The organism is Pelomonas lactea (genome assembly GCF_043555885.1).
Classification (GTDB): domain Bacteria; phylum Pseudomonadota; class Gammaproteobacteria; order Burkholderiales; family Burkholderiaceae_C; genus Pelomonas; species Pelomonas lactea.
In genome coordinates, this window is record NZ_JBIGHX010000001.1 from 1 (window position 1) to 113326 (window position 113326).

The 113326-nt window shown below is 70.8% G+C and carries 94 protein-coding genes, 1 pseudogene and 1 riboswitch (1 of these 96 cut by a window edge); of the genes and pseudogenes, 43 read left to right on the top strand and 52 right to left on the bottom strand.

Features of this window, described 5'->3' with window-relative positions:
• Window positions 1-189: 189 nt before the first annotated feature.
• From ACG04Q_RS00005 to ACG04Q_RS00020, 4 genes are all read right to left on the bottom strand, one after another.
• The gene (locus ACG04Q_RS00005; RefSeq protein WP_394508722.1) at window positions 190-1149 is read right to left on the bottom strand and encodes an alpha-E domain-containing protein; all 960 of its coding nucleotides are present in this window, start codon (window positions 1147-1149) and stop codon (window positions 190-192) included.
• Window positions 1150-1162: 13 nt separating this feature from the next.
• Complete coding sequence (locus ACG04Q_RS00010; protein WP_394508723.1) at window positions 1163-2599, bottom strand: circularly permuted type 2 ATP-grasp protein; 1437 nt, start codon at window positions 2597-2599, stop codon at window positions 1163-1165.
• A 168-nt stretch (window positions 2600-2767) separates the two neighbouring features.
• Complete coding sequence (locus ACG04Q_RS00015) at window positions 2768-4762, bottom strand: TonB-dependent receptor (RefSeq protein WP_394508724.1); 1995 nt, start codon at window positions 4760-4762, stop codon at window positions 2768-2770.
• A 70-nt stretch (window positions 4763-4832) separates the two neighbouring features.
• Window positions 4833-5138, bottom strand: a complete 306-nt coding sequence (locus tag ACG04Q_RS00020; protein WP_394509656.1) for a DUF2946 family protein — start codon at window positions 5136-5138, stop codon at window positions 4833-4835.
• A 56-nt stretch (window positions 5139-5194) separates the two neighbouring features.
• On the opposite strand from ACG04Q_RS00020, the gene ACG04Q_RS00025 reads away from it, so the two are divergent.
• Both ACG04Q_RS00025 and ACG04Q_RS00030 read left to right on the top strand, forming a co-directional pair.
• Window positions 5195-6391: a M20 aminoacylase family protein gene (locus tag ACG04Q_RS00025; RefSeq protein ID WP_394508725.1), complete on the top strand. Its 1197-nt coding sequence runs from the start codon at window positions 5195-5197 to the stop codon at window positions 6389-6391.
• A complete protein-coding gene (locus ACG04Q_RS00030; RefSeq protein ID WP_394508726.1) occupies window positions 6388-6930 on the top strand; it encodes a DUF1415 domain-containing protein in 543 nt (180 codons plus the stop codon). Before ACG04Q_RS00025 ends, ACG04Q_RS00030 begins: the two co-directional genes overlap by 4 nt.
• 3 nt (window positions 6931-6933) lie before the next feature.
• On the opposite strand, the gene ACG04Q_RS00035 is transcribed toward ACG04Q_RS00030, so the two are convergent.
• Window positions 6934-7287, bottom strand: coding sequence for a hypothetical protein (locus tag ACG04Q_RS00035; protein ID WP_394508727.1), 354 nt, complete (start codon window positions 7285-7287; stop codon window positions 6934-6936).
• A gap of 165 nt (window positions 7288-7452) precedes the next feature.
• Here ACG04Q_RS00035 and ACG04Q_RS00040 point away from each other — a divergent pair, with 165 nt between their 5' ends.
• Together ACG04Q_RS00040 and ACG04Q_RS00045 are read left to right on the top strand one after the other, a co-directional pair.
• Window positions 7453-8142, top strand: coding sequence for a response regulator transcription factor (locus ACG04Q_RS00040; RefSeq protein WP_394508728.1), 690 nt, complete (start codon window positions 7453-7455; stop codon window positions 8140-8142).
• A 41-nt stretch (window positions 8143-8183) separates the two neighbouring features.
• Window positions 8184-8693 (top strand): hypothetical protein, encoded by a 510-nt coding sequence (locus ACG04Q_RS00045; protein WP_394508729.1) that lies wholly within the window; start codon window positions 8184-8186, stop codon window positions 8691-8693.
• A 10-nt stretch (window positions 8694-8703) separates the two neighbouring features.
• Here ACG04Q_RS00045 and ACG04Q_RS00050 read toward each other — a convergent pair whose 3' ends face one another.
• The 7 genes from ACG04Q_RS00050 to uvrA form a co-directional block, all read right to left on the bottom strand.
• A complete protein-coding gene (locus ACG04Q_RS00050; protein ID WP_394508730.1) occupies window positions 8704-10443 on the bottom strand; it encodes a sensor domain-containing diguanylate cyclase in 1740 nt (579 codons plus the stop codon).
• Between the two features lie 67 nt (window positions 10444-10510).
• Window positions 10511-12889, bottom strand: coding sequence for a sensor histidine kinase (locus tag ACG04Q_RS00055; protein ID WP_394508732.1), 2379 nt, complete (start codon window positions 12887-12889; stop codon window positions 10511-10513).
• 197 nt (window positions 12890-13086) lie between these two features.
• Window positions 13087-15813, bottom strand: a complete 2727-nt coding sequence (locus ACG04Q_RS00060; RefSeq protein ID WP_394509657.1) for a S9 family peptidase — start codon at window positions 15811-15813, stop codon at window positions 13087-13089.
• Between the two features lie 93 nt (window positions 15814-15906).
• The gene (locus tag ACG04Q_RS00065) at window positions 15907-16905 is read right to left on the bottom strand and encodes a TerC family protein (RefSeq protein WP_394508733.1); all 999 of its coding nucleotides are present in this window, start codon (window positions 16903-16905) and stop codon (window positions 15907-15909) included.
• 12 nt (window positions 16906-16917) lie between these two features.
• A complete protein-coding gene (locus ACG04Q_RS00070; protein ID WP_394508734.1) occupies window positions 16918-17076 on the bottom strand; it encodes a hypothetical protein in 159 nt (52 codons plus the stop codon).
• Between the two features lie 31 nt (window positions 17077-17107).
• Complete coding sequence (locus ACG04Q_RS00075) at window positions 17108-17497, bottom strand: hypothetical protein (protein ID WP_394508735.1); 390 nt, start codon at window positions 17495-17497, stop codon at window positions 17108-17110.
• 97 nt (window positions 17498-17594) lie between these two features.
• The gene (gene uvrA, locus ACG04Q_RS00080; protein ID WP_394508736.1) at window positions 17595-23225 is read right to left on the bottom strand and encodes an excinuclease ABC subunit UvrA; all 5631 of its coding nucleotides are present in this window, start codon (window positions 23223-23225) and stop codon (window positions 17595-17597) included.
• A gap of 196 nt (window positions 23226-23421) precedes the next feature.
• Here uvrA and ACG04Q_RS00085 point away from each other — a divergent pair, with 196 nt between their 5' ends.
• On the top strand, window positions 23422-23931 hold the full coding sequence (locus ACG04Q_RS00085; protein WP_394508737.1) for a response regulator: 510 nt from the start codon (window positions 23422-23424) through the stop codon (window positions 23929-23931).
• A 167-nt stretch (window positions 23932-24098) separates the two neighbouring features.
• Here ACG04Q_RS00085 and ACG04Q_RS00090 read toward each other — a convergent pair whose 3' ends face one another.
• On the bottom strand, window positions 24099-24818 hold the full coding sequence (locus ACG04Q_RS00090) for a response regulator (RefSeq protein ID WP_394508739.1): 720 nt from the start codon (window positions 24816-24818) through the stop codon (window positions 24099-24101).
• A 131-nt stretch (window positions 24819-24949) separates the two neighbouring features.
• Here ACG04Q_RS00090 and ACG04Q_RS00095 point away from each other — a divergent pair, with 131 nt between their 5' ends.
• From ACG04Q_RS00095 to ACG04Q_RS00120, 6 genes are all read left to right on the top strand, one after another.
• Window positions 24950-25150 carry a hypothetical protein gene (locus tag ACG04Q_RS00095; protein ID WP_394508741.1) on the top strand — a complete coding sequence of 67 codons (201 nt, stop codon included), beginning with the start codon at window positions 24950-24952 and terminating at the stop codon, window positions 25148-25150.
• A gap of 134 nt (window positions 25151-25284) precedes the next feature.
• A complete protein-coding gene (locus ACG04Q_RS00100; protein WP_394508742.1) occupies window positions 25285-25710 on the top strand; it encodes a globin family protein in 426 nt (141 codons plus the stop codon).
• A 40-nt stretch (window positions 25711-25750) separates the two neighbouring features.
• Window positions 25751-27751, top strand: coding sequence for a hybrid sensor histidine kinase/response regulator (locus tag ACG04Q_RS00105; RefSeq protein WP_394508743.1), 2001 nt, complete (start codon window positions 25751-25753; stop codon window positions 27749-27751).
• A 99-nt stretch (window positions 27752-27850) separates the two neighbouring features.
• Window positions 27851-28801 (top strand): Bug family tripartite tricarboxylate transporter substrate binding protein, encoded by a 951-nt coding sequence (locus ACG04Q_RS00110; protein ID WP_394508744.1) that lies wholly within the window; start codon window positions 27851-27853, stop codon window positions 28799-28801.
• A gap of 7 nt (window positions 28802-28808) precedes the next feature.
• Window positions 28809-30308, top strand: a complete 1500-nt coding sequence (locus ACG04Q_RS00115) for a malonate--CoA ligase (RefSeq protein WP_394508745.1) — start codon at window positions 28809-28811, stop codon at window positions 30306-30308.
• 11 nt (window positions 30309-30319) lie between these two features.
• On the top strand, window positions 30320-30679 hold the full coding sequence (locus tag ACG04Q_RS00120) for a hypothetical protein (RefSeq protein ID WP_394508746.1): 360 nt from the start codon (window positions 30320-30322) through the stop codon (window positions 30677-30679).
• 129 nt (window positions 30680-30808) lie between these two features.
• Here the strand turns inward: ACG04Q_RS00120 and ACG04Q_RS00125 are convergent, their stop codons facing one another.
• Both ACG04Q_RS00125 and ACG04Q_RS00130 read right to left on the bottom strand, forming a co-directional pair.
• Window positions 30809-31306: a 3'-5' exonuclease gene (locus ACG04Q_RS00125; protein WP_394508747.1), complete on the bottom strand. Its 498-nt coding sequence runs from the start codon at window positions 31304-31306 to the stop codon at window positions 30809-30811.
• Window positions 31307-31337: 31 nt separating this feature from the next.
• A complete protein-coding gene (locus tag ACG04Q_RS00130; RefSeq protein WP_394508748.1) occupies window positions 31338-31913 on the bottom strand; it encodes a hypothetical protein in 576 nt (191 codons plus the stop codon).
• A 338-nt stretch (window positions 31914-32251) separates the two neighbouring features.
• Here ACG04Q_RS00130 and ACG04Q_RS00135 point away from each other — a divergent pair, with 338 nt between their 5' ends.
• Window positions 32252-33196, top strand: coding sequence for a 4-hydroxyproline epimerase (locus ACG04Q_RS00135; RefSeq protein ID WP_394508749.1), 945 nt, complete (start codon window positions 32252-32254; stop codon window positions 33194-33196).
• A 3-nt stretch (window positions 33197-33199) separates the two neighbouring features.
• On the opposite strand, the gene ACG04Q_RS00140 is transcribed toward ACG04Q_RS00135, so the two are convergent.
• From ACG04Q_RS00140 to ACG04Q_RS00220, 17 genes are all read right to left on the bottom strand, one after another.
• Complete coding sequence (locus ACG04Q_RS00140) at window positions 33200-33541, bottom strand: nuclear transport factor 2 family protein (protein WP_394508750.1); 342 nt, start codon at window positions 33539-33541, stop codon at window positions 33200-33202.
• Window positions 33542-33578: 37 nt separating this feature from the next.
• Window positions 33579-34586 (bottom strand): glycoside hydrolase family protein, encoded by a 1008-nt coding sequence (locus tag ACG04Q_RS00145; protein ID WP_394508751.1) that lies wholly within the window; start codon window positions 34584-34586, stop codon window positions 33579-33581.
• Between the two features lie 160 nt (window positions 34587-34746).
• Entirely contained in the window at window positions 34747-36720 is a 1974-nt protein-coding gene (locus tag ACG04Q_RS00150; protein WP_394508752.1) for an RICIN domain-containing protein, read from the bottom strand.
• Window positions 36721-36784: 64 nt separating this feature from the next.
• Complete coding sequence (locus ACG04Q_RS00155) at window positions 36785-38584, bottom strand: sugar-binding domain-containing protein (RefSeq protein WP_394508753.1); 1800 nt, start codon at window positions 38582-38584, stop codon at window positions 36785-36787.
• 21 nt (window positions 38585-38605) lie between these two features.
• Complete coding sequence (gene yjfF / locus ACG04Q_RS00160) at window positions 38606-39583, bottom strand: galactofuranose ABC transporter, permease protein YjfF (RefSeq protein ID WP_394508755.1); 978 nt, start codon at window positions 39581-39583, stop codon at window positions 38606-38608.
• Window positions 39580-40542 (bottom strand): ABC transporter permease, encoded by a 963-nt coding sequence (locus tag ACG04Q_RS00165; RefSeq protein WP_394508756.1) that lies wholly within the window; start codon window positions 40540-40542, stop codon window positions 39580-39582. Before ACG04Q_RS00165 ends, yjfF begins: the two co-directional genes overlap by 4 nt.
• Complete coding sequence (locus ACG04Q_RS00170; RefSeq protein WP_394508757.1) at window positions 40539-42029, bottom strand: sugar ABC transporter ATP-binding protein; 1491 nt, start codon at window positions 42027-42029, stop codon at window positions 40539-40541. Before ACG04Q_RS00170 ends, ACG04Q_RS00165 begins: the two co-directional genes overlap by 4 nt.
• Complete coding sequence (locus ACG04Q_RS00175; RefSeq protein ID WP_394508758.1) at window positions 42029-42979, bottom strand: ABC transporter substrate-binding protein; 951 nt, start codon at window positions 42977-42979, stop codon at window positions 42029-42031. The genes ACG04Q_RS00170 and ACG04Q_RS00175 overlap by 1 nt, the downstream gene beginning before the upstream one ends.
• 141 nt (window positions 42980-43120) lie before the next feature.
• Complete coding sequence (locus tag ACG04Q_RS00180) at window positions 43121-45856, bottom strand: TonB-dependent receptor (RefSeq protein WP_394508759.1); 2736 nt, start codon at window positions 45854-45856, stop codon at window positions 43121-43123.
• 381 nt (window positions 45857-46237) lie between these two features.
• On the bottom strand, window positions 46238-47554 hold the full coding sequence (locus ACG04Q_RS00185) for an extracellular solute-binding protein (protein WP_394508761.1): 1317 nt from the start codon (window positions 47552-47554) through the stop codon (window positions 46238-46240).
• The gene (locus ACG04Q_RS00190; RefSeq protein WP_394508762.1) at window positions 47551-48372 is read right to left on the bottom strand and encodes a carbohydrate ABC transporter permease; all 822 of its coding nucleotides are present in this window, start codon (window positions 48370-48372) and stop codon (window positions 47551-47553) included. Before ACG04Q_RS00190 ends, ACG04Q_RS00185 begins: the two co-directional genes overlap by 4 nt.
• A complete protein-coding gene (locus tag ACG04Q_RS00195) occupies window positions 48369-49265 on the bottom strand; it encodes a carbohydrate ABC transporter permease (RefSeq protein WP_394508764.1) in 897 nt (298 codons plus the stop codon). Before ACG04Q_RS00195 ends, ACG04Q_RS00190 begins: the two co-directional genes overlap by 4 nt.
• Complete coding sequence (locus ACG04Q_RS00200; RefSeq protein ID WP_394508765.1) at window positions 49262-50356, bottom strand: ABC transporter ATP-binding protein; 1095 nt, start codon at window positions 50354-50356, stop codon at window positions 49262-49264. Before ACG04Q_RS00200 ends, ACG04Q_RS00195 begins: the two co-directional genes overlap by 4 nt.
• Window positions 50357-50420: 64 nt before the next feature.
• Window positions 50421-51506 (bottom strand): glycoside hydrolase 5 family protein, encoded by a 1086-nt coding sequence (locus tag ACG04Q_RS00205; RefSeq protein WP_394508766.1) that lies wholly within the window; start codon window positions 51504-51506, stop codon window positions 50421-50423.
• Window position 51507: 1 nt separating this feature from the next.
• Window positions 51508-52491: an aldose epimerase family protein gene (locus tag ACG04Q_RS00210; RefSeq protein WP_394508767.1), complete on the bottom strand. Its 984-nt coding sequence runs from the start codon at window positions 52489-52491 to the stop codon at window positions 51508-51510.
• Window positions 52488-53657: a galactokinase gene (gene galK / locus ACG04Q_RS00215; protein WP_394508768.1), complete on the bottom strand. Its 1170-nt coding sequence runs from the start codon at window positions 53655-53657 to the stop codon at window positions 52488-52490. Before galK ends, ACG04Q_RS00210 begins: the two co-directional genes overlap by 4 nt.
• Window positions 53654-54718 carry a UDP-glucose--hexose-1-phosphate uridylyltransferase gene (locus tag ACG04Q_RS00220; protein ID WP_394508769.1) on the bottom strand — a complete coding sequence of 355 codons (1065 nt, stop codon included), beginning with the start codon at window positions 54716-54718 and terminating at the stop codon, window positions 53654-53656. The genes galK and ACG04Q_RS00220 overlap by 4 nt, the downstream gene beginning before the upstream one ends.
• A gap of 143 nt (window positions 54719-54861) precedes the next feature.
• On the opposite strand from ACG04Q_RS00220, the gene ACG04Q_RS00225 reads away from it, so the two are divergent.
• On the top strand, window positions 54862-55824 hold the full coding sequence (locus ACG04Q_RS00225) for an ArsR/SmtB family transcription factor (protein ID WP_394508770.1): 963 nt from the start codon (window positions 54862-54864) through the stop codon (window positions 55822-55824).
• A gap of 151 nt (window positions 55825-55975) precedes the next feature.
• Here ACG04Q_RS00225 and galE read toward each other — a convergent pair whose 3' ends face one another.
• Entirely contained in the window at window positions 55976-56983 is a 1008-nt protein-coding gene (gene galE, locus ACG04Q_RS00230; protein WP_394508771.1) for a UDP-glucose 4-epimerase GalE, read from the bottom strand.
• 119 nt (window positions 56984-57102) lie between these two features.
• On the opposite strand from galE, the gene ACG04Q_RS00235 reads away from it, so the two are divergent.
• The 5 genes from ACG04Q_RS00235 to ACG04Q_RS00255 all read left to right on the top strand — a co-directional run bounded on the left by ACG04Q_RS00235 (window position 57103) and on the right by ACG04Q_RS00255 (window position 61989).
• Entirely contained in the window at window positions 57103-58164 is a 1062-nt protein-coding gene (locus tag ACG04Q_RS00235; RefSeq protein WP_394508773.1) for a glycoside hydrolase family 43 protein, read from the top strand.
• Window positions 58165-58271: 107 nt separating this feature from the next.
• Window positions 58272-59525 carry a sialidase family protein gene (locus tag ACG04Q_RS00240; RefSeq protein WP_394508774.1) on the top strand — a complete coding sequence of 418 codons (1254 nt, stop codon included), beginning with the start codon at window positions 58272-58274 and terminating at the stop codon, window positions 59523-59525.
• 149 nt (window positions 59526-59674) lie between these two features.
• On the top strand, window positions 59675-60106 hold the full coding sequence (locus ACG04Q_RS00245; RefSeq protein WP_394508775.1) for a hypothetical protein: 432 nt from the start codon (window positions 59675-59677) through the stop codon (window positions 60104-60106).
• 24 nt (window positions 60107-60130) lie between these two features.
• Window positions 60131-61018, top strand: a complete 888-nt coding sequence (locus ACG04Q_RS00250; protein ID WP_394508776.1) for a hypothetical protein — start codon at window positions 60131-60133, stop codon at window positions 61016-61018.
• 14 nt (window positions 61019-61032) lie between these two features.
• A complete protein-coding gene (locus tag ACG04Q_RS00255) occupies window positions 61033-61989 on the top strand; it encodes a WD40/YVTN/BNR-like repeat-containing protein (protein WP_394508777.1) in 957 nt (318 codons plus the stop codon).
• 47 nt (window positions 61990-62036) lie between these two features.
• Here ACG04Q_RS00255 and ACG04Q_RS00260 read toward each other — a convergent pair whose 3' ends face one another.
• Window positions 62037-66134: an LAGLIDADG family homing endonuclease gene (locus ACG04Q_RS00260; RefSeq protein WP_394508778.1), complete on the bottom strand. Its 4098-nt coding sequence runs from the start codon at window positions 66132-66134 to the stop codon at window positions 62037-62039.
• An 88-nt stretch (window positions 66135-66222) separates the two neighbouring features.
• Window positions 66223-66789, bottom strand: a complete 567-nt coding sequence (locus tag ACG04Q_RS00265; RefSeq protein WP_394508779.1) for a DUF1134 domain-containing protein — start codon at window positions 66787-66789, stop codon at window positions 66223-66225.
• A gap of 101 nt (window positions 66790-66890) precedes the next feature.
• Here ACG04Q_RS00265 and ACG04Q_RS00270 point away from each other — a divergent pair, with 101 nt between their 5' ends.
• The 9 genes from ACG04Q_RS00270 to ACG04Q_RS00310 all read left to right on the top strand — a co-directional run bounded on the left by ACG04Q_RS00270 (window position 66891) and on the right by ACG04Q_RS00310 (window position 76090).
• Window positions 66891-67325, top strand: a complete 435-nt coding sequence (locus tag ACG04Q_RS00270; RefSeq protein ID WP_394508780.1) for a hypothetical protein — start codon at window positions 66891-66893, stop codon at window positions 67323-67325.
• Window positions 67303-67740, top strand: coding sequence for a PilZ domain-containing protein (locus tag ACG04Q_RS00275; protein WP_394508781.1), 438 nt, complete (start codon window positions 67303-67305; stop codon window positions 67738-67740). The genes ACG04Q_RS00270 and ACG04Q_RS00275 overlap by 23 nt, the downstream gene beginning before the upstream one ends.
• Window positions 67741-67795: 55 nt before the next feature.
• Complete coding sequence (locus ACG04Q_RS00280) at window positions 67796-68893, top strand: sensor histidine kinase (protein ID WP_394508782.1); 1098 nt, start codon at window positions 67796-67798, stop codon at window positions 68891-68893.
• Between the two features lie 166 nt (window positions 68894-69059).
• The gene (locus ACG04Q_RS00285) at window positions 69060-70103 is read left to right on the top strand and encodes a sensor histidine kinase (RefSeq protein WP_394508783.1); all 1044 of its coding nucleotides are present in this window, start codon (window positions 69060-69062) and stop codon (window positions 70101-70103) included.
• A complete protein-coding gene (locus ACG04Q_RS00290) occupies window positions 70100-70870 on the top strand; it encodes a LytR/AlgR family response regulator transcription factor (protein ID WP_394508784.1) in 771 nt (256 codons plus the stop codon). The genes ACG04Q_RS00285 and ACG04Q_RS00290 overlap by 4 nt, the downstream gene beginning before the upstream one ends.
• Before the next feature lie 77 nt (window positions 70871-70947).
• Window positions 70948-72033 carry an alpha/beta hydrolase gene (locus ACG04Q_RS00295; protein ID WP_394508785.1) on the top strand — a complete coding sequence of 362 codons (1086 nt, stop codon included), beginning with the start codon at window positions 70948-70950 and terminating at the stop codon, window positions 72031-72033.
• Window positions 72030-73136 (top strand): cupin-like domain-containing protein, encoded by a 1107-nt coding sequence (locus tag ACG04Q_RS00300; protein ID WP_394508786.1) that lies wholly within the window; start codon window positions 72030-72032, stop codon window positions 73134-73136. Before ACG04Q_RS00295 ends, ACG04Q_RS00300 begins: the two co-directional genes overlap by 4 nt.
• Window positions 73137-73216: 80 nt before the next feature.
• Window positions 73217-73804, top strand: coding sequence for an NAD(P)H-dependent oxidoreductase (locus tag ACG04Q_RS00305; protein WP_394508787.1), 588 nt, complete (start codon window positions 73217-73219; stop codon window positions 73802-73804).
• Window positions 73805-73885: 81 nt separating this feature from the next.
• Window positions 73886-76090: a molybdopterin-dependent oxidoreductase gene (locus tag ACG04Q_RS00310; protein WP_394508788.1), complete on the top strand. Its 2205-nt coding sequence runs from the start codon at window positions 73886-73888 to the stop codon at window positions 76088-76090.
• Here ACG04Q_RS00310 and ACG04Q_RS00315 read toward each other — a convergent pair.
• The gene (locus ACG04Q_RS00315) at window positions 76077-76841 is read right to left on the bottom strand and encodes a LytR/AlgR family response regulator transcription factor (RefSeq protein ID WP_394508789.1); all 765 of its coding nucleotides are present in this window, start codon (window positions 76839-76841) and stop codon (window positions 76077-76079) included. The two genes, ACG04Q_RS00310 and ACG04Q_RS00315, sit on opposite strands and share 14 nt — an antisense overlap.
• On the bottom strand, window positions 76838-77980 hold the full coding sequence (locus tag ACG04Q_RS00320; protein WP_394508790.1) for a sensor histidine kinase: 1143 nt from the start codon (window positions 77978-77980) through the stop codon (window positions 76838-76840). The genes ACG04Q_RS00315 and ACG04Q_RS00320 overlap by 4 nt, the downstream gene beginning before the upstream one ends.
• A gap of 169 nt (window positions 77981-78149) precedes the next feature.
• Window positions 78150-78236, top strand: a riboswitch (cyclic di-GMP riboswitch).
• 49 nt (window positions 78237-78285) lie between these two features.
• On the opposite strand from ACG04Q_RS00320, the gene ACG04Q_RS00325 reads away from it, so the two are divergent.
• Window positions 78286-80067, top strand: coding sequence for a S53 family peptidase (locus tag ACG04Q_RS00325; protein WP_394508791.1), 1782 nt, complete (start codon window positions 78286-78288; stop codon window positions 80065-80067).
• Here ACG04Q_RS00325 and ACG04Q_RS00330 read toward each other — a convergent pair.
• Both ACG04Q_RS00330 and ACG04Q_RS00335 read right to left on the bottom strand, forming a co-directional pair.
• On the bottom strand, window positions 80054-81355 hold the full coding sequence (locus ACG04Q_RS00330; protein WP_394508792.1) for an ATP-binding protein: 1302 nt from the start codon (window positions 81353-81355) through the stop codon (window positions 80054-80056). The two genes, ACG04Q_RS00325 and ACG04Q_RS00330, sit on opposite strands and share 14 nt — an antisense overlap.
• Complete coding sequence (locus ACG04Q_RS00335) at window positions 81352-82062, bottom strand: response regulator (RefSeq protein ID WP_394508793.1); 711 nt, start codon at window positions 82060-82062, stop codon at window positions 81352-81354. The genes ACG04Q_RS00330 and ACG04Q_RS00335 overlap by 4 nt, the downstream gene beginning before the upstream one ends.
• Window positions 82063-82206: 144 nt before the next feature.
• Between ACG04Q_RS00335 and ACG04Q_RS00340 the strand changes: the two genes are divergently transcribed.
• Complete coding sequence (locus tag ACG04Q_RS00340; RefSeq protein WP_394508794.1) at window positions 82207-83199, top strand: serine hydrolase domain-containing protein; 993 nt, start codon at window positions 82207-82209, stop codon at window positions 83197-83199.
• A 23-nt stretch (window positions 83200-83222) separates the two neighbouring features.
• Window positions 83223-84197 (top strand): alpha/beta hydrolase family protein, encoded by a 975-nt coding sequence (locus tag ACG04Q_RS00345; RefSeq protein WP_394508795.1) that lies wholly within the window; start codon window positions 83223-83225, stop codon window positions 84195-84197.
• A gap of 62 nt (window positions 84198-84259) precedes the next feature.
• On the opposite strand, the gene ACG04Q_RS00350 is transcribed toward ACG04Q_RS00345, so the two are convergent.
• From ACG04Q_RS00350 to ACG04Q_RS00365, 4 genes are all read right to left on the bottom strand, one after another.
• Window positions 84260-84610: a hypothetical protein gene (locus tag ACG04Q_RS00350; protein WP_394508796.1), complete on the bottom strand. Its 351-nt coding sequence runs from the start codon at window positions 84608-84610 to the stop codon at window positions 84260-84262.
• 191 nt (window positions 84611-84801) lie between these two features.
• Entirely contained in the window at window positions 84802-85410 is a 609-nt protein-coding gene (locus ACG04Q_RS00355; protein WP_394508797.1) for a hypothetical protein, read from the bottom strand.
• Window positions 85411-85529: 119 nt separating this feature from the next.
• Entirely contained in the window at window positions 85530-86147 is a 618-nt protein-coding gene (locus ACG04Q_RS00360) for a response regulator transcription factor (RefSeq protein ID WP_394508798.1), read from the bottom strand.
• Window positions 86140-88050, bottom strand: coding sequence for a sensor histidine kinase (locus ACG04Q_RS00365; protein ID WP_394508799.1), 1911 nt, complete (start codon window positions 88048-88050; stop codon window positions 86140-86142). The genes ACG04Q_RS00360 and ACG04Q_RS00365 overlap by 8 nt, the downstream gene beginning before the upstream one ends.
• A 106-nt stretch (window positions 88051-88156) precedes the next feature.
• On the opposite strand from ACG04Q_RS00365, the gene ACG04Q_RS00370 reads away from it, so the two are divergent.
• From ACG04Q_RS00370 to ACG04Q_RS00390, 5 genes are all read left to right on the top strand, one after another.
• Window positions 88157-89155: a TRAP transporter substrate-binding protein gene (locus tag ACG04Q_RS00370; RefSeq protein ID WP_394508800.1), complete on the top strand. Its 999-nt coding sequence runs from the start codon at window positions 88157-88159 to the stop codon at window positions 89153-89155.
• Window positions 89156-89198: 43 nt separating this feature from the next.
• A complete protein-coding gene (locus tag ACG04Q_RS00375; RefSeq protein WP_394508801.1) occupies window positions 89199-89819 on the top strand; it encodes an ANTAR domain-containing response regulator in 621 nt (206 codons plus the stop codon).
• Between the two features lie 354 nt (window positions 89820-90173).
• The gene (locus ACG04Q_RS00380; RefSeq protein ID WP_394508802.1) at window positions 90174-91421 is read left to right on the top strand and encodes a CmpA/NrtA family ABC transporter substrate-binding protein; all 1248 of its coding nucleotides are present in this window, start codon (window positions 90174-90176) and stop codon (window positions 91419-91421) included.
• A gap of 2 nt (window positions 91422-91423) precedes the next feature.
• Window positions 91424-92338 carry a nitrate ABC transporter permease gene (ntrB, locus tag ACG04Q_RS00385; protein ID WP_394508803.1) on the top strand — a complete coding sequence of 305 codons (915 nt, stop codon included), beginning with the start codon at window positions 91424-91426 and terminating at the stop codon, window positions 92336-92338.
• Window positions 92339-92342: 4 nt separating this feature from the next.
• On the top strand, window positions 92343-93143 hold the full coding sequence (locus ACG04Q_RS00390) for an ABC transporter ATP-binding protein (RefSeq protein ID WP_394508804.1): 801 nt from the start codon (window positions 92343-92345) through the stop codon (window positions 93141-93143).
• Here ACG04Q_RS00390 and ACG04Q_RS00395 read toward each other — a convergent pair.
• Together ACG04Q_RS00395 and pdxR are read right to left on the bottom strand one after the other, a co-directional pair.
• Window positions 93122-93931: an MBL fold metallo-hydrolase gene (locus ACG04Q_RS00395; protein WP_394508805.1), complete on the bottom strand. Its 810-nt coding sequence runs from the start codon at window positions 93929-93931 to the stop codon at window positions 93122-93124. The genes ACG04Q_RS00390 and ACG04Q_RS00395 overlap by 22 nt on opposite strands.
• A 73-nt stretch (window positions 93932-94004) precedes the next feature.
• A complete protein-coding gene (pdxR, locus tag ACG04Q_RS00400) occupies window positions 94005-95447 on the bottom strand; it encodes a MocR-like pyridoxine biosynthesis transcription factor PdxR (protein ID WP_394508806.1) in 1443 nt (480 codons plus the stop codon).
• Between the two features lie 188 nt (window positions 95448-95635).
• Here pdxR and ACG04Q_RS00405 point away from each other — a divergent pair, with 188 nt between their 5' ends.
• Window positions 95636-96115, top strand: coding sequence for a cupin domain-containing protein (locus ACG04Q_RS00405; RefSeq protein WP_394508807.1), 480 nt, complete (start codon window positions 95636-95638; stop codon window positions 96113-96115).
• Window positions 96116-96129: 14 nt separating this feature from the next.
• On the opposite strand, the gene ACG04Q_RS00410 is transcribed toward ACG04Q_RS00405, so the two are convergent.
• Window positions 96130-96876 carry an SDR family oxidoreductase gene (locus ACG04Q_RS00410; RefSeq protein WP_394508808.1) on the bottom strand — a complete coding sequence of 249 codons (747 nt, stop codon included), beginning with the start codon at window positions 96874-96876 and terminating at the stop codon, window positions 96130-96132.
• 96 nt (window positions 96877-96972) lie between these two features.
• Here ACG04Q_RS00410 and ACG04Q_RS00415 point away from each other — a divergent pair, with 96 nt between their 5' ends.
• Window positions 96973-97869 carry an AraC family transcriptional regulator gene (locus ACG04Q_RS00415; protein ID WP_394508809.1) on the top strand — a complete coding sequence of 299 codons (897 nt, stop codon included), beginning with the start codon at window positions 96973-96975 and terminating at the stop codon, window positions 97867-97869.
• On the opposite strand, the gene ACG04Q_RS00420 is transcribed toward ACG04Q_RS00415, so the two are convergent.
• The 4 genes from ACG04Q_RS00420 to ACG04Q_RS00435 form a co-directional block, all read right to left on the bottom strand.
• Window positions 97866-99017, bottom strand: coding sequence for an ATP-binding protein (locus ACG04Q_RS00420; protein ID WP_394508810.1), 1152 nt, complete (start codon window positions 99015-99017; stop codon window positions 97866-97868). The two genes, ACG04Q_RS00415 and ACG04Q_RS00420, sit on opposite strands and share 4 nt — an antisense overlap.
• A complete protein-coding gene (locus ACG04Q_RS00425; RefSeq protein WP_394508811.1) occupies window positions 99011-99727 on the bottom strand; it encodes a response regulator in 717 nt (238 codons plus the stop codon). Before ACG04Q_RS00425 ends, ACG04Q_RS00420 begins: the two co-directional genes overlap by 7 nt.
• Window positions 99724-100641: a dioxygenase family protein gene (locus tag ACG04Q_RS00430; protein WP_394508812.1), complete on the bottom strand. Its 918-nt coding sequence runs from the start codon at window positions 100639-100641 to the stop codon at window positions 99724-99726. The genes ACG04Q_RS00425 and ACG04Q_RS00430 overlap by 4 nt, the downstream gene beginning before the upstream one ends.
• A 136-nt stretch (window positions 100642-100777) precedes the next feature.
• On the bottom strand, window positions 100778-101866 hold the full coding sequence (locus ACG04Q_RS00435) for an ANTAR domain-containing protein (RefSeq protein ID WP_394508813.1): 1089 nt from the start codon (window positions 101864-101866) through the stop codon (window positions 100778-100780).
• A gap of 347 nt (window positions 101867-102213) precedes the next feature.
• Here ACG04Q_RS00435 and ACG04Q_RS00440 point away from each other — a divergent pair, with 347 nt between their 5' ends.
• On the top strand, window positions 102214-103470 hold the full coding sequence (locus tag ACG04Q_RS00440) for an MFS transporter (RefSeq protein WP_394508814.1): 1257 nt from the start codon (window positions 102214-102216) through the stop codon (window positions 103468-103470).
• A 12-nt stretch (window positions 103471-103482) separates the two neighbouring features.
• On the opposite strand, the gene ACG04Q_RS00445 is transcribed toward ACG04Q_RS00440, so the two are convergent.
• A complete protein-coding gene (locus ACG04Q_RS00445; RefSeq protein WP_394508815.1) occupies window positions 103483-105240 on the bottom strand; it encodes a bifunctional protein-serine/threonine kinase/phosphatase in 1758 nt (585 codons plus the stop codon).
• 325 nt (window positions 105241-105565) lie between these two features.
• Between ACG04Q_RS00445 and ACG04Q_RS00450 the strand changes: the two are divergent.
• From ACG04Q_RS00450 to cobA, 4 genes and pseudogenes are all read left to right on the top strand, one after another.
• Window positions 105566-106780: pseudogene (locus ACG04Q_RS00450) on the top strand (NAD(P)/FAD-dependent oxidoreductase); the annotation flags it as partial.
• A 43-nt stretch (window positions 106781-106823) separates the two neighbouring features.
• A complete protein-coding gene (locus ACG04Q_RS00455) occupies window positions 106824-107612 on the top strand; it encodes a type IV pili methyl-accepting chemotaxis transducer N-terminal domain-containing protein (RefSeq protein WP_394508816.1) in 789 nt (262 codons plus the stop codon).
• Window positions 107613-107627: 15 nt separating this feature from the next.
• Window positions 107628-110369, top strand: coding sequence for a nitrate reductase (locus ACG04Q_RS00460; protein WP_394508817.1), 2742 nt, complete (start codon window positions 107628-107630; stop codon window positions 110367-110369).
• Window positions 110366-111112 (top strand): uroporphyrinogen-III C-methyltransferase, encoded by a 747-nt coding sequence (cobA, locus tag ACG04Q_RS00465; protein WP_394508818.1) that lies wholly within the window; start codon window positions 110366-110368, stop codon window positions 111110-111112. The genes ACG04Q_RS00460 and cobA overlap by 4 nt, the downstream gene beginning before the upstream one ends.
• Here the strand turns inward: cobA and ACG04Q_RS00470 are convergent.
• Window positions 111099-112649, bottom strand: a complete 1551-nt coding sequence (locus ACG04Q_RS00470) for a methyl-accepting chemotaxis protein (protein ID WP_394508819.1) — start codon at window positions 112647-112649, stop codon at window positions 111099-111101. The two genes, cobA and ACG04Q_RS00470, sit on opposite strands and share 14 nt — an antisense overlap.
• Window positions 112650-112760: 111 nt before the next feature.
• Between ACG04Q_RS00470 and ACG04Q_RS00475 the strand changes: the two genes are divergently transcribed.
• On the top strand, window positions 112761-113326 hold the 5' portion of the coding sequence (locus ACG04Q_RS00475; RefSeq protein WP_394508820.1) for a type III pantothenate kinase. Its footprint extends 199 nt past the window's final position; 566 of the gene's 765 nt are visible here — the first part of the coding sequence; it begins with the start codon at window positions 112761-112763; its stop codon lies off the right edge, out of view.

Consider the following 113326-nt stretch of genomic DNA (forward strand, 5'->3'; position numbering starts at 1 on the left):
TCGGCGCGGCCTTGGGATTCAAGCAGCGCAGGGAACCCCGCAGGGGCGGTTTTGCAGGGGCGCTTTCTTTGCCTACTTTCTTGCGCGTGCAAGAAAGTAGGTCGCCCGCCGGGGCGAACTCCCGGCATGGGCCTATGCGACAACCAACCCTCCGAAAGAACAACCGAAAGACTGGTCACCGCCACAACCTCAAGCCGACGGCACCAAGAAGTCCCGGCTGATCCGCGACCCCAGGTCCGCCACCTCGGCCAGGAAGCCATCGAGGAAGGGATGCATGCCCTCCGCCAGGATCTCGTCGATGCGGCCGAAGCTCAGCTCGGCCTCCAGCCGCCCCACGCGCCGCAGCGTCTCGGCCGACTGCGGGTTGGCCACGCGCTTCAGGTTGGCCAGCATGCGCGTCACGCAGTGCGACAGCGACCGCGGCATGTCGGGCCGCAGGATCAGCAGCTCCGCCACCTTGTCAGGCTGGATCACGTTGCTGTAGACCTTGCGGTAGATCTCGAAGCCCGACACGGAGCGCAGCACGGCCGACCAGTAGTAGAAGTCGCGCGCTGCATCATGGCTGGAGGCCTCCGGGTCGCCCTGCGCCTGCTCCTGGCGATAGAACTTCACGTCCAGCAGCCGCGCCGTGTTGTCGGCACGCTCCAGGAAGGAGCCGATGCGGATGAAGTGGAAGGCCTCGTCCTGCAGCATGGTGCCCACCGTCACGCCGCGCGACAGGTGCGAGCGGTACTTGACCCACTCGAACAGCTGCGACGGGTCGCGCGCCAGCGCGCCTTCGCGCAGCAGGCGGCGGAACTCCAGCCAGGTCTGGTTCATCGTCTCCCAGACCTCGGTTGTCAGCGCGCCGCGCACGGCCCGCGCGTTCTCGCGCGCGGCGCGCAGGCAGTTGAAGATGGACGAGAGGTTGTTCTCGTCGGCCACCATGAACTCCATGACGTTGCGCGCGTTGATCGCCGAATACTTGGCGCCATACAGGCCGTTCAGCTCGGAGATGGACACCAGGCTGCGCCAGGTCTGCTCGGACTCGTCGGCCGACTGCGGCTGCAGCGAGGTCTGGTAGGCGATATCGAGCATGCGGGCCGTGTTCTCGGCACGCTCGATGTAACGGCTCAGCCAGAAGAGGTGGTCAGCGGTTCTCGAAAGCATCTTGTCGTCTCCCTCAGTCTTCCAGCACCCAGGTGTCCTTGGTCCCGCCGCCCTGGCTGCTGTTGACCACGAGAGAACCTTCCTTCAACGCCACGCGCGTGAGCCCGCCCGGCACCATGCGCACCGACGAGCCCGACAGCACGAAGGGTCGCAGATCAATGTGACGGGGCGCGATGCCCGATTCGACAAAGGTCGGGCAGGTCGACAGCGACAGCGTCGGCTGCGCGATGTAGTTGCCCGGGTTGGCGACGAGCCGCTCGCGGAAGGCCTCGATCTCGGCCTTCGTCGCGGCCGGGCCGACGAGCATGCCGTAGCCGCCTGCGCCATGCACCTCCTTCACCACCAGCTCCGACAGGTGGGCCAGCGTGTAGGCCAGGTCGTCCTTCTCGCGGCAGACGTAGGTCGGCACGTTCTGCAGGATGGGCTTCTCGCCGAGGTAGAACTCCACCATCTTCGGCACGTAGGGGTAGATGGACTTGTCGTCCGCGATGCCCGTGCCGATGGCGTTGGACAGCGTCACCTTGCCGGCCTTGTAGGCGTCCACCAGGCCGGCGCAGCCCAGCTGCGAGTCGGCGCGGAAGACCTGCGGGTCCAGGAAGTCGTCATCGATGCGGCGGTAGATGACGTCCACGCGCTTCGGCCCGCGGGTGGTGCGCATGTAGACGAAGCCGCCGTCGACGAACAGGTCCTGCCCCTCCACCAGCTCCACGCCCATCTGCTGCGCGAGGAAGGCGTGCTCGAAGTAGGCCGAGTTGTACATGCCCGGCGTCATGACGACGACCGTCGGGTCGGCCACGCCGGGCGGGGCGACGCTGCGCAGCGTGTCCAGCAGCAGGTCGGGGTAGTGGGCGACCGGCGCGATGCGGTGGCTGACGAACAGCTCGGGGAAGAGCCGCATCATCATCTTGCGGTTCTCGAGCATGTAGCTCACGCCCGACGGCACGCGCAGGTTGTCTTCCAGCACGTAGTAGTCGCCCGAGCCGTCGGCGTTGCCGGCGCGCACGATGTCGACGCCGGCGATGTGGCTGTAGACATTGCCCGGCACGTCCACGCCCATCATCTCCTTGCGGAACTGGGCGTTCTTCAGGATCTCGTCGGCGGGCACGATGCCGGCCTTGAGGATCTCCTGATCGTGATAGACGTCGTGGATGAAGCGGTTCAGCGCCGTCACCCGCTGGGCCAGGCCGGCCTGCATGGACGTCCATTCGGACGCCGGAATGACCCGCGGGATCAGGTCGAAGGGGATCAGGCGCTCGGTGCCTTCGCCCGAGTCCTTGTCCCCGTAAACCGCGAAGGTGATGCCCACGCGGCGGAAGATCAGCTCCGCCTGTTCGCGCCGTTCGCGCATCAGCGACTCGGGCTGCTCGGCCAGCCAGCGGGCGTAGGCCTCGTAGTGGGCGCGGGTGGCGTTGCCCCCCGCGGCTTTCATTTCATCGAAGGCGGTCTGCATCGTTGCTCCTCTCGCAGGCACCGACGCAAATTCCGCGCCACCCGGGTGGGCGGCTTCTGGTGCACCGGGGCACTGCCTCGGTGCAGGGTGCCCGAAGCCGTGGCGCCGAGGCACCAGAGTTAACCCGTCATGGCTCGCCCCAGGTCGCCCCGGGGCGACCCATGGCGATCAGAAGCGGACTTGCAGCCCGGTGCTGGCGGAACGGCCCGGCTGCGGCGCCAGCTCGCGGATGGTGGGCACCGCGGTGGCGTTGTAGGCCAGCTTGTTGCCCAGGTTGTCCAGCTTCAGGTACCACAGCGCGTCCACGCCGTCCCAGCGCAGCTGGCGGGCCAGGCTGAGCCGCACGGTGCCGTAGCCGGCCGTGGCGGTGTCGAACTGGGCCACGCGCGTCTGCCGCGCTGCGCCGCGCCACTCGAGCCTGCCGGACCAGTCGCCCCACTTGCCCTCCAGCCCCAGCATCGCGCGCAGCGGCGCCAGCCGCGGCAGCGGCTCGCCCGTCGTGCGGTTGTCGCCGCGCACGGCGTCCAGCTGCGCCAGCACCGCGACGGCCGGGTGCGCCTGCCAGCGGCCCTCCAGCTCCACACCGCGCAGCCGTGCCGGCACGGCCTGGAAGGCGTAGACCGGCACGGCCTCGCCGTCGTTGTCCGCCGTCTCGCCTGTGGCCTGCAGCGCGATGTAGTTCGAGAAGCGCGTCTCGTAGACGTTCGCGTGCACATGGCTGCCGTCGCCCTCCCACTTCAGGCCCACGTCCAGGCCCCTGGACTTCTCCAGGCCCAGCCCGGCGTCGCCGCGCTCGAACGCGGCGCTGGCCACGTGCAGGCCGTTGGCGAACAGTTCGTAATAGGCCGGCGCGCGCTGCGTGCGGTTCAGGTTGGCGCTCAGGCTCCAGGCGCTGTCCAGCGGCAGCACGCCACCCAGCGCCAGGCTCAGCGGCCGGAAACGCCGGGACACCGCCGCGCCGAAGCGGTCGCCGCCGTCGGAGTCCACCGTCACGCGCTCGGTGCGCGCGCCGGCCGACCAGTCCACGCCGGCCAGCCGCGCCTGCTCCAGCACGAACACGCCGGTGCTGCGCGTGCGCGTGCTGGGCACGAAGGCCTCCTCGCCCAGCGCCGAGAAGTCCAGCGACTCGGTCTGCAGGCCGACAAGGCCCTTCACCGGGCCGAGCGCCGCATGCTCCACCTCCAGCCGGCCGTCCGTGCCGGTGCTCTTGAAGGTCGTGCCGACGTCGGCGCCCTCCATCTCCACGTGCTCGTAGCGGTTGCGGCTGAGCTGCCAGCTGACGCGGCGCACCGGCCCGTCGGCGGTGGCCCACTCGCCGGCCGTGGCCAGGCGCTGGCGCTGCATGCGGATGGTCACGTCGGCCTCGGCCGTCGTGCCGTAGTTGGTGTGGAAGTCGTCCACCGACACCCCGGCATAGCCGCTCTGGAAGAACACCGAGCCGCCCACCGCACCACCGTGGCTGCGCGCGGCGGAGTTGCGCACACTGGTGCGGCTCTCGGCGCCGTCGTCGGTGGGGCTGCTGAAGCGCGGCGTGCGCTGGTCGCCGGCATCGCGGCCGGCCAGGTCCACGTGCCAGCCGAAGCCCGACTGGGCCGAGCCGCGGCCGCCGTCCAGCACGACGGCGCCGCTCTTGTCGTTGCTGGCGCCGCCCAGCCGCACCTCGGCCGCGCCGCTCAGGCCCGGCGTAAAGCTGCGCGGGATGCGGTTGTCCAGCGTGTTGACGACGCCGCCCACCGCGTTGCCGCCATACAGCAGCGCCGCGGCGCCGCGCAGCACCTCGACCTTGTCGATGACCAGCGGGTCGATGGCCACGCCGTGGTCAAAGCTGAGGTTGGACGCATCCACCGACGCGCCCGAGTTGTTCAGGATGCGCACGCGGTCGCCGTCCAGCCCGCGGATGCTGGGCCGGCTGGCGTTGGGGCCGAAGTTGGTGGCCGCCACGCCGGGCAGGCCCTGCAGCGTGTCGCCGAGGTTGGCGGCGCGGGTCAGCACGAGCTGGTCGCCGGACAGGGAGTCGCTGGGCTGGGCCAGCACCTGGCTTTTCAGCGGGTTGCCGGTGACGACGACCTTGTCGAGAGACTCAGCCGGCTCGGCATGGGCGATGGACACGAAGGAAACGGACAGGCAGGCGGCCGCCAAGGGCGCCAGGGCAAAGGAACGCATGAGAGGGTACTTCCACGAGAAAACGCAAACGCCCGCGCCCCGGAACATCGGGCGCGGGAAGGCTTGGGGTTCAGGCGGAAGCGGGCGGTGCGCGGACCGGCGGGCGCCAGGCTGCGTCACGCTGCACGGCCGGCGTGGGCCGTGCCGTGATGGCCGCATCGACCGCAGTACCGATAGGCAGCGGCGGCGGCTCGGCAGCCGGCGCCCCACCAGCCAGGTGGGCAGCCGTCAGGCACAGGTCGCAGTCGTCGAGATGAACGAGACCGTCGTTCTGCCGGTCACCGGCGTGCGACAGCGCGTGCACATCCGCCATCGCCTGGGCGATGGGCAGGATCAGGGCCAGCCAAAGAAGCCAGCCGCGTGCAAAGCGGCGCATGTTCACGGCCGCAATCCTAAACTCGGCCCCTTACAGGGCCTAGAAGTCACCCGCTCATGAAGCTCATCGACACCATCCTCACAGACGCGCCCGAGATCACGGCCATCCGCCGCGACCTGCACAAGCACCCGGAACTCTGCTTCCACGAGGAGCGCACCGCCGACGTCATCGCGAAGGCGCTGACCGACTGGGGCATTCCCATCCACCGCGGCCTGGGGAAGACCGGCGTCGTCGGCATTGTCAAGAACGGCACCTCGGACCGCGCCGTGGGCCTGCGCGCCGACATCGACGCGCTGCCGATGACCGAGCGCAACCAGTTCCCGCACGCCAGCAGCTACCTCGGCCGCATGCACGCCTGCGGCCACGATGGCCACACCGCCATGCTGCTGGCCGCCGCCAAGCACCTGGCGACAAACCGCAACTTCGACGGCACGGTTTACCTGGTGTTCCAGCCGGCCGAGGAAGGCGGCGGCGGCGCCCGCGAGATGATCAAGGACGGCCTGTTCGAGAAGTTCCCGATGGAGGCCATGTTCGGCGCCCACAACTGGCCGGGCATGAAGGCCGGCCAGTTCGCGCTGAAGTCCGGCCCGGTGTTCGCCAGCAGCAACGAGTTCAAGATCACGTTGCGCGGCAAGGGCTCGCACGCGGCCATGCCGCACCTGGGTGTGGACCCGGTGCCGGCCGCCTGCCAGCTGGTGTCGGCCTTCCAGACCATCATCAGCCGCAACAAGCGGCCCATCGACCCGGGCGTCATCTCCGTGACCATGATCCACGCCGGCGAGGCCACCAACGTCGTGCCGGACTCGGTCGTCATGGAAGGCACGGTGCGCACCTTCACGCTGGAGCTGCTGGACCTGCTGGAGCGCCGCATGAAGGACATGACGGAACAACTGGCCGGCGCCTTCGAGCTGACGGCCGAGTTCGAGTTCCGCCGCAACTACCCGCCCACCATCAACCACCCGGCCGAAACCGAGTTCGCCCGCCGCGTGCTGGCCGACATGGTGGGGCCCGAGAACGTGCAGGAGTTCGAGCCCACGATGGGCGCCGAGGACTTCAGCTACTACCTGCTGGACAAGCCCGGCTGCTACTTCCTCATCGGCAACGGCGACGGCGAGCACCGCACCGGCGGCCACGGCCTGGGGCCGTGCACGCTGCACAACCCGAGCTACGACTTCAACGACGACCTGATTCCGCTGGGCGGCTCCATGTGGGTCCGCATGGCAGAGGCCTGGCTGAACAACCCGAAACCATGACCCACGATCAAGTCATCACCGACACCCGCGACTGGGTCGTCAAGGCCGTCATCGGCCTGAACCTTTGCCCGTTCGCGAAGGCGGTGCACGTCAACGAGCGCATCCGCTACGTCGTCAGTGACGCCACCGAGCCTGAAGCACTGCTGAAAGACCTGGCGCGCGAGCTGCTGGCGCTGAACCGCGCCGACCCGGACGAGGTGGACACGACGCTGCTCATCCACCCGCAGGTGCTGACCGACTTCCTGGACTTCAACGACTTCCTGGATGCGGCCGACGCGCTGGTGGACGAGCTGAAGCTGGACGGCATTCTGCAGATCGCCGACTTCCACCCCCACTACCAGTTCGACGGCAGCGAGCCCGACGACATCGCCAACTACAGCAACCGCTCGCCCTACCCCACGCTGCACCTGCTGCGCGAGGACAGCATCACCCGCGCGGTGGAGTCCATGCCGGACACGGCCGCCATCTTCGAGGGCAACCTGGACACGCTGGAGCGGCTGGGCCACGACGGCTGGGCCGCGCTGGGGCTGAAGAAGTAGCCGCTACTCCTTCACCCAGGAGAAGGCGCCCGCGCCCTTCTTCGGCGAGTTGGCCCGCGTGCGCAGCACCGCGTCGAAGCCGCTCCTGCCGCCGTTCCAGATTGCCGTCAGCAGGCTGACGACATCCTCGGCGGTGTAGGCGCCCAGATCGGGCCGGAACTGCTTGATGGCCGCCGCGAGCATGTCGCGCGGCAACTCCTGGTGCGTGGCCTGCACCACCAGCATCGCGGCATGCAGATCGGGCCATGCGGCGCACAGGGCCTGGATGCGCTTGAGCGCGTCAGCCGGTGCGGCTCTATGCCCTGGCATCAGCCAGTCCAGCCCCTCATCGCCCTCGTGCTGCGTCGCCTCGTCCATGATTTGTTGTCTCCTTGCCCCGAGATTTCTCATGCCGCGGCGCCGGAGTCAATCATTTATCGCCCCGCGGACTGCGCAAATCGGCACGCTACGGCGATTTGGATGAGCCCTGACGCCTCCATCATGCGGCAAACTCGCCGGTTGCTTCCCGCGCCCGCAGCTGCCATGCATCCCAAGACCCTCGCCCTGATCGATGACGACGCCGAGTACTCGGAGTTCCTCGCGCAGTATCTCCAGGAGCAGGGCATTGCAGTCAGCCGCTTCGACGACAGCAACGCGCTGCTGGCCTCGCCCGACGCGTTCTCGTTCGATTTCTACCTCGTCGACCTGATGCTGCCGGGTGTCAACGGCGTGGAGCTCATCAAGATCCTGCGCCGCCGCACCGACGCGGGGGTCGTCGTCGTCTCCGGCCGGCTGGGCCCCGAGGTGTTCCGCGAGGTCATCACGGCGGGTGCGGACATGTACCTCGTCAAGCCCGTGCAGTTCGAGCAGGTGTCGCTGGCCATCGCCGCCGTGCAGCGCCGCGTTGCCAAGCCTGCGGCGGCGGACGCCGTCTGGAAGCTGGACCGCGCCAGCGGCGAGCTCGTCGTGCCCGACGGCACGCGCATCCAACTCAGCGAGGCCGACCGCCAGCTGCTGGAATGCTTCGCCGCCGCCAATGGCGAGCCGGTCACGCGCGAGGCGCTGCTGCACAAGCTGGGCCGCGAGGTGCCCGACGGCGAAGCCGATGACGGCCTGTCAGCCACCATCTACCGCCTGCGCCGCCGCATCGAGCGCGCCACGCCGACGCTGGTGCCGTTGCAGAGCAAGTCGCGCGTGGGCTATGTGTTCCGCGCGCCGCTGCAGCTGATCTGATCGCAGCTCTTCGCATGACAACGTGGCTGCCCTCGCTGTTCATGGCTGCCGCCTGCGCGCTGCCCGGGCCGGCCCGCGCGCAGGCCGAGGCGGCCTGGTACCGCGGCAGCTTTTCCAGCGTGTTCGAGCAGATGCGCGTGACGGTCACCTGCGAGTCGGCGCGCGCCTGCGAGTACACGGTCAGCCCGGTCGACGCCGCGGCGGAGCCTATTGCGCGCCGGCCCGCGGGCGATGTTGCGCCGGTCGACGTCATGATTCCGAACAACAACCTGGCGCACACGCGTGACGCCGTGCGGGCGGACCCGGCGCTCTACCAGGGCCACGAGGGCGACGCGCTAGCCGCCGTGCGCCCGCTACTGGACGGCGAAGCGCGTTACCGGCACTGCGTCGGCAGTTCTGACGCCGAATGGGGCCTGCTCTGCCAGCTCGATACCGTTGCGCCCGGCCTGCCGGACGCGCTTCTGCTCTTGCCAACAATGAACCCGACGTGCAACGGCCAGGCGTTCTGCGCCTATTTCTTCGTTCCGCTGCACCGGAAGCCGGGCGACTGAACGGCGCCGATCAGGCCGCCGCGTTGTCAGCGGCCTTCAGCACGACAGCGTTGCGACCGCCGCGCTTGGCTTCGTAGAGCGCAGCATCGGCCCGGGTGATCAGCGGGTGTGCGTCGACATCGTCCGGCGACGCCAGGCTCACGCCCAGGCTGACCGTGATGTGGCCCACCTCGGGGAAGACGGCCGCCGCGACCGCGCCGCGGACCTTCTCCGCCGCCATGACGGCCTCCAGCGGGCCGGCCAGCCCGGGCAGCAGCACGGCGAACTCCTCGCCGCCAAAGCGCGCCACGACGTCGGTGACGCGCACCGAGGCCAGCAGCATCGTGGCGAGCTGGCGCAGCACGGCGTCGCCGGCCGGATGGCCGAACTGGTCGTTGATGCGCTTGAAGTGATCCACGTCGATCAGCAGCAGGCCGTGCACGCGGCCGTTCTGTCCATAACGCCGGTCCAGCGCCTGGGCCTCGGCGAGGCGGGCATCCAGGCTGCGGCGGTTGTGCAGGCCGGTCAGCGGGTCACGCGTGGCCAGGTGCTCCAGCGCGGCATTGGCGGCCTGCAGCTCGGCGGTGCGCTGCTGCACCTGGGCCTCCAGCGTCGCGTTGGCGCGCTGCAGCTCCCGCTCGGTGGACAGCAGCGAGCGCGCCATGGACTGCATGGCGGTGCTGAGCTTGGCCAGCTCCTGCGCGCCGGGCTCGCTGGGAAAATCGGGCATGCGGCGCTCGCTCTCGACCCGCTCCGCGATGCGGGCCAGCTGCTCCACCGGCCGGCTGATGCGCCGGGCCAGCAGCAGCGCGGCCAGCGTCAGCAGCCCGGCGGCCAGCACGCCCAGCAACACCAGCTCGCGCTTCAGGTCGCGCACCGGGCGCAACGCCTGCTCCAGCGGCTGGCGGGCGATGATGCGCCAGCCCAGCTCGGCGTTCGTGCGGGCCTGCAGCGGCGCCTCGCTGGTCAGGTAGGTCTTGCCGCCGAACGCCAGCTCGCCCTCGAAGCGGCCGTTGGCCAGCTTCGGCAGCACGTCCTCGCCGTTGACCTGGGCCAGCTTCATCGCCTCGGGGTAGAGCACGCGGCCCTGGCGGTCGATGATGAGCGCGTCGATGCCGCTGCCCGGCTGCTGGCGTCGCGTGACGCTCTCCACCATGCTGGTGACCCAGCGCCAGTGAGCATGCGCGCCGACGACGCCGCGCAGCCGGCCCTCGGCGTCGCGGATGGGGGCGGCGAAGTCGATGAAGCGCGTCGGCTCACCGTTGGGCTGGGCCGGCAGCATGGTGGCCAGCAGCTTGGCCTCGTGCACGTCGCCCACGTAGATGCGCTCGCGCCCGGCGATGAACCATTCGCGCTGCGCCACCGAGCGGCCCACCAGCATGCCGCCACTGGCCTGCTGGACCGCGCCGTCGGGCGTGGCCACGCCCAGCCACGCGAACTCGTCGTGCAGCGCCTGGCGACGCTCCAGCGCGTCGCGCACCAGCGCCGAATCCAGCGCACCGGCCGTCAGGTGCGGGGCCACGCTGAGCAGCTCGATCTCCCGCTCCCGGTCGCGCAACTGGCTGGCCAGCAGCTCGGCGGCGGACTGTGCCGTCGCCCTCACAGCGGCGACCTGGGCCGTGTAAAGCTCGTCGGTGGCGACGCTGCCGAGGTAGCCGCCAACCAGCCCCAGGATGGCCAGCGCCAGCCCACCCAGCACCAGGCTGAGCTGTCCGCGCAGGCTGGGCAGGCGCCGGGGGCGCGGGATGGGTTCGAGCTGAAGGTCGGGCATGGCGGTTGGGCGAGGTCAGCGCGGCCGGGACCGGGGCAGTCTAGGGCCTGCGGGCACGGGGCTCCGCTCAGCCGGCCTGGGGCAACGTCAGCCGCATGACGGTGCCCAGCGGCCCCGTGCGCAGCAGCTCGGCACTGCCGTCGTGCAGGTCCATCACGCGGCGCACGATGTACAGGCCCAGCCCATGGGCCGACTCGTGCCCGCCGCCGCGCGCGCCACGTGTGAACAGCCGCGGCAGCAACTCGCGCGGAATGCCGGGGCCGGCGTCGGCCACCTCGAACTGCAGTGCGGCGGGTTCGTCGAAGTCCATCACGTGCAGCGTGACGACGCTGCGCCCCGGCGCGTACTTCAGCGCGTTGGACAGCAGGTTGCGCAGCGCCAGCCGCATCAGGCTCATGTCCATCAGCGCGGTGCGCGTGGCGGTGTGGCGATGCACGGTGATGCGGTCGCGCTGCTCGCGCGGCAGGTCGGCGATGGTGACGGCGATCAGCGTGTCGATGTCGGTGTCCAGCCGCGCGATGCGACCGCCGCCGGCCAGCAGGCTGGCCGCGGCCAGCGTGTTGTCCACGCCGGCCAGCACCTGGCCCAGCACGGCCTGCGCCCGCGTCAGCCGCTCCTGCGCCTGACGTTCGCCGCGGCCGGCCAGGCTGGCCGCGGCACTCTGCAGCGCGGCGCTGGCGTTGTTCAGCGGCTGACGCACCTCGTGAGCCAGCACGTCCAGCATCTCGGAGCGCTCGCGCAGCAGCTGGTCCAGTTCCTGTACGTGCCGCTCGGTCTGGCGGCGCATGCGCTGCTCCTGCGCCAGCTCGGCGCGGCGCTGCAGTTCCTCGGTGATGTCGTCCACCAGCGCCAGCGCTCGCAGCGGCCGGCCGCGCGCGTCGTACTCGGCCACCGCCGACACGCGCACGTCGCGCAGTTGGCCGTCGGCGCAGATGAGCTGCACGGCGCAGTCGTCCACATGGCCGTCGCGCCACACGGCCGGGCGGTAGAGCTCGCGCACCTGCCGGCTGGACTCGGGCGTCATGAAGTCATCCAGCAGCCGGCCGATGACCTGCTCACGCCGGTAGCCCAGCCGCTCCAGCCAGCGGTCCGACACGCTGAGCAGCCGGCCCGCGGTGTCCACCGAATGCATCAGCGCGGGCGTGGCCTCGTACAGCGCGCGCAGCCGCTGCCGGCTGTGCTCCAGCTCGACAGCCGCGCGGTGGTGCTCGGTGACGTCCTGCAGCGCGCCCACCAGCCGCACCGGCGCGCCGTCCTGCCAGTCCACCTGCCCCTGCGCCAGCACCCAGATCTCGCGGCCGGCCGCCGTCACCAGCGGCAGCTCCAGGCTCCAGGGCTCGCCATGCGCGATGGCACGCTGCACAGCGGCCTCGATGGCACTGCGCGCATCGGGCTTGTAGTAGTCGACGGCCTCCTCCAGCGTCGGCCGGTGGCCGGGCTCCAGGTCGTGGATGCGGCAGGTCTGGTCGCCCCACACCAGCTCGCGGGTCTGCAGGTCCAGGCTCCAGCCGCCCACGCCGGCGACGCGGCCGGTGCGGTCCAGCAAGGCCTTGCTCTCGCGCAGCTCGCGCTCGGCGGTGATTCGGTCGGTCACGTCCTCGGCCATGCCCACGTAGCCCGCCAGCGCGCCGTCCGGCGTGCGCAGCGGCTGCGCACGCGCCCACACCTGACGCGACCCGCCGCCCGCACCATGCACGCGGTAGCGCATCTCAAAGGGCTGGTGGCGCTGCACGCAGCGCCGCCAGTGATCCAGTGCGGACTCACGGTCCTCCGGCACCAGCGCGGCCGCCCAGCCGTCGCCGAGCGCCTGCGACGCGGACAGGCCGTAGATGCGCTGCCAGACCGGGTTGGTATAGATCCCCTGCCCGGCCGCGTCGGCCCGGAAGATGCCCAGCGGCGCCGTCTCGGCCAACACCTGGAAGGGCTGCAGGTCCGCATCGGCCGCGGCCAGCACGCGCTCACGCATCATCAGCGCCTCGGCAGCCGCGTCGGCCAGTCGCATCAATCCTTCCCGCTGCGCATCGGTCAGCTCGCGCGGCCGGAAGTCCACGACGCACAGCGTGCCCGAGTGGCTGCCGTCATCCAGGCGCACCGGCACGCCGGCATAAAAGCGCAGCGGCGGGTCGGCCAGCACGTCCGGGTGGTTCACGAAACGCTCGTCCAGCCGCGCATCCGGCACCTCAAACAGGCCGTCGGCCAGCAGCGTGTGCGCGCAGAAGGTCTGCGCACGCGGCGTCTCGCTGCGGCCAAAGCCCACGGCGGCCTTGAACCACTGCCGGCGTTCGTCCAGCAGCCCCAGCAAAGCCACCGGCGTGCCGCAGATCTGCGCGGCCAGCGCGACCAGGTGGTCGAACAGCGGCTCGGGCGCGGTGTCCATGACCGACAGCGCGGCCAGCCGCGCGAGGCGGCGATCTTCGTCGGGCGGTGGCGGCGGGGCGGTCCACATGGTGGCAAGCTTAGGGCACGCGGCCGTTGTGCCACTCAGAAGGCCCGTCCGGCGATGTGCAAGCGGGGCAGCCCCCGCGAGCATCGCCGTCCCCTCGGGGGCTTCGGCCGGACACATGGAGCCCAGTGGGCTCGATGCGCCTCCTGGAGCGCAGCGGTCAATGGCCTCTGCGCGGCCCCGACTGGGCGCACCCGCGTTCAGCGCGGCGCGACCGGGCGAGGGGCCAAGGTCCTGAGCCAGAAGGCCTCGTACTTGCGGTGCCAGCCGGCGGGCTTGACGACGCCACCCATCGCGTGCGCGCCGTCCGGGTCCAGGAACAGCTCCACCAGCGACTCCTTGCCCGAGTCCAGCAGCTCGCGGTAGACGTTGACGGTGTCCTGGTACAGCACGTTGGGGTCCTGCATGCCGTGCACCAGCAGCAGCGGCTTCTTCAAGCCCCTGGCCAGCGGCAGCAGCGAGAACTTGCGCAGGTTGGGCTTGCTGCGGTCCACCTTGCCGATGGTGCGGCCGCTGTACCAGCTGTTGTAGTTCTCCCATTCGGTCGGGCCCGCACCGGCGATGCCGGCGGCGAACAGGTCGGGCCGCGTGTACATCGTGTACTGCGTCTGGAAGCCGCCGAAGCTCCAGCCGTTCAGACCCACGCGCGCCGGGTCCACGCCGTAGGTCGGCAGCAGCTTGACGAGGTCCTCCAGGTCTTCGCTCTGCGGCTCGCCGGGGCGCTCCCAGTTGGCGTCGGAGAACTTGCGGCCGTAGTTGCTGTGGCCGCGCGGGTCCACGGCCACGGTGACGAAGCCGTGTTTGGCGGCCATGTACTGGCCGAACAGGTAGGCGGTGTTCTGGAAGCTGTCGACCTCGACGATGTGGCGGTCGTTCAGCGGGCCGCCGTACACGTAGACGATGCCGGGGCGCTTGTCGCTGGCCTGCCAGCCGGCGGGCTTGAACACGTAGGCCTCGATGCGGTCGCCGTGGCGGTTGGTGAAAGAGAAGCGCTCGGGCTGCAGCAGCTTGACGTCGGCGAGCGCCTTGTCGCTGCTGTCGGTCAGCGTGCGCGGCGCGGCGCGCCCGTCGGTGGCCAGCAGCTTGAGCTCGGGGCGCTGCGCCCAGTTGCCGGCGTTGGCGGCCACCCAGCGGCCGTCCTCCGACGCGGCGGCGCCGCGGTGGTACTCGCCGGCCGCGCCCAGCGCCTGCACGGCGCCGGTGGCCATGTCGATGCGCACGAGGTTCATCGCCGCCTTGTCGCCCTGGTTGGCCAGCACGAACAGCGCCTTGCTGTCGGCCGTGAAGCCGATGACCTGGTGGGCCTCGAACTCGCCCTTCACCAGCGGCCGCAACGCCTTGCTCGCCACGTCGATGGCATAGGGCTGGCGCCAGCCGGCTTCATCCAGCGCCAGCACCAGCGTCTTGCCGTCCGGCGTGAAGCGCGGCTTCAACACATTGACCACCTCGTGGCCCACGTCGCCGCGGCGCTCCAGCACCAGCTCGGGCTTGGCGGTCTCGTCGCAGGCCGCCGGGCCGTTCCCAAGGCCTGCAGCGCCCCCTCGGGGGGCCGCTGGCGTACTCACCGGCGAGGGGCAAGAAGTACTGCCGAGGTAGACGCGCAGCAATTCCTTCTCGCGCTCCCAGGTCGCGAACGCGTAGCGGCTGCCGTCCTTGGCCCAGGCCACGTCGCTCATCTCGAACCAGACGTCTCCGCCCGCGTTCGTGAACACCGGCGCGGGCTGCTTGCGCGGCGGCTCGGCACCGGTGGGCACGGCGCGGATGTAGAGCGCCAGCGGCTTCTCGGTGCGCTTGTCGTCGGACACCTCGCGGTTGACCTTCTTGGCCGTGGCCCAGCGCTCGCTGTAGCTCATGATCTCGACCTGGCGGCCCGGCGGCGCCGGCTTGTCGTCCGCGGCCTTCAGCGGCGCCTTGGCCAGCAGCGACATCCAGCGGCCGTCCTCGCTGATGGCGGTCTGCTCGATGCGGTACTTCTTCTGCTCGTCGTCGGGGTGGATGAGCTCGCGGTTGACCACCTGCACGCCGGCCTGGCGGAAGCTCAGGCGCAGCACGCGGGTCTCGTCCATGTAGATGAAGCCGGCGTCGTCGGGCGTGTAGGCCACCGTGCGCAGCTCGCGCTGCGTGGCCACCAGCGGCTGGGGCGCCTTGGCGTCGGGCTGCCAGCGGTACAGGCCACCGCGGTACTGGAACACCAGCTCGTCGGCCTTGTTGGCCCAGACGAACTGCGCCGGGCCGGGATAGAGGTCGGTGGGCTTGAGCTTGTCGCGGGCGAGCTTCTTCTTCAGCTCGTCACGCAGCTCCCAGAGCTCCTTCTCCTTGTCATCCTTCTTGTCGGGCGACGAGGCGGCGGGCGACGGCGCGGGGGCCGGCTTGCCGGCGCGCCGGGCGGCCAGCACCGCGGCGGCGTACTTCTCCGCCTCGGCCTCGGCCTTGTCTGCCGCCTTCTGCGCGTCGTCCCTGGCCTTCTTGTCGGCCAGTTCCTTCTTCAGCACCTCGATCTGGGCCGTCTCCCACTGCGACAGGTCCACCGGCTCGCCGCGCAGGTAGGCCTGCTGCGCCAGCTCGCGCGCCTGCCGCTCGCCGTACTCGTCATTGCGCTGCTTGAGCTTCCTGTCGAAGCGCGCCATGTCCTCGGGCGCATCGAAGGCGGCCATCACCTGGGGCGAGGTGATCCGCGTGGTCTTGCCGGTGCGGGTGTCGTGCACCCACAGGTCGGTGCCGGGCTCGCCGAACGGGCTCCACAGCCAGGCCAGGTAGCGGCCGCTCTTGCTGAAGGCGGCGTCCTTGGCGTTCTCGCCGCGGTAGGGCGCGGCGCGGAAGATCTGTTCGAGGGTGGGAACGGCGGCGGGCGCGGTCTGCGCCTGCAGCGGCACGGCGGCCGACAGGGCCAGCGCAAGCGCCAGGCTGCTCACGGCAGCGAAGGTCACGGGCTTCAAGGGGGTCTCCTGAATGGGGCCCCCGGTAGGGGGCGCCGCATTCTAGGGAGACCCTCGCGCCGTGCCGTTCGGCACGGACGTTCGTCAGCGGGCTGAGGGGGCCACCGCGGCCGCCTCACCGCGCGTCTTCCACATCGACACGATCACGCCCCCGGCGATCAGGCCGAAGGTCACGCTCAACGACACCACCGCCGGCACCTTGCCGATGAAGCCGACCAGGAAGATCTTGCTGCCGATGAACACCAGCACCAGGGCCAGGGCGTACTTCAGGTACTTGAAGCGGTGGATCATCGCGGCCAGCGCGAAGTACAGCGCGCGCAGGCCCAGGATGGCGAAGATGTTGCTCGTGTAGACGATGAAGGGGTCGGTCGTGATCGCGAAGATGGCCGGCACCGAATCCACCGCGAAGATCAGGTCCACGAACTCCACCAGCAGCAGCGCCAGGAACAGCGGCGTCGCGAAGCGCTCGATGCGGCCGGTCTTGGGGTCGGCTTCCTTCACCCAGAAGGCGTTGCCGCGCAGGCCGTCCGTCACGCGCATGTGCTTCTTGAGGAACTTCAGCAGCGGGTTGTTGGCGATGTCCGGCTCATGGTCAACCATGAACCACATCTTGATGCCGGTGAGCACCAGGAAGGCGCCGAACAGATACAGGATCCAGCTGAACTGGCTCACCAACGTCGCGCCCAGGCCGATCATGATCGCGCGCAGCACGATGACGCCCAGGATGCCCCAGAACAGCACGCGATGCTGGTACAGCCGCGGGATGGCGAAGAAGCTGAAGATCAGCGCGATGACGAAGACGTTGTCCATCGACAGCGACTTCTCGATCATGAAGCCGGTGTAGTAGTCCATGCCGGCCTGTGCGCCGAGGTACCACCACACATAGGCGCCGAAGGCCAGCGCCACGCCGATGTAGCCGGCCGACAGCATCAGGCTCTCGCGCACGCCGATCTCATGATCGTCCTTGTGCAGCACGCCGAGGTCGAAGGCCAGCAGCGTCACCACGACACCCAGGAAGCTCATCCACAGCCAGGCGGGCTTGCCCAGGAAGTCGGCTTGCAGGAAGTTCAGAAGGAGTTCCATCGAAGGCTTTCGTCAGAGCATGAAGGACAGCGCCGCACCCGCGGCCGACACACCACCGCCGACCCCGAGCAGGGCCACGTCGCGGCGCTCGTTGCCGATGCGCCAGGCTTGCCAGGCGGCGGCAAAAAACACCACCGCCAACAGCAGGCCAAGAAGAGTGAGGGTGTCCATGTCAGGCTCCGTCAAAGAACAGGATGAAAGGTCAGGAAGGGAGAAGCTTGGGCAGCGAAGCTGTCCGCTGGCTGCGCTGCCACCAGCGCAGGGCCGCGTGCGACGCGCCGCCGGCCAGCAGCAACAGGGCGGCGCCCACGGCCCAGGTGATCCAGGCCAGCACCGTCACGCCGCCCGCCAGGGCCGGCATGGTGTCCAGCAGGGATTGCAGCCAGGGCTGCAGTGTCTCGATGCCCTGCGTGATGGACTCGGACACCGCTTGCGGCAGCCAGCGTGTCCAGGCCTCGGGCAACGCGATGTCCTTGACGGGCAGGTGGCCGGCGCCGCCGATCAGCACGGTCAGCAGCAGCTGGCCGAGCCAGACCGTGGCGGACCACACCGCCATCAGCACACCCACGACGATCCACAGCAACAGCGCCATCACGCACCTCCGTCAAAAACGATGGGGCGCAGTGTCCGCAGCAGGAGGCAGTCGGAGAAGCGAAGTTCTCCGATCCCTGACTTCCAGAAAACCGAAGTTACGCCACCCGCGCCAGCACCGGCGCCAGCGCCACGCCCGTGTGGCTGCCGCTGGCCACCACCTGCTCCGGTGTGCCTTCCACCACGATGCGGCCGCCGGCCGTGCCGCCTTCCGGCCCCAGGTCGAGCACCCAGTCGGCCTCGGCGATGACATCCAGGTCGTGCTCGATGACGACCACCGAGTGCCCGCCGGCCACCAGCCGGTGCAGCACGCGGATGAGCTTCTCGACGTCGGCCATGTGCAGGCCCACCGTGGGCTCGTCCAGCACGTAGAGGGTGTGCGGCGCCTTCTGGCCGCGACGCGTGACGTCGTCTCGCACCTTGACCAGTTCACTCACCAGCTTGATGCGCTGCGCCTCACCGCCGGACAACGTCGGCGACGGCTGGCCCAGCGTCAGGTAGCCCAGGCCCACGTCCTTGAGCAACTGCAGCGGATGGGCGATGGACGGCATGGAGGCGAAGAACTCAACGGCCTCGTCCACCTCCATCTGCAGCACGTCGCCGATGCTCTTGCCGCGCCAGCTGACACCCAGCGTCTCGGGGTTGAAGCGCTGGCCGTGGCACTGATCGCACGGCACCTTCACGTCGGGCAGGAAGCTCATCTCGATGGTCTTCATGCCCTGGCCTTCACAACCGGGGCAGCGGCCTTCGCCGGTGTTGAAGCTGAAGCGGCCGGGCGCGTAGCCGCGCGCCTTGCTCTCCAGCGTCTCGGCAAAGAGCTTGCGGATGGCGTCCCAGAAGCCGATGTAGGTGGCCGGGCAGGAACGCGGCGTCTTGCCGATGGGGGTCTGGTCGACCTCCAGCACGCGGTCCACCTGGGCGTGGCCTTCGATGCCGTCGCAGCCCTGCCACTTGGCGGGCGCCTTGCGCAGCGGCACGGCCACCGCCATGTTGGCCAGCAGCACGTCGCGCGCCAGCGTGGACTTGCCGGAACCGGACACGCCGGTCACTGCTACCAGGCGGTGCAGCGGCACGTCCACCGTCACGCCCTGCAGGTTGTGCAGCGCGGCGTTCAGCACCGTCAGCTTGGGCGCGGCCGGGTCGATGGCGCGGCGCTCCTGCAAAGGGTGGATGAGCGGGCGGGCCAGCATGCGGCCGGTGGTGGAGTCCTCCACCGCCGCCAGCTCCGCCGCCGTGCCTTGCGCCACGACGCGGCCGCCGCGTTTGCCGGCGCCCGGGCCGATGTCGATGATGTGGTCGGCGCGGCGGATGGTGTCCTCGTCGTGCTCCACCACCACCAGCGTGTTGCCTTTATCGCCCAGCGTGGACAGCGCCTTCAGCAGGATCTGGTTGTCGCGCGGGTGCAGGCCGATGGTCGGCTCGTCCAGCACGTAGCAGACGCCCTGCAGGTTGCTGCCCAGCTGCGCCGCCAGGCGGATGCGCTGCGCCTCGCCGCCCGACAGCGTCGGCGCGGCGCGGTCCAGCGTCAGGTAGCCCAGGCCCACTTCCTCCAGGAACTCCAGCCGGCCCAGAATCTCGCTGACCACGTCGCGCGCGATGTCAGCATCTCGGCCTTCCAGGTGCAGGCTCTGCACCCAGGCCCGGGCCTGGCCCACGCTCCACGAGGCCACCTCGCCGATGGCCTTGTCCTCGAACTCCACCGAACGTGCCGTCGCGTTCAGGCGCGTGCCGTGGCAGTCCGGGCACGGCGCGTCGGTCAGGCCTTCCACCTCGGCCTCTTCGGCCGGGAAGCTTTGCTCGCGGCCGCGGTTGTCGTCGGCCTGCACGCTGTCGTCCAGCGCCTTGCGCTGCTCGCGCGTCAGGCTCAGGCCCGTGCCCACGCAGCTGGTGCACCAGCCGTGCTTGGAGTTGTACGAAAACAGCCGCGGGTCCAGCTCGGGGTAGCTGGTGCCGCAGGCCGGGCAGGCGCGCTTGGTGGAGAACACCTTCACCGCGCCAATGCCCCGCCCGGTTTCGCCCGCGGCCAGCGCCGCGCTCAGGCCGTCCAGCGGGCTCAACAGGTGCAGCACGCCCTTGCCGGCGTCCAGCGCCTTGGCCAGCAGCTCACGCAGCTCGGGCTCCTTGTCGGGGCTGATCACCAGATCGCCCACCGGCAGCTCCAGCGTGTGCTCCTTGAAGCGGTCCAGCCGCGGCCAGGGCGAGGTCGGCAGGAACTCACCGTCCACGCGCAGGTGCGTGTGGCCGCGGCCCTTGGCCCACTTGGCGAGGTCGGTGTACACACCCTTGCGGTTGACCACCAACGGCGCCAGCAGGCCCACGTGCTGGCCGCGGTAGTCGCGCATCAGCTGCGCGGCGATGCTCTCCACGCTCTGCGGCTTCACCGGTGCGCCGTCGTGCACGCAGTGCTGCACGCCCAGCTTCACGTACAGCAGGCGCAGGAAGTGCCAGACCTCGGTGGTCGTCGCCACCGTGCTCTTGCGACCACCGCGAGAGAGACGCTGCTCGATGGCGACCGTGGGCGGAATGCCCCACACCGCGTCCACCTCGGGCCGGCCGGCCGGCTGCACGATGCTGCGGGCGTAGGCGTTCAGCGATTCGAGGTAGCGGCGCTGGCCTTCGTTGAACAGGATGTCGAACGCCAGCGTGCTCTTGCCCGAGCCGGACACGCCGGTCACGACGTTGAACTTGCCGCGCGGCACTTCCACCGTCACGCCCTTGAGGTTGTGCTCGCGGGCGTTGACGATCTTGATGGCTTCGTCCGCCTGGCGGCGTGCCTGGATCAACTGCTGCAGCGGGCGGCCTTCTTCCACTACCACCGCCGGGCGGTCCATGTGCAGCGCGTAGTCGCGCAACGCGGCCGCGGTGTGGGAGGTCGGGTGCTGGGCTACGGCCTCGGGTGTGCCAACGCAAACGACTTCACCGCCCGCATCGCCGCCCTCAGGCCCCAGGTCGATCAGCCAGTCAGCCGCGCGGATCACATCCAGGTTGTGCTCGATGAGGATGAGCGAATGGCCGGACGTGAGCAGCTTGCGCATCGCGCGCATCAGCTTGGCGATGTCGTCAAAGTGCAGGCCGGTGGTGGGCTCGTCGAACAGGAACAGCGTGCCCTTCTTGGCGACGCCGAAGCGCGGGTTGCTCGCCGCCTCGGCCAGGAAGCCGGCGAGCTTCAGGCGCTGCGCCTCGCCGCCGGACAGCGTGGGCACCGGCTGGCCCAGGCGCACGTACTCCAGGCCCACGTCCACGATGGGCTGCAGCTTCTGCAGCACCGCGCGGTGGTCGCTGAACAGATGAACGGCCTCCGCCACCGTCAGCTCCAGCACGTCGGACACGCTGAGGTCGCGGTCCTTCAGCGACAGCTTCACGTCCAGCATCTCGGCGCGGAAACGCTTGCCGTCGCAGTCCGGGCAGCGCAGGTACACGTCACTGAGGAACTGCATCTCCACATGCTCGAAGCCCGAACCGCCGCAGGTCGGGCAGCGGCCGTCGCCGGCGTTGAAGCTGAACATGCCGGCGCTGTAGCTGCGCTCGACGGCCAGCGGGGCCACGGCGAACAGCTTGCGGATCTCGTCGAATGCACCGACGTAACTCGCCGGGTTGGAGCGCGCGGTCTTGCCGATGGGCGATTGGTCCACAAACACGGCGTCGGCCAGGAAGTCCGCGCCCAGCAAGGCCTCATGCGCGCCGGGCGTCTCGGTCGCCTTGCCGAACTGGCGGGCCAGCGCCGGGTAGAGCACGTCTTGCATCAGCGTGCTCTTGCCGGAGCCCGACACGCCGGTCACCACCACCATGCGCTGCAGCGGGAACTCGACCGACACGTCCTTCAGGTTGTGCTCGCGCACGCCTTGCAGGATGAGCTTGGGTGTGCTGTCTTCCACCAGGCGCTTCAGGCCCATGCCCACATGCTTGCGCGCGCCCAGGTAGGCACCCGTCAGCGTGTCCGCCGCGCGGATGGATTCGGGCGTGCCGTCGAACACGATCTGCCCACCGCGCTCGCCGGGGCCGGGGCCCATGTCGATGAGGCGGTCGGCCGCCAGCATCACCGCCGGGTCGTGCTCCACCACCACCAGCGTGTTGCCGGCGTCGCGCAACCGCTGCATGGCCTGCACGATGCGGTTCATGTCGCGCGGGTGCAGGCCGATGCTGGGCTCGTCCAGCACGAACAGCGTGTTGACCAGGCTGGTGCCCAGCGCCGTGGTGAGGTTGATCCGCTGCACCTCGCCACCGGACAGCGTGCGGCTCTGGCGGTCCAGCGTCAGGTAGCCCAGGCCCACGTCGCACAGGTAGCGGCTGCGGTGGCGGATCTCGTCCAGCAGCAGCTTGAGCGCCTCATCCAGCATGGTGCTGGGCAGCTGCAGGCCGTCGACGAAGTCACGCAGGCGCTGGATGGGCAGCTGCATCAGATCGTGCAGGCTCAGGCCCGGCAGCGCCTCCAGTTGGTCACGCGTCCAGTCCACGCCCACCGGCAGGAAGCGTTGCGCGGCTGGCAGCGCCGCATCGGCCAGCGCCTTGCTGCCCACGCGCCACTGCAGCGCCTCGGTCTTGAGGCGCGCGCCGCGGCAGCTGGGGCATTCGGTGTAGCTGCGGTACTTGGACAAGAGCACGCGGATGTGCATCTTGTAGGCCTTGCTCTCCAGGTAGTCGAAGAAGCGCTTGACCCCGTACCACTGCTTGTTCCAGTTGCCGTTCCAGTTCGGCGTGCCGTCGATCACCCAGCGGCGGTGCTCCGCGCTCAGGTCCTTCCAGGCGGTGTCGCGCGGAATGCCGGCCTCGCCCGCGTACTTCAGCAGGTCGTCCTGGCAGTCCTTCCACGCCGGCGTCTGCATGGGCTTGATGGCGCCGTTGCGCAGCGTCTTGCGCTCGTCCGGAATCACCAGGCCCAGGTCCACGCCGATCACACGGCCGAAACCGCGGCAGGCCTCGCAGGCGCCGAACGCCGAGTTGAACGAGAACAGCGCCGGCTGCGGGTCGGCGTAGCGGAGGTCGCTTTCCGGACAGTGCAGGCCGGTGGAAAACCGCCACAGCGTGGCCCCTTCGTCACCCACGTAGACGCTCAGGCGGCCTGAGCCTCTTTTGAGCGACAGCTCGATGGCCTCCATGGCCCGCTGCTTGTCGGCGCCCAGGATGCGGAAGCGATCGGCCACCACGTCCAGCACCTTCTTGCCGTCCACCTCCCGCTCGGCCTGCACCCGTGTGAAGCCGCTGGCCGACAGCCATTGCTCGACCTGCGCCGCCGTCGTGTTGGCCGGCAGTTCGACCGGGAAGGTCAGCACCATCCTGGGGTCCTGCTCGCGTTCCGCGCGCGCCATGAGCTCCGCATAAATGCTCTGCGCGGTGTCATGCCTGACAGGCAGCGCCGTCTTGCGATCAAAAAGCTCCGCCGCTCGGGCGTACAGCAGCTTCAGATGGTCGTTGAGCTCCGTCATGGTGCCCACCGTGGAGCGACTGGTGCGCACCGGGTTGGTCTGGTCGATGGCAATCGCCGGTGGCACGCCGTCCACCTTGTCCACCGCAGGGCGGTCCATCCGGTCCAGGAACTGGCGCGCGTAGGCCGAGAAGGTCTCCACGTAGCGGCGCTGCCCCTCGGCATAGAGCGTGTCGAACACCAGGCTGGACTTGCCCGAGCCGCTGGGGCCCGTGACGACGGTCAATTCGGCCGTGCGCAGGTCGAGATCGAGGTTCTTGAGGTTGTGCTGCCGGGCGCCTCGGATGCGGATCAGACCGTCGGTCATAGTGGGGGTCAAAACTGCGAAGGCGAGCAGTGTAGGGAGGCCGCTTGACGAAAACTGTCAGCACGCGCAGCCTACGCGGGCGACCAAGGCTCGCCGCATTTGTGGGATGGGAGGTTGCGCATCGGTGAGGGCTGAGGCAACAATGGCCAACCCCTTACCGGGGGATATAAAAACAAGCGAAAACCGAGGACACGGGATGGACAACACAAGGCTGCAGGCCTCTCTGACAACGCATCCGCTCTGGCTCAGCGCCGCCCCCGGTGGCGCCGCGGCCGGCGCGCCGCTGCCAGGCCTGGACGAAGACGTCCGGGATCAGCGCCTGCCCCAGGTCCTGCTCGTCGAGGACAACCACATCAACCAGGTCGTCGCGCTGGAGTTCCTGGCGCTGATGGGCGTGCAGGCCCGCCTGGCCAAGAACGGCATCGAAGCGCTGGCCGCCTGCGAGGAAACCGCCCCCGACCTGGTGCTGATGGACATCCAGATGCCCGGCATGGACGGCCTGGAATGCGCCCGCCGGCTGCGCGCGCAGCAGCGCGATGGCCGCATGCCCGGCTTCCCCATCCTGGCGTTGACGGCGCACGCGCTCGATGCCGACGTGGCCGCCAGCATGGAAGCGGGCATGGACGAGCACCTGACCAAGCCGCTGGACTTCGCAGCGCTGCGCATGCGGTTGCAGCGGTGGCTGGATTTGCCTCCGGTGAACTGAGGCCCCTCGTCCAGGCGTGCCACGCTGAACGCGGGCAAGCCTGACCGGTCCCCCGAGGGGACGGCGATGCTCGCGGGGCATGCCCCGCTCGCACATCGCCAGACGGGCCGGCTTGGGAGCGGCCCGGCGCTCGGCCCGCACAGAGACACTACGGCCGCGTCTGCCCGTCAGGGAGCGGGAACGTAGACGTACCCAACGTTCCTCACCGTCTTGATGACCTCGGGCTTGTCGGGGTTGCGCTCGACCTTGCGGCGCAGGCGCATGACGCGCAGGTCGATGCTGCGGTCGAAGACGTCCCAGCCGCGGTTGTGGGCCTGCTCCATAATCTGGTCGCGGTTCAGCGGCCGGTTGGGGTGGCGGGCGAACAGGGCCAGCAGGTCGAACTCGGCCGCGGTGATGTCGATCTCCGAGCCATCCGCGCCGAACAGCTTGCGCCGCGCCAGGTCCAGCTGGCAGGGGCCGAAGGCCACGCGCTCCGGCTCCGCGTCGGCGGCGGCCGCGGGCGCGCTGACCTGCAGGCGGCGCAGCACGGCGCGCACGCGGGCCAGCAGTTCGCGCAGCTCGAAGGGCTTGGCCACGTAGTCGTCGGCACCCACCTCCAGGCCCACGATGCGGTCGATGGCCTCGCCGGCCGTCGTCAGCATCAGCACGGCCAGCCGCGGGTGCGCCTCGCGCAGCGCACGGGCCAGCGACAGGCCGTTCTCGCCGGGCATGTTGATGTCCAGCACCGCCACGTCGGGCACGCGCCGGGCCACCTCGGCGCGCGCGGCCGCGGCGTCCTCGGCCTGCAGCACCTCGAAGCCATTGCGGCCGAAGTACTCGGCCAGCAAGGCGCGCAGTTCGGGCTCGTCGTCGACGATCAGGACGGTGGGCAGGCTGTCTGGCATGGCGGCGAATGATAGGCAGGCACACCGGCCGCGGCGCGACGTTGAAACAAACGCAACACAAGGCCCGGCAGGCTGAAGCGCGGCTGAAACGCCCGCCTTCGACAGTGCGGTCACCGAACAGGAGCACCGCCATGAACTACCGCAGCGACAACCCCGCCACCGACTGGCCCGAGACGATGGCCGTCATCTACCGCAGCGAGGCCTTCGCCGAAGACCTCGACGACGACCACCACACCCCGCCCGCCTCCGGCTGGCACCCGCTGGAACGCCTGGTGGCCGCGCTGCCGCTGCTGTGCATCTTCCTGCCCGCCGCCGACGCCTATCTCCGTTGACCCCTCGTCCGACGAGGGGCCGGTGATGCTCGCCGGATTGACCGGCAAGCACATCACCAGGACGGGCCGGCTCGAGAGCAACCCGGCGCTCGGCCCGCAACTTCCTGCCGCCACCGCGACTGAAAGCCTCCACCATGACCCCGCACCAGATCCACCTCATCCGCACCAGCTTCGAGCCACTCAAGCCGCTGGCCGCCACCATCGCCGAGGCGTTCTACGCGCGGCTCTTCATGCACGACCCGGCGCTGCGCTCGCTGTTCCGCGGCCGCGACATGGCCCAGCAGGGCGAGCGCCTGATGCAGATGCTGGCCGCCGCCGTCGAGCTGCTGGACCGCCCCGGCGCGCTGACGCCCGTGCTGCTGCGCCTGGGCCAGCGCCACGGCGACTACGGCGTGACCGCGGCGCACTACGACAGCGTCGGCGCCGCATTGCTGGACACGCTCGCCGCCGGCCTGGGAGAGGGCTTCACGCCCGAGACGCGCGAGGCCTGGACGGCGATGTACCGCCTCGTCGCCCGCACGATGCAGGAAGGCGCCGCCGCGGCCGTTCTCGCCGCCTGATCTCTCTATCATCGGCCGCGCTTTCAGGGAGAGAGGGCCGATGACCGAAGACATTCATTTCCACCCGACGCCCGATGCCGGCGTGGGCGAGCTCAGCAGCGTGCTGCAGGCCACGCTGCCGCTGCTGTCGCAGCTGCTGGAGGCCGTGCCGGCGCGCGTCGTCGTCATCGACGTCAACGAGCGCCTGGTGTGGGCCAACCAGGAGTTCTTCCGCTTCACGCGGCTGCATCCCAAGCAGGTGCTGTCCCAGCCCATCGCCCGCATCATTGGCGACGCGGCCTACGCCAGCTACGACAGCGTGCGCCCGCGCCTGGCCAGCGGCCAGACGGTGGCCTGGGAGGGCTGGACGGCACTGGCCGGCATGGGCCGGCGCTACATGCGCGAGCACCTGGTGCCGGTGGACGTGCGGGACGGCGTGCCGCAGGCCACCGTCGTCATGAGCCTGGACCTGACCGAGCTGAAGCGACGCGACGCGGAGCTGTCCGCCAAGGTCGCGGAGCTGGAGGCCAGCGAGGCGCTGAAGTCCTCCATCTTCGACAACGCGATGGCCGCGCTGGTGTCCACCGACGAGACCGGCCACATCGTCGAGTTCAACCCCGCGGCGGCGGCCATGTTCGGCATCGCGCGCGAGCAGGCGCTGGGCCGCGCGGTGGCCGAGGTGATGATTCCGCCGCAGCTGCGCGCCGCGCACGACGCCGGCATGGCCCGCGTGACGGCCGGCGGCGAGCAGCGCGTGATGGGCCGGCGCGTCGAGATGCCGGCGCTGCGGGCCGACGGCAGCGAGTTCCCCGTCGAGATGGTGCTGTGGCGCACCGCCGTCGGCGCGCAGACCTACTACACCGCGTCGCTGTTCGACCTGTCCGAGCGCCAGACCGCCCAGGGCGAGATCGAGCGCCAGCGCGAGGCGCTGCGCCAGAGCGAGAAGCTCACGGCCATGGGCAGCCTGCTGGCCGGCGTGGCGCACGAGCTGAACAACCCGCTGTCCATCGTCATGGGCCGCGCGTCGCTGCTGGCCGAGAAGATGACCGGCCACGCGCTGGCCGCGGATGCGCAGCGCATCCACGAGGCCGCCGAGCGCTGCGGCCGCATCGTGCGCACCTTCCTGAACATGGCGCGCAGCCGGCCGGCCAACCGCAGCGAGGTGGCGCTGAACGACCTGGCCACCGCCGCCATCGACATGCTGGCCTACGTGCTGCGCAGCCACGGCATCGCCGTGACGCTGGACCTGCTGCCGGGCTTGCCGCCGGTGAAGGCCGATGCGGACCAGATCGGCCAGATCGTGCTCAACCTCATCGTCAACGCGCAGCAGGCGCTGGGCCTGCGCGACCACGGCCGCCAGCTCACCGTCTCCACGGGCCTGGCGCCCATGACCGAGGGCGACCGCCGCCGCGTGCCGCGCGTGTGGCTGCGCGTGCGTGACAACGGCCCCGGCATCGCGGCGGAGCTGCGCGAGCGCATCTTCGAGCCCTTCTTCACGACCAAGAGCGAGGGCGTGGGCACGGGCCTGGGCCTGGCCGTGTCGCGCGGCATCGCGCGTGACCACGGCGGGGAGCTGACGCTGCAGGACGACGAAGGCATCAGCGCAGGCGCCTGCTTCTGCCTGCAGCTGCCCGTCAGCGGCGAGCCCGAGGCGCGTGACACCGAGCCGGTGCCGCTGCCCGACACCGACGAGCAGAGCGCGCGGCTGCTGGTGGTGGACGACGAGCCCGAGATCGCCGAGCTGATCGGCGAGATGCTGGCCGGCGCCGGCTACGAGGTCATGACCGCGGAGTCCGGCGCCGTCGCGCTGGCGATGCTGGCCGAGGCGCGTTTCGACGCCATCGTCAGCGACCTGCACATGCCCGACCTGGACGGCGCCGCACTGTGGCGCGAGGTGAAGCGCACCCAGCCCGCGCTGGCGCGGCGCATGCTGTTCGTCACCGGCGACACGCTGTCGCCGACGGCGCGGCAGTTCCTGGACGAGGCCCGTTGCGACCGCTTGAACAAGCCGTTTGCGAAGGCCGAGCTGCTGGCCCGCGTGATGGCGCTGCTGCAGCCTTGACGGGTTTTGCCGGCACGCCGGCCATGGGTCGCGCCGTGCCGGCAGCCCCCCGGGGCGCGCCCATAATCGCCCCGCACAAAAGCATCAGGAGACATGCCGATGAAGCGCCGCACCTTGCTGCCCGCCCTGTTGAGCCCGTGGCTGGCCCAGGCCCAGGGGTCCAAGCCCCAGACCTGGATCGTGCCCTTCCCCGCCGGCGGCGGCACCGACGCCTTCGCCCGCCCGCTGACCGCGGCGCTGACCAAGCAGATGGGCCGTCAGGTCATCATCGACAACAAGGGCGGCGCGGGCGGCACCGTGGGCGCCACGCTCGCCGCCAAGCTGGCGCCGGACGGCAACGGCTTCTTCATGGGCGCGGTGCACCACACCATTGCACCGTCCATGTACCCCCGGCTGGAGTACCGGCTGGAGGATGACTTCGTGCCCGTCGCGCTGCTGGCCAGCGTGCCGCAGGTCATCGTCGTGCACCCGGGCCAGGTGCCGGTGGCCGATCTCAAGGGCCTGCTCGCCGCGCTGCGCGCCAAGCCGGGCAGGCTGAACTACGCGTCGGCCGGCAACGGCACCTCGCACCACCTCGCGGGCGAGCTGTTCAAGCTCAACACCAAGACCTTCATCACCCACATCCCCTACCGCGGCGCGGGCCCGGCGCTGCAGGACCTGATCGCCGGCCAGGTGGACCTGATGTTCGACGGCCTCGGTTCGTCGGCCAGCCACATCAAGGGCGGCCGCATCAAGGCACTGGCCGTCGCGTCGGCCAAGCGCGCCGTGGGCTTCCCGGACGTGCCCACCGCGGCGGAAGCCGGCGTGCCGGGCTACGAGGTGTCCACCTGGTATGGCCTCTGGGCGCCCAAGGGCACGCCCAAGGACAGCATCGCCGCCATGCAGGCCGAGCTGCGCAAGGTGTTCGCGACGGACGAGATCCGCAACATCTGGCACGGCCTGGGCGCCGAGACGCCCAACCTCTACGGCGACGCGTTCGGCCAGTTCGTCAGCGCGGAGACCAAGCGCTGGGCCGCGGTCGTGAAGGCGTCGGGCGCCAAACTGGACTGAGGCAACGATGAACCTGTACGCCGCCCTGCGCGCCGGCTTCCCGGCCGACCTCGACGCCACCGCCATCGACCACGACGGCGCGCTGTATTCCTGGCGCGACCTGGAGCGCGGCAGCGCCATGCTGGCCAACTGGCTGGACAAGCTGGCCCTGCCCGCCGGCAGCCGCGTGGCGGTGCATACCGACAAGAGCGTCGAGGCGCTGATCCTGTATCTCGCCGTGCTGCGCGCGGGCCATGTCTACCTGCCGCTGAACCCGGCCTACCAGGCCAGCGAGCTGGAGCACTTCATCACCGACGCCGCGCCGGGCGTCGTCGTCTGCGCGGGCAGGAACTTCGGCTGGGTCAGCAAGCTGGCCTTCCAGCGCGGCGTGCGCTGGGTGTTCACGCTCAACGACGACCGCACCGGCACGCTGCTGGACCGCGCCGTGCAGATGCCCGACGTGCACACGCCCGCCGGGCGCGGCGCCGACGAGCTGGCCGCCATCCTCTACACCAGCGGCACCACCGGGCGCAGCAAGGGCGCGATGCTCAGCCACGGCAACCTGCTGAGCAACGCGCAGACGCTGAAGACCTTCTGGGACTGGCAGCCGGATGACGTGCTGCTGCACGCGCTGCCCATCTTCCACGTGCACGGCCTGTTCGTCGCCTCGCACGGCGCGCTGCTGAACGGCAGCAGGATGCTGTGGTTCAACAAGTTCGACGCGCCCGCCGTGGCCCGCCGGCTGCCGGAGGCCACCGTCTTCATGGGCGTGCCGACGCTGTACGTGCGGCTGCTGCAGGAGAAGGTGCTGGACACGCGCCACATGCGGCTGTTCATCAGCGGTTCCGCGCCGCTGCTCATCGAAACCTGGCGCGAGTGGCAGCAGCGCACCGGCCACCTGATCCTGGAACGCTACGGCATGAGCGAGACGCTGATGCTGACGTCCAACCCCTGCCGGCCCGCAGACGGCGAACGCGTCGGCGGCACCGTGGGCCCGGCCCTGCCCGGCGTGGGCCTGCGCCTGCTGCGCGACGACGGCGCGGCCTGCGCGGTGGACGAGATCGGCCATGTGCAGGTGCGCGGCCCCAACGTGTTCAGCGGCTACTGGCAGATGCCGGAGAAGACGGCCGAGGAGTTCACTTCTGATGGCTGGTTCAAGACGGGCGACGTGGGCCGCGTGGATGCGCAGGGGTACCTGACGCTGATCGGCCGCAGCAAGGACCTCATCATCAGCGGCGGTTTCAACGTCTACCCGGCCGAGGTGGAAGGCTTCCTGAACGAGCTGCCCGGCGTCGGCGAATCCGCCGTCATCGGCGTGCCGCACGCGGACTTCGGCGAGGCGGTGGTGGCGGTCATCACGGCGGCTGGGCAGCCTGATCCCGAGGCGCTGATCCGCGAATTGAAGGGGCGCATTGCCGGGTTCAAGGTGCCGAAGCGGGTCATCGTGGTACCGGAGTTGCCGCGGAATGCGATGGGGAAGGTGCAGAAGAAGCTGCTGCGGGAGCAGTACGCGGGGTTGTTTGCCTAGCCTCGCCGCCCATGTCACCCGCCTTTCTTTCCTCCATCGCCAGTCGCTGGTTCGCCCACCGCTGGTGGCTTCTGGGTGCATCGGTGGCGTGCATGGCAGTGGCCTTTGCGGCATTCAATCTCGCGCCTCCAAGCGTTGCATTTGTTGCCGCCGTGCTCGTGGGGCCCTTCGTTGCCGGCCCCTGGGCGCTGCTCTGTGCCTGCATCTGGTTCCACCCCGAACGCGGGAACCTGCTGCCGCACAGCAAGATCGTCGGCAAGCTGCCGCCCTTCTTGCAATCCGGCGTGCGCTGGTATGCCGTGATCTTTCTTACCCTGTTCACGGTCGCAGCCGTCGTTGTCTTTCCCATCTTGTCGGTGAGCTGGCTTTGAAAGCCAACGGCATTCGTGCTGTCTAGCGAGGCTAGGCTGCTCGTCGCAGCATTGTCAGGAGTTCCTCCCGGCAATGCGGCAATCAGCAGCACGCTCCCATCGAAGCAACAGAGACCAAACCCAAGCTGCTCAGCAGCTCACCCCCGCCTTCACCTCCCCCAACGCCAGCTGCAACACCCGCGCATCGCTGCTGGCCCGGTGCCGCGTCAGCTGCTGCCGCGCGCGCACCGCCTCGGTGATGCTCTTCCAGCGCTGGGCCTCGTCCTCGCTGAGCAGCTTGCGCAGGTCGTCCAGCCGGAAGCTGGGCCGCAACTCGACGGCGTCATACAGCCGGTTCAGCCAGGTGTAGTCATGCCCCCAGCCGTCGCAGAAGACCGTCTGGCCGCACAGGCGTGCGTTGAGCTGCTCGGCCACCCAGCGCGCCGGCCGACCGCGACCCAGCAGCAACGTGCGGCTGATGCCATGCAGCGCTTCGGCAGCGGCGTCCCAGTGCACCCAGTCATCCTCAGGCCTCACGAGACAGCAGAACAGCTTGCCGTCGCCGGCGCAGTAACCGATCTCGATGGGATAGCTGCCGCGGCCGAAGCCCGAGGCTTCGATGTCGAGGATGGTGGGCAGCGGGTCCATCGGCCCGAGTTTGTCAGGCCGACACGGGAAGTTACACAGGGTTGTCGATGACGGCCTCGCGCTCGAACAGCTGCTGCGCGGCGCGGCCCACCTGGCGCGTGTCCCACCAGGCGTAGGCGCCCACGCCGGCCGCCCCCACCAGCGGTACCCAGCGCGACAGCGCCCGGCCGGCGGCCTGCTTGCCCAGGTGCACGCCCACGGCGGCCGCCGCTCGCTGCAGCAGCGCCTGGGCCGCGGGGCGCACGATGACGCGCTCGCCCACGCGCACCGACAGGTCGCGCAGCGCCTGCGCCGCCGTGTGGCGGAACAGGCACCACATCATCTGCGTGGGGCCCAGCTCGGCGCTGCGGCCGTACAGCGCGGCGATGTCGGCCACCAGCTGGCGCTGGATGTGCCAGACGGCCAGCATCTCCGGCGCGATGGTGGCCCAACCCAGCGGGCCGGGCGGCAGCGCCAGCGTGCCGGCGGCCAGCGCCGCTTTGGATGCGGCACTCTCGATGACCTTGGCCGCCGCGTCACCAGGCCGCGGGCTGACCGTGAAACCCGGCTCCGGCGGCTGCACCACCAGCGCCAGCACCCGGTCCCCCAACGTCACGTTCTCGGCCATGCGCGCCCCCTCCTTGCTGCGTCACCGCCTTGCGCGGCCCCCGCAGAATGGCACAGACTCGCGCCTGCCGCACGCGGCCGGGGCCGTCGCCCTGCAACCGGGAGAAACGCATGCCCTTGCCGCCCCTTCGGCCCGGCCACCCGCGCTCGCACGCCTTGCCGTTGCAGGGTGCCCGCACCTGATCCCGCCCCAGGAGCCCCCATGCCCCCATCCACCCGGCACGGCGCATTCCCCGCCGTCCCCACCGTCCCCGCCATCACCGCCCAGCCCCGCCCCGCTGCGGGCCCGAACGTCGCCGGCACGACCGCTCAGCAGCGGGCTCACCGCCGGCCCCGGCCATGAAGCGCGTGCAGGTCATCGACTCGCACACGGGCGGCGAGCCCACGCGCGTGGTCATCGATGGTTTCCCGGACCTCGGCATGGGCACCATGGCCGAGCGGCTGGCACTCCTGCGCGACGAGCACGACCGCTACCGCCGTGCGACGTTGCTGGAACCGCGCGGCAGCGACGTGCTCGTCGGCGCGTTGCTGTGCGGTCCGCAGAACCCCGCGCACACGGCCGGCGTCATCTTCTTCAACAATGCCGGCTACCTGGGCATGTGCGGCCACGGCACCATCGGCCTCGTCGCGACGCTGGCGCACCTGGGGCGCATCCAGCCCGGCGAGCACGTCATCGAGACGCCGGTGGGCAACGTGCGCGCAACGCTGCTGGCCGACGGCAAGGTCAGCGTCCGCAACGTGCCCAGCTACCGGCTCGCGTCCGACGTGGCCGTCACGCTGCCGACGGGGCAGACGGTGACCGGCGACATCGCGTGGGGGGGCAACTGGTTCTTCCTGTGCGCCGACCACGGCCAGCTCGTCCGCCCCGAGCGCGTCCAGGCGCTGACCGACTACGCGGCCCTGCTGGGCGAGGCGCTGCAGGCCCAGGGCCACCGCGGCGCGGGCGGCGCCGTCATCGACCACATCGAGCTGTTCGCCGACGCCGACCCGCTGCTGGCCGACAGCCGCAGCTTCGTGCTGTGCCCGGGCCGCCAGTACGACCGCTCGCCCTGCGGCACCGGCACCAGCGCCAAGCTGGCCTGCCTGGCAGCGCGCGGTCAGCTGGCGCCGGGCGATGTGTGGCGGCAGGCCAGCGTCATCGGCAGCATCTTCGAGGCCTGGTACGACGCGCCCTTGGACGGCAGCGCCGGCGTCGTGCCCACCATCCGCGGCCGGGCCTTCGTGACCGCCGAGGCGACGCTCATCATCGACCCGGCCGACCCGTTCGGCTGGGGGCTGGGCTGAGCGTCAGTCGCCGCGGCCGATGAACGCGCGGATGGCCGCAATGCGGCCGTCGGCATCGATGTCGAACACGTCCACGACGTACAGCGTGTCGCGCCCGTCGACGACGATTCTCAGCTCCACCGCTGCGCCGCCCTCGCGTTCGTAGGCGGCCAGCACGTCGATGGCCAGGTGCTGCACGGCCGCGAAGTTCTTGCGCGTCTCGTCCAGCGCCGCGGCCTTGCCGGCGACGCGGATCTTCCAGTCGCGCAGCGTGATGGCGTCGGCGAACAGCGGTTCGATGGCCGCGAGGTCGCGCGCGGCGTAGGCGGCCAGGTAGGCACGCACGAGGGACAGCTTGTCGGTCATGGCAGGCATCCTAGGCGCGGCCGGATGCCCGCGGGTTTCACTCCGGGTACGCCTTCAGCAGCGCGTCCAGCTGTGCCTTCGTCACGGCCATCATGAAGCCGTGCCGCAGCGTGGCCGGCATCTCGAACCTGTTCCACTCCTTGACGCCCGAGTTGCCCCAGACCTCGATCCACGGGCCCTCCAGCCGTGGCGCCATCGACAGGCCGTAGCTGGTGCCGGCGTACTGCTCGTAGTACAGCAGCCAGTCCTGCCCGTTGGGCGCGCGGATCAGCGTGGGCGCCTCGCGGAAGGCCGGGCTCAGCGGCGGGCCGGGCTCGGGGTACGGGCCCAGCAGGTTCGCGCCGCAGCTCATGCGGATGGTCTTGCCGGTCGTCCAGATGTAGGACGGGAAGCGCTCGTCCTTCACGACGGCGCAGTAGCCGCCGCCCGGGTTGTCGACGAGGAACACGTCGATGGTGGCCATGTCCCAGTCGAACAGGCGCTTGGGCGGCCCCTGGAACTCGCGCAGGTCCCTGGACGTGACGTACAGCGTGCGCTGGCTGGACCAGTAGCGCTCGGGGTCGTCCGGCGAGCCGGGCACATTGGGCGTGTGCCACATCAGCACGAACTGCCTGCTGGCCTTGTCGAAGAACAGCTTGGGCGCGCCGATGCGCTGCAGCGGATGCGGTTGGCCCACCGCCGTGGACAGGTCGGGCTTGTAGGTGCCGAACTTCGTCCACTTGACGAGGTCGTCGGACACCCAGAAGCGGATCTCCTGATCGTCATCGCTCTGGTTGCCGACGAGGTAGTAGCGGCCGTCGCCGCCCTGCACGATGAACGGGTGGCCGTGGTACTCCTCGTTGACGGCCTTGCCCTTGTTCAGGCGCTGCCAGTGCAGCCCGTCGGTGCTGACGGCGTAGTGCAGCACGCCGTAGCGGGCGTGCGTCATGTGGGCGAAGAGATAACCGCCACCGGCGGGGGAGGCGGCGGGTGCTGCGTCGGCAGCCAGGGCCGTGAGGCCCGTGACGGCGAGCAGCACGCCGGCGAGCCAGGCGTGCAATTTCATCTTGGATCTCTCCTGTTGAATTTCGGGCCGAGCGCCGGGCCGCTCCCAAGCCGGCCCAGTCTGGCGATGTGCCTGCGGCTCAATGCCGCAGGCATCGCCGTCCCCTCGGGGGACCGGCCGGGCGCGCCCGCGTTCAGCGCGGCGTGACCGGACGAGGGGCTCACGGCGCAGCCAGCTGCCAACGCTGGCAGTCGCCACCCAGCCATTCCCACTGCGCCACGTCGGCGCCGTTGGCGGTCGAGCAGCCGGCCACGTCGAGCACGCGGCCGCTGTTCTTGTTGACGATGCGCACATAGCCCGCGCCGACGTTCTCTATGCCCCAGCGCTGTGCGGCGGCGTTGTTGCCGGTCCACTGGCGCACGTCGGCGCCCATGCGCAGCGAGCCGTCCTGCACGTCCATCTTCAGGCCACTGTTGACCGACGTGAATTCGTAGAAGCCGTCGCTGGTGGGCGTAACGGTCCAGCGCTGGCAGTTGGCGCCGCTGTAGGGCCACTGCTGGATGTTGCCGCCCGCGGCGGTCGAGCAGGCGTTCACGTCCAGCGCCTGCGCACTGTGCTTGGCAATGACCTTGTACGTGCCGCCCGCCACCGCGTTGGGGCTGACGCGCTCGAAGCGCCAGCGCTGGCAGTCGCCGCCCAGCCAGGTCCATTGCTGCACGTTGGCGCTGGTGGCGGTGGAGCAGGCGTTGACGTCCAGTACCAGCCCGCTGTTCTGGTTGACGACGCGGAAATAGCCGTCGCCCACCGGCTCGATGCGCCACTGCTGGCAGCTCAGGTTGTTCACCGTGTACTGCTGCACGTTGCCACCGGCGGCCGTGGAGCAGCCGTTCACGTCCAGCGCCTGACCGCTGTGCTGGGCGGTGATGGTGTAGATGCCGTTGGCGGTGTTGGTGACCTTCCAGCGCTGGCAGTCGCCACCGATCCAGGTGTACTGGGCGACGTTGGCGCCCGGCGTCGTCGAGCAGCCGGCCACGTCCAGCACCTGGTTGCTGTGCTTGGCCACGAGCCGGTAGACGCCGTCCGCCACGGGGTTGTTCAGCGGCGCGCTGGCGAACTGCATGCGGCAGCTCATGCCGGCCAGCTGCAGCACGCGCGTGTTGTCGGCGGACGCCAGCAGTTGCGTGCTGTAGTTGGTGCAGGCATCGCCGCCGGTGCCCACGGGCGTGGCCAGGGGGGTGGCGGCCTCGGTCCAGGCGCCGGTGCCGCCGGCGGTGTTGAACATGTAGACGCGACCGTTCAGGTCTTCGTTCACCGTGTTGTTGCTGTTGCGCTTGAGCAGCTGGCCGATCAGCAGCAGGCGGCCCTGCGGGCTGCCGTCATTCATCCACGTGATGGTGGGCGTGTGGCCAAAGTGATGGCCAGCCGTGGACTCCACGCGCGTCCCCATGTTGCTGGCCGTGCCCCAGCTGGTGCCGTTGCTGGACGTGCGCACGTAGACATCGCAATTGCGCGAGCCGCAGATCTCGTACGTCATCACGTAGGTGCCGTTCGGGATCTTGCGCACCACGGCCATGCCGGGGCGCAGGTCGCCGTTGTCGCTGATGCCGACGTCGATGGTGTCGGCGCTCCAGCTGACGCCACCGTTGGTGGACACCTTGTGCGCCAGCAGCTGGTTGTAGCCGCTGGCCTTGTACTCCTCGCTGGAATAGAACATCACCAGGCGCCCGGCGCTGTCGACGATGAACTCGGGCTCCCAGATGCCGGTGCTGCCGGTGGCCGGCACGGACAGCTGCGTCCACGTGCGGCCCACGTCGGTGCTGCGGTAGATGCGCAGCGCGTACGCGTTGGTGCCGTTGCGGCCGGTGGTGGCCCAGAACAGCGTGCCGGCCGGGGTAGAGCCCAGCGCCTGCGGCACCTCCCACAGCGTGCTGCAGCAGTGCCAGCTCTCGGGCACCGTGATGCTGCCGACCTGCGTCCACGAGGCGCCCTGGTTGGTGCTCTCGTAGATCAGCGACTGGCTGCCGCCGAGGTCGTGCGACGCCAGCAGCCGCCCATTGGCGGCGCCACTGGCCGCGAGGCGGATCATGCGCGGGTAGAAGCTGTCCTGCGTGGCGTTCAGCACCACGTCGGCCGCACGGGCGGGGGCGCTCAACAGCGCCAGCAGCGCGATGGCGAATGCAATCAAAGCTCTCATGCCTGTCTCCTGGTGGGTGGGAAAGGCGGCTCTGCGGCCGCTCAAGCCGGGCGCTGCGTCTGGATCAGCGGCCGAACTGGATCAGCTCCCGGTTGGCCTTCTTCACGCGGTCGAAGTCCAGCTTCTTGACCTGGCGGTCGTAGGTGAAGAAGCCGTTCAGCTCTTCTTCGACGTCCGTCGTCTCGGTATAGACCGCCGCGCTCAGGCCCTGCGTGGCGGCGTACTCGCGCAACCGCGCGGCCTGCTCAACGTAGACCTTGGTGACGGCCTCCCTGCTCTCGTAGAGCAGGTAGCAGCACTTGCTGTCGGGGCGGTACATGTGGCCCGGCGTGCGCAGGCTGTTGCCGCCGTACTCGCCCAGCACGGCAATGCGGCCGGGCTGCCAGTTCACCCAGGCCGGGCCGGGGTAGTCGTGCAGGTCGATGACGTCGCCACCGCCCATGTCATGCGGCTCGAAGTTGATGCCGGAGTGGGTGTTGATGAGGCGCGTCGGGTCCAGCGCCTTGAAGGCGTCAGACATGCGGCGGTGGTCGAAGTCGCCCCAGCTCTCGTTGAAGACGACCCAGGACACGATGGACGGGACCGAGCGCAGCTGGTCGACGATCTCGCGCATCTGGCCCTCGGTGCGGGCGCGCACCGACAGGTCCTTCTCGGCGTCCCACGCCTGCGGCATGTCCTGCCACACCAGCAGGCCCAGCTTGTCGGCCCAGTAGAACCAGCGCGCCGGCTCCACCTTGATGTGCTTGCGGACCATGTTGAAGCCCAGGTCCTTGGTGGCCTGCAGGTCAAACTTCAGCGCCTCGTCGGTGGGTGCCGTGTAGAGGCCGTCGGGCCAGAAGCCCTGATCCAGCGGGCCGAACTGGAAGACGAACCTGCCGTTCAGCAGCGGGCGCGGCACGCCGGCCACATTACCGATGGCGATGCTGCGCATGCCGAAGTAGCTGTCGACCTGATCGACGACCTGGCCGTTGCGGCGCAACGTGACCTGGAGGTCGTACAGGAACGGATCGTCCGGCGACCACAGGCGGGGCTTGGGCACGTTGAGGTGCAACTCCGTGCCGGGGTGGCCGGTGACGCGGCCGACAGGCTTGCCGTCGCGCAGCGCCACGGCTTCGATCTCGGCGTCGGCATCCGCGCGCACGATGAGCTGCAGGCGCTGTTTGGCCACGTCGGGCGTCATGTCCAGCCGCGCCACGTGGGCGGCGCCCACGGGCTCCAGCCACACGGTCTGCCAGATGCCGGAGCTGGGCGTGTAGAAGATGCCGCCGGGCTTGAGCGACTGCTTGCCCACCATGCCGTCGCCGGTGCTGGGGTCGAAGGCCGACACGACCAGCTCGTTGCGGCCGGGCTTCAGGTGGTCGGTGATGTCGAAGCTGAAGGACGTGTAGCCGCCGTCGTGGAAGCCGACGCGCGTGCCGTTCACGTAGACGTTGGCGACGCGGTCCACGGCGCCGAAGTTGATGCGCACGCGCTGGCCGGCCCAGCCGGCGGGGACCTCGAAGCTGCGGCGATACCAGAGGTTCACCTCGCCCAGGCGCTCGATGCCCGACAGGCGCGACTCGACCGGGTAAGGCACCCTCACCTGCTCCAGCTTGGCCGGGAAGACCGGGGCCGTGGAGGGCACATGGCGGGCATCGGGCGCGCCCTTGCCGCCCCAGTAGTCCCAGGTGCCGTTGAGGTTGAGCCAGTCCTTGCGCACCAGCTGCGGCCGCGGGTACTCGGGCAGCGGCTGGGCGGCCTTCTCGGCGGCGTCGGTCCACGGCGTCGTCAGCCGCGCGCCGGGAACAAAGGGCTTGTCGGGCTCCTGCGCGTGGGCGGCCAGGCCGGCCAGTGCGAGGACGAGGGATGAAATCAGCAGTCTCATGAACAGCCTCATGTGAATGAATCAGGGAGCGGTGCGACGGCGCCCGTGCCACAGCACCAGGAGCCGCTGCAGGCCGCAGAACACGCCCAGCAGCGCGCCGATGACGATGCGGGTCCACCAGGAACTCAGCGTGCCGTCGAACAGGATCAGCGTCTGGATGAAGCCCAGCATCAGCACACCCGTCAGCGCGCCCAGCACGTGGCCCGTGCCGCCGCTGAGCAGCGCACCGCCGATGACGACGGCGGCAATGGCGTCCAGCTCCAGCCCCTGCGCATGCAGGCCGTAGCCCGACAGCGTGTAGATGCCGAACAGCACGCCGCCCAGCGCCGCGCAGGCGCCGCTGACGGCGTAGACGCCGATGCGCGTCGCAGCGACAGGCAGGCCCATCAGGCGCGCCGACGTCTCATGCCCGCCCAGTGCGTAGGCCGCGCGGCCGAACGGCGTGGCACGCGACACCCACACGGCCAGCACCAGCACGATCAACGCCATGACGGCGCCCGGCGTGATCTCGCCCACCGGCCCCAGTGACCAGCGCGCCTGCGACCACGCGGCCAGCGTCGCGTCGCTGATGGCGATGGACTCCAGGCTCAGCACGTAGCAGAGGCCGCGCGCCAGGAACAACCCGGCCAGCGTGACGATGAAGGCCGGCACCTCGAAGGCCTGGATGACCCAACCCATGAGCCCGCCGAACAGCGCGCCGCCCAGCAGCAGCAGCGGGATCAGCAGCCACGGCGACAGGTGGGCGCGCTCCACACCCAGCGCCAGCAGCATGGTGGTGAGCGCGACGACCGAGCCCACCGACAGGTCGACGCCGCCGGACAGGATGACGAAGCTCATGCCGACGGCGACGACGAGCAGGAAGGCGTTGTCGATGAGCAGGTTGAGCAGCACCTGGCCCGACAACAGGCCGGGATAGGCCGCCGCGCCGGCGAACAGGGCGACGACGAGCAGCAACACCGAGGTCCAGCTCGGGAGGTTTTGGGTGTTGAGGAGCTTCATGCCGCGCGCCTCCGGCGTGGCAGGCGCACCGAACGCCACTTGGGCGACTGGCTGATGGACACCGCGAACACGACGATGGCCTTGACCACCAGCGTCACCTCGGGCGCGATGCCGAGGGCGTAGATGCTGGTGGTCAGCGTCTGAATGATGAGCGCGCCCAGCAGGCTGCCGCGCAGGCTGAAGCGCCCGCCCAGCAGCGACGTGCCGCCCAGCACCACGGCGAGGATGGCATCCAGCTCCAGCATCAGGCCGGCGTTGTTGGCGTCGGCGCTCCTGATGTTGGCGGCGATCATCAGCCCGCCCAGGCCCGCGCACAGCCCGCAGGCGACGTACACCGCCAGCAGCAGTGCCGCCGCGTTGACGCCGGCGAGCCGCGCGGCGGCCGGGTTGGCGCCCGCAGCCTGCAGGAACAGGCCCAGCGCCGTGCGGTGCTTCAGCGCGCCCAGCAGCAACGCCAGCGCCAGCGCCAGCCACGGCGCGAACGGCAGCCCCAGCAGGAAGCCGGCGCCGAGGAAGGCGTAGCCGGCGTCGTCGATGGTGAGCACCTGGCCGTCGGTGACGAGCTGCGCGATGCCACGGCCGGCCACCATCAGGATCAGCGTCGCGATGATGGGCTGGATGCCGCCGGCGACGACCAGCAGCCCGTTGAACAGCCCGCACACCGCGGCGGCACCCAGGCCGGCCGCGATGGCCAGCGCGAGCGAGCCGCTGTCGTTGATGAGATGGGCCGACACGGCGGCCGTGATGGCGACGACGGCGCCCACCGAGATGTCGATGCCGCGCACGGCGATGACCAGCGTCATGCCCATCGCGACGACCATCAGCGGCGCGGCGCGGTTGGCGATGTCGATCAGCGCGCCGTAGACGTGGCCGTCCTGCCAGCGGAGGTCGATGAAGCCGGGGTTCAGCGCCGCGTTGAGCAACAGCAGCGCCACCAGAACGATTGCGGCGTGCTTCATGCGGCCATCACCTGCAACAACTTCTCTTCGCTCAGGCCACGGGCATCCAGCGCCGCCACCTGGCGGCGCTCGCGCAGCACGACGACGCGGTCGCTGGCGCGCAGCACCTCGGGCAGTTCGGAGGAGATGAACACCAGCGCCATGCCCTGGCCGCACAGCGTCAGCACCTGGTCCATCAGGTCCTGCTTGGCGGCGATGTCGATGCCGCGCGTGGGCTCGTCCAGGATCAGCAGCCGCGGCTCGGTGGCCAGCCAGCGGGCCAGGATGGCCTTCTGCTGGTTGCCGCCTGATAGCAGGGCTATGGGCGTCTCGGCGTCGGCCGTCTTGATGCCCAGCTGCGTGATGAAGCGCTGTGCCAGCTCGCGCTGCGCCTTCGGCGCCAGCATGCGGAACACGCCGCGCCGCGCCTGCAGCGCGAGCACGATGTTCTCGCGCACGCTCAAAGCGGCGACGATGCCGTCGACCTTGCGCTCCTCCGGGCAGAAGGCGAAGCCGGCGCGGATGGCGTCGCGCGGGCCGCGCAGTGCGACCGGCCGGCCATCCACGCTCAGTGCGCCGCGGTCGGCGCGGTCGGCCCCGAACAGCAGCCGAGCCACCTCGGTGCGGCCGGCGCCCAGCAGGCCGGCCAGCCCCAGCACCTCACCCGGCGCAACGCCGAAGTTGACGCCGGCCACCGCGTTGCCGCGACCCAGGTCGTGCGCCTGCAGCAGCGGCGCGCTGACGGCGTCGGCGCGGGCTTCGCGCGTGGCCGTCGTGGCCGACAGCGCGCGGCCGATCATCAGCTCGACGAGCTGCAGCCGCGGCAGGTCGGCGCCGTACTCGCCGACGAACTGACCATTGCGCAGCACCGTGAAGCGGTCGGCCACGGCGTAGGCCTGGTCAAGGAAATGCGTGACGAGCAGGATGGCCACGCCCTGCGCGCGCAGCTGGCGCAGCAGCTCCAGCAGCCGCGCCGTCTCGGCCTCGTCGAGGCTGGACGTGGGCTCGTCGAGGATGAGCACACGGGCCTGCTGGTGCAGCGCGCGGGCGATGGCGACGAGCTGCTGCACCGCCACCGGCAGTTCGCCGAGGATGGTGTCCACCCTGATGTCGAGTCCGAGGCGATTCACGGCCGCTGTGGCCTGGCTGCGCACTTCGCGCCAGTCGATGCCGTACCAGCGGCGCGGGAAGCGCCCGGCCAGGATGTTCTCGGCCACCGACAGGTTGGGGCACAGCTGCACCTCCTGGTGCACGACGGCGACGCCCGCGCGCTGCATCGCGCCCGGCGTGCGGCCCTGCAGCGGCTGGCCGTCCAGCTCGATGCGCCCGCCGTCGCGCGGCTGCACGCCCGCGAGGATCTTGATCAGCGTGGACTTGCCAGCGCCGTTCTGGCCCATCAGCACATGCACCTCGCCGGCGCGCAACGTCAGCGCCGCGTCGACCAGCGCCGGCACGCCGTTGAAGGCCTTGGCGACGCCCTGCGCCTGAAGGACTGCCCCGGAGGTCATCAGTACTTGCGGTTCGGCAGTTCGCGCGCCGCGACTTCGGCGGGGAACACGCCTTCCTCGGTGATGAGGCGGCGTGGCAGCGGCTTGCCGGCCTTCAGGTCTTTGACCGCCTGCATCAGCGACGGGCCCAGCAGCGGGCTGCATTCCACCGTGACGTTCAGCTTGCCGGCCACCATGGCCTGGAAGGCGGCCTTCACGCCGTCGATGGAGACGACGAGGATGTCCGTGCCAGGCTTCAGGCCGGCTTCCTCGATGGCCTGGATAGCCCCCAGCGCCATGTCGTCGTTGTGGGCGTACAGCACATGGATCTTCTTGCCGGCCTCGGCCTTGATGAAGGCCTCCATGACCTCCTTGCCCTTGGCGCGGCTGAAGTCGGCCGTCTGCGAGCGCACGATGTTCAGCCGCGGCTCGGCCTTGATGGCCTCCTCGAAGCCCTTCTTGCGGTCCAGCGCCGGCGCGGCGCCGACGGTGCCCTGCAGCTCGACGATGCGGACGTCGCCCTTGCCGCCCTTGAGCCGGTCAACCAGCCAGCGGCCGGCGCGGCGGCCTTCCTCGACGAAGTCTGAGCCCATGAACGAGGCCCACAGGCTCTCGTCGGCTTCCTTCACGAGGCGGTCGGTCAGGATGACGGGGATGCCCGCGGCCTTGGCCTCGCGCAGCACGGTGCCCCAGCCGGTCTCGACGACGGGCGACAGCGCGATGACGTCGACCTTCTGCGCGATGAAGGCGCGCAGCGCCTTGATCTGGTTTTCCTGCTTCTGCTGCGCGTCGGCGAACTTCAGCTCGATGCCGGCGTCCTTCGCCGCCTGCTTGATGGAGGCCGAGTTGGCCGTGCGCCAGGCGGACTCGGCGCCGATCTGCGAGAAGCCGAGGACGAGTTTCTTGCCGTCGGCAGCCCAGGCGGGCAGGCCTGCGGCTGCAAGAACGGCCACGAGGTGGCGTCGCTGCATGGTGTGTCTCTGGAGAAAGGCCGCCCCGGCACGCGCTCTCACGAGCGCGTGCACAAGGGCTGGCTGCAAAGGCGACGCCGAACCAACAGCCGCCCGGAGAATGATCAGAAGGCGCGCTGCACGCGCCTTGTCGCTACAAGATCAGAGCTTGAAGTTGAAGCTCAGGCCGTAGAACTTGTCGTCCGAACGGATGTCGTGCGGGAAGCTCTCGTTCTGGAAGTAGCTGTAGTACTTGGCGCCGGTCAGGTTGTTGGCGTTGAAGCTCAGGCTCAGGTGCTCGTTGACCTGGTAGCCGATGGCGAAGTCCAGCCGGCCGTAGGCCTTGACGCGGTTGTAGTACGGCGCGTTGTTGTTGCCGCAGATGCCGGTGGCGAGGCCGTTCTCGGCAGGCGAGGCGACCAGGCAGTCGATCTGGCCTTCGTTGAACTTGTCGCGCCAGGTGTAGGTCAGGCGGCTGGTGATGCCGTACTTCTCGTACAGCACGCCGGCGTTGTAGCTGTGCTTGGACACGCCCAGCAGCGGCTTGCCGAACAGCTTGTCGCCGACGGTGTTCACCTTGCTGTCGGCCATCGTGTAGTTGCCGAACACGCCCAGGCCACTGGCCGCGCCGGGCAGCATGTCCAGGAAGTACTGCGCGCTCAGCTCCAGGCCCTGCAGCGTGGCCTTGCCCAGGTTGCGCGGGCGGCTCATGTCGTAGGTGACGCCGCCGATGACCTCGCGGGCCACCGAGCGCACGACGCGGTCCTTCAGCACGCGGTGGTAGATGGCCGCCTGCAGGTAGCTGCCCTTGCCGAAATAACGCTCGACCGACAGGTCATAGGCCGTGCTCATCTGGTCCTTGAGCTCGGGGTTGCCGCCGCTGCCGCCGGGGATGATGTTGGCGTTCAGCGGCACTGCGTAGTTCAGCGTCGGGTTCAGGTCGCCCAGGCTGGGGCGGGACATCGTGACGCCCGCCGTGGCGCGCACCAGCAAGTTGGGCATGACCTCCAGCTTGGCGCTGGCATTGGGCAGGAAGTGGTTGGTTGTGGACGAGGCGGTCTGCGGCGTGACGACGCCGCTGATGCGGCCGGCGCCGGAGATGGTGCGCTCCGAGCGCACGAAGCGGCCGCCGAAGACGCCGTCCAGCCGCATGCCGGCCACGGTCGTCTCGTAGTGCGGCTGCACATAGAGGGCGTAGGTCTTCTCGTTGCTGTCGTAGTTGTTGACGGGTGCGTAGGCCGGGTCACCCGGCTGGCTGCCGTACAGCACGCGCAGCACGTCGGTGTTGTTGCGCAGGTAGTCGGGGTTGGGCGTCATCCACGGCTGGCAGCCGTTGATCTGCGGGATGCAGTTGGGCGCCTGGATCAGGAAGTCGGCCGGCAGGTTGGTGGCCGAGCTGACCAGCGTCACGCGGTTGCCGCCGGGCGCGCCGGGGCCGCCGGCCTCGTTGGCACGCCATTGCGAATCGCGGTCCGCGGCACGGGCGCCGAACTCGATGGAGCTGATGAAGCCGTCCAGGTCGTAGCTGCCCTTCAGCGCCACGGCATTCTGCTCGCTCTTGGCCCAGTTCAGGTCCTGGAACAGGCCGTTGGCGAAGCGGAAGTCGGTCTTGCTGCCCAGCGGGTTGCCAGGCATGTTGGTGGTGCCGTAGCCACCGGCGTTGACGACGATGTCCACCGCGCCGATCTGCTTGCCGATGTCGACGATGATGTTGCGGTTGCGGTTGTCCGACGCCATGTGCGAGGCATCCAGGTGCAGCGACAGCGGGCCGGCGTTGTACTTCCAGCCGGCGGCCAGCACGCGCTGGTCGGTCGCACCCAGCTTGGCCTGCGTGCTGGTCAGGCCGGGCACGTTGTTGAACGTGGCCGACACGCCGTTGCACAGCTTCTGCACGCCCGCGGCGGCGTCACCCAGGAAGCCGGCGCCGTTGATGTGGGCGTCGAAGCAGTCGGTGCTGGCGTTCGCGTTCGTGATGTTGGCTGCCGCGAAGATGTCCGAGAAGATGAAGTAGGTGCCGAACTTGCCGCGGTAGCCCGCGTACAGCGCATCGGCATAGAACTCGTTCTGCGCGTTGGGGCGCCACTGGATGGACGCATTGGCCTGCGGGCGCTGGTAGCCGCCGGTGTCGGTCAGGCCGCCCACGCAGGTGGGCAGCACGATGCCGGCAGCACCCGCCGGACCGTTGGTGCCGGAGCGCGGGTCGCAGTTGAACGAGATGGGACGGTTGAACTTGTGGTCGGCGTAGGAGAGGTCGGCCAGGATGCCGATCTCGCCGGCGTCGGTCCGCGTGCGGTAGGAGCCCAGCACGCCCAGCTTGGTGCTGGGCTTGGTGGCGAACTCGCCGACGGTGGCGCGGCCGTTGACGACCAGCGTCAACCCCTTGCGGAACTCCATCGGCTTGCGCAGCTTCAGGTCGATGGCGCCGGCCACGCCGCCTTCCAGCACGTTGGCGCCGGCGGACTTGTAGACGTCGGCGCGCGAGATGGCCTCGGCCGGCAGGTCCTGGAACGCGAAGCCACGGCCCACGCCGGTGAACATCTCGCGGCCGTCGACGGTGGTGATGATGTCGCCGATGCCGCGGATCAGCGGGTTGACGATCTCGTTGTTGAACCCCACGACCGTCTGCACGCCCGGCACACGCTGCAGCGCCTCGGCGACGGTGTTGTCGGGGAACTTGCCGATGTCGTCGGCAACGATGGACTCGACGACCTGGTCCGCGTCACGCTTGGACTGCACGGCAGCGTTGCGGCTGGCGCGCTGGCCGATGATGACGACCTGCTCAAGCTTGTTCGGCTCGGCGGCCTTGGCGGCCTCCTGCGCAACCGCCTGCTGCTGGCCGGCGAGCGCCAGCGTCAGCAGTGCGGCAGCCTGGATGGGCGAGAGGGTGAATCGCTTCATTGTTGTCTCCTGATGCCTCGGGGCAGCGTCTCTGGCGCCGCCTCCCGGGCTGGTTTTTGAACGAAATCCGTGGCGCCGAAGGCGCCGGGTCCCCGAAGTCTTGGGTCGCGATGATCAGCCGCAACCTTGACGTCATTACAAACAACTTTTTTTGCAACATTGAGCGCAACAACACCCCGGGAGGGAGCTTGGTGCGCCCCGCCGCCAAGGGCTGTCGCCCAGGCGGGGGTTCTTGAGAATCAGTTCCTGCCGCGGGTCAGGGCCGCACTGGCGTCGGCCGGATCGCCGACGGCAGCCGGCGATCCTTTCTGATCGTTTTGATGATTATTCACCAATTAACTTGTTATAAAACTATGGCAAACCATGAGTGTTGCCTTCGCATCACTTGCCCAGGAAGCGCGCCTCGCGCTCCAGCAGGCGGTTGATGCGCTGCTGCCCCTTGGCGAGCGCCGCCTCCAGCGGCTCACCGGAGACAACGATGGCCGACACGGTTTCACCCAGCAGGCCCATGACGCGCGACTGCCGCGCCACGGTGGGCGGCAGGCCGGTGCCGTCCTGCGCCACCGGGCCCAACGAGCCGCGCATGGGCAGTGCCTTGAAGGCCGCGCTGTCCACGGCCGACTGCCGCGCCGGCAGCTGGCCGGTGCGGGCCCAGGCCAGGCTCTCGTCGTTGAGAAAGCGCAGGAACGTGATCGCCGCGGCGCGCTCCGCCGGCGTCTGCCGCGGGTTGCGCAGCATCACCCACACGTGGCTGTCCGCCCAGGTCGCGGCCCGGGCGTACAGCGTGGGCTCGGGCACCGCCTCGTAGGCGCGGCTCAGCGGGTTGCCCGCCTGCGCCGCACGCTCGTTGAGCTGGCCCAGCAGCCAGGTGCCGTTGGGCATCACGCCGCCGGCGCCGGCCATGAAGGCCTGCAGCGCGGCGCTGTAGTCCATGTGGCGCGTGGACAGCCCCTCGGCGTAGATCGTGCGCATCAGCGTGACGGCCTGCTTCATCTCGGGCGTGCCGAGGTCGATGGCCTGGTCCGACCGGGGGAACAGGCGGCCGTTCTGCTGGTTCACGAGGCCCAGCACGCTGCGTGCGAAGAAGCTCGGGTCGTTCAGCGTCAGCCACACGAAGTACGGCTTGCCGGTGGCGCGCTTGAACGCGCGCGCCTGGGCCAGCAGCTCGCCGGGCGAGGTGGGCAGCTTCGCGTGGCCCTGAGCGTCGACGAGGCCTGCCTGCTTCATCAGCCCGAGGTTGATGTGCCACAGCATCGCGTGGCTGTCGTAGGGCAGCGCCAGCACATGGCCGCCCAGCGTGACGCCGTGGCGCGCGTGGGGCGTGAAATCGGCCGCATCCAGCCCGTCCTCCAGCGGCTGCAGCAGGTCGCGCTTGGCGAAGTCGCCGAGCACGGAGCTGTGCATGATGGCGATGGTGGGCAGGTCGCCGCCGACGATGCGCGCACCCAGCTGCGGGTAGTAGGCCGAGTGCTCGACGACCTGCGTGTTGACGTGGATGCGGCCAGCGTTCTGAGCGTTGAACTTGTTCGTCAGCACGGTGACGATGCCGCACTCGCTCGTGACCTGGCTGGCGTCGGTGACGTGGCCGTGCTCGGCGTCGCAGCTGCCGAAGAAGCGCGCCAGCGTGATCTCGACGGGCGCAGCCGTGGCCACCCCTGTCAGCAGCGCCGCGGCGAAGGCGATGAGGCTGCGCTTCACGCCTTGCCCCCCGCCACCGCGGCCACGATGTGGCGCTGGAAGAACGCGTACAGCACCAGCACCGGCAGCGCCGCGAACACGGCCTGCGCCATCAGGAAGCCCAGCCCCTCGGACTGCGCGAAGTTCGTCTGCGTGGCCGCGAGGCCCAGGGTCAGCGTGTACATCTCGGGGCGGGTCGCGGAGATCAGCGGCCACAGGTAGTCGTTCCACGCGGCCAGGAAGCTGAAGATGCCGAGCGTCGCCTGCGCCGGCAGCGTCAGCGGCAGGACGACGCGCCAGAAGGTTGTCCAGCGCGAGGCGTTGTCCATCAGCGCCGCCTCCTCCAGTTCACGCGGGATGGCCTTGAAGAACTGCGTCATCAGGAACACGCCGAAGGGGGCGGCCAGCCGCGGCAGGATGAGCCCGGCGTAGCTGTTGTGCAGGCCCAGTTCGGCGAAGAAGCGGTGCAGCGGGATCACCACCGCCGGCTCCGGTACCGCGAGCCCGGCGAGCACCAACGCGAAGACCAGGCGCTTGCCACGGAACTCGCAGCGCGCGAAGCCATAGCCCGCCAGCGACGACAGCAGCAGCACCAGCAGCGTCTGCACGCCGGCGACGACGCAGCTGTTCAGCACCCAGCGGAACACGGCCGGGTTGGCCAGGATGTCGGCGTAGTTGCGCAACGTGAACGGCGTCGACAGCAACGCGTCGGTGCGCTCCATCAGCACCGCGTTGGACTTCAGCGACAGCGCGAACACCCAGGCCAGCGGCAGCATCCACAGGACGGCCAGCGCGATGGCCGCAGCCAGCAGCACGCGGTCGAAGAGAGACGTTCTCATCGCCCGTCCTCCTTCTTCTCGGCCCAGCGCTGCACGGACACCCCCAGCACCAGCAGCACGAACAGCAGCTGCGCGGCGGCGGCGGAGTAGCCCAGCGCCCATTGGTCGAACAGCGCCTCGTAGATGAACATCACCATCGTCCGCGTGCTGTTGTTGGGGCCGCCGTTGGTCAGCAGCTGTGCCTGGCCGAACACCTGCAGCTGGCCCAGCAGCTGCACGATGGCCACGAGGATCAGCGTGCGGCGCAGCGCCGGCAGCGTGATGAAGCGAAAGCGACGCCAGCGGCTCGCGTTGTCCAGCGCGGCGGCCTCGTACAGGTCCTTGGGCACCTGCTGCAAGGCCGCGAGGATCAGCGTCATCGGCAGCCCTATGCCCCACCACACGGTCACCAGCGCGATGAAGGGAAGCGCGAAGCGCTCGTCGGTCAGCGGCGCGAAGTCGGGCAGCCCCAGCGCGGACAGGCCCTGGCTCAGCAGCCCGCGGTCCGGCAGCAGCACCAGGCGCCAGATCAGCGTGACCACCGTCACCGACAACACGTTGGACGCAAAGAAGATGCCGCGCAGCCACGCGCCCAGCTTGCCGGGGCGGTTCAGCACCAGTGCCAGCACCAGGCCCAGGCCGACGAAGGCCGGCGTGCAGATCATTGCGAACAGCACCGTGTTGGCGGCGCTGCGCAGGAAGATCTCGTCCCGCACCAGGTCGATGAAGTTGGCGACACCCACGAACTGGCCGCGGCCGGTCAGCAGGTCCACCGCGTGCAGGGACAGCCAGAAGCCCTCCAGCACCGGCGCCGCCAGCAGCCCCAGGTAGCACAGCAGAAACGGCGCGACGAAGGCCCAGCCCACCCAGGCGGGGCCGGTCATCGCCGAGCGGTTGACGGCAGCAGCGCTCATGCCGCCGCCACCTCGGCATGGTGGGCCAGGCCGTCTGCGCCGAAGACGTGCAGCTGGTTCAGGTCCGGCTGCAGCTGCACGACGTCGCCCAGCGCCAGCGGCCGCTGCACCGGCACCTCGGCGACGACGACGGCGCCGCTGCCCAGGCCCACGTGCGCGAGGCTGCGCTCGCCCAGCCGCTCGATCAGCTCCACGCGGCCGGACAGCACGCCGGCGTCGGCCAGCTTCAGGCCCTCGGGCCGTACGCCGATGGTCAGCTCGCCCCCCAGCGAAGCCGAGGCGCGGACCTGCGTGCGCAGCAGCTCGCCGCCGAAGAGCCGCACGACCACGCGGCCGGCGTCGTCGGGCACGCGCTCCACGGGCAGGAAGTTCATCGCCGGGCTGCCGACGAAGCCGGCCACGAACTTGGTGCGTGGCCGCTGGTAGATGGCCATCGGCTCGCCGAGCTGCTCGATGCGCCCGCCGTTCATGACGACGATGCGGTCGGCCAGCGTCATGGCCTCGACCTGGTCATGCGTGACGAACACCATCGTCGAGCCCAACCGCTTGTGCAGCCGCGCGATCTCGATGCGGGTGCGGTTGCGCAGCTTGGCGTCGAGGTTGGACAGCGGCTCGTCGAACAGGAAGGCCTGGGGCTCCTTGACGACGGCGCGGCCGATGGCCACGCGCTGGCGCTGGCCGCCGGAGAGCTGGCCGGGCTTGCGGCCCAGCAGCGCATCCAGCTCCAGCATCTGCGCGGCGTGGGTGACGCGCTTGCTCACCTCGGCCTCGGCCACGCCGATGTTGCGCAGCCCGAAGGCCATGTTGTCGAACACGCTCATGTGCGGGTAGAGCGCGTACTGCTGGAACACCATCGCCAGGCCGCGACGGCCGGGCGGCAGGTCGGTCACGTCGTTGCCGCCGAGCCGGATTCGCCCGCCCGACACGCTCTCCAGCCCGGCAAGCATGCGCAGCAGCGTGGACTTGCCACAGCCCGACGGGCCCAGCAGCACGATGAACTCGCCCGCAGCGATGTCGAGCGAGAAGTCGGGGATGACGTCGACCGACCCGTAGCGCTTGGCCACGGCGGCGAACTGGATGCTTGCGGTCAAAAGATGTCTCCGGGTGCTGGGCGCCTTGCGTGGCGGCGCCTCTGCTTATGTCAACGCGGCCGGTTCAACGCTTGCGCGCACCATACTGCCGCAGCAGCTCGGCTTCGCGTTCGCGGTAGGGCCTGCCATCCGTGTGCAGCACGTCGTGGAACCAGACCAGCGGCGGGTCGATGGTGTACGGCCGCTTCCACGAGTCCCAAGGCATCTTGGTCTGGCTCTTGCCGTCGACGAAACCCCAATTGATCATGCCGACGTCCTCGCGCACGGCGATGGGCAGCGCGATGTCGAAGGTGGAGCCCAGGCTGCGCGCCATGTACTCGGTGCAGATCAGCGGGCGGCCATAGCTCTGCAGCTGCCTGATGCGCGACTCGAACTTCTCGGGCCAGTTGTAGTCGTGGAAGCTGATGACGTCGGAGTACGCCAGCTGCGCCTTCTGCACCGCGTTCAGCTCGGGTGAATCGGGCGCCCAGTTGTCACCCAGCCAGAGGCCGCTGGTCAGCGGCTGGATGGGGTTCTGGGCGCGGGCCCAGTCGAAGGCCTGCGGGATCAGCTCGGCCACCAGCGCGATCTTGTCCTTGGCCTCGCGCGGCTGGTAGTAGCCCATGCCCCCGCCCTGGTTGTCGGGTTCGTTCCAGATGTCCCAGTAGGTGACGCGCGGGTCCTGGCCGAAGGTCTTGACGATGTCCTCGACGTAGGCGCGCAGCTGAGGCCAGGTGGAGCGGTCGGCCAGCTGCGCGGCCGACGGGCTCTGCACCCAGCCGGAGTTGTGCACGCCGGGGATGGGCTCGCGCTGCGGGCCCAGCTTGGGCTCGGGGTCCCAGCAGGAGTCGAACAGCACGAACATCGTGAAGATGCCGTGGCGCTGGGCGATGTCCAGGTACTGGTGGATGCGCTGCTTGAAGCCCGCGGCGTCCTGCGCCCACAGCAGGTCGTGCAGGAACACGCGCATCGTGTTCATGCCCAGGCCCCCGGCCCACCCGAGTTCGAGGTCGATGCGCTCGGGGTCGAACGACTCGGCCTGCCACATGGCCAGCTGGTTGATGGCCGTGGCGGGCACGAAATTGGCGCCCAGCGCCCAGGGCTGGGCCTTGAACCAGGCATGGGCCTGCTCGGTCGTCCAGCGGGCGGGAGTGGTGGTGGGATGGCTCATGTCAGGTCGGCAAGAAACGGTAGGTGATCTGGTGGCGGTAGGTCTGGCCGGGGCGCAGTACGGCGTCGCGCTGAGGCCACTCGGGGTGATGCGGGCTGTCGGGCAGGGCCTGCGGTTCCAGCGCCAGGCCGGCGTGGGCGGCGTGGGGCCGGCCCTGGCGGTCGGGCGTGCGGGGCAGGAACTCGCCGGCATAGAACTGCAGGCCGGGCTGGTTGCTGCGCAGATCCAGCGTCAGCCGGCCGTCGCCCGACTGCAGCGTCGCGCCACCGGCCAGCCAGCAGTGGTCGTGGCAGGCCGGCGCGGCACCGGTCTCGGCCAGCGCAGCCAGCGCATCGCCGAGGCGGCGCGGTGTGCGGAAGTCGAACGGCGTGCCGGCCACATCGGCCTGCTCGCCGGTGGGGATCAGGTCGGCGCGCACGGGCAGGTAGCGGTCGGCCGCGATCTGCAGGCGGTGCCCGCGGATGTCGGCCGCATCGCCATCGAGGTTGAAGTAGGCGTGGCTGCTGAGGTTGACGAGCGTCGGTGCCGTCGTCGTCGCTTCCAGCGTCACGGTGACGGTCAGCGGCGGTTGCACACGGTAGATGGCGCGCACGCTCAGCTCGCCCGGGAAGCCCTGGTCGCCGTCGGGCGACACGAGCGCGAGTTCCAGCGCGTCCTCGGTGTGCGAGCCCACCGTCCACAGCTTGCGATGGAATCCGCCCGCGCCGCCATGCAGCTGATGTTCGCCTTCGTTGGCCTGCAATGCAAAGCGCTGGCCGTCGAGCTCAAAGCTCGCGCCGGCGATGCGGTTGGCATAGCGGCCGACGATGGCGCCGAGGTAGCCCGGCTGCCTCAGGTAGTCGACCGGCGCCTGGTAGCCCAGCAGCACCTCGCGCGACGCGCCGTTGACGGGCACGCGGCAGGACGTCCACGCGGCACCGGCGTTGGTGACGGCGATGCGCAGGCCGTCGGCAGCCGTCAGCGTGAACACGTCGAGCGTCGTCATGCCAGCACCCCGGCCCCGCCCGACGCGGCACACACATGCACCTCGGCCTTGCGGCCGTCGGGCGAGCGGTAGCTCGTCGCCACCGCCGCGCGGACGTCCTCCACCGCGTCCTGCGGCGCCAGCGCGATGACGCAGCCGCCAAAGCCGCCGCCGGTCATGCGCGCGCCGCCGACGTCGCCGACGACGTCCTGCACCAACGCCGCCAGCGCGTCGATGGCGGGCACCGTGATCTCGAAGTCGTCGCGCATGGACCAGTGCGACTCGCGCATCAGCCGGCCCATCTCGCGCAGGTCGCCGCGCTGCATGGCTGCGGCCATGAGCTCGCAGCGCTGGCTGTCGCTGATGATGTGCCGTGCGCGGCGGCGCACCACCCCGTCCAGCGCGCCGCCGCAGCGCGACCACAGCGAGTCGCTCACGTCGCGCAGCGCCTTCACGCCCAGGCCCGCCGCGGCGGCCTCGCACTGCTGGCGGCGCAGGTTGTATTCGCTGTCCACCAGACCGCGCTGGATCTTGGAGTCGATGACCAGCACGGCCGTGCCGGCGGGCAGCGCGATGGGCTGAACGTCCAGGCTGCGGCAGTCCAGCAGCAGCGCGTGGCCGGCCACGCCGAAGGCGCAGGACATCTGGTCCAGCACGCCGCACCGGCAGCCGGCGTACACGTTCTCGGCCCGCTGGCCGGCCAGGGCCATGGCTGCAGGCGGCAGCTGCCAGCCATTCAGCGCCGACAGCGCCTGCCCCACGGCCAGCTCCAGCGAGGCCGAGGAGCTGAGCCCCGCACCCTGCGGCACGTTGCCGGCAATGGCCAGCTGCGCGCCGCCGATGGGCAGGCCCTGGGCCTTCAGCACCGCGACCATGCCCTGCACGTAGCGCAGCCACTGCGGGCTGTTGCTCACGTCGGCCGCGTCGCCGACGCGGAAGCGCCCCCGCGATTCGCCGAGGTCGCAGGCCAGCACCTCGACGATGTCGTCCGCGCGCGGCGCGGCGGCCACGACGGTGTCGCGGTCGATGGCGCAGGGCATCGCGAAGCCCTCGTTGTAGTCGGTGTGCTCACCGATGAGGTTGACGCGGGCCGGCGCCCGCGCCACGCGCTGCGCCTCGATGCCGAAGGCGCGCAGGAGTCCCCGCGCCGCTCGTTCGCGCGGCGTTGTCTCAGGTGCTGTGGTCATGCCGCCCTCGTCCGATAGTGCGTCGTGTCGCTGACGTCGCGCAGGCGCTGCGCGGCGGCCTCGGGCGTCAGGTCGCGCTGGGCCTCGCCCAGCATCTCGAAGCCCACCATGAACTTGCGCACCGTGGCCGAGCGCAGCAGCGGCGGGTAGAAGTGCGCATGCAGCTGCCAGTGGCTCAAGCGCATGTCGTCGGCACGGCCGGCCTCGTGGGGCGCGCCGTGCCAGCCCATGGAGTACGGGAAGGAGCAGCGGAACAGGTTGTCGTAGCGCGTCGTCAGGCGGCGCACGGCAACGGCGAGATCATCGGCCTGCACGCCGGTCAGCGCGTCCAGCCGCAGCGTGTGGGCCTTCGGGACAAGCAGCGTCTCGAACGGCCACGCGGCCCAGTAGGGCACGACCGCCAGCCAATGCGCGGTCTCAACGACGACGCGCTCGCCCGCAGCCAACTCGGCGCGCGCGTACTGCACCAGCAGCGGCTCGCCGTTCGCGGCCAGGTGTTCGCGCTGGTGAAGGTCTTCCAGCGCGGCCTCATCGGGCCACTGGTCCAGCCCCCAGACCTGGCCGTGCGGGTGCGGGTTGGAGCAGCCCATGGCCGCCCCCTTGTTCTCGAACACCTGCACCCAGCGGTGGCGCCGGCCCATGTCGGCGCTCTGCTCCATCCAGGCCTGCACGACACCGCGCAGCGCGGCCGGGTCCAGCTCGGGCAGCGTCTTGCCGTGGTCGGGCGAAAAGCAGACGACGCGACATTCGCCGGCGACGGGCTGCGCCTGCAGCAGCGGGTCGTTCGTGGCCGGCGCATCGCCCGCCGTGGGCTGCAGGGCCGCAAAGTCGTTCGTGAAGACGAAGCTGCCGCGGTAGTCGGGGTTGCGCTGGCCGTTGGCACGGGTGTTGCCGGCGCACAGGTAGCAGCCGGGATCGTGCGCGGGCAGCCGGGCGTCGTCCACCGCCTCCTGCGCGCCCTGCCAGGGGCGCTGCGTGCGGTGCGGCGACACGAGCACATGCCGACCCGTCAACGGGTTGCGACGGCGATGCACGGTCACGCTGGGATCTGGGGAACTCATGCGTTCATTGTCGCCATTTTATTTGTTAGTAACGATCAGTCTTTACCCTAATCAACCCTACTTTTCCCAGGGAAAGCGCCGCCTCGCCCGCGCAGACCGCCCGCATAAACTCGCAACTTCTTTGGGTTCAAAGGGGTGAGTCGATGGAGGTCGCAGGCAGCCGAATCCTGGTGGTCGAGGGCGATGCCGCGCTGGCCGTGGCCAAGGCGCTTGCCTCGGACACTCGCCAGGCCATGCTGGGCATGCTGACGAACCAGGTGTTGAACGTGTCGGAGCTGGCAACCGCGATGGGCCTGCCGCACTCCACCGTCAGCTTCAACATCAACCAGCTGCAGGCCGTGGGCCTGGTGTCGGTGGAGGTGGAGCCCGGCACGCGCGGCCAGCAGAAGCTGTGCTCCAAGCGCTACGACGAGGTGCGGCTGCGCCTGCCGGGCGCCGCGGTGGAGAGCAAACCCAACGTCATCTCCGTGAGCATGCCCGTGGGCAGCTACCGCCACGTGGAGGCGCGGCCGAGTTGCGGCCTGGTCAGCGAGAACAAGATCATCGGCATGCTGGACGACCCGCGCTCCTTCTTCGAGCCCGAGCACGTCTACGCCCAGCTGCTGTGGTTCGGCGGTGATGGCTACGTGGACTACGCCTTCCCCAACAACCTGCCGCACGGTGCGGTGCCCTCGCACCTGGAGCTGTCGATGGAGATCTGCTCCGAGGCGCCGCAGTACAACGAGGACTGGCCCTCGGACATCACGCTGTGGATCAACGACGTCGAGATCGGCACCTGGACCAGCCCCGGCGACTACGGTGGCAAGCCCTCGCTGCTGATGCCGTCGTGGTGGCAGACCGACCGCACGACGCACGGGTTGCTGAAGCAGTGGAGCGTGGGCGCCAAGGCTTCGATGATCGACGGCGTGGAACTCAGCAGCGTGGGCATCGACCAGCTGTCGCTGCCGCAGACCAACCACATCAAGGTGCGCCTGGGCGTCAAGCCCGACGCGCGCAACCGCGGCGGCATGAACCTGTTCGGCCGCAAGTTCGGCAACTACCCGCAGGACATCGTCATGCGCGTGGCGTTCGACTTCCCGCGAGGATCCGGCCCTGACGTAGCGTGATGGCTTTCGGGCCGAGCGCCGGGCCGCTCCCAAGCCGGCCCGCCTTGGGCGATGTGCTTGCCGGTCAATCCGGCAAGCATCGCCGTCCCCTCGGGGGACAAACTGGGCTTGCCTGCGTCCAGCAAGGCAAGACCGGGCGAGGGGCCGCAATTCAATAGCCGTTCGGGTTCTGCGACTGCCAGCGCCACGAGTCGGCACACATCTGTTCCAGGCTCAACTCGGCGCGCCAGCCCAGCGCCGATTCAGCACGCGCCGGGTCGGCCCAGCTCTGCGCCACGTCACCGCCGCGGCGCGGCACGAACTCGTGCGCTAGCGGCTTGCCGCACGCCGCCTCGTAGGCGCGCAGCACCTCCAGCACCGAGTGGCCCCGGCCGGTGCCGAGGTTGAAGACATGCAGCCCCGGCCTGCCATGCACATGGCCCAGCGCCGCGAGGTGGCCGGCAGCGAGGTCAAGCACATGGATGTAGTCGCGCACGCCGGTGCCATCGGGCGTGGGATAGTCGCGGCCGAAGATCTGCAGCGCCTTGCGCCGCCCCACCGCCACCTGGGCGATGAAGGGCATCAGGTTGTTGGGAATGCCCTGTGGGTCCTCGCCCAGCAGGCCGCTGGGGTGCGCGCCCACCGGGTTGAAGTAGCGCAGCGCGCACAGCGACCAGCTCGCGTCCGCGGCGGCCAGATCCTGCAGCATCTGCTCCACCATCAGCTTGCTGCGGCCGTAGGGGTTGGTCGTGCCGGTGGGCGCGTCCTCGCGCAGCGGCATGGTGTCTGCCAGGCCGTAGACGGTGGCCGACGAGCTGAACACCAGCGTCCTCACGCCCACATCGCGCATCGCGGCCAGCAGGCTCAACGAACCCTGCACGTTGTTGTCGAAGTACTCCAGCGGCTTGTGGACCGACTCGCCCACCGCCTTGAGCCCCGCAAAGTGCATGACGGCCTGGACGTCATGCTCCTTCAGCAGACGGCGCAGCAGCGCGCCGTCGCGCACATCGCCCTGGCTGAACGCCAGCGCACGGCCCGCCAGCTGCGCGATGCGCTCCAGCACGGCCGGCTTGGCGTTGCTGAAGTTGTCCAGCACCAGCACCTCATGCCCCGCCTGCAGCAGCTGCAGCGTGGTGATGCTGCCGATGTAGCCGGCCCCGCCGGTCACGAGCACTCTCATATCGCCTCCCAATCCTGACAGCGCCCATTATTAACCAATTAACTTGTTATAAACAAGAAAGCCGATTAGCATCGCGCCGCCGCGGGCCCGACAGGCCACCCGGCGAGGAGACAACACCGATGAACAACGACGACACGCCCGGCCCGGCGCTGCGCCGACGGGGCCTGCTGGGCCTGGCCGCCGCCACCGGCCTGGGCCTGCCAGGAGCCGCGATGACCGCGCCGCAAACGCAGGACACCTTCACCAACCCCGTGCTGCCCGGCGTCGAGGCCGGCGACCCCTGGGTCGTCTGGCACGCCGGCCGCTACTACCTGACCGCCACCTTCGACCCCGAGGGCGGCCTGTGGGTCTACAGCTCCGACCGCTTGAGCGACTGGCGCCAAGCCGAGCGCCGCAAGGTCTGGACGCCCGAACCGGGCGGCCCGCGCAGCAAGATGATCTGGGCGCCCGAGCTGCACCACCTCGACGGCCGCTGGTACCTCTACTTCACGGCCGCCGACGGCATCGACGCCAACCACCGCCACTACGTGCTGGAGGCCGAACACCCGATGGGCCCGTTCGTCGACCGCGGCCGCGTACACCAGGAGCACGAGCGCTATTCGATCGACGGCTCGGTGCTGCGCCTGACGGACGGCCGGCTGTACTGGATGTACGCCGACGACGGCCTGTGGATCGCACCCATGAGCAGCCCCACCCGCGCCAGCGGCCCCGGCGTGCGCATCGTGCGCGGCGAGCACGACTGGGAGCGCGGCTGGCACAAGGTGGACGGCCGCTGGCAGCCGCAGCGCGACCACTACTGGATCGAGGCGCCACAGGCGCTGCAACGCCACGGCCGCGACTTCGTCGTCTACTCGGCCGGCCACACCGCCGCCGTCTATTACCTGGGTCTGCTGGAACTGACCGGCAAGGACCCGCTGGACCCCAAGAGCTGGGCCAAGCACCCGACCCCGTTGTTCGGCCCGACGGACAAGGTCTTCGCCCCCGGCCACAACAGCTTCACGCGCTCACCCGACGGTAAGGAAGACTGGCTGGTCTACCACGCCAAGGACCAGGCCGCCGGCGACGCCAGCGGCCGCACGATGCGTGTGCAGCGCTTCGGCTGGACGGCCGACGGCCGCCCCGACTTCGGGTCGGCCATAGCCAGCGGCGTGCCGCAGCGCAAGCCGTCCGGCGAAGCCTGACCGCCTAGTCCCCTCCCCTCTTCACACGCCCGCCGCAGCGCCCGCTGCGATGCGGCTGGGCGAACTCATCCCTACTGTTCTTGGAGCGCAACACAATGACCCTCCTCATGAAGCTCTGGCAAAAACTCGCACTCACGGCCGCGCTGCTGCCGGCCCTGCTGCTCATCGGCGCCTGCGCCAGCTGCGGCGGCGGTGGCGGTGGTGGTTCGCCGTCCACGCCCGACCCCGTGCCGCCGGCGCCCGTGCCCACGCGCACCGGCACGCTGCTCAACGGCGACGCCGAGGCCTTCTACCCGCGCGCCATCCGCCTGGCGCACCAGGCCGACGCGTCGCTGAACGGCGCGGTCATCGCCAGCACCATCGCCTTCAACGGCGGCACCGGCCAGGGCCGCATCTTCATCAGCCGTGACGACGGTGCCAGCTTCGCGCTGCAGGGCGCCGTGACCGACGCCGCCTGGCCCAGGGGCCTGTGCTGCGGCTCCATCTACGAGCTGCCCTCCACCGTCGGCGTGCTGCCCGCCGGCACGCTGCTGTGGTCCGCCTCGGTCGGCCAGGACACACCGGGCACGCCGATGAAGCACCCCATCTACCGCAGCAACGACGCTGGCAAGACCTGGACGTCGCTGAACGCGAACTGCGGCGTCGGCCGCAAGCCGCGCGGCGGCGACGGCACCGGCATCTGGGAGCCCGAGTTCCTCGTCACAAAGGACGGCCAGCTCGCCTGCATGTACTCCGACGAGACCGACGACGGCGCGTCGCAGGTGCTGAAGATCATGAACACCGCCGACGGCGTCACGTGGACCGCGCCGCGCCTGTTGGTCGCCGCCGTCAAGGCCACCGACCGCCCCGGCATGGCCGTCACCAGCCGCCTGGGCGACGGCAGCTACCTGCTGAGCTACGAGTTCTGCAGCACCGCCGGGCTGGACTGCCGCGTCTACCTGAAGCGCTCCGCCGACGGGCTGGACTGGGGCTCCACGGCCGACAAGGGGCAAGAGCCCAAGACGGCGGACGGCGGCTGGTTCCGCCACGCGCCCACGCATGTGTGGCTGCCAGCACAGAAGCGCATTGCGCTGGTCGGGCAGATCCTGAACACCGGCGCCGGCGCGGTCGACACGGCCGGCAACGGCGGCACCATCTTCATCAGCAGCACCGCCGACGGCAGCGGCGCCTGGACGGCGATGGCCGCACCGGTCAAGGTGCTGAACGCGCCGAACGGCACCAACTGGTGCCAGAACTACTCCTCGCCGCTGCTGCCCACGGCCGACGGCAAGCAGCTGATCATGCTGGCCAGCGACTTCGAGACGGTGAACGGTGCACAACAGTGCCGCACCCGCTTCGCCCGCGGCAACCTGCCGTCCTGATCGCACGGCGCCGCCCGTGAAGCTTGCCTGAACCCCGCCGCGGTTGCTAACCTTCCGATTGACTGCCTCGTCCGGACGTCCAGCAGGCGTGCATGCTGCTGGCACGCCGACGATAACGAGGCTTCACCCGCGCCTTCGGAGGGCACCGCGTGATCATCTCGCACGACCAGGTCGAACGCCTCAGGGGCGCCGCCGCCTCCCGCCGCTGCTGGCGCATCCTGCAGTTTCTCCAGCAGCGCTACCCGCACGCCGTTGACGGGCTGGAACCCGGCGTGGCACTGGACCGCATCCGCTGCGGGTTGCGATGGACGCAAAGCGCCGGCGTTCGCGATGGCAGGGCGGCCGCGCTGTTCGTGGTCACGCAGTTCGCCGCCGGGCCCACCTTCTACCTGCATCCCAGCTGCCAGGCGCTGCTCACGAACCGCCGGCTGCCACCGGATGCCCGCGTGATGTCCCTGTTCTGCGCGGACGTCACCATCCCGTGGGACGACATCGCCGCCCAGCGCGACGACAGCGCCTGGCCCAGGTTTGGCGACGGGGCGATGCCGGGCCGCGCGCCTGCCACCCACGGCCTGGGCTGACAACCGCCCACAGGCCCCACGCCGATGAGCGCGCAGCACTGCACGATGTGCCAGAAGGTGCTCACGACGACGCTTCTCGAATGCAACGTCGGCGGCTGCACCTACACGGCAAACGTATGCGCAAGCTGCCTGAAGCAATGCGTTTGCGCAGTCTGCGAGCTGGCGTACTGCTCGGCCCACATCCAACCATGCAGCAACCACGCGACCTGTGGATCGCTGACCTGCCCCTATTGCGCGCGCAAGCTGCCAGGCGACCCAAGAATCCTGGATCTGAACTGTTTCGACGACGAAACCAGCGGCATGGATGAAACCGACATCATCGGCAGCTGCCCGTTGACGGCCTCGCTCCCCGTGCCCGATGACAGCGTCTTCAACGACTTCGACCCGCCGATAGTGCTGGTGACCTACTCCAGGAGCAAGACGGCCGCCCGCCGGGGCGTTCGCCCCGACAACGTGCAGGCAGAGCACTTCGTGCCCAACTCCTGCTTCATCATCGGCAGCGGCCGCAAGGGCGCCGTCGTACAGGGCGCCGGCCGCTACACGGAAGGCCGAGCGCTGACCTACTGGGTCGATGACGACCAGAAGGCCGGCACCGAACACAAATATCTCACCGACCGCGAACGTCGCTTCTGCCTGGAATGCGAGTCCAAGCAGAAGTTCCCCACGCTGGCGCAGTGGCTGGACTTCATGCAGCTTGCGACCTCCGAGTCCCTGCAGCAGCATCGCGCGTACGTGGGCTCGGGCGATGCGGTTCATGCCGCGGAGCAGGCTGCATACGCCGTGCGCTACAAAATGCAGCAGCACTTCGTCACGGTGCTCAAGGCCGACCTGAACTGCTACCTCGGCAACGGCATCGTCGGCGGCGTTGCGCCGCCCAAGAAAGTGTCCAAGTCTCAACGTTACGACCTCTGACCGGAAGGCGCCTCATGTCCCAGGACCACTGGATACGCAACTCACTCTGCGTGGCACCCGCGGGCCCGCAGGCGCTGTACGTGCTGACGACCGTCTATCCCGAGTCCGACGCGCTCAATCCGGCCGGGCAGCTGCTGCACCACGTGATGGACGACGAGGGCCTGACCGAGTCCATCCTGAGCACGCCCCGCCCGCTGGCCGCGATGTGGCGGTCGCCGGCCGGCCATCTGTGGCTGGCCGGCGCCGACGGCTCCGCCTGGACGACCGCGCCCACGCCATGGCAGGCCGCCGCACCGCCGACCGAAACCAGCGGCCCGCTCGCATGGACGCACACCCAGGCACCGCCGCTGGCAAAGGCCGGCCACGCGCCCAACTTCACGGCGGTCTGGGGCACGTCCGACAGCCAGGTCTTCTTCGCCACCGCGTCGGGCTCGGTGTACCGCTGGGACGGCAGCGGCTGGCACGAGCAGCCCACGGGCGCCGACGCGAGCCTGAACAAGCTGCACGGCACGGCCGCCAACGATGCCTACGTGGTGGGCTACCGCGGCACGATCGCGCACTGGGACGGCCAGGCCTGGGCCGGCGCGCCGGCGCCCGACATCGACCCGGCGACCACCATCGTCACCGGCGTGGCGGCCCTGACGCACGACGAGGTGTACGCCGTGACCAACCGCGGCCAGTTGCTGAAGCGCAGCGATGCCGGCTTCGCCCTGCTCGACCAGGCCCAAGGTGCCCGCTTCAGCGGCGTGGCGCCCGCCGGGCAGGGGCTGGTGATCTCCAGCGCCACGGGCGCCTGGTTGTTCGATCACCAGGGCCTGCGCCAGGTCAAGGCCAACTTCTCGGCGACCGACGTGCAGGCCGTCGCCGAGCGGCTCTACTTCATCGAAACCGAACAGCCCCACGGGCCGGCCTGCATCGAATACTTCGCCGGGCGGGCCACGGGGTCACCGTGGCAGCGGCTGGTCTTCTGAGCCGACGAGACGCTGGCGCCGGACCTGCGGCATGAGGGCTGGGGCCCTCAGCCGCACTGCCCCACGTAGCCACAGGCGGTGCAGAAGTCGCAGCCGTCCTTGTGGATCATCGTGGCGTTGCCGCACTCCGGGCAGGGCTTGCCGGCCTGCACCTGCAGCGTGCCGGCTGCCGCCGCGAGCTTGGGCTCCGGGGCCTGCAGCAGGCCCATGTCGGCCAGCGGCTGGCCCATCTCGTCCAGGATGCCCAGCATCGCGTAGCGGTGGATGACCAGCCGCGCCACGTAGGCCACCGTGGACGGCCACACCTGCTGGCGCCGCTCGCCATTGAGTGACGGCACCGGGGCCATGAAGTGGCCCAGCGGCTCGCCGACGTTGAGCAGCTTGCGCAGCTTCATCGCGATCCAGCCCGGGTCCATGACGCGCATGTCCAGGCTCAGCAGCCGCGCCAGACCGTCCAGCGCCTTGGGGTAGTTGCCCGAGAAGCCCATCGCGCAGGGCCGCATGACGCTGCCGCCGTCCGGCGTGGGCAGCACCACCTCCTTCAGCGTCAGCGTGAACTGCTCGTTGGTGGCCGGGTTGTCCACGTCCACCGCCCAGGCCAGCGTGCCGGACGTGCCGGTGCGCGGCTCGTTGCGGCTGAACATCGCGTCCACGACGGGCGTGGGGCCGCCCTCCGCCAGCGCGCCCAGCTGCTCGCAGCGCCAGCGGATGACGGCCGCCGTCGCGGCGACGACGCCGGGGAACAGCCGCTTCTCGCCGCTGGGCGGCATGGGCATCTCGAAGGCACGCTCTTCGGCCACCGTGGCCAGCGCGTCGAGCTTGAGGCGCAGCCAGGCGGCGTCGTTGGTGCGCAGGTCGGTGGACAGCGTCTTGGCCAGTGCGGCCAGGCCGCGCGGCTGCTCGGCGCCATTGACCCAGACCTCGAACGGCAGGTTGCGGCCGAACAGGCCGCCATCGGGGCCGTCCAGCGGCAGCTCGCCGATGAACAGCGCGAAATCGCCGTGCGGATGCTGGATCAGGTAGCTCCAGGCCGGGTTGCCGCCGGGCATGTCGGGCCGGCTGGGCCAGCGCAGCGACGCGACGACGGCCTGCGGCAGGCGGTCCACCTTCAGGCGCTGGTTGGCGCCCTCCACGTCGGCGCGCAGCGGCTCCGGCTGCTTGACCTCCGGCGTCACGCTGAGCACCGAGCCCAGCACGCTGTTGGGCCGGTAGGTCGCCAGCCCCTTCAACTTGCTCTGCCAGGCCTGCACGTACAGGTCCTGGAAGTCTTCGTAGGGGTAGTCGGCCGGCACATTGACCGTCTTGCTGATGGACGTGTCGATGTACGGCGCCACGGCCGCGACCATCGCAGCGTGATCCGCCGCACTCAATTCGAGTGCGGTGACGAAGGCATCGGACAGCGGCGCATCGGCGCCGAACAGGTGGCGGTACAGGCGCCAGGCGTGGTCCTCGACCTGGTACTCCTTGAAGCCGCCGCCCTCGGCCTGCGACAGGCGCTTCTTGCGCGTGTATGCCCACGAGAACGCCGGCTCGATGCCGTTGCTCGCATTGTCGGCAAAGGCCAGGCTGATGGTGCCGGTGGGCGCGATGGACAGCAGGTGGGAGTTGCGCAGGCCCTGGGCGCGGATCTTGTCCTTCAGCGCCTGCGGCAAGCGGGATGCGAAGCTGCCGCCGGACAGATACAGGTCGGCGTTGAACAGCGGGAAGCTGCCGCGCTCGGCAGCCAGGTCGCTGCTGGCGGCATAGGCCGCGTCGCGCATGATCTCGCTGATGCGGCTGGCCATGTCGCGCGCGGCGGGCGTGTCGTAGCGCAGGTTCAGCATGACGAGCGCGTCGCCCAGCCCGGTGAAGCCCAGCCCCACGCGGCGCTTGTTGGCGGCCTCCTGCGCCTGCGCGGACAGCGGCCAGGGCGTCACGTCCAGCACGTTGTCCAGCATGCGCGTGGCCACCGCCACGACCTCGGCGAAACCGGCCTCGTCGAACACCGGCTTCGCACTGAACGGGTCGCGCACGAAGCGGGTCAGGTCGATGGAGCCGAGGCAGCAGCAGCCGTAGGGGGGCAGCGGCTGCTCGGCGCAGTTGTGGACATACAGACCGTTGGCGTCAAACGCATGGACGTGCTCGACAGTGACGTCGTAGACCGCCTCGACGCCATCGGGCGTGATGGCCTCGACCGTGGCCGTGAAGCGCTCGCGGTTCAGTTCGCGGCGGTAGGCGCTCAGCAATTCGTCCAGGCGCGATTGCTTGGCGCTGTCTTCGAAGCCGACCTGATCTGCATAGCGGCGCAGGTTGTCGCCGCTGATCACCAGCTCATGCACGGCACGGCGCTCGTAGTCGCGCTCGCCGCCCTGGCCGTCGGGCAGACGCTGCAGGCCGGCGGGATGGCGGTCTTGATAGATCGTGGACGCGATGCCCAGCCGCGCCAGCATGCGCTGTGCGGCTTGCAGCTGCATCAGGTCGGCCTGCGTCAGTCGCACGCTGACGCCCTTGTCCTGCGAGCCCTGCACCGAGCCATCGGCGTCGAACAGCCCGCGCAGCAGACCCCGGTGGAAGCCCGACGACGTGGCCTCCATGGCCGGCGTGATGCGCTTGTTGCCGGGCGTGGCGCCCAGAGCGCCGGCCAGGTCGCGCAGGCCCGTGGAGGCCAGGCGGAACTCACCCCGGCCGGCGATGGGCCGTTGCCAGCCCTGGAAGTCGGCACGGGAGACGACAGCCGCCCGCATCGCCGTCTCGGCGGCACGCATGACGCTGTCCACGCTGGCGGGCCGGTGGCCCACATCGCTGCCCACGGCCTTCAGCTCGGGCGCCCAGACGGACAGCACGGCCTTGTCGGCCTTGAGCGTGCCATCGCCGATCAGCAGCCCCAGCAGATAGCCCTCGGCCTCGCTGCGCGGGCCTTCCCAGCCGTCCAGCGCGCGGTGGTCGTGCAGCATCAGCTCGTCGCCCGGCTTCACGTCGGCAGCCGGCACCCATTCGGCTTCGACGAGGTAGCGCGTCTTGCGCGTCACGCGGCGCACCGGGTGGTCGCCGGTCAGGCGCAACGCGTGCCCCTCGCGGGTGCTCAGGCGCACCACGGGCTTCACGCCGGTGGCGAAGAAGCCGGCCGACTCGGTCGCGTAGGCCTTGCCGTCGACGATGGCATGGAAGGGGCGGCCAATCAGCTCGCCCACCTGGCGCGGGCCGTCGGCGGTCATCGTCCAGGTGTCGGCCGTCACGCACGGGTTGGTCGCCGCGATGGTCTCGCAGTAGTGCAGGTTGTTGTCGGCATTGATGCGGTCCAGGAACAGCACGCCCGGCTCGGCGTGGTCGTAGGTGGAGCGCATGACCTGGTCCCACAGCTCGCGGGCGCGCACCTTGCGGTAGACCCACTGGCCGTCGCCGCGCTGGTAGGCACCGGCCTCGATCTGCTCGGCGCTGGGCTGAGCCTTGTGCGCCAGCTCTACCAGGCCGTCGGCCTGCACGGCCTGCATGAAGGCATCGGTCACGCCGATGGAGATGTTGAAGTTGCGCAGGTCACCCTGGTCCTTGGCGTGGATGAAGGCTTCGATGTCGGGATGGTCGCAGCGCAGCACGCCCATCTGCGCACCGCGGCGGCTGCCGGCGCTTTCCACCGTCTCGCAGCTGCGGTCGAACACGCGCATGTAGCTGATCGGGCCGGACGCGTGGCTGCGCGTGGAGCCCACCCAGGCCCCCGCCGGGCGGATGCGGCTGAAGTCGTAGCCCACGCCGCCGCCGCGGCGCATGGTCTCGGCGGCTTCGGTCAGCGCGGTGTAGATGCCCGGCACGCCGTCCTCGGCCGTCGCGATGGAGTCGCCCACCGGCTGCACGAAGCAATTGATGAGGGTCGCCGACAGCTCGGTGCCGGCGGCGGACATGATGCGCCCGGCCGGCACGAAGCCGCGCTGCTGCGCCTCCAGGAACGCCGCCGCCCAGCGCGCGCGGTCGGCCGGCTTCTCGGCCGCGGCCAGCGCACGGGCCACGCGCTCGCGCAGCTCGTCGGGCGTCTGCTCGCCGCCCTTGGCGTACTTCTCGATGAGGACTTCGCTGGAGATGTCCTGCACGGGCAGGTCGGTGGTGCTGCTGCTCACGGTGGGCCTCGAATACTGGATGGATTTACAGTCTACGCCGCGATGCCGGCCCTGCATGGCCGACCTTGTTGCGGGAGGGGGCGAGGTTGACAGCCCGCCCGGCGCCGCGCCTTGACCGGCCGCAGAACCCGGCGTGTTCGCGCCGTCAGAACGGGTTGATGCTCTTCTCGCGCCGGTAGTGGATGTAGCCCACGCTGGCGCCGGCGCGCAACCCCACGCCCAGCCGGATGGGTGCCAGTGTGATGCCCTTGAGCCGCTGGTAGTTGATGCCCGCGCCGCCGATGTAGTAGAGGCTGCCGTCCACGCCGGGGAAGCGCTGGTAGATGTCGGCGGCCTTGGGCAGGTGATAGACCAGCGTGAACACCTTGGACGCGTTGGCACCCAGGTCGAAGCCGATGGACGGGCCGGCCCAGAACACCTTGCCGCCGCCACCGCCCTTCATCAGCAGATCGCCCTCGCCGTAGCGCAGGCCCACGGTGATGGCCGCGCCGGCCTCTTGGCCCTTGATGTAGGCGTTGGGGCGGCCCTGCTCCTTGAACGCCTTCTCGATGACCTTGGCCAGCCCCTCGGTGGTCTGGCCGAAGAAGTCCGTGGCTGCCTTCAGGATGGAGTCCTCGTCGTAGGTGCCGTCCTTGTCGTCGGCGGCTCCGGCGGGCAGCGCCGCCGTGGCGGCCAGGGCGGCCAGGTGTTGCAGGTGCAGGCGGCGGTACATCGTGGGTCTCCTCGGAACATTCCCCAAGCGGTCCAGCATAAACAAGGGCACGTGAAGTTTGGCCGCTCGTTGCGGCTTGACACGACCTAGACTCCCCGACCATGTCGTCCAACCCCGACCTGCAGCGGCTGTCGGCCGCCCTCGAATACGTGGATCTGGCGGCCGGGCTGTACCTGGCCGGCGGCGCCGACCAGGCCGCGCGGCTGCTGGCCGCCGCGGCCGAGCAGCAGTTGGGCGACCTCGTGCGCCTCATCGACGCCCCCAGCGCCAGCGTGGACACCCGCGAGCTGCTCGCCCGCATTGCGCTGGCGCACCGGCCCGCCGTGGTCGCACCGCGCCAGGCGCCGGCCCGCGGCTGGAACGAGGAGCCCACGCAGACCGACGCCACCCGCGAGGAGATCGTGGCCTATCTGCGCGCCGCCTGGTTCATGCTGGAGGCCATGGGGCTGGCGTCGCTGGCGCCGGAGCGGCTGCAGCAGGCCGTGGAGCACAGCACCGTCTTCGCCGGAGCTGGTGCTCTGGAACCGTTCGTCTAGCATCCTCAGCCTGCCCCGCCAACGGGAGACCATCATCAGCACCGAACGCCGCCAATTCGCCCGTGTCGCCTTTGCCGCCGGCGCCGAGTTGATCACCACGCAGGCCTTGCTGCGCTGCCAGGTCATCGACATCTCACTCAAGGGCGTGCTGCTGCAGCTGCCCGACGGTCCGCCACCGCAGGCCGGCATGCCTTGTCTGGTCAAGCTGCCTCTGGGCGACGAACGCGCCGATGTCCACATCGCCATGGCCGGCGAGCTGGCCCATGTGGAGGGCGGCCACGCCGGCGTGCTGTGCCGCAGCATCGATCTGGAGTCCATCACCCACCTGCGCCGCCTCATCGAGGTGAACCTGGGCGACCCGGCCGCGTCGGAGCGCGAACTCAAGGCGCTGATTGCCGCGGCCAGCGCGGCCTGACCCGGTTCCGTCGCATCGCGCCCCGCCCGCCGGCGGGCCCCGCAGAATGGGCGCCATGGAGGATCTGAGCCCGCTGCAAGCGTTTCGCCGCATCTGCAACCTGCGCATGCTGGCGGCCGTCTACTACTTCTGCCTGCTGTACGCCTTCTCGCGCTCGCTGAGCTGGTTCGGCGAGGAAGGCGGCGCCTCGCTGGCCGACGCGCTGTTCGAGCTGGTGCGCTTCAGCCGCCAGTGCCTGCTGACCGGGCTGTCGCTGCTGCTGGCGGTGGGCCTGGCCGAGGCGCTGCTGGCGCGCCGGCGCTGGCCGCTGCCGGCCCAGCTGGCGGTGCAGGCGCTGGCCGTGGGCGGCGGCGCCGCGGTAGGCACCTGGCTGCGCTACGCGGTGTCGGCGATGGAGAAGGCCATGCCGTTCAAGCTCGGCTGGGCACTGTCGACGATGGCCGTCTGGATGCTGCTGGGCGGCCTGGCCTATGCGCTGCTGCTGATCAGCCGCCAGCAGCGCGAGGGCCGCGACCGGCTGGCCCGGCTGTTCCGCGAGCGCGAGGCGCTGAAGACGCAGCAGACCGAGGCGCAGCTGTCCGCACTGAACGCGCAGATCGAGCCGCACTTCCTGTTCAACACGCTGGCCAACGTCAAGCGTCTGTACGAAACCCAGCCCGAGCGCGGCCGCAACATGCTGGTTGCGCTGATCGCCTACCTGCGCGCCGCGCTGCCGGGCATGCGCCGGCACGAGTCCACGCTGGCCGACGAGCTGGAGCTGGTGCGCCACTACCTGGCCATCCTGCAGATGCGCATGGGCGAGCGGCTGTCGTTCGACATCGCCGCGCCGCCCGAGCTGCTGTCGGCCCACCTGCCCACGCTGGTGCTGCCCACGCTGGTGGAGAACGCGATCAAGCACGGCCTGTCGCCGCTGCCCGAGGGCGGCCGCATCGAGATCAGCGCGCACCACGCCGGCAACGGCGGCGTGAGCATCGAAGTGAAGGACAACGGCCAGGGCTTCGGTGCGGCCAGCGGCGGCGCGGGCGTGGGCCTGGCCAACACGCGGGCGCGGCTGGCGGCACGCTTCGGCGACGCGGCGTCGCTGGAGCTGGAGGCCGTGCTGCCGCGCGGTGTCGTGGCGCGCGTGCGGCTGCCGGCGGAGGCGCTGGCATGACAGGGTGCCCCTCGCCCGGCCTTGCCACGCTGGACGCGGGCAAGTCCAGTCGGTCCCCCGAGGGGACGGCGATGCTTGCCGGCTCGACCGGCCAGCACATCGCCAAACGGGCCGGCTTGGGGCGGCCCGGCGCTCGGCCCGGAAATCCTCTGCTGGAGCCCACGACGTGATCCGGCATGTGCTGCATTCCTGGCGCTCCGTGCGCCGCGGCGAGGTGCTGGTGTTCATCGCCGCCGCGCTGCTGTTCGGCGCGCTGGACCTGACGTCGCTGGTGGAGGTGGACGTCGGCGACCACCTGGTGCCGGTGCTCGTGCGCCACCTCAGCCTGCCGCTGGTGAGCTGCGCCGTGCTGCTGCTGTGCTGGCTGCCGGCCGCGCGCAGCAGCCCCATCCACCCGGCGCGCCGCGCCCGCCTCGTGGCGGCCACGCTGCTGGGCTCGGGGCTCATCATCGGCGTTGTCTACCCGCTGGCCGAGCTGGTGCCGGGCACGTCCATCTGCCAGCTCTACGCCGCCAAGCACGGCAAGCCCGACTGCAACGCCTTCCGCCTCACGGCGCTCATCGGCGACACGCTGTGGGTCTCCATGCCGGCGCTGATGCTGGTGGGCATGCTGGAGTTCCGCGCGCTGCGCCGCCGCCAGGACCAGGCCGCGCAGGACCTGCTGCGCGAGCACAGCCAGCTGCGCCGCCATGCGCTGGGCGCGCGGCTGGCCGCGCTGCAGGCGCAGGTGGACCCGGCGCTGCTGTTCGACGCGCTGGTGTCCGTGGAGCGCGCCTACGACCGCCACGACCCGAGCGCCAGCGCGCGGCTGGAGCGGCTCATCCGCCACCTGCGCGTGGCACTGCCGCGGCTGCGCGAGGCCGGCGCCACACTGGGCGGCGAGGCCGAGCTGATCGCCAGCTACCTGGACCTGCTGCGCGACCTGGGTGGCCAGCCGCCCGCGTTCGAGGCCGAGCTGGGCTCGCGCGGCGCCACGTCGCTGCCGCCCATGCTGCTGCTGCCGCTGGTGCAGCGCGCGATCCGGCTGGGCGCCGCCGGGCGCTGCTGGCTGGCCGCCGACGGCACCCGCATCACGCTGGGCTTCGACGAGGAAGGCCTGTGCCACGAGGATGAAGAGCTGGCGTCGCTGCGCGAACGCCTGGCCGTGCTGGATGCGCGGCTGACCTGCACCAGCGGCGCCGGCCGCACCGAATTCGAACTGCAACCATGAACCTGACCGCCCCCACCGCCGTCGTGGCCGAGGACGAGGCCGCGCTGCGCGGCGAACTGGTCGAGCAGCTGGAGCGGCTGTGGCCCGAGCTGAGCATCGTCGGCGAGGCCGCCGACGGCCTGGAGGCGCTGCGGCTGCTGGACCAGCACCGCCCCGACATCCTGTTCCTGGATATCGAGATGCCCGGCGCCACCGGGCTGGACGTGGCCCGCCAGGTCAGCGGCCGCAGCCACGTCGTGTTCGTGACCGCCTACGACCAGTACGCCGTCGCCGCGTTCGACCAGGGCGCCGTGGACTACCTGCTCAAGCCGCTGGCCGCCGCTCGGCTGTTCACGGCCATCTCGCGGCTGAAGGCCCGGCTGGGCCAGGGCCAGCCGCCGGCGCCGCTGGGCGGCGTGCTGGAGCAGCTCAGCGCACGGCCGGTGCCCTCGGCCGCGCGCGCGCCGCTGCGCTGGATCAACGCGTCGGTAGGCCAGACGCTGCGCCTCATCACGGTGGACGAGGTGATGTTCTTCCAGAGCGACAACAAGTACACGCGGCTGGCGCTGAAGGACGGCGAGGCGCTGATCCGCAAGCCGCTGAAGGAGCTGATCGACGAGCTGGACCCGCAGCAGTTCTGGCAGATCCACCGCTCGACGCTGGTGAACGTGAACGCGGTGGCGAGCGTGAGCCGCGACTTCCGCGGGCGCATGCAGATCAAGCTGAAGCACGGCAGCGAAACGCTGCTGGTGGCGGAGAGTTGTGCGCATCTGTTTCGGCAGATGTGAGGCTTGGTGGGTTGGGGTTGGTTTTGAGCAGCTCGCTCCGAAAAAGCAACCCACAACAACAGCGCATCATCACCCCCATGAGCAAAGCGCACCCCCTCCTCGGCGCCAGCCGCCTGGCCATCGATGCCGTCACCGGCGTCACCGACCTCGTCGAGGCCATGCACGCTGAGATCTCGCGGCTGCCGCTGACGGCGTCGCGTGAGCGAACCACCGGCATCACCGGCCTGGTCTACCGCAGCGTGCGCGGCGTGACGCGCCTGGTGGGCGGCGGGCTGGACCTGGCGCTCGGCGCGCTGGCACCGCTGCTCGACCAGGCAGACACGCAACACGCCAGCGCCGCGCAAGCCGCCCTGAACGGCGTGCTGGGCGACTACCTCGAAGCCACCGCCAACCCGCTCGCCACGCCCATGGCGCTGCACCCGCTCGTCGACGACGCGAGCGGCCCCGCGCTGGTGTTCCTGCACGGCTTGGGCATGAACGAGGCGCAGTGGCGGCGCGACGGCGCCGACTTCCCCGCCGCCCTCGCCGCGCTGGGCTACCGGCCGCTGGGCCTGCGCTACAACACCGGCCGCAACATCTGGCGCAACGGCGCCGAACTCGCCCGGCTGCTGGACACCGTGCCCGGCCTCATCACGCTGCTGGGCCACAGCATGGGCGGCCTGGTCGCCCGCAGCGCCATCGCGCAGGCCCGCGGCCGCCGCTGGCCACAGCGGCTGCAGGCGCTCGTCACGCTGGGCACGCCGCACCTGGGCGCACCGCTGGAACGCGGCGGGCAGCAGGTGCAGCAGTTGCTGGCCGTCAGCGCCTACTCGCGCCCGCTCGCCGCGCTGGCAGCGCGCCGCAGCGCCGGCATCCGCGACCTGCGCCATGCCAGCCTGCTCGAAGCCGATGCCGACGCCGGCAAGGCCAGCCGCCTGCCGCTGCCCGCTGGCGTGCGCTGTTGCGCCATCGCGGCCACCACGGCGAAGCGGCCCACCGGCGCGCCCGCGCGCTGGCTGGGTGACGGCCTGGTGCCCGTGGCCAGCGCGCTGGGGCAGCACCGCGAGGCCGCACGCCGGCTGGCGTTCACCGACACCGCCGTCTTCACCGGCCTGGGCCACCTGGCGCTGCAGACCGACGCGGCGGTGCTGCAGCAACTCAGGGACTGGCTGAAGCCGGCATGAGCTTCATGCCCGTGTCGCGCACTGCGGCTAACGTCCGCACCATGCCGCTCGCACCGCTGAAGCCCCCGCCCCGCCCACGCCCCGCCGCGCTGCTGGACCTGCCACCTGACTGGCTAGGCTGGGTGGCCGACAACCGGCTGTGGAACTGCTCGCCCGAGTCCATGCTGGAGACGATGACGGCCTCCGGGCTGAACCCGTCCACCTGCAGCGCCGCCATCGAGCAGATCGAGCAGGACCCGGTGTTCCAGGCCGCCCGCCGCCACCAGCAGCTGCTGCGCAAGCTCGAGTCCGTCGTCGGCAACCTGCAGCAGCTGTGGCAGGGTGACCCTGGCTACGGCGTCATCGAGAAGCGCCGCGGCGTGTCGCGCGACGAGTTCATCGCCCGCTACGTGCGCGGCTGCCGGCCGGTCGTGCTGACCGACATCGCCGAGGACTGGCCCGCGATGGGCCGCTGGTCGCCGGCGGACCTGCGCGAGCGCTTCGGCCACCTGGACGTGGACGTGCAGGTGGGCCGCAACACCGACACGCTGTTCGAGCAGCACAAGAAGAAGCTACGCCAGCGCATGAAGGTGGCCGCGTTCGTGGACCTCGTCGTCGGCGGTGGTGCCACCAACGACCACTACCTGACGGCCAACGACGAGATGATGCGCCGACCCGAGTTCCTGCCGCTGCTGCAGGACATCGGCCGCATGCCGCCCATCTGCGACCCGGCGCTGCTGCACACGGCGGCGTCGTTCTGGTTCGGCCCGGCCGGCACGCGCACGCCGCTGCACCACGACACGCTGATGCTGTTCCACACCCAGGTCGTCGGCCGCAAGCGCTGGCGCTTCGTGTCGCCGCTGCAGACGCCGCTGCTCTATAACCGCATGGGCGTGTACAGCCCCATCGACCTGGACGCGCCGGACTTCCACCGCTACCCGCTGCTGCGCGACGCGCAGGTGCTGGAGGTGGTGCTGGAGCCGGGCGACACGCTGTTCCTGCCGCTGGGCTGGTGGCACCAGGTCAGCTCGCTGGAACTGAGCATGTCGTTCTCGTACACCAACTTCGCGGCCGACGTGCCCAACCAGTTCAGCTACGTGAACCCCAGCATCGGCAACTGGTAGCGGGCCGCGCGCCGGCTTGACGGGCGTCAAGGCGCGGGCCGGCCGACGGCGGGACGATGGCTTCGCTCAAGGAGGCTCCCATGACCCGCCGCATCGTGCTGATCCAGGCCCACCCGGACGCCGATGGCGGCCACTTGTGCCACGCGCTGGCGCGCGCCTATGCCGACGGCGCGCGCGAGGCCGGCCACGAGGTGCGCGTCATCGACATCGCCCAGCTCGACTTCCCGCTGCTGCGCTCGCAGAAGGACTGGCTGGAGGGCGAGGTGCCCGCGTCGCTCAAGCCGGCGCAGGACGACATCCGCTGGGCCCAGCACCTGGTGTTCTTTTTCCCGCTGTGGCTGGGCGACATGCCGGCGCTGCTGAAGGGCTTTCTGGAGCAGATCGCGCGGCGCGGCTTCGCGTTTGAGCCGGTCGAGGGCAACCCGCTGGGCCGCAAGCTGCTGACCGGCCGCTCGGCCCGCGTCGTCGTCACGATGGGCATGCCGGCGCTGGTCTACCGCTGGATCTTCCGCGCGCATTCGCTGCGCTCGCTGGAGCGCAACATCCTCGGCTTCGTTGGCATCGGCCCCATCCACGAGACGCTGGTGGGCGGCGTGGACGGCCTGGGCGATGCCGGCGTGGCGCGCTGGCTGGACGAGATGGCCGAGCTGGGCTTGCGCGGCGAGTAGCCGTCGCCTGCGCGACGGCCGCGGGGCGGGCGCCACGGCTAAGCTGGCCGGTTCGAGAAGAACCACGCCAGGAGACCCACCATGCCCGACAGCCACTACCGCATCTGCCCCTTGTGCGAGGCCTGCTGCGGGCTGGAGGTGAAGACCGCCGGCGCCAAGGTCATCGCCATCCGCGGCGCCGAGAAGGATGTGTTCAGCCACGGTTACCTGTGCCCCAAGGGCGTCAGCCTGAAGGACCTGCATGAAGACCCCGACCGGCTGCGCACGCCGCTGATCAAGCGCGACGGCGTCTTCGTCGAGGCGACGTGGGACGAGGCCTTCGCCGAGATCGAGCGCCGGCTGCTGCCGCTGCGCGAGCGGCACGGCGCCGACGCGGTAGCGCTGACCATCGGCAACCCGGCCGCGCACAAGGTCAGCCTGCTGGCCTACACGCCGCGGCTCGTGAAGTCGCTGGCCACGCGCAACGTGATGAGCGCCTCCACGCTGGACCAGATGCCCAAGCAGCTCAGCAGCGCGCTGATGTTCGGCCACTGGCTGTCCATCCCGCTGCCGGACATCGAGCGCTGCGACGTCCTGCTCATCCTGGGCGGCAACCCCATGGTCAGCAACGGCAGCCTGTGGACCGTGCCCGACTACCGCGGCAAGGCCAAGGCGATGCGCGCTCGCGGCGGGCGCATCGTCGTCGTCGACCCGCGCCGCAGCGAGACGGCCGCAGCCGCCGACGAGCACCTGCCCATCCGCCCCGGCGCCGACGCGCTGCTGCTGGCCGGCATCGCCCACACGCTGTTCGACGAAGGGCTGGTGAACCTGGGCCGGCTGGCCGAGCACGTCAACGGGCTGGACGACGCGCGCGCCGCCGTGCAGCCCTTCGCCCCCGAGGTGACGGCCGCCGGCTGCGGCATCCCGGCCGAGACGCAGCGCCGCCTCGCCCGCGAGCTGGCCGAAGCAAAGCGCGCCGCCGTCTATGGCCGCATCGGCACCTGCACGACGCGCTTCGGCACGGTGAACTCGTGGCTGGTGGACCTCATCAACGTGCTGACCGGCCACCTCGACCGCGAGGGCGGCGCGATGTTTGCGAAGGCCGCCGCGTTCGCGCCCAACACGCAGGGCCAGCCCGGCCGCGGCAAGGGCGTGACGACGGGCCGGCGCAAGAGCCGCGTGTCCGGCGCGCCGGAAATCTACGGCGAGCTGCCCATCACCGTGCTCGCGGAAGAGATCGAGACCCCCGGCGACGGCCAGGTCAAGGCGCTCATCACCATCGCCAGCAACCCGGTGCTGTCGGCCCCCGGCGGCCCGCGCCTGGCGAAGGCGCTGGAAGGGCTGGACTTCATGCTCAGCCTGGACATCTACGTCAACGAGACGACGCGCCATGCCGACGTGATCCTGCCGGGCCTGTCGCCGCTGGAAGACCTGCACTTCGACGTCGCCTTCCCGCAGCTCAGCCACCGCAACCACGCGCGCTTCTCCGGCCCGGTGTTCGACGCCGCACCCGGCACGCCGCAGGAGTGGCAGACCATCCTGAAGTTGTGCGCGCTGCTGGAAGGCCGCGGCCTGGGCGTGGATGTTCAGCAGCTGGACGACGAGGCCATCGCGTCCGACGTGCGCCGCTTTGCCGGCGACCAGACGCCTGCCATCCTGGCCGCGCTGGACCCGTGGCGCGGCCCCGAGCGCCTCATCGACCTGCAGCTGCGCGTGGGCCCGTACGGCGACCAGTTCGGCCGCCAGCCCGACGGCCTGACCCTGAAGAAGGTGAAGGCCGCCAGCACGGTGGACGGCGGCGGCGTGGACCTCGGTGCGCTCACGCCGCGCATCCCGGAAGTGCTGCGCACGCCCAGCGGCAAGATCGAACTGGCGCCGCCCAGCATCCTGGCCGACCTGGCTCAAGTCAAAGCCGAACCCGCGCCCGAATTCAGCCTCATCGGCCGCCGCGACACGCGCTCAGGCAACAGCTGGATGCACAACCTGCCCATCCTGGCCAAGGGCCCGGAGCGCTGCACGCTGCTCGTGAACCCCGGCGACGCCGACCGACTGGGTCTGGCCGAGTTCGCGCGGGTGAAGAGCGCCGTCGGCGAACTGATTGCCCGCGTCGAGCGCAGCGCCGACATGAGCCCCGGCGTGGTGAGCCTGCCGCACGGCTGGGGGCACGACCTGGCCGGCGTGCAGCTGGGCGTGGCCCGCGAGCGGCCCGGCGTCAACATGAACGCGCTGCTGGACGACGCCGCACGCGACCCGCTCAGCGGCAACGCCGTGCTGAGCGGCGTTGCCGTGGAGATCACTGCCCCTTGAACAGGCCCTGGAAGGGGCGCGACACGGTCAGCACATCGGCCGAGCCGCGCAGCCGCAGCACCATGCCGCCGTCGTCGTCGCGCACGGCGCTGGCGATCTGCGCGGCGGCCACGACCGTGGACCGGTGCACCTGCTGGAAGCGCGCCGGGTCCAGCTGCGCGATGAGGTCCTTCAGCGGCGTGCGCAGCAGCGCGTCGCGCTGCTGGCCGGCCTCCAGGTAGACAACGCGGGTGTAGCGCGCGTCGGACTCGAAGTAGACGACGTCGTCGACGCGGATCAGCCGCACCTCCTTGCCCACGCCGGCCTGCAGCGTGTCAGGCCAGGCCGGGCGGCGCTGCTGCGCGGCCAGCTGCTCCAGCAGCTGCTGCAGCGCACCGGCCGCCGGCGCGGGCCGCTGCAGGCGCTCGCGCAGCCGTGCCACGGTCTGCGCCAGCCGGGCCGGGTCCAGCGGCTTGACGAGGTAGTCCACCGCGCCGGCGTCGAAGGCCTGCAGCGCATGGTCGCCGTAGGCCGTGACGAACACCACCGCGCTGCGGCCCGCGATGCGCCGCGCCACGTCGATTCCCGACAGCCCTGGCATGCGAATGTCCAGGAAGCACACGTCGGGCTCGTGGGCCAGCCATTGGTCCCACGCGTCGGCGCCGTGTGTGGCCTGGGCCACGATCTGCGCGTCGGGCCAGGCCTGGGCCAGCGCGTCGGCCAGCTGCTCGCGGGGCGCGGGTTCGTCGTCGGCGATGAGGATGCGTGTCATGGGGAAACGAGTATCTCGGCGCGCGTGCCACCGTCGGCGCGGCGCTGCAGCGTGAAGCGCGCGCGGTCGCCGAAATGGTGGTGCAGCCGCTGGCGGAGGTTGGCCAGCCCCACGGCGTCCTGAGCCTCGTCGGTCAGGCCGAGACCGTCGTCGTCCACGCGGATCCGCCAGTAGCCTGGCGACTCCGGCGCTATGTCAACCGAGACCCGGCCGCCCCCGATCTTGGGCTCCAGGCCGTGCTCGACGGCGTTCTCCACCAGCGTCAGCAGCAGCCCAGGCGGCAGCGGCTCAGCGGCCAGCGCCGAGTCGACGGTGACTTCGCCCAGCACCCGGTTCTCCAGCCGGGCGCTGAGGATGGCCAGGTAGTGGCGCACGGCCTGCGCCTCTTCTTCCAGCGCTATGGTGGTGCGCCCGAGCAATTCGGTGCTGCGCCGCAGGAAGCCCGTGAGTTCGCGCAAGAGCGGGCCGGCACGCTCGTCGCGGCGGTCCACCCAGTGCTGCAGCGTGGCCAGCGTATTGAAGACAAAGTGAGGATGGATCTGCGCGTGCAGCAGCCGCAGGTCAGCCTCGGCGGCGGCGCGGGCGGCAGCATCACGCTCCGCCACCAGTTGCAGCCGAGCGAGTTGCTGATCGCGCGCCAAGCGGCCCGCGCGGGCGACGACGCTCACCACCAGCGCGGCCCCGACCACCACCGGCGCAAAGCCGTACAGCGCCGGTTTCAGCCGGCCTTGCCAGTCAAGCAGGCCGTCAACGCCATGCCGCAACAACCAGCCCACCATCACTCCCAGCGCCACGCCGCCGCCCGACTGCCAGAGCAGCCGGCTCAAGGTGACCTTGGGCGCCATCGCTGCTGCGGCCAGCACGATGGTGACGGCCACGCACCCGAGCGCAGCCAGGAGCAAGGCTGCGCCCCAGCCGGCGCCGCGACCCAGCAACCAGGTCACGGCCCCCGCGTAGACCAGCCACCACCCCACCCAGACGCCGGCCCCCCGGCGGGAGTAGAGGTAGATGTCGACCAGCTCGACCCGCTCTCGCAGGGCAGCGTCCTGCCGGCCGAGGCGCTCGTAGTAAGGCAGCGCCCAGCGGTAGTAGGCGCGCTGGAAGCGGTTGCCGTGGGCGAGGGGGTTGGGGGTGTCCATGGCCGGCACTCTAGGGGCGCTGCCGGCACGGCGGCGGCCACAGCGGGCGAAACGCCGTCGCACCCGCACGAAGCGCGTCGCGGCGCGCACGAGACGCGTCAGATGTCACGCCCGCGCGCGACGGCGGTGAACACGGCGGCCGGTCGCCGCCCTAGACTCCAATCGTTTTCAACCCTGAGGGCAAACCCGTCGAAAGGCGGGGACGCAAAGCTTCCGGCCTAACGCACTGCGGTGCCATGGCAGCGGGGCCGCCAAGACCGCCGGGTCTTGTCGGGCGTGGCCCTCGCCTGCACGAGATTCCGGCCATGCGCAGTTCCCCCGTCTCCTGGACCCTCAGCCTGCTGGCCTGTGCCGCCCTGACCGCCTGCGGCGGCGGTGCCGGCAACGACGCGCCCACCACCCAGACGCTGGCGGCGGACGCGCCGACGGCCTTCACGCTCAACGTGGCACTGGACGAGGCCTTGCCCGCCAGCGACGTCGAGGCCCTGCCCCAGTTCCACACCGCCGCCGTGCAGCTGGACGAACCGGTGGACGGCGCCGAGCCGCACCGTGCCGAGGCGGCAGCCGGCGTGGGCACGCGCGGCCTGACGCTGGCCGGGCTGGACGACGCGCTGCGCCCCCGCGCCCTGGCCGCCGGCACCGGCGAAGCCGCGCCGATGGCCACGACGACGACGGTCACCACCTACACGCCCGCGCAGATCCGCGCCGCCTACGGGCTGCCGGCGCTGGCCGGCGCCACGGCCGCACAGCTGGGCGCGGGCCAGACGATCTACATCGTCAACGCCAAGCACGACCCCAACATCGCCGCCGAGCTGGCCGCGTTCAACACCAAGTTCGGCCTGCCCGGCTGCACCACGCGCACGCTGGCCGCGAACGCCGCGCTGCCGCTGGCGGCGGCGTCAAAGACGAGTTGCGAGCTGGTCGTCGCCTACAGCTCGGGTGCCAACCTGACGGCCACCGCGCCGGCCTACGACAGCGGCTGGGCCACCGAGATCGCGCTGGACGTGCAGTGGGCCCATGCCACCGCGCCGCTGGCCCGGCTGGTGCTCATCGAGGCGCCGGACGCCGGCGTCGCCAGCCTGTCCAACGCCGTCGCGCTGGCCAACAAGATGGGGCCCGGCGTCGTCTCCATGAGCTTCGGTGCCGCCGAGGGCGTCTGGACGACGGCCTACGACGGCGTCTTCAACACCGCCGGCATGAGCTACCTGGCCGCCACCGGCGACAACGGTGCGGCGGTGTCGTGGCCGTCGGCGTCCAGCCGCGTGCTGGCCGTGGGCGGCACCACGCTGGCGTACAGCGGCAGCGGCGCGCGCAGCGAAACCACCTGGAGCGGCACCGGCGGCGGCACCAGCGCCTATGTGGCGCTGCCCAGCTACCAGAGCGGCAGCATCGCCGGCTACGCGCGCCGCGCGGTGGCCGACGTGGCCTTCAACGCCAACCCCAACTCGGGTCAGTACGTGGCCGTCATCTCGCCCGGCACGAGCGCGGTGCGCTGGATCAGCGCCGGCGGCACCAGCCTGTCCACGCCGCAATGGGCCGGCCTGCTGGCCGTGGCCAACGCACAGCGCGCCGCATCGGGCAAGGCGGCGCTGGGCCAGCCGCACGCGGCGCTCTACCAGCAGGTGGGCGCCGTGCCCACCGCCTATGCCGCCGCGTTCAAGGACGTGTCCACCGGCGCCAACGGCAGCTGCACCACCTGCACGGCCAAGGTCGGCTACGACACGCCCACCGGCTGGGGCACGCCCAACGCCACGGCGCTGTGGGCCAGCCTGGGCAACGCCGCCGCCGGCACGACCAGCACCACGGCCACCGCCAGCACGGCGCCCAAGCTCACCACCACCAGCCTCAGCGGCGTGGCCGGCAAGGCGCTGAGCGCCGGCATCGGCTACAGCGCGCCGGGCGCCACGTCGCTGGCCATCACCATCAGCGGCTCGCCCAGCGGCATGGCCTTCTCGGCCAGCAGCAGCGGCATCGCCGTCAGCTGGCCCAAGCCGGTGGCGGGCACCGTCAACCTGTCCATCACGCTGAAGGACAACCTGGGCCAAACCAGCACCGGCACCGTGGCCGTGAAGATCAGCGCCAGCTGACGCGCGCCACCAGCCCGCCGCCGTCGCGCGGCAGCAGCTGCAGCTCGGCCCCCTCGGCGCGCGCGATGCGCTCGACGATGGCCAGCCCCAGGCCCGAGCCCGGCACGCCACCCCGCGCGGCGTCGCCGCGCTGGAACGGCCGCTTGAGCGCCTCCACCCGTGCCGGCGCGATGCCAGGGCCACGGTCGCGCACCTCGATCCACGCCGCCCCCGCCATCTCGCCGCAGGCCAGCTCAAGGGGCGGCGCGCCATGCGTCTGCGCGTTGACGACCAGGTTCAGCACCAGGCGCCGCAGCGCCTGCGGCCGCGCCCGGCGGTGCACGGCCGGGCCGGGCGCCAGCGTGGGCTGCGGCAGGCCAGGCGCCAGCGCCAGCGTCTCGGCCAGAAATTCGCGCAGCTCGATGTCCACGGCCGGCAGGTCCTGCTCGGCCGGGTGCGACGCGCGCGCATAGTCCAGGAACTGCGTCAGCATGCCGTCCAGCCCGTGCAGGCTGCGGTCCAGCGTGTCCAGCAGCTCACGGTCGGCCTGGCCGGCCGGCATCGAATCGCGCAGCAGCTCGCTGGCCAGCCGGATCTTGGCCAGCGGCGTGCGCAGGTCGTGCGACAGGCCGGCCAGCATCAGCAGCCGCTCCTCCTCGTCGCGGGCCAGCGCGGCGGCCATGTCGTTGAAGCCGCGCGCCAGCGCCGCCGTCTCGGCAGGCCCGTCGGTGGGCAGCGCGAGCCGGCGCTGGCCTTCGCCGACGGCGCGCGTGGCGTCCACCAGCCGCGCCAGCGGCCGGTTGATGCGGCGCTGGATCAGCCACGCGCCCATCAGCGCCAGTGCGCCGCTGACGGCGCTGGCAATGATCCAGGTGCGCGCGAAACGGTGCGCCGGCTGCACGGACGGCACCACCAGCCAGAACGGCACGTCGGGCAGCTTCACGGCCAGCAGCCCGCTGGGCTCGCGGCGCCAGGCCAGCTCCGACGCCTGCAACCCCAGCTGCCCCGCCAGCTCGGCCAGGAAGCCGCGCTCCAGCAGCGTCGGCCGCGCACGGCGCTTCTCGTCCGGCCCCACCGCGGCGCGCGCGTTGAAGCGGGCGACGAAGCCGGCCCGCTGCTCCTGCGGCAGCAGGCTCAGGCCCTCGGCCACCGCCTGCAGGCCGCGCGCCGTGGCCTCGGCCGACTGCTTGAGCCGCGGCCGCGCGATGAACTGCCCGTAGGCCAGCGCATTGACGACCTGGCCCAGCACGATGAGCGCGACGATAAGCCACAGGTTGCGGCCGAACAGGGTGGACAGGCCCCAGGTCATCGCGCGTCGGGCTCGGGAATGAAGACGTAGCCGAGGCCCCACACCGTCTGGATGTGGCGCGGCGTGCCGGGGTCGGTCTCGACGAGGCGGCGCAGCCGCATGATCTGCACGTCCAGGCTGCGGTCGCTGACGCCATGGTCATCGCCGTGCGCCAGCGTCAGCAGCTTCTCGCGGCCCAGCGGCCGGTTGGGCTGGCTGGCCAACGCGCGCAGCAGCTGGAACTCGACGGTGCTGATCTCGACCCCCACGCCGTCGCGCTCCAGCCGGCGCTGGCTGGGGTAGAGCGTGAAGGGCCCGAAGTTCACCGCCGCCTCTCCGGCCGGGCCCAGGTGCGCGCCCAGCTGCTGCTGGCGGCGCACCATGGCCTGGAGGCGGGCCAGCAGCTCGCGCGGTGCGAACGGCTTGGTGAGGTAGTCGTCGGCGCCCATCTCCAGGCCCAGCACGCGGTCCACGAGGTCGCCGCGCGCGGTCAGCATCAGGATGGGAATGGTCTCGCCCTGCGCGCGCAGGCGCCGGCACAGCGACAGGCCGTCCTCGCCGGGCATCATCAGGTCCAGCACCAGCACGTCGAACCGCTCGCGCGCCAGCAGCTGCGCGGCCGCACCGGTATCGGGCACGGCGCGCACGCTGAGGCCATGCTCGGTCAGGTAGCGCTGCAGCAGGCCGCGCAGTTCGGCTTCGTCGTCGGCGATGAGGATACGGGTCATGCGGCGATGTTAGGGACGCCGCGCCGGGAAGCCGCCACGGAAATGGATGACAAACCGTTGCACCGCGGCGCCGGTGTCAGCGGCTGCAAGCAGTGCAACAACGCTTGCAACCTGCGCGGCGGCGCCGGCGGGCAGCATGGCGGCATGCCCTCCACCGCACACACCCTCCTCCTCCTGCTCGCCGGCACGCCGCTGTGGACGCAGGCCGCCCCCACGCCGGCGCAGCGGGCCGACGCGGCGCGGCTGACGGCCGAGGCGTCCGCCGCCTGCGTGGCCGCCCAGCCCTTCTACTGGGAGCTGGGCGACGCGACAAAGCCGCTGGCCAGCGGCCGGGCCGGCGACGGTGCGCCGGAGCGCGACACGCGGATGGCCATCGCGTCGGCGTCGAAGTGGCTGTACGGCGCCTTCGTCGCCGAGCGCCGCCAGGGGCAGCTGACGGCCGAGGACGTGAAGTTCCTGCACTTCCAGTCCGGCTACACGAACTACCGCGTGTGCCGGCGCGACCAGACCATCGCCGCCTGCCTGGAGAACCCGCTCAACGGCCGCGGCCGCCCGGACCCGGCCACAGAGAACCGTTTCGCCTACAACGGCGGCCACCTGCAGAAGCACGCTGTGCTGATGGGGCTGGGTTCACTGGGCCCCGCCGGCCTGGCCCAGGCGGTGCAGCAGGCGCTCGCACCCGCGCTGGGGGCCGACTGGCAGCTGAGCTACAGCCAGGCCATGCCGGCCGGCGGCGGCGTGACGAGCGCGGGCGACTACGCCCGCTTCCTGCGCGCGCTGCTGGACGGGCGGCTGCAGCTGGGCGCGCTGCTGGGCACGCAGGCCGTCTGTACGAGTCCGCAGGCCTGTCCGCGCGACGCGGTGAAGACGCCCATTCCGAGCGCCGAGCGCTGGCACTACAGCCTGGCCCACTGGGTGGAGGACGACCCGCAGATGGGCGACGGCGCGTTCAGCAGCCCCGGCGCGTTCGGCTTTTACCCGTGGATCAGCGCGGACAGGCGCTTCTACGGCCTGGTGGCCCGCGAGCAGCGCCACGGCGTGCTGAGCATGGACGCCGGCGAAAAGCCCGCGGTGGCGTCGGTGGGCTGCGGCCGGCAGATCCGCGCGGCGTGGCTGGATGGCCAGCCGCGCCGCTGAACCTTCATCCACAAGGACGCGCTATGCACCTCCGATCCCTGTCCGCACTGGCGCTGGCCGCCACGCTGGCCGCCTGCGGTGGCGGCGGCGACAACCCCGCCCCCACGCCGCCGCCCACGGCGACCGACCAGCTCGTGGCCACCACCGTGGCGGGCTTCCCGCATGCGGTCAACGTCTACCGCACGGCCGGCGCCACGCGCGCCATCGTGCTGCTGCACGGCGGCGCCGGTGACCTGAACGCGGTGGCCTACCAGGTGGGGCTGAACGGCAGCGCCACCACGACGAGCGCGGCGTCCATCAACTGGGCCTGGCTGCACGCCCACCAGGTGACGCTGGTCGTCCCGCAGGGCCAGCACATCGCCAGCAACCCGGGTGCGACAACGTGGAGCAACCACGCGATGACGTCGGGGCAGGACGACAAGGCCTTCCTGCAGGCGCTGGCGGCCCAGGTGCGCAGCGAGTACGGCCTCGCCGACATCACGCTGATGGGGCACTCGATGGGCGGCGTGATGACCAACCGCATGTGGTGCGAATCCGCCGCCACGTTCAACCGTTATGTGTCGCTGGCCGGGCCGGCGTCGTCCGCGTTCGGCCAGCCCGCCACGCCGTGCGCGCCGGGCAGCGCCGCGCCGCCCTACCTGGGCATCATCGGCGACGGCGACAGCGTCATGCAGACCGCCGGCGCCTGGGACGCCGCCACGTGGACGGTGAACCCGGCCGTGGTGGCGTCATCGCGCGAAGCCTGGGTGAATGCGGTCGTGCTCGGCGAATTCCGCCAGCAGCAGGTGCGCACGGCGCTGGCCTGCGGCGGCACGCTGGACGCCGCCGCCTTCACCAGCGCCGGCAACGTGGACACCTGGCAGAGCTGCGGCGGCAGGCTGTTGCTGCAGCGGGTGCGCGGCGCCGACCACGGCGTGGCCTCGCTGGATGCGCGGATGGGGACGACGTCCACCACCGATGTGATGGACGCCGTCATGGCGTTTGTGGCGGCGCACTGACTCGACCCAGCGCGCCCCCGGCGTCATCGCGCCTTCAAACGCCGTTCCCAACCGGCAAAGCCTCAGCGAACGACGCGGTCGGTTTCCAGCGCGACGCGGTCGACGCTGCCGTCGCCGTTGCGGAACATGCGCACGCGGCGCATGCCGTCGGGGCTGACGAGCAGTTCGTTGCTCTGGGCGGTCCAGGCTTCGAGCGGGCTCTCGTCGAGGCCGACACCCACGCGGCGCGCGCCGACGTGGACCCTGAGCGTGCGGCCGTCGTCCAGCAGGTACTCGCCCTGGGCTAGGCGCAGCATGGAGCGGGCGGCTTCCGCCGGGACGGTGGGTTCCTGGGCGCTCGCGGGCGCGGTCAGCGAGAGGGTGGCGAGCAGGGCGGCCGACAGCGTGAGCGGGCGCAGGTTCCAGGTCTTCATGGTGGGGTACTCCTTGGGTTTCCCGAGGCCAGTCGCCTCGGCACAAACCCTAGTGCAAAGCCCGTGCCAGCTTTAAAACCCGCGGGGCCTGCCAACACGACGGCAACGGGTCGCGTTGCCGTCGTGTTGGCAGGCCCCAACCCGCCCCTATCCTCAATTTGTGCCCCAGCTTCGGGCCGGGCCGCGCCGTCTCAGGGCCTGGCGCCTCGCGATGGCGCCCGGCGGCGCCACCAGGCGACCCCGGCGCCCAGCAGCGCGACGACGGCCAGCCCGGTCGATTCGGGCTCGGGCACGGTGTTGACGACGACGTTGTCCAGCGAGATGTAGCCGAAGCCGCGGCCACCGCTGATACTGGCGCCCAGCACGTCCTGGCCGATGACCAGCGTGCTGTAGCTGCGGTCCAGCACGGCGCTGACGCTGCCGGTGCCGCCGCCCACCAGTTGGTAGGTGACGGTGATGGTGCTGCCCACGTCGATGTCGGGCACGTACCAGGACAGGCCCAGGTCCAGCCGGTCCAGGTAGAACGCGCTGCCGTCGGTGGCGGCGATGGACAACGGGTCGCTGCCGTACAGCAGCGTGGGCGTGCCGTTGAAGGCGCCGGGCAGCGGCAGCCCGTCCAGGTCCGTCGGCGGCCGGTCTTCAACGCCGACACAGTCCGCGCAGGGCGCCGAGAAGCGCAAGCCGTCGGTCTCGATGCTGCCGGAGTAGGCGTAGCGCGGCGCGTAGCTGTCGAAAGTGACGACGGCCGCCGATGCCGGGCCGAGGGCCGCGGCCAGCAGCAGCGAGGCGAGGATGCGCATGGAATGTCTCCGGCGGTCTTGTTCTGGAAGGCCCGCCCATGCTGCCAGCACCATCGAGCGGCAAGATGACGGCACCCCGCGTTCGCGGGGCTGCGATTCTTGGGGGGTCGGCGCTCCCGCTACAGCCCGGCGATCAGCGTCGCCACCTCGGCGGCCGAGCGCACGCCCAGCTTGGCGAACACGCGGGCGCGGTGCACTTCCACGGTGCGGATGGACACGTGCAGCTCGTCGGCAATGATCTTGTTGAGCTTGCCGGCGGCCACGCGGGTCATGACCTCGCGTTCGCGCTCGGTCAGGCTGGCCAGCCGCGCGGACCGCTCGGCGGCCTGCGCGCCCTCGGCCTGCATCGCGGCGTCCACCGCCAGCGCCTGCTCGATGCGGTCGGCCAGCGCGTTGTCGCTGTAGGGCTTCTCCAGGAAGTCGAACGCGCCCTTCTTCAGCGCCTCCACCACCATCGGGATGTCGCCATGCCCGGTCAGGAACAGCACCGGGTTCTTCAGCCGGCGCGCCAGCAGCTCGTCGTGCAGCCGGGGGCCGGACATGGGCTCCATGCGCACGTCCAGCAGGAAGATGCCGCGCGGCGGCGTGCGCTCCACGTCCAGCGCGTCCAGCAGCGCGGGGCCGCTGGCGAAGGTGCGCACGTCCAGCCCGCGCGAGCGCATCAGGAAGGCGAGCGCGTCGCGCACGCCCGGGTCGTCGTCGACGAGGTGGATGGTGCCCATCCGTGGCTCAGGCATTGGCGACCTCCTGGCTGAGGGGAAGACTGAATGAGAACAGCGCGCCACCGCCCACAGCTTCCTCGGCATCGAGCACGCCCTGATGGGCCTCGACGATGGAGCGGCAGATGGCCAGGCCCATGCCCATGCCGTCGGCCTTGGTGGAATAGAACGGCGCGCACAGCTGCTCGATGCGCCGGCCGGCCAGACCGGGGCCGTTGTCGCGCACGTCGACGCGCACGAACTCGCCGGCCACATGGCTGCTGACGGCGATGCGGCGGCCGCCGGCTTCGGGCGGGCGCGCCTGCAGCGCGTCCGCCGCGTTGCGCACCAGGTTGATGACGACCTGCTCGATGAGCACCGCATCGGCCAGCACCGCCGGCACGCTGGCGGCAAGGTGCTGCTCCAGCGCGACGCCGCGGCGCTGCAGGTCGCGCCGCAGCAGCTCCAGCGCGGCGCTGATGACGTCGTTGACGTCGCAGGGCTCGTGGCGCGGCTCGCGCCGCGTCAGGAACTCGCGGATGCGCGCGACGATGCGGCCGGCGTGCTCCGCCTGTTGGCCCAGGCGCTGCAGCGCGCCCAGCACCAGCTCGTCGCTCACGCCCAGCTTGGCCAGCGAGTTGGCGATGCCGGCGTTGTAGCTGGCGATGGCCGTCAGCGGCTGGTTCAGCTCGTGGGCCAGCGTGGAGGCCACCTCGCCCAGCATCGTCAGCCGCGCGTTGTGCGCCAGCGTCTCGACCTCGCGGCGCTCGCGCTCCTCCAGCCGTTTGCGCTCGGTGATGTCCAGGATGGACCCCATCCAGCCGATCTGCCGGCCGCTGGCATCCACCAGCGGCGACTCGAACACCATCACGTCCACCATGCGGCCCGAGCTGTGCTGCCAGCGCGCCTCGAAGCCCTCGCGCGGCGCGCCGCCGGCGAGGTTGCGGCGGTTGCGCTCGGTCAGCTCGTCCAGCGAATCGGGCGGCCAGTAGGGCATGGGCGGCAGCTGGCCCAGCATCTGCTCGGCCGGCACGCCCACCATCTCGCAGAAGGTGCGGTTCACGTACAGCAGCCGGCCGTCGAAGTCGCGCGCGCGCAGCGCGACCAGCGCCGAGTCCTCCATCGCGCGGCGCCACGCGGCCTCGGTGCGCCAGGCGCCCTCGGCGCGCTGCACGTGGCGCATCTGGCGGCGCAGCAGCCAGCTGGCCACGGCAATGGCCGGCAGGAAGCCGGCCACCAGCACCCAGGCCAGCGGCCGCATGCCGTCGGGCACGGGCTCGCGCAGCGTCAGCTCCAGCGCGGCGTCGGTCAGCGTGGCGTCGGTCAGCGGGCTGGCGCGCAGCGGGCCGGTCAGCGCGACGCGGTAGCTGGGCCGCGGCCCCTGGGCGGCGCGCAGCGGCGACTCGGTGCTGGAGGCAATCACCTGGTCGGCGCTGTCCACCAGCTGCAGGTCGTACTTGCGCGCCAGCCACCACGGCACGCCGCGCTTGAGCAGCAGCGCCGGCGCGTAGCGCACCACCAGCACGCCGTCCGGCGCCACCGGCGCGGTCATGTGCAGCGACAGGCCATCCTCGTAGCGGTTGGCGCCGGGTTCGGCCGGCACCTCGGCCAGCACGCGGTTGCGGCCGTCCAGCCACGTGACGGACAGCCACAGCCGCCGCAGCCCGGCGTTGACCTCCGGGTGCGCCGCCAGCGCCGCCTCGCTGGGCGCCACGCCGGCCAGCGCGTCGGCGAGGTGGCGCAGGTGGGCCTGCTCCTCGTCGATGCGGGCGCGCAGCTGGACCTCGGTGCTGAGCGCGTCGGAAATCAGCGTCTGGCGCTGCACCTCCTGCTCCTCGACGCCGTTGGCGCGCACCCACGCCAGCACGCCGCCCACGAAAATGAGCGACAGCAGCAGCGGCGCCAGCCACAGGCCGCGGATCAGGAACCTTCGCACCGTCATGACGCGCAGTCTAAGAACCCCCGGGCCCGCCGGGCATGTGGAACTCCACAGCCCGGCCCCGCCCACCGCCCCGCAGAATCGCGCCCACAAGAATCAGGAGACCGCCATGCCCCTGCGCCGCCTCGTGCTTGCCGCCGCGCTGGTCCTGCCCGTGGCCGGCCAGGCCCAGGGCCCCATCGTCATCAAGTTCAGCCATGTCGTCGCGCCGGAGACGCCCAAGGGCAAGGCGGCGCAGCGGTTCAAGGAGCTGGCCGAGGCGCGCACCGGCGGGCGCGTGCGCGTGGAGGTCTACCCGAACAGCCAGCTCTACAAGGACAAGGAAGAGATGGAGGCGCTGCAGCTGGGCAGCGTGCAGATGCTGGCGCCGTCGCTGGCCAAGTTCGGGCCGCTGGGCGTGAAGGAGTTCGAGGTCTTCGACCTGCCCTACCTGTTCAAGGACACGGCCGCCTTCCACGCCGTCACCGAGGGGCCGCTGGGCACCGAGCTGCTCCGCAAGCTGGAGCCCAAGGGCATACGCGGGCTGGCCTACTGGGACAACGGGTTCCAGATCATGAGCGCCAACCGGCCGCTGCGCCAGGTGGGCGACTTCAGGGGGCTGAAGATGCGCATCCAGGCCAGCAAGGTGCTGGACGCGCAGATGCGCGCTTTGGGCGCCGTGCCGCAGGTGATGGCCTTCAGCGAGCTGTACCAGGCGTTGCAGACCGGCCTCGTCGACGGCACCGAGGGCGTGCCGAGCAACTACTACACGCAGAAGATCTTCGAGGTGCAGAAACACATGACGCTGTCCAACCACGGCCACCTGGCCTACGCGGTCATCGTCAACAAGAAGTTCTGGGACGGCCTGCCCGCGGACGTTCGCGCGCCGCTGGAGGCGGCCGTGCGCGAGACGGCGGTCTACGCGAACGCGATCGCGAGCAAGGAGAACGCCGCCGCGCTGCAGGCCATCCAGGCCAGCGGCCGCACGCAGCTCCACACGCCCACGCCGGCCGAGGCCAACACGTGGAAGAAGGCGCTGATGCCCGTGCACCAGGCGATGGAGCAGCGCGTGGGCAAGGCCACCATCGCCGCGGCCTACCGGGCGGCGGGCTTCGTCGCACCTGACTAGGGCCTGCGCGCGCCACGGCACGCAACTTGCACTGCCCCGGGGCATGGACACGCCCCCCTTCCCCCTGCCGGGCCTGCGCGTGCTGCTGGCCGACGCCGGCCAGCGCCGCAGCCCGGTGCTGCGTTTTGAACTGATCCGGCTGCGCTGCCAGCTCGTCGACGTGCTGGACCTCGTGGCCGAACCCGAGGCGCTGGCGCGCTCGCTGCAGCGGCCCGCGCCGGAGCTGCTGCTGATCGACTGCGAGCAGCCCACAGCGGGCCTGCTGGCCCAGCTGGCGCAGCTGAACACGCAGCGCCCCCGGCCCGTGCTGCTGGTGGCCGAGCAGATGACGCCCGAGCAGATGCGTGCCGCGCTGCACGCGGGCGCCAGCGCCCTGCAGCCGGCCGGCCTGCCGCCGCAGCGGCTGGGTGCGCTGCTGCAGCTGGCGGTGGCGCGCTTCGAGCACGACCAGGCGCTGCGCACCGAGCTGCGCCAGACGCAGACCCAGCTGGCCGAGCGCAAGCTCGTCGAGCGCGCCCGCGGCATCCTGATGCGCGAGCAGGGGCTAGACGAAGAGGCCGCCTTCCAGCGCCTGCGCCAGCTCGCCATGACGGGCGGGCAGACGATGGCCAGCGTCGCCTCCCGCCTCATCGACGCCGACCAGCTGCTGCGCCCGCGCCAGTAGCCCACCCGTTGCCGCGCACCGCGATTGCGCCCCGTCTCCGCCTTGGGGCGCCGCGCACCAACAAGCACTCGAACCGCATGCACCGGCGCCGCGCAAACCGCACGCCGGCGCCGCTGCATTGCGCCAAGCCCGTGCAGCAGCGTGCCGGAATCCGCCTGCCGGAGCTGGCACGCAATCTGCTGTAAGCGGTGTGAGGCCTGCAATGGCGCAGACCTCTCGGGCCGGCCGGCTGTGAATCGGCCGGCACTTCGGGACAACGGCGTCCGACCTCCCCCATTGCGTCTTCGCTGCACGGCAGCGCGGGCGGAGCGTGGCCGCGACGGCGTTGAGCCCAGCATGACTCAGGAGCCCGTGATGACCGCCTTCGATAACTCGACGACCACGCCCAACCCGCAGCGCCGCCACCTGCTCGCCGCGGCCGCCGCCCTGCCCTTCGCAGGCCTTGCCGGCGGCGCCTGGGCCCAAGGCTCGGACAAGCCGGAGAAGGAAGAGGTGCGCATCGGCTTCATCCCGCTGACCGACTGCGCCAGCGTCGTCATGGCCTCGGTGCTGGGCTTCGACAAGAAGTACGGCATCAAGATCATCCCCACCAAGGAAGCCTCCTGGGCGGGCGTGCGCGACAAGCTCGTCAACGGCGAGCTGGACATGGCCCACGTGCTCTACGGCCTGATCTACGGCGTGCACCTGGGTGTGGCCGGCCCCAAGAAGGACATGGCCGTGCTGATGACGCTGAACCGCAACGGCCAGGCCATCACGCTGTCCAAGAAGCTGGCCGACGCCGGCGCGGTGGACGGCGCGTCGCTGGCCAAGGTGATGGCCAAGGACAAGCGCGACTACACCTTCGCGCAGACCTTCCCCACCGGCACGCACGCCATGTGGCTGAACTACTGGTTGGCCGCGCACGGCATCAACCCGCAGAAGGACAGCAAGGTCATCACCGTGCCGCCGCCGCAGATGGTGGCCAACATGCGCGTGGGCAACATGGACGGCTACTGCGTGGGCGAGCCCTGGGGCCACCGCGCCATCATCGACGGCATCGGCATCACCGCCACCACCACGCAGGACATCTGGCCCGACCACCCCGAGAAGGTGCTGGGCACCACCGGTGACTTCGTCAAGAAGTACCCCAACACCGCCCGCGCCGTGATCATGGCCATCCTGGAGGCCAGCCGCTGGATCGACGCCGGGCTGTCCAACAAGAACAAGATGGCCGAGACGATCGCCGACAAGGCCTACGTCAACACCGGCGTGGACGCCATCAACCAGCGCATCCTGGGCCGCTACCAGAACGGCCTGGGCAAGACCTGGGACGACCCGCGCCACATGAAGTTCTTCGACGACGGTGCGGTGAACTTCCCGTACCTCTCCGACGGCATGTGGTTCCTGACCCAGCACAAGCGCTGGGGCCTGCTGAAGGACCACCCCGACTACCTCGGCACCGCCAAGGCCATCAACCAGACGGCGCTCTACAGCCAGGCCGCCAGCGCGCTGAAGATCAGCGTGCCCAAGGACCCGATGCGCAGCTCCAAGCTGCTGGACGGCGTCGTCTGGGACGGCAAGGACCCCGCCAAGTACGCCGACAGCTTCAAGGTAAAGGCCTGATCATGGTTTCCGCAGTCTTCCACTCTCCGCGTGAGGCCCATGCGGCTTCTTCCGCGACACCATCGGCCAGCCGTCCGGCGGCCGCCAACGAGGCCGCGATGCCGGCCGAGACGGCAACCGCCAAGCCCAAGCGCGCGCCCTACGACTGGCGCGGGCTGGCATTGAAGGTACTGCCGCCGGTCATCAGCATCGCGCTGCTGGTGGGTCTGTGGGGCCTGGCGACGATGAAGGGCGGCGGCAGCTTCCCGACGCCGGCCGCCACCTTCGACGCCGCCGTCAAGCTGTTCTCCGATCCGTTCTACCGCAACGGCCCCAATGACCAGGGCATAGGGTGGAACATCCTGAACTCGCTGGGCCGCGTGGGCATGGGCTTCGGCCTGGCCGCGCTGGTGGGCATCCCGCTGGGCTTCATCATCGGCCGCTTCGAGTTCGCCAACCGCATGGTGTCGCCGCTGATCGCGCTGCTCAAGCCGGTGTCGCCGCTGGCCTGGCTGCCCATCGGGCTGCTGGCCTTCAAGAGCGCCAATCCGGCCGCGATCTGGACTATCTTCATCTGCTCGATCTGGCCCATGGTCGTGAACACCGCCGTCGGTGTCCAGCGCGTGCCGAGCGACTACCTGAACGTCGCCCGCGTACTCAAGCTCAGCGAGTGGAAGGTCATCACCCGCATCCTGCTGCCCTCGGTGCTGCCTTATGTGCTGACCGGCGTGCGCCTGTCGGTGGGCACGGCCTGGCTGGTCATCGTCGCGGCCGAGATGCTGACGGGCGGCGTGGGCATCGGCTTCTGGGTCTGGGACGAGTGGAACAACCTCAACGTCGCCCACATCATCATCGCCATCGTCGTCATCGGTACCGTCGGGCTGCTGCTCGAATGGATGCTGATGGCTCTCGCCAAGCACTTCACCTTCGAGGACTGACGCCATGACCAAGCCGTTCATTCAGGTTCAAGACGCCGAGATGGTCTTCAGCACCCGCAAGGGAAAATTCCATGCGCTGCAGAACGTCAACCTCGACGTGCAGCGCGGCGAGTTCATCACGCTGATCGGCCACTCGGGCTGCGGCAAGTCCACGCTGCTCAACCTCATCGCCGGCCTGCTGACGCCTACCGAGGGCGCACTGATCTGCGATGGCCGCGAGATCGCCGCGCCCGGCCCCGAGCGCGCCGTCGTGTTCCAGAACCACTCGCTGCTGCCGTGGCTCTCCTGCCTGGACAACGTGCTGCTGGCCGTCGAGTCCGTCTTTGGCGGCAAGGAAAGCGCGGCCCAGCTGAAGGTGCGCGCGCGCGCCGCGCTGGAGCTGGTGGGCATGAGCCACGCGCTGCACAAGCGGCCGCACGAGATCTCCGGCGGTATGAAGCAGCGCGTGGGCATCGCCCGGGCGCTGGCCATGGAGCCCAAGGTGCTGCTGATGGACGAACCCTTCGGCGCGCTGGACGCGCTGACCCGCGCCAAGCTGCAGGACGAGCTGCTGAAGATCGTCGCGCGCACGCAGAGCACCGTCGTCATGGTCACGCACGATGTCGACGAAGCCGTGCTGCTGAGCGACCGCATCGTCATGATGACCAACGGCCCGGCCGCGACCATCGGTGAGATCCTCAGCGTCGGCATCCCCCGCCCGCGCGTGCGCGTCGAGCTGGCCGAGGACCCGCGCTACGTGGCCGCGCGCAAGGAAGTCATCGACTTCCTCTACACGCGCCATGCTCACGTCGAGCAGGCGGCCTGACCGATCATGCCGAAGTAACGCTTGAACGACTGGTCGACCGCGGCGCGGCCGCGGCCGATGATGTTCAGGCCCCAGGTGAAGCCGTAGACGTCGTCGAACTGGACGCCGCGCAGCCGCGCCTGCGTCTCGCGCACCAGCACCGGCCGCGCCAGCACGTGGTTGGGCACGCTGTACATGAAGCTGACGTGGCGGCGGTCCTGCGTCACGTGTAGCGAGTCGCCCGCCAGCAGCACCGCGCGCTGCGGGCCCTGCCAGTGCAGCACGGCGCTGCCGGGGAAGTGGCCGGGGCAGCGCAGCAGCGTGGCGCCGCGCCCGAGGTCCAGCGTGTCGCCACGCCAAAACTCCACCCAGCGCGAGCCACGGCTGACCCACTCGCGGTCGTTCTCGTGCACATAGATGGGCACGCCGCCCAGCGCGTCGCTCCAGCGCACCATGGCCGCGTAGAAGTGCGGGTGCGAGATGCAGATGCGGTCCACACCGCCGCGCTGCTTCAGTGCCGCCACCGCCTCTGGCGTGACGAGCGCCGTGCTCTCCCACAGCACGCCGGCCTCGGGCAGGTGCAGCGCGCGCTGCGGGATCGCGAAGGTGGGCGACATGCCGATGCCGAACAGCCCCTGATCCATCTCCAGCCGGTTGCGGTGCGTGGTGGACAGCTCCTCGTGCGTCGTCCAGGCCTGGCCCTGCCAGCCCACGTACTGGCGTTCGTCGGTGCAGATGGCGCACAGCGCCGGCGGACGGGGGCTGTCTTCGTGTTCACTGCCGCAGGTGCGGCACATGAAGTGGGGCATCGGTCGCTTTCGTGATTCGAGGCCGCCAGCGTAGGCAGGCCGGCGCTTGCGTCACAGAGCCAAGTCCGGCAATTCAGAGAGTGCCAAGCACATCGGCCAGGCGTCGCACCGCCTCCGGAATGCGCGCAGCGTCGATGGCGCCGTAGCCCAGCACCAAGCCGTCTGCGCCGCCGGCGGCCAGCCGGTAGCGGCTCAGCGGCTCCACGCCGACGCCGGCGTCCCACGCGCGCCGCGCCAGTTCGCTGCAGTCCACCGGCAGCGCGACCGCCAGGTGCAAGCCGGCGATGGCGGGGTACACGTCGGCCTGCGCGCCGAGGTGGCGCCGCAGGCTGTGCTCCAGCACGCGCCGCCGCTCGGCGTACTCGCCGCGCATGCGCCGCACGTGGCGCAGCAGATGGCCTTCGGCGATGAAATCCGCCACGGCCATCTGCTGCAGCGCCGGCGCGCTGAAGTCCAGCGCCTGCCGGGCCGTGATGAGCGCCTCGCGCGCCCAAGCCGGCGCGACGATGAACCCCAGGCGCAGCGCCGGCAGCATGCTCTTGGACAGCGTGCCGACGTAGAACACGCGGCCATCACGGTCCAGCGTCTTCAGCGCGTCCAGCGGCCGCGGCGTGAAGCGGAACTCACCGTCGTAGTCGTCCTCGACGATGACGGCCTGCTCGCGCGCCGCCCAGTTCAGCAGTTCGCGCCGCCGCGCCAGCGACAGCGCCACGCCGAGCGGGAACTGGTGCGACGGCGTCACGCAGACGATGCGCGCGCCGGCCGGCAGCGCGTCGACGATCAGGCCGTCGCGATCCACCGGCACCGGTGCCAGCCTTGCGCCGGAGGCGGCCAGCGCGGCGCGCAGCGGCGGGTAGCCGGGGTCTTCCACGGCGGCCAGCGTCTGCACCGGCGTGACGAGCACGCGCGCGATCAGGTCGAAGGCCTGCTGAGCGCCGGCCGTGATGACGATGTCCTCCGCCGTGCAGGCCACGGCGCGCGACGACGACACGTGCTTCGCAATCGCCTCGCGCAGCGCCAGCAGGCCTTGCGGGCGCGGGTAGCTCGCCGTCCGGCGCGCCAGCCCCTGCAGCGCACGCGTCTGCAGGCGGCGCAGCACGTCGAACGGGAAGCTCGCGATGTCCGGCGTGCCGGTCATGAAGCGCAACGCCGGCCGCGGCCCGGTGGGCATGGCCCACGGCAGCGGCGCGATCTCGCCGCGCAGCCAGGGGCTGTCGGCCCACGGCGCGACGCTGGCGCGGTCCGACACGGCCACCGCGGCACGGGGCAGCTCCGCGACGAAACTGCCGCCCGCACCGCGCGACTCCAGCCAGCCTTCGGATGCCAGCAGCTCGTAGGCCGCCACCGCCGTGTTGCGCGACACGCCCACCTGCGCCGCCAGCTCGCGCGACGACGGCAGCCGCAGCCCCGGCGCGAGGCGGCCGCTGGCGATGGCCTCGCGCAGCGCTGTGTGCAGGCTGGCCAGGCGCGAGCCGCGCGCGGCGATGTGCAGATCGAGTTCGAGGCTTGGAACCATGCGTTGCAGCCGACGTGACGCGTCGGCGGACTCCCAGGTCGGGCACTCTAGCGGGGCTGGCACGGGTATCCGACGGCCGGCCCCATGACGCGCGGCCGGCGCTTGGCCCCCTGGCTTTCGGCCTGCTTGGCTCTTTGATCCCACGCTGCGCGCGGGCACGCTGCAGGGCTCACGAACACCGCCCCGCCATGCCCAACCTGATCACGCCCCTGGACGGGCTGCAGCCCCACGTCCACCCCCACGTCACGGCCGCGCTGCAGCGCGCCGGCCTGGACACCTGGATGCCCGAGGGCGACGGCAAGTGGTCCCTGCCGCTGCAGTTCCTGCCCGACGGGGGCTGGGTCGAGCTGATGCGCCTCGTGCCCGGCACGGCGCTGACGCTGCACCGCCACCACGGCGAAGTGCATGGCCTGAACCTGCAGGGCCGCCGCCGGCTCGACGACGGCCGGGTCATCGGGCCGGGCGACTACGTTTTCGAGCCGGACGGCAACGTCGACAGCTGGGCCGCCGTGGGCGACGAGGTGCTGGTGCTGCACGTCGTCGTGCGCGGCGATGTGGACTACGTCGACCGCAACGGCCACGTGCAAAAGCGCATCACGACAGCCGGCCGTCTCGCCGACTACCGCGCGTTCTGCGCCGCGCGCGGCCTGTCGCCGCGGCTGGGCTGACGCGCTGTGAACGTTCAGGCCGGCATCAGCGCCACCGCATCGACGCCCGCGGCCAGTCGCCTCGGGCAGGCCGGGTCCGTCACGGCACGCCACACCGCCTCGGCCACGTCCGGCGCTTGCGTCACGGCGTCGGCCGGCTGCTGCGCCCAGTCGGCGAACACGGCGCCGGCCAGCTCGGCATAGGCCGGCGGGATGCTGCCGGCCATGCGCGAGCGCGCGTTTTCGCCGAAACGCGTCGTTGGCGCGCGGCCCGGCAGCACGAGCGTCGCGCGCACGCCGAACGGCGCCAGCTCCAGCGCCAGCGACTCGGTGAACGCGTTCACCGCCGCCTTGCTCGCCGTGTAGACGGCCAGCAGTGGTAGCGACTTCAGCGTCACGCTGGACGTCACGTTGACGACGACGCCGGCGCGGCGCTCGCGCATCTGCGGCAGCACGGCCTGCGTCACGGCCATCGTGCCGAAGGTGTTGGTCTCGAAGAGCTCGCGCACCTGCGCCATCGGGATGCCCTCCAGCGCGCCCAGCAGGCCGATGCCGGCGTTGTTGACCAGCGCATCGACGGGGCCGGCCGCGGCGAGGCAGCTACGGATGCTGGCGGCGTCGGTGACGTCCAGCGGCAGCACGCGCAGCCGCTCGCTGCGCGGCAATGCGTCGTCGCGCGGCGTGCGCATGGTCGCGACGACCTGCCAGCCGCGGTCGAGAAAGAGGCGGGCCGTCTCGAGCCCGAAGCCGGACGAGCAGCCGGTGATCAGCACGGTTTTCATGGCGAACTCCTGTTGGATGGGAAGGCCTCACGATAGGAGTCCATGACAGGACTTACTACAATTCAAAGTCCAATAAACATTGGCATTCGTCCTGTCGTGATCGATCCCCTGACCGAGGTCGTCGGCCTGCTGCAGCCGGGCGCGCGCTTCTCCAAGGTCGTCGCTGGCGCGGGCCGGTGGCGGGTGCGCCGCGCCGAGGCCGGGCTGCCGTTCTATGCCGTCGTGCTGGAGGGCGGCTGCCAGCTCAGCGTCGACGGGCAGGCACCACTGGCGCTGCAGGCGGGCGACTTCGCGCTCGTGCCGGCGGCCCGACCGTTCACGAACAGCAGCGCCGTGGCGCCTGCGACCGATCTGCCCGACACGCTGCCCGTCCAGCTGCCCAACGGCACCTACCGCGTCGGCGATGCGGATGCGCCGCCCGACGTGCGGCTGCTGGTGGGCCACTGCAGCTTCGGCTCGCCGGATGCGGCGCTGCTGGTGTCGCTGCTGCCGCAGCTGGTGCATGTGCGCGGCGAACCGCGGCTGACGGCGCTGGTGCAGCTGCTCATCGACGAGACCCGCCAGCAGCGCCCCGGGCGCGAGGAAGTGCTGGCCCGGCTGCTGGAGGTGCTGCTGATCGAGGCGCTGCGCTCGGCGCCCGGCACCGCGGCGTCGCCGGGCCTGGTGCGCGGGCTGGCCGACGCGCGCCTGGCCGCCGCGCTGCGCGGCGTCCACGAGCAGCCGGCGCGGGCGTGGACGGTGGCGTCACTGGCCAGGGAAGCGGCGCTGTCGCGCTCGGCCTTCTTCGAGCGCTTCAGCCGCGCCGTCGGCATGGCGCCGATGAGCTATCTGCTGGCCTGGCGCATGGCCTTGGCGCGGCGCCTGCTGCGCGACGAGTGCCTGGGCGTGGCCGGCGTGGCCGAGCGGGTGGGCTACAGCTCGGCCAGCACGTTCAGCGTGGCGTTCACGCGCTACGTGGGGCAGCCACCGGCGCGGTATGCGCGGTCGGCCTAGAAAACGACTTCCGCCCGCAGCCCGCCCTGGGCCCGGTTGCTGAGCACCAGCGCCGCACCCTGCCGCCGCACCAGTTGCTGGGCGATGTACAGCCCCAACCCGGTGCCGCCGGTCTCGCGGTTGCGCGAGCCTTCGACGCGACGGAACGGCTGGCGCACGCGCTCCAGCTCGGCCTCGGGGATGCCGGGGCCGTCGTCCTCCACCACCAGCCGCGTCACGCCGCCGCCCAGCTCCACGCTGACGCGCGCGTTGCCGGCGTAGCGCAGCGCATTGCCGACGAGGTTGTCGACGACGCGGCGCAAGGCGATCGGGTCGGCCGTGACGACGGCCGCCGGGCCGCTGAAGCTGACGGCGGCACCGGTCTCGGCCAGGTCGTCCACCGCCGACTGCGCCAGCGCCGACAGGTCCACGCGCTGCGCCTGGGCCGCCTCGGCGGGGCGGAACACCTCGATGACGCTCTCGACGAGGTGGTTCATCTCGCGCAGGTCCTCGATGCAGCGCTCACGCACTCTGGGCTCCACGTCGCCCGTCTCGAGCCGCAGCCGCATGCGCGTCAGCGGCGTGCGCAGGTCGTGCGAGATGGCCGCGATCATCAGCCCGCGCTCCTCGAACTGACCGCTCAGCTCGGCGGCCATGCGGTTGAACACGACAGCGGCATCGCGCACCTCGCGCGTGCCCTCGTCCTCGGCCAGCGCGGGCGCCGCCCGGCCGCGGGCCAGCGCCGGCGTCAGCTGCTGTGCGGCGCTGACCAGCCGCCGCACGGGCCCGGCCAGCCAGCGCGACCCCCACCACGCCGCCAGCGCGATGACCAGCAGCCGCACGCCGTAGTCGATGAGCCGGCTGTGCCACGGCAGCGACGGCGGCAGCGACGGGAACGTCGGCACATGGGACGGCATGGCGGCGCCGGGGTCGCCGGGCGGGCGCCGCATGGGCGGCGGCCCGGCGTCGAAGTCATCGTGCGGGGGCGGCCCGCCGGGGCCGAAGCCGCGCTCGGCATGCTGCGGCGGGCCGGGCCGGCGGCCGTCGTGCCCCTGCCAGCCCTGCGAAACCACGCTCCAGGCCACGAAATGGCTCAGCGCCAGCGCCGCCCACATCAGCAGGAACAGCCGCAGTCCCAGGCTGTCCCAGGACTTCAGCTTGCTCAGCACGGGCTCACCTCGGCGTCGAACAGATAGCCCTCGCCGCGCACGGTGCGGATCAGCGCCGGCTCGCGCGCGGTGTCGCCCAGCTTGGCGCGCAGACGCGACACCGCCAGGTCGATGCTGCGGTCGTTGACCTCCACACCGGGGGCCCGGGTCAGTTCGATGAGCTGGTCGCGGCTGAGCACGCGGCCCGGCCGCTGCACGAAGGCGGCCAGCAGCCGGAACTCGGCGCTGGACAGCGCGATGCCCACGTCGTCGGCGTTGACGAGCTGGCGCGTCATGCGGTCAAAGCGCCAGCGGCCGAAGCGCAGCAGCCGGGTGTCGTCGTCCACGCCGGTGGCCTGGCCCTTGCTGGCGCGGCGCACCAGCGCCTGCAGCCGCGCCACCAGCTCGCGCGGCTCGAAGGGCTTGGCGAGGTAGTCGTCGGCGCCCAGCTCCAGGCCGACGACGCGGCTCATCGTGTCGCCGCGCGCCGTCAGCATCAGCACCGGCGGCGCGTCGGGCTGCGTGCCCAGCCAGCGCAGCAGCGTCAGGCCATCCTCGCCGGGCAGCATCAGGTCCAGCACGATGACGTCGGGCCGCGCCTGCGCAAGCAGCTGGCGCATCGCCCGGCCGTCGGCCGCCGCGCTGATCCGCCAGCCGAACCCTTCGAGATAGGTCGTCAGGCTGGCGCGGATCTCGGCGTCGTCGTCGACGACCAGGCAATGTCCATTCATGCGGCGATACCGACCTTGAGTCTGGCGACGTAGCCCGCGCTGACCGACCCGGTGACGGTGGCCAGCTGCGTCGAGTAGCCGTCGCTGAAGATGCCGTCGCTGCTCAGCGAGCTGGCGTTGTTGTTGGCGGCGCTGCTGCCATAGCCGCTGGTGGCATAGACGGCGGTGTTGGCGTCCGAGGGGAAGCACAGCTGCGACGTGCGCAGCTTGTTGTTCCAGTTGGTGGCCGTCGTCGTGCTGCGGTAGACCTCGAAATGGATGTGCGGCACGCGGCCGGCATAGCAGCCGGGATAGATGGTCTGGAACACCGCGGTGCCGTCCGTGCCGGTGGCCTGCACGCCGCGCAGGTAGTTCTCGCCGGTCACGCCGCTGGAGTACATGGAGTAGCGGCCCAGCGCGTCGCAATGCCACAGGTAGATGGCATAGCCGGACAGGTCGGCGCAGGACGCATTGGTGTTCACGAGCTCAATGATGACCTGAAGCGGCACGCCCGCGGCGGTGCCACTGGCGCCGGCGATGCTGGTGCGGATGTCGCTGCGCACGACGCCCGACAGCGCCAGCACGTTGGCGACGCTGCCGTTGGCGGTGTTGGAGCCGTCGCCCGGGTAGGGCCCCTCGGTCTCGGACGGGATGACGGAGCAGCCGCTCGTGGTGGTGGTCGTGCCGCCGGAGGAACTGCTGCCGGAGGAAGAACTGGACGAGCCGGACGAGGACGAGGTCGTCGTGCCGGCATCGCCTCCGCCACCGCCGCAGCCGGCCAGTGTCAGCACGCCGGCGCCGCCCAGCGACAGGGCGCCCGCGCCCATCAGCCAGCGCAGGGCGGCGCGGCGTTCAAAGGCCTGCTGGTGCAGCCGGCTCAGGTCGTGGGCCAGGCCCTGGTCGTGGTCATGGCGGTCGTTGCGATCGTGGTGCATGGCGTCTCCTTCGAGGTGTCGGATGACGGGCATTGCATCGCCGGGATGTATCGGCGGGATCGGCAGATTGTGTCGGGGTCGAAATACGGGAACGGATGGCTTTCCCTGACCATGCCGCCCGGACGCAACCCGAAGCTCACCCGAGGATCAGCTGCAGCGACCCCTGCAACGCCCGGATCAACGCCTCCAGCGCCTGCAGCAGCCGCTCGCTGCCCTGATGCATCCGTTGCACCGCGTCGCCCTGCTCCACGCGCAGGCCGCGCAGCAGCACCAGCCAGGCCTCGTCCACCGCGGCGAACGCCGGCTGCAGTGCCGGCCCGGCCAGGGGCGCGGCGCGCACCTCGTCGTAGGCCTTGATGAACTCGTCCAGCCCCGCCGCCAGGCCGCTGGCGTCATGCCCCGGCATCACCTGTGTCAGCAGGCCCTCCTTGGCCAGGCGCTGGCTCAGCAGCCGCAGCCGCGTCACCTGCGCCAGCAACCCCACGGGGCGCTGGCCGGCGCGCTCGGACAGGCGCGCCACCAGCGTCTCGCTGCTCTCCAGCAGGCGCTGCGCGGCGCGGTCGCTGCGGGCCAGGTCGGGCTGGCGGGCGGACAGCGCCGAGTCCAGCTGCGCCCAGGCCGCAGACACGGCGGCCAGTTCCTCCACCAGGTCGTGGCGCAGCAGCTCGCCCAGCCGCGCCAGGTTGGCCGCCACGCGCTCCACGGAGGCGTCCAGCAGCGCCTGCGCTTCGCGGCGCTCCGGCGGCGCAAGCCGCGGCCACGCGCGCAAGGCCTGCAGCTTGACGAGGCGCTGGCTCAGCATGCGCTGCGCGCCGGCGCGTTCCAGCGCCTCGGCCAGCTCGCTGGTGTGCACCACGCCGCGCGCCACCTCGGGCAGCTTGGACTGCGTCTGCATGGCCGTGTTGCGCAGCAGCGCGAAGGCCGCCGCCTCGTCGATGCCGCGGGCCTGCATCAGCAACCCCTTGGCACGCTCGGTCCACTTGCGCTCGTCGAGCTTGGCCTGCGCGGCGCTGTCGCGCGCCTGCAGCTGCGCCGCGAGGTCACGCGCCCACAGCAGCGCCTGTTCCACCGCAGCCGCATCGGCATCAGGTGGCAGCCACTGCAGCACGCCACGGGCCAGCAGCCGCTCGCGGTCGGCAGCACCCGGTGGCGGTGACAGCAGCACCACCGGCAGGCCGAAGGCCCGGTCGGTGTGCAGAAACTGCGCCAAGGCGGTGCGGTCCACGCACCAGAGCAGGCCCACAGCCGGCCCGGCATCGGGCGGCGCAGGCTCTGAAACGGTGCACACCCGCCAGCCTTGCGCCTGCAAAGACGCAGCGGAAGGCGGGGTGTCGGGACTGCAGATCAGCAGTGGCAGCGAGGGACTGGTGAGCGGTTCGGACATGGCTTCGGTGTTCACGCCCCAAAACGGCGCAAGAACCAGGCCAGCACCATGTCGATTGCAGGCATGGGGTTTGCTTTGAGCGGATGTGGCGCCTGCAAGGGTGCAGGCCGCATTCCCGCTGCAACGTCCTGCCGCCCTGGCACGACTGCGGGGCAGGCTCGCGTGGCAGCCAGCCCGAAGAGCCCAAGATGTCCGCACCGCTGAGTTTCAAAAATGCCGGCCACAGCCCCACGCTGTTCGCCGCCTTCCTGTATTTCGCGTTCTCCTGCTGCATCTGGGTGCTGAACGGCGCGCTGGCGCCGTTCATCAGCGAGGCCTACAACCTGACGCCGGCCCAGAAGGGGCTGATGCTGTCCATTCCCATCATGGCCGGCGCGCTGATGCGCTTCCCGCTGGGCCTGCTGTCGCAGTACATCGGCCGCAAGAACGCGACGCTGGTGGAGATGGGCATGATCGCCATCGCCATGCTGTACGGCTTCTTCATGGTGAAAGGCTACGACGACCTGCTGGCCATGGGCGTGCTGCTGGGCATCGCCGGTGCGAGCTTCGGCGTCGCCTTGAGCCTGGGCTCGGGCTGGTACCCGCCGCAGTACAAGGGCCTGGCGATGGGCCTGGTGGGCGCGGGCAACGTGGGCACGGCGGTCTCGGTGCTGGTGGCGCCGCCGCTGGCGCAGGCCTACGGCTGGCAGACGGTCTACGCCATCGCCGCCGCGGCCATCCTGCTGCCGATGATCGTCATGATCGTGTTCGCCAAGGAGCCGCCCGACGTCGACGCGCACGCCTCCCTGCGCGAGCACGTCGCCTGCCTGTTCGAGAAGGACGGCTGGGCCTTCAGCCTGATCTACGGCGTGACCTTCGGCGGCTTCATCGGCCTGACGACCTTCCTGCCCACCTACTACTACGACCAGTTCGGCGTCTCCAAGGTGCAGGCCGGCCAGCTGACGATGCTGGCGGCCTTCATGGGCGCGGCGGTGCGCGTCGTCGGCGGCGCGCTGTCGGACCGCCTGGGCGGCGTCAACGTGCTGACGCTGGTGCTCGTCGTCGTCGCCATCAGCCTGACCGGCGTGGGCCTGGCCAGCGGCTCGCTGGTGCTGACGACGCTGCTGCTCATCGTCTGCTTCGCGGCGCTAGGCGCCGGCAACGGCGCGCTGTTCCAGCTGGTGCCGCTGCGCTGGCCCGCGGCCACCGCCGTGGCGGGCTCCATGATCGGCGAGATCGGCGCCCTGGGCGGCGGCCTGGTGCCCAACCTGATGGGCCTGTCCAAGCAGCACGCCGGCACCTACCTGTGGGGCTTCGTCATCTTCGCCGTGCTGGCCGTGGCGATGCTGGGCGTCATGCGCGTGATGCAGATCCGCTGGACGCGCACCTGGGCCGAGAAGGGCGGCCGCGCCCGCCGCGCGGCGGTGGCCGCCGACGCTGAGCCGACGCACTACCAGCGCGTCTGAGGCCCGCGCGATTCAGCGCGGCAGGAACACCAGCCAGGCCATCAACAGCAGGTTGAACAGCACGGACACGCCGAACGCAATCTGCCAGCCCGACACGGCATCGCGCGCCGGGCGGGCGGTTCGCGGCGAGTCCACCGGGTGGTCGCGCGCAGCCAGCCGCTCCAGCGCCAACAGCAGCTCCTCGGCCGTCTCGTAACGCGCCCTGGCCTCGCGCGCGATGGCGCGCATGACGACACGCTCCAGCGGCATGGGCACGCTGGGCTGCAGCCGGCTGACGCTTGGGGGCTCGCGCCGGTAGCGGCCCAGCTGGTAGGGCTCGATCTCGCCATAGGGCAGCCGGCCGGTCAGCGCCTGGTAGAGCGTGACGCCCAGCGCGAACAGGTCGGAGCCGGCGTCGGGCGACGCCGGTGGGTCCTGCCACTGTTCGGGGTTGATGTAGCTGGGCGTGCCGGCATGCAGCTCGCGCGCCGCGGCCGATGAGCGGCGGCTCAGCGCCACGCCCAGGTCCAGCACGCGCCACTGGCCGTCGTCGCCCAGGTGCAGGTTGCCGGGCTTGAGGTCGCGGTGCACGACACCCGCCGCATGCAGCAGGCTCAAGCTCCGCGCCACGGCCATGCCCAGCGCCAGCGCCTGCGCCGCATCCAGCGGCCCCTTGGCCAGCAGTTGCTCCAGCGTGTGGCCCTGGTGCCAGTCGAACACGGCATAGAAGTGCGTGGCGCCATCGGCCGGCGCGTGCACGCGCACGAAGCCGCTGCTGGCGCCGCCGGCACCGCGCCGGTTGCGCGGCGCCTCGGCCAGGCGCAGGCCCAGCCAGATCTCGTGCGCCAGCATGGCCCGCTCCTCGGGGTCGTCGGCGCGGCCGGGGCGCAGCATCTTCAGCGCGACGAGCCGGCCCGTGGCCAGCTCGCGCGCCTGCAGCAGACGGTGTACGCCGTTGTCGGCCACCAGCGCGGTGACCTGGTAGCCGTCCAGTTGCGCACCGACGCCCAGAGGGCCGGGGCTGGGCAGCGTGCGGCCCAGCGCGGCGAGGTCGTTGAGACCGGGGTCGGCCAGGTCCTTGATGTCCAGCACCAGCGCGGTCGCGTTGTCGTGGCTGCCGGCGGCCAGCGCGGCAGCGGTCAGCGCGTCGGCGGCCGGCTGCGCGCCGGGCGTGGCGCGCAGCAGGTCGGCAATCTGGCGGCCGCGCAGCGCGCCGTGCACGCCGTCGCTGGTCAGCAGCAGGCGGTCGCCCACCTTGAGCTCGCCCTCGCTGTGGTCCAGCCGCAGCGCGTCGTCCAGACCCAGCGCGCGCGTCAAGCCGGCGAAGTCGCGCCGCTCCATGCGGTGGTCCTGCGTCAACAGCAGGCACTGGCCGTCGCGCAGCAGCCAGGCGCGGCTGTCGCCGATGTGGGCCAGCGCGTAGCGGCGGCCGCGCAGCGCGACGGCGGTCAGCGTCGTCAACGCCTCGCGCGGCTGGCCGTCGGGGCCGGGGCGGCGGTTGTGCGCGGCCAGCCAGGCGTTCTGATGGCCCAGCAGCCGGTCCAGCGCGACGCTGCTGTCCCAGTCCGCGGGCACGGCGTGGAAGTCGCGCAGCAGGCTCATCACCGAGGTCTGCGCAGCCATCAGGCCATCGCCCGCGCTGTTCTCGCCGCCGCTGACGCCGTCGGCCAGCGCCGCCACCCAGCCCCGCTCGGCCTCGTGCGCGGCGGGTGCCTGCACGCCCGCAAAGTCTTCATTGCGTGCGCGTTTGCCCTGCAGGCTGGACAGGCCGGTATCGAGTTCGAAGCGCATGGGTGTGGATGGTCTCTGCGTTGTGCGGGCCGAGCGCCGGGCCGCTCCCAAGCCGGCCCGCCTGGGCGATGTGCTTGCGGCTCAACGCCGCAAGCATCGCCGTCCCCTCGGGGGACCGCTCAGCCCGCCTGCGTTCAGCAGGCGCGGGCTGAGCGAGGGGCACCATTTTCGGGATGAGCGCACCCTCACCGGGCTCCATTGCGCTTCGGCGTGGGGCGCCGCGGTTCGCTTTTCGCGCTGCGGCAGGTCTGGAGGCCAGCTTCATCGCTGGCACATGGCTTGCAAAGCAAGTGGCAGACCAGCTCGGCAGTAAGGGGTTCGCGGCATGAAGAAGATGAAGCTCGTGATGATCGGCAACGGCATGGCCGGCGTGCGCACGCTGGAGGAGCTGCTGAAGATCTCGCCGGACCTCTACGACATCACCGTCTTCGGCGCCGAGCCCCACCCCAACTACAACCGCATCCTGCTCAGCCCGGTGCTGGCCGGCGAGCAGACGCTGGACGAGATCGTGCTGAACCCGCTGTCCTGGTACGCGCAGATGGGTATCACGCTGCATCTGGGCAAGGCGGTCACGGCGATCGACCGCCAGCACCGCCGCGTCATCGCCGCGGACGGCACCGTGGCCGAGTACGACCGCCTGCTGATCGCCACCGGCTCCAACCCCTTCGTGCTGCCGGTGCCGGGCAAGGAGCTGGACGGCGTCATCGCCTACCGTGACATCGCCGACACGAACACGATGATCGAGACGGCCACCAAGTACAAGCACGCCGTCGTCATCGGCGGCGGCCTGCTGGGGCTGGAAGCGGCCAACGGGCTGATGCTGCGCGGCATGCAAGTCACCGTCGTGCACCTCGTCGACACGCTGATGGAGCGCCAGCTCGACACCGTGGCCGGCGGCCTGCTGCGCCAGTCCCTCGTCGAGCGCGGACTGAACTTCATGCTGGGCGCGCAGACGCAGGCGCTGCTGGGCGGCGAGACCGGCCGCGTGCGCGCCGTGCAGCTGCGGCTTGCCAGTGGCGACAACGCCGAGGTGCCGGCCGACCTCGTCGTCATGGCCGCCGGCGTGCGCCCCAACACCGCGCTGGCCGAACAGGCCGGCCTGCTGTGCAGCCGCGGCATCGTCGTCACCGACACGATGCAGACCGTCACCGACCCGCGCATCTACGCCGTGGGCGAATGTGCCGCGCACCGCGGCGTGGCCTACGGCCTGGTAGCGCCGCTGTTCGAGCAGGGCCAGGTGCTGGCCACGCACCTGGCCCAGGTGGGCATCGGCCGCTACCTGGGCTCCGACGTCTCCACCAAGCTCAAGGTGACCGGCATCGACCTGTTCTCGGCCGGCAATTTCAGCGGCGGCGCCGGCACCGAGGAAATCGTGCTCAGCGACCCCTTGACGGGCGTCTACAAGAAGCTGGTGATCCAGAACGACCAGCTGGTGGGTGCCTGCCTGTACGGCGACACGGTGGACGGCAGCTGGTACTTCAGGCTGCTGCGCGAGAAGCGCGACATCAGCGGCATCCGCGACCGGCTGATGTTCGGCGAGGACTACGCCAACGCACGCGCATGCGTCGCCTGAGGACCGCGACATGAGCATGAATCGGCGTCACGCGCTGCTGGCCGGCCTGACCCTGGCCGGCGCCCTCCCCGCGGCCCATGCGCGCATCGCGCAGCTGGGCGATGCCATCAACAAGGCCGGCGCGCAGCGCATGCTGAGCCAGCGCATGGGCAAGGCCTGGCTGGGCCAGCTGCGCCCCGAGCTGGCGGACCGGGCGCGCCAGGTGCTGCAGGCCAGCGAGGCGCGCTTCGAGGCGCAGTTGACGGAGCTGCTGGCCTTCGCGCCCACGCCCGAGATCGCCGGCAGCTACAAGGCGATGCAACACCGCTTCGCCGACTACCGCGCACTGCTGCAGAGCTCGCCCAGCCGCGAACGCGTGGACGAGCTTCTGAAGACCTCGGGCGAGATGCTGAGCCTGGCCCAGGTGGCCACCGCCCAGCTGCAGGAGCGCTCCGGCGAGGCCAGCGCGATGCTGGTCAACCTGGCCGGACGCCAGCGCATGCTGTCGCAGCGGCTGGCGCTGTTCTTCCTCGCCGACCAGCAAGGCGCGAGGCCCGACCTGGTGCGCCGCGAGACGGCCCAGGCCCGCGCTGATTTCGAAGCCGCGATGCGCCTGCTGGCCGACGCCCGCGAGACAACGCCCGCCATCCGCGCCAACCTGGAGCTGGCACGCAGCCAGTGGGTCTTCCTGCAGGCAGCGCTGGCCGGCCAGAGCCAGGGCCCCAAGGCCGCCGGCGAGGTGTTCGTGGCCAGCGAGAACCTGCTGAGCGTGATGGAGACCGTGACGGGCCAGTTCGCCCGCCAGGTCTCCCAGGTCTGAACGCAGCACAAGAACATGCAAGAAACCAAATCGACCTGCCCCTACTGCGGCGTCGGCTGCGGCGTCGTCATCGAGCACGACGGCGCGCAGATCACCGGCGTGCGCGGCGACCCCGACCACCCGGCCAACTTCGGCCGCCTGTGCACCAAGGGCACCAACCTGCACCTGACGGCCACGCCGGTGGTGCTGCAGCACCAGCGCCTGCGCGAGCCGGCAAAGCGCGCGGCCCGCGGCGCCACGCCCGAGGTCATCGGCTGGGACCAGGCCAACCGCGAGATCGCCGAGCGGCTGCTGGCCATCCGCGCTCAGCACGGCCCCGAGGCCATCGGCGTCTACATCTCCGGCCAGCTGCTGACCGAGGACTATCACGCGTTCAACAAGCTGGCCCGCGCCGTCATCGGCACGCCGCACATCGACTCCAACTCGCGGCTGTGCATGAGCTCGGCCGTCGTCGGCTACAAGCAGTCGCTGGGCGCCGACGCGCCGCCGTGCAGCTACGAGGACATCGAGCTGGCGGACTGCGTCCTCGTCAGCGGCGCCAACCCGGCCTGGGCGCACCCCATCCTGTTCCGCCGGCTGGAGGCCGCGCGCGGCGGCAAGCCCGCGCACAAGCTCATCGTCATCGACCCGCGCCGCACCGAGACCGCCGAGCTGGCCGACCTGCACCTGCAGCTGCGCCCCGGCACGGACGTGGCGCTGAGCCACGCGCTGCTGCACGCCGTCATCGCGCGGGGCTGGGTGGACGAGGCCTTCATCGCCGCGTCCACCACCGGCTTCGACGCGCTGCAGGCGCTGGTGGCCGACTGGCCGCCCGCCCGCGCGGCCGAGGTCTGCGGCGTGGCCGAGGCCGACATCTGGCGGGCCGCCGAATGGTTCGCCACATCGCCCGCCTCGCTGAGCCTGTACTGCCAGGGCCTGAACCAGAGCAGCGCCGGCACGGCCAAGAACACCGCCCTCATCAACCTGCACCTGGCCACCGGGCAGATCGGCCGCGCCGGCGCGGGCCCGTTCTCGCTGACCGGCCAGCCCAACGCGATGGGCGGCCGCGAGAGCGGCGGCATGGCCACGCTACTGCCCGGCCACCGCGACCCCGGCAACGCGGCCGACTGGGCCGAGATCGAGGCGCTGTGGGGCGTGCAGGGCCTGCCCGGCCGGCGCGGCCACACGGCCGTCGAGATGTTCGAGGCCGCCGCGCGCGGCGAGATCCGCGCACTGTGGATTGCCTGCACCAACCCGGCCCAGTCCATGCCCGACCAGGCCACCGTGCGCGCGGCGCTGGAGCGCTGCGAGCTGGTCATCCTGCAGGAGGCCTTCGCCCACACGGCCACGGCCCGGTACGCCGACTACCTGCTGCCCGCCGCCACCTGGGGCGAGAAGGAAGGCACCGTCACCAACAGCGAGCGCCGCATCAGCCGCGTGCGCGCCGCGGTGCCGGCCGCCGGGGCGGCCCGCCCCGACTGGCGCATCGCCCGCGACATCGCCGCGCTGATCGATGCCGGCCTGGGCCGCGCCCCGCGCATCGACGCAGACACCGCCGAAGACCTGTGGCTGGAGCACCGCGCCGCCACGCGCGGCCGCGACCTCGACATCACCGGCCTGAGCTGGGCGCTGCTGGACGCCACCGGCCCGCAGCAATGGCCCTTCGTCACCGGCGGCACGCCGCGGCTGTACACCGACGGCCGCTTCGCGACGCCCGATGGCCGGGCCCGCTTCATCGCGCGCTCGTTCGCGGCCACTGCCGAGGCCACATCGCCTCAGCGCCCGTTCGCGCTCACCACCGGCCGGCTGCGCGACCAGTGGCACGGCATGAGCCGCAGCGGCAGCGTGCCGCGACTGTTCGCGCACGAAGGCCGGCCGCTGGTACGCATCCACCCCGGCGACGCCGCCCGGCGGCAGCTGACCGCTGGCGAGCTGGTGCGGGTGCGCTCGGAGCGCGGCGAGGTGGTGCTGCCGCTCGCGCTGGACGGAAACATCGCATCCTCGGGTGCCGACATCGCGATGCACTGGGGCGACGAGTTCATCGGCGCGCAGCTGGGCATCAACGCCGTCACGCAGGGCGCCTTCTGCCCCGACTCCAAGCAGCCCGAGCTGAAGTTCAGCGCCGTCGCCATCGAGCCGGCCGAGCTGCCGTGGCGGCTCAGCGCCTGCGCCTGGGTGGCGCCCGAGGACGGCCCGCGCCTGCGCGAGCGGCTGCGCACGCTGATGCCGCAGTTCGGCTACGCGCACTGCCTGCCCGAGCCGGGCCCTCAGGGGTCGGTCGGCTGGGCCTTCGAGGCGGCCAGCGCCGACGCGCCCGCGCCGGCGCTGGTCGACGAACTGGCGGCGCTGCTGAACCTGACCGGCGCCGACGTGCTGCGCTATGCCGACACGCAGCGCCGCCGGCTGCGCCTGCTGGCACTCGACGCGGGCGAAGCACAGGGGGCGCCACTGCGCGCGCTGCTGCGCGTGGGCCTGCAGGACGAGGGCGCCTGGCTGGTGGATCTGTGGCGCACGCGTGCAGCCGCCAGCGCCGCCGGCCGCTGGCTGCTGTCCCCCGACGCGCCACCCGCCACCACCGCGCCCGCGAGCCCGCAGGTCTGCAACTGCTTCGACGTGCGCGAGGACGTCATCCGCTTCACGCTGCAGCGCTGCAGCGGCACGCCGGCCGAGCGCCTGGCGCAGCTGCAGGGCGAGAAGAAATGCGGCACGCAATGCGGCTCCTGCCTGCCGGCGTTGCGACGGCTCGTCGCCGCCACACCCGAGGAAGTTCCCGCATGACCTCCATCGTTTCCCTCGTCGGCGCCGGTCCCGGCGACCCGGAACTGCTGACCGTGCGCGCCGTGAAGCGCATCGAGGCGGCCGATGTCGTGCTGGCCGACGACCTCATCGACCCGCGCGTGCTGGCCCTCGTCAAGGGCCGGCTGCTGCGCGTCGGCAAGCGCGGCGGCTGCATCAGCACCGACCAGCACTTCATCCACGCGCTGATGATCCGTGAGGCGCAAGCCGGCCACCGCGTCGTGCGCCTGAAGGGCGGCGACCCGTTCGTCTTCGGCCGTGGCGGCGAGGAAGTCGACGCGCTGCGCGCCGCCGGCCTGGACGTGGAGGTCGTGTCGGGCCTCACCAGCGGCATCGCCGGACCGGCTGCGGTGGGTATCCCGGTCACCGACCGGCGCGCGTCGCCCGGCGTCATCCTCGTGACCGGACACCCTGGCGAAGGACGCGCCGAACCCGACTGGGCGGCACTGGCGCGCACGGGGCTCACGCTGGTCATCTACATGGGCGTGGCCCGCGCCGCGCACATCACCGCGCAGCTGCTGGCCGCCGGCCTGCGGCCCGACCTGCCCGCGGCCATCGTCAGCGCCGCCCACACGGCGCGCCAGCAGCACGCGGTGACGACGCTGGCCGGCCTGCCGGACTGCATCGCCCGCGAGGGCCTGCGCAGCCCGGCGCTGCTGGTGGTCGGCGAGGTGGCCGCGCACGCGGCGGCCGGCCACATCGAATCGCTCGTCAGCTCAGCTTGAAGCTGGACACCAGCCCCGCCAGCCTCACCGCCTGCTCCTTCAGCGATTGAGCTGCCGCGGCGGACTGCTCCACCAGGGCGGCGTTCTGCTGCGTCATCTGGTCCAGCTCGTTCACGGTGCCATTGACCAGCGCGATGCCCTGGCTCTGCTCGGCCGCGGCGGCGCTGATCTCGCCGATCATGTCCGTGACGCGCTGCACCGAGCCGACGATGTCGGTCATCGTCGTGCCGGCATCGTTGACGAGATGGGTGCCCGCCTCGACGCGCTCGACGCTGGCACTGATGAGCGCCTTGATCTCGCGCGCCGCTTCCGCCGAGCGCTGCGCCAGCAGCCGCACCTCGCCGGCCACGACGGCAAAGCCGCGGCCCTGCTCGCCGGCACGCGCCGCCTCCACGGCCGCGTTCAGCGCCAGGATGTTGGTCTGGAACGCGATGCCGTCGATGGTGCCGATGATGTCGGCGATCTTCTTGCTGGCCGTGTTGATCTCGCCCATCGTGCTGACGACGCGCGACACCACCTCGCCGCCACGCCCCGCCGTCTCGGCCGCGGCGCCGGCCAGCTGCTTGGCCGTCATCGCCGAGTCGGCGCTTTGGCTGACGGTGCCGGTCAGCTCGCTCATGGAACTGGACGCCTGCTGCAGGTTGGACGCGGTCTGCTCGGTACGCTGACTCAGGTCCATGTTGCCGGTGGCCACCTCGGTAGACGCGACCTGGATGCTCTCGGCCGACTCGCGCACCTGACCCACGATGCCGGACAGCGACTTCTGCATCGCCACCAGCGCCAGCATCATCTCGGCGGACTCGTCGGTGCCGCTGACCTCGGGCGCCCGCGACAGGTCGCCACCGGCCATGCGCTCGGCAAAGCCCTTGGCCGCCATCAGCGGGCCGATGATGGAGCGCGAGATGCGCACCGCCAGCGCGCCACCGATGACGACGCAAGCGACGAAGGCGACGATGAAGGCGACGGAGACGCCACTCACCAGGCTGTTGACCTGCGTGAAGACGGCGTCGCCGCGCGCCTTCAGGTCGCTCTCGATGTTGTTGAGCATCGCCAGCGCGGGGTCGTAGGCGGCATCGGCGCCCTTCATGGCCTCGAACGCTTCCTGCGCATCGGGGTAACCGTCAGCGGTCAGCTTGTCGGCCACCGGCAGCACGGCCTTGCGGTAGTCGGCCATCAGGCCGCGGAACTTGACCAGGCCCTGCTTGCCCTTCTCCTCGGTGGAGATGGCGCCGAACTCATCCATGGCCTTGTCCAGCCCTGCCTGCATGGCCTCCCAGTCCTTGCGGGCGCGGGCGGTGCCTTCCTTGTTGAAGATGGAAGCCACCATCGTCGACGTCGCCGTCTTGCTCTGCAGCAGGTAGCTGCGCGCCGCGACCGTGACGTTGGACGCCGGGATGAGCCTCTGCGTGATGCCCTGGATGGCCTTCTGCGATACGTTCAGCCCGAAGCCGCCAACGACCGCCAGCATTGCGGTCAGCAGCAGGATGAGGCCGAAGGCCAGCCAGAGCCGGGCTTGGATGCGGAGGCGACGCAGCATGGAAAGTCTCCTGGAGGGCACGCGCGAAGCTGACGATTGAAGCAGAAACCCCCGGGTGGCACAGCAACACCTGCTGGTAGGCTCGCGGCATCGTTCACGCCACGGCCCACCATGAGCTTTCTGGCCATCGACATCGGCAACACCCGGCTCAAATGGGCCGTCTACGCGAGCGGCGCCGAGCCCGGCAGCCCGCCGTTGCAGCACGGCGCCGTCTTCCTGGAGAACATCGACCGCCTGGCCGACGAGGACTGGCAAGGCCTGGCCCCGCCCACGCGCGTGCTGGGCAGCAACGTCGCCGGCGACGCGGTAAGACGCCGCGTCGAGGAGCAGATGGAGCACTGGGACCTGACGCCGCGTTGGGTCGTGCCGTCAGCCGAGGCGGCTGGCATCCGCAACGGCTACGACCACCCCACCCGCCTGGGCGCCGACCGCTGGGTGGCCGTCATCGGCGCGCACGCGCACGCCAGGAAGCGCGGCTTCGAAGGCCCGGTGCTGACCGTCATGGTAGGCACAGCGGTGACGGTGGACGCGCTGTCCACCGACGGCCAGTTTCTCGGCGGCTTGATCCTGCCGGGTCACGGCATCATGCTGCGCGCGCTGGAAGGCGGCACCGCCGGCCTGCGCGTGCCCACCGGCGAGGTGCGCGACTTCCCCACCAACACCAGCGACGCACTGAC

Excerpts from the sequence above, each read along its gene's own strand:
- ACG04Q_RS00280 (WP_394508782.1), top strand. The coding sequence starts at position 67,796 with ATGGAGGATCTGAGCCCGCTGCAAGCGTTTCGCCGCATCTGCAACCTG.
- ACG04Q_RS00180 (WP_394508759.1), bottom strand. The coding sequence starts at position 45,856 with ATGAAGCGATTCACCCTCTCGCCCATCCAGGCTGCCGCACTGCTGACG.
- cobA (WP_394508818.1), top strand. The coding sequence starts at position 110,366 with ATGACCTCCATCGTTTCCCTCGTCGGCGCCGGTCCCGGCGACCCGGAA.
- ACG04Q_RS00130 (WP_394508748.1), bottom strand. The coding sequence starts at position 31,913 with ATGGCCGAGAACGTGACGTTGGGGGACCGGGTGCTGGCGCTGGTGGTG.
- ACG04Q_RS00270 (WP_394508780.1), top strand. The coding sequence starts at position 66,891 with ATGTCGTCCAACCCCGACCTGCAGCGGCTGTCGGCCGCCCTCGAATAC.
- ACG04Q_RS00325 (WP_394508791.1), top strand. The coding sequence starts at position 78,286 with ATGCGCAGTTCCCCCGTCTCCTGGACCCTCAGCCTGCTGGCCTGTGCC.
- ACG04Q_RS00040 (WP_394508728.1), top strand. The coding sequence starts at position 7,453 with ATGCATCCCAAGACCCTCGCCCTGATCGATGACGACGCCGAGTACTCG.
- ACG04Q_RS00240 (WP_394508774.1), top strand. The coding sequence starts at position 58,272 with ATGAAGCTCTGGCAAAAACTCGCACTCACGGCCGCGCTGCTGCCGGCC.
- ACG04Q_RS00260 (WP_394508778.1), bottom strand. The coding sequence starts at position 66,134 with ATGCAGGGCCGGCATCGCGGCGTAGACTGTAAATCCATCCAGTATTCG.
- ACG04Q_RS00155 (WP_394508753.1), bottom strand. The coding sequence starts at position 38,584 with ATGAGACTGCTGATTTCATCCCTCGTCCTCGCACTGGCCGGCCTGGCC.
- ACG04Q_RS00085 (WP_394508737.1), top strand. The coding sequence starts at position 23,422 with ATGGACAACACAAGGCTGCAGGCCTCTCTGACAACGCATCCGCTCTGG.
- ACG04Q_RS00250 (WP_394508776.1), top strand. The coding sequence starts at position 60,131 with ATGAGCGCGCAGCACTGCACGATGTGCCAGAAGGTGCTCACGACGACG.
- ACG04Q_RS00315 (WP_394508789.1), bottom strand. The coding sequence starts at position 76,841 with ATGACACGCATCCTCATCGCCGACGACGAACCCGCGCCCCGCGAGCAG.
- ACG04Q_RS00390 (WP_394508804.1), top strand. The coding sequence starts at position 92,343 with ATGACCAAGCCGTTCATTCAGGTTCAAGACGCCGAGATGGTCTTCAGC.
- ACG04Q_RS00350 (WP_394508796.1), bottom strand. The coding sequence starts at position 84,610 with ATGAAGACCTGGAACCTGCGCCCGCTCACGCTGTCGGCCGCCCTGCTC.
- ACG04Q_RS00110 (WP_394508744.1), top strand. The coding sequence starts at position 27,851 with ATGAAGCGCCGCACCTTGCTGCCCGCCCTGTTGAGCCCGTGGCTGGCC.
- ACG04Q_RS00430 (WP_394508812.1), bottom strand. The coding sequence starts at position 100,641 with ATGCACCACGATCGCAACGACCGCCATGACCACGACCAGGGCCTGGCC.
- ACG04Q_RS00025 (WP_394508725.1), top strand. The coding sequence starts at position 5,195 with ATGAAGCTCATCGACACCATCCTCACAGACGCGCCCGAGATCACGGCC.
- ACG04Q_RS00355 (WP_394508797.1), bottom strand. The coding sequence starts at position 85,410 with ATGCGCATCCTCGCCTCGCTGCTGCTGGCCGCGGCCCTCGGCCCGGCA.
- ACG04Q_RS00445 (WP_394508815.1), bottom strand. The coding sequence starts at position 105,240 with ATGCGCTTCGAACTCGATACCGGCCTGTCCAGCCTGCAGGGCAAACGC.
- ACG04Q_RS00395 (WP_394508805.1), bottom strand. The coding sequence starts at position 93,931 with ATGCCCCACTTCATGTGCCGCACCTGCGGCAGTGAACACGAAGACAGC.
- ACG04Q_RS00460 (WP_394508817.1), top strand. The coding sequence starts at position 107,628 with ATGCAAGAAACCAAATCGACCTGCCCCTACTGCGGCGTCGGCTGCGGC.
- ACG04Q_RS00010 (WP_394508723.1), bottom strand. The coding sequence starts at position 2,599 with ATGCAGACCGCCTTCGATGAAATGAAAGCCGCGGGGGGCAACGCCACC.
- ACG04Q_RS00145 (WP_394508751.1), bottom strand. The coding sequence starts at position 34,586 with ATGAAATTGCACGCCTGGCTCGCCGGCGTGCTGCTCGCCGTCACGGGC.
- uvrA (WP_394508736.1), bottom strand. The coding sequence starts at position 23,225 with ATGACCGACGGTCTGATCCGCATCCGAGGCGCCCGGCAGCACAACCTC.
- ACG04Q_RS00235 (WP_394508773.1), top strand. The coding sequence starts at position 57,103 with ATGAACAACGACGACACGCCCGGCCCGGCGCTGCGCCGACGGGGCCTG.
- ACG04Q_RS00030 (WP_394508726.1), top strand. The coding sequence starts at position 6,388 with ATGACCCACGATCAAGTCATCACCGACACCCGCGACTGGGTCGTCAAG.
- yjfF (WP_394508755.1), bottom strand. The coding sequence starts at position 39,583 with ATGAAGCTCCTCAACACCCAAAACCTCCCGAGCTGGACCTCGGTGTTG.
- ACG04Q_RS00225 (WP_394508770.1), top strand. The coding sequence starts at position 54,862 with ATGGAGGTCGCAGGCAGCCGAATCCTGGTGGTCGAGGGCGATGCCGCG.
- ACG04Q_RS00165 (WP_394508756.1), bottom strand. The coding sequence starts at position 40,542 with ATGAAGCACGCCGCAATCGTTCTGGTGGCGCTGCTGTTGCTCAACGCG.
- ACG04Q_RS00405 (WP_394508807.1), top strand. The coding sequence starts at position 95,636 with ATGCCCAACCTGATCACGCCCCTGGACGGGCTGCAGCCCCACGTCCAC.
- ACG04Q_RS00370 (WP_394508800.1), top strand. The coding sequence starts at position 88,157 with ATGCCCCTGCGCCGCCTCGTGCTTGCCGCCGCGCTGGTCCTGCCCGTG.
- ACG04Q_RS00455 (WP_394508816.1), top strand. The coding sequence starts at position 106,824 with ATGAGCATGAATCGGCGTCACGCGCTGCTGGCCGGCCTGACCCTGGCC.
- ACG04Q_RS00300 (WP_394508786.1), top strand. The coding sequence starts at position 72,030 with ATGAGCTTCATGCCCGTGTCGCGCACTGCGGCTAACGTCCGCACCATG.
- ACG04Q_RS00065 (WP_394508733.1), bottom strand. The coding sequence starts at position 16,905 with ATGGAACTCCTTCTGAACTTCCTGCAAGCCGACTTCCTGGGCAAGCCC.
- ACG04Q_RS00210 (WP_394508767.1), bottom strand. The coding sequence starts at position 52,491 with ATGACGACGCTCGACGTGTTCACGCTGACGGCTGCCGACGGCCTGCGC.
- ntrB (WP_394508803.1), top strand. The coding sequence starts at position 91,424 with ATGGTTTCCGCAGTCTTCCACTCTCCGCGTGAGGCCCATGCGGCTTCT.
- ACG04Q_RS00345 (WP_394508795.1), top strand. The coding sequence starts at position 83,223 with ATGCACCTCCGATCCCTGTCCGCACTGGCGCTGGCCGCCACGCTGGCC.
- ACG04Q_RS00090 (WP_394508739.1), bottom strand. The coding sequence starts at position 24,818 with ATGCCAGACAGCCTGCCCACCGTCCTGATCGTCGACGACGAGCCCGAA.
- ACG04Q_RS00055 (WP_394508732.1), bottom strand. The coding sequence starts at position 12,889 with ATGTGGACCGCCCCGCCGCCACCGCCCGACGAAGATCGCCGCCTCGCG.
- pdxR (WP_394508806.1), bottom strand. The coding sequence starts at position 95,447 with ATGGTTCCAAGCCTCGAACTCGATCTGCACATCGCCGCGCGCGGCTCG.
- ACG04Q_RS00375 (WP_394508801.1), top strand. The coding sequence starts at position 89,199 with ATGGACACGCCCCCCTTCCCCCTGCCGGGCCTGCGCGTGCTGCTGGCC.
- ACG04Q_RS00190 (WP_394508762.1), bottom strand. The coding sequence starts at position 48,372 with ATGAGAACGTCTCTCTTCGACCGCGTGCTGCTGGCTGCGGCCATCGCG.
- ACG04Q_RS00135 (WP_394508749.1), top strand. The coding sequence starts at position 32,252 with ATGAAGCGCGTGCAGGTCATCGACTCGCACACGGGCGGCGAGCCCACG.
- ACG04Q_RS00100 (WP_394508742.1), top strand. The coding sequence starts at position 25,285 with ATGACCCCGCACCAGATCCACCTCATCCGCACCAGCTTCGAGCCACTC.
- ACG04Q_RS00410 (WP_394508808.1), bottom strand. The coding sequence starts at position 96,876 with ATGAAAACCGTGCTGATCACCGGCTGCTCGTCCGGCTTCGGGCTCGAG.
- ACG04Q_RS00440 (WP_394508814.1), top strand. The coding sequence starts at position 102,214 with ATGTCCGCACCGCTGAGTTTCAAAAATGCCGGCCACAGCCCCACGCTG.
- ACG04Q_RS00425 (WP_394508811.1), bottom strand. The coding sequence starts at position 99,727 with ATGAATGGACATTGCCTGGTCGTCGACGACGACGCCGAGATCCGCGCC.
- ACG04Q_RS00470 (WP_394508819.1), bottom strand. The coding sequence starts at position 112,649 with ATGCTGCGTCGCCTCCGCATCCAAGCCCGGCTCTGGCTGGCCTTCGGC.
- ACG04Q_RS00015 (WP_394508724.1), bottom strand. The coding sequence starts at position 4,762 with ATGCGTTCCTTTGCCCTGGCGCCCTTGGCGGCCGCCTGCCTGTCCGTT.
- ACG04Q_RS00365 (WP_394508799.1), bottom strand. The coding sequence starts at position 88,050 with ATGACGGTGCGAAGGTTCCTGATCCGCGGCCTGTGGCTGGCGCCGCTG.
- ACG04Q_RS00220 (WP_394508769.1), bottom strand. The coding sequence starts at position 54,718 with ATGAGTTCCCCAGATCCCAGCGTGACCGTGCATCGCCGTCGCAACCCG.
- ACG04Q_RS00150 (WP_394508752.1), bottom strand. The coding sequence starts at position 36,720 with ATGAGAGCTTTGATTGCATTCGCCATCGCGCTGCTGGCGCTGTTGAGC.
- ACG04Q_RS00095 (WP_394508741.1), top strand. The coding sequence starts at position 24,950 with ATGAACTACCGCAGCGACAACCCCGCCACCGACTGGCCCGAGACGATG.
- ACG04Q_RS00170 (WP_394508757.1), bottom strand. The coding sequence starts at position 42,029 with ATGACCTCCGGGGCAGTCCTTCAGGCGCAGGGCGTCGCCAAGGCCTTC.
- ACG04Q_RS00035 (WP_394508727.1), bottom strand. The coding sequence starts at position 7,287 with ATGGACGAGGCGACGCAGCACGAGGGCGATGAGGGGCTGGACTGGCTG.
- ACG04Q_RS00070 (WP_394508734.1), bottom strand. The coding sequence starts at position 17,076 with ATGGACACCCTCACTCTTCTTGGCCTGCTGTTGGCGGTGGTGTTTTTT.
- ACG04Q_RS00290 (WP_394508784.1), top strand. The coding sequence starts at position 70,100 with ATGAACCTGACCGCCCCCACCGCCGTCGTGGCCGAGGACGAGGCCGCG.
- ACG04Q_RS00120 (WP_394508746.1), top strand. The coding sequence starts at position 30,320 with ATGTCACCCGCCTTTCTTTCCTCCATCGCCAGTCGCTGGTTCGCCCAC.
- ACG04Q_RS00295 (WP_394508785.1), top strand. The coding sequence starts at position 70,948 with ATGAGCAAAGCGCACCCCCTCCTCGGCGCCAGCCGCCTGGCCATCGAT.
- ACG04Q_RS00320 (WP_394508790.1), bottom strand. The coding sequence starts at position 77,980 with ATGGACACCCCCAACCCCCTCGCCCACGGCAACCGCTTCCAGCGCGCC.
- ACG04Q_RS00105 (WP_394508743.1), top strand. The coding sequence starts at position 25,751 with ATGACCGAAGACATTCATTTCCACCCGACGCCCGATGCCGGCGTGGGC.
- ACG04Q_RS00340 (WP_394508794.1), top strand. The coding sequence starts at position 82,207 with ATGCCCTCCACCGCACACACCCTCCTCCTCCTGCTCGCCGGCACGCCG.
- ACG04Q_RS00195 (WP_394508764.1), bottom strand. The coding sequence starts at position 49,265 with ATGAGCGCTGCTGCCGTCAACCGCTCGGCGATGACCGGCCCCGCCTGG.
- ACG04Q_RS00330 (WP_394508792.1), bottom strand. The coding sequence starts at position 81,355 with ATGACCTGGGGCCTGTCCACCCTGTTCGGCCGCAACCTGTGGCTTATC.
- galK (WP_394508768.1), bottom strand. The coding sequence starts at position 53,657 with ATGACCACAGCACCTGAGACAACGCCGCGCGAACGAGCGGCGCGGGGA.
- ACG04Q_RS00360 (WP_394508798.1), bottom strand. The coding sequence starts at position 86,147 with ATGCCTGAGCCACGGATGGGCACCATCCACCTCGTCGACGACGACCCG.
- ACG04Q_RS00305 (WP_394508787.1), top strand. The coding sequence starts at position 73,217 with ATGACCCGCCGCATCGTGCTGATCCAGGCCCACCCGGACGCCGATGGC.
- ACG04Q_RS00265 (WP_394508779.1), bottom strand. The coding sequence starts at position 66,789 with ATGTACCGCCGCCTGCACCTGCAACACCTGGCCGCCCTGGCCGCCACG.
- ACG04Q_RS00335 (WP_394508793.1), bottom strand. The coding sequence starts at position 82,062 with ATGACCCGTATCCTCATCGCCGACGACGAAGCCGAACTGCGCGGCCTG.
- ACG04Q_RS00115 (WP_394508745.1), top strand. The coding sequence starts at position 28,809 with ATGAACCTGTACGCCGCCCTGCGCGCCGGCTTCCCGGCCGACCTCGAC.
- ACG04Q_RS00255 (WP_394508777.1), top strand. The coding sequence starts at position 61,033 with ATGTCCCAGGACCACTGGATACGCAACTCACTCTGCGTGGCACCCGCG.
- ACG04Q_RS00020 (WP_394509656.1), bottom strand. The coding sequence starts at position 5,138 with ATGCGCCGCTTTGCACGCGGCTGGCTTCTTTGGCTGGCCCTGATCCTG.
- ACG04Q_RS00045 (WP_394508729.1), top strand. The coding sequence starts at position 8,184 with ATGGCTGCCGCCTGCGCGCTGCCCGGGCCGGCCCGCGCGCAGGCCGAG.
- ACG04Q_RS00075 (WP_394508735.1), bottom strand. The coding sequence starts at position 17,497 with ATGGCGCTGTTGCTGTGGATCGTCGTGGGTGTGCTGATGGCGGTGTGG.
- ACG04Q_RS00125 (WP_394508747.1), bottom strand. The coding sequence starts at position 31,306 with ATGGACCCGCTGCCCACCATCCTCGACATCGAAGCCTCGGGCTTCGGC.
- ACG04Q_RS00175 (WP_394508758.1), bottom strand. The coding sequence starts at position 42,979 with ATGCAGCGACGCCACCTCGTGGCCGTTCTTGCAGCCGCAGGCCTGCCC.
- galE (WP_394508771.1), bottom strand. The coding sequence starts at position 56,983 with ATGAGAGTGCTCGTGACCGGCGGGGCCGGCTACATCGGCAGCATCACC.
- ACG04Q_RS00005 (WP_394508722.1), bottom strand. The coding sequence starts at position 1,149 with ATGCTTTCGAGAACCGCTGACCACCTCTTCTGGCTGAGCCGTTACATC.
- ACG04Q_RS00050 (WP_394508730.1), bottom strand. The coding sequence starts at position 10,443 with ATGCCCGACCTTCAGCTCGAACCCATCCCGCGCCCCCGGCGCCTGCCC.
- ACG04Q_RS00380 (WP_394508802.1), top strand. The coding sequence starts at position 90,174 with ATGACCGCCTTCGATAACTCGACGACCACGCCCAACCCGCAGCGCCGC.
- ACG04Q_RS00140 (WP_394508750.1), bottom strand. The coding sequence starts at position 33,541 with ATGACCGACAAGCTGTCCCTCGTGCGTGCCTACCTGGCCGCCTACGCC.
- ACG04Q_RS00205 (WP_394508766.1), bottom strand. The coding sequence starts at position 51,506 with ATGAGCCATCCCACCACCACTCCCGCCCGCTGGACGACCGAGCAGGCC.
- ACG04Q_RS00310 (WP_394508788.1), top strand. The coding sequence starts at position 73,886 with ATGCCCGACAGCCACTACCGCATCTGCCCCTTGTGCGAGGCCTGCTGC.